The sequence below is a fragment of the Curtobacterium sp. CFBP9011 genome (assembly GCF_034045095.1).
GTDB lineage: Bacteria > Actinomycetota > Actinomycetes > Actinomycetales > Microbacteriaceae > Curtobacterium.
Genome location: NZ_JAXCWN010000002.1, coordinates 171,934 through 287,276 on the forward strand (window position 1 = coordinate 171,934; position 115,343 = coordinate 287,276).

At 71.5% G+C, this 115,343-nt stretch carries 99 protein-coding genes, 1 tRNA gene and 1 pseudogene (2 of these 101 only partly in view); 93 read left to right on the plus strand and 8 right to left on the minus strand.

Going from position 1 to position 115,343, the window contains the following annotated elements:
* The 5 genes from thrC to prmC all read left to right on the plus strand — a co-directional run.
* Positions 1–108 carry the final stretch of a threonine synthase gene (thrC, locus tag SOM35_RS05080; protein WP_320514624.1) on the plus strand. Its footprint begins 972 nt before the window's first position, so 108 of the gene's 1,080 nt are visible here — the last part of the coding sequence; the start codon falls outside the window, past its left edge; its stop codon occupies positions 106–108.
* A 32-nt stretch (positions 109–140) separates the two neighbouring features.
* The gene (gene thrB / locus SOM35_RS05085; protein ID WP_320514625.1) at positions 141–1,130 is read left to right on the plus strand and encodes a homoserine kinase; all 990 of its coding nucleotides are present in this window, start codon (positions 141–143) and stop codon (positions 1,128–1,130) included.
* A 164-nt stretch (positions 1,131–1,294) separates the two neighbouring features.
* Positions 1,295–3,532, plus strand: a complete 2,238-nt coding sequence (rho, locus tag SOM35_RS05090) for a transcription termination factor Rho (RefSeq protein WP_320514626.1) — start codon at positions 1,295–1,297, stop codon at positions 3,530–3,532.
* Between the two features lie 3 nt (positions 3,533–3,535).
* Positions 3,536–4,618: a peptide chain release factor 1 gene (prfA, locus tag SOM35_RS05095; RefSeq protein WP_111073624.1), complete on the plus strand. Its 1,083-nt coding sequence runs from the start codon at positions 3,536–3,538 to the stop codon at positions 4,616–4,618.
* Between the two features lie 5 nt (positions 4,619–4,623).
* Positions 4,624–5,496, plus strand: coding sequence for a peptide chain release factor N(5)-glutamine methyltransferase (gene prmC / locus SOM35_RS05100; protein WP_320514627.1), 873 nt, complete (start codon positions 4,624–4,626; stop codon positions 5,494–5,496).
* A gap of 31 nt (positions 5,497–5,527) precedes the next feature.
* On the opposite strand, the gene SOM35_RS05105 is transcribed toward prmC, so the two are convergent.
* Positions 5,528–6,196: an HAD family hydrolase gene (locus tag SOM35_RS05105; protein WP_320514628.1), complete on the minus strand. Its 669-nt coding sequence runs from the start codon at positions 6,194–6,196 to the stop codon at positions 5,528–5,530.
* A 26-nt stretch (positions 6,197–6,222) separates the two neighbouring features.
* Between SOM35_RS05105 and SOM35_RS05110 the strand changes: the two genes are divergently transcribed.
* The 22 genes and pseudogenes from SOM35_RS05110 (at position 6,223) to SOM35_RS05210 (ending at position 33,039) form a co-directional block, all read left to right on the plus strand.
* A complete protein-coding gene (locus SOM35_RS05110) occupies positions 6,223–6,897 on the plus strand; it encodes an L-threonylcarbamoyladenylate synthase (RefSeq protein ID WP_320514629.1) in 675 nt (224 codons plus the stop codon).
* On the plus strand, positions 6,894–8,147 hold the full coding sequence (locus SOM35_RS05115) for an MraY family glycosyltransferase (protein WP_111073621.1): 1,254 nt from the start codon (positions 6,894–6,896) through the stop codon (positions 8,145–8,147). The genes SOM35_RS05110 and SOM35_RS05115 overlap by 4 nt, the downstream gene beginning before the upstream one ends.
* Complete coding sequence (locus SOM35_RS05120) at positions 8,144–8,623, plus strand: Cg1360 family ATP-synthase-associated protein (protein ID WP_320514630.1); 480 nt, start codon at positions 8,144–8,146, stop codon at positions 8,621–8,623. Before SOM35_RS05115 ends, SOM35_RS05120 begins: the two co-directional genes overlap by 4 nt.
* Positions 8,624–8,727: 104 nt before the next feature.
* Complete coding sequence (gene atpB, locus SOM35_RS05125; protein WP_181439126.1) at positions 8,728–9,588, plus strand: F0F1 ATP synthase subunit A; 861 nt, start codon at positions 8,728–8,730, stop codon at positions 9,586–9,588.
* A 61-nt stretch (positions 9,589–9,649) separates the two neighbouring features.
* Positions 9,650–9,886, plus strand: coding sequence for an ATP synthase F0 subunit C (gene atpE / locus SOM35_RS05130; protein WP_027465781.1), 237 nt, complete (start codon positions 9,650–9,652; stop codon positions 9,884–9,886).
* A 9-nt stretch (positions 9,887–9,895) separates the two neighbouring features.
* Positions 9,896–10,459: a F0F1 ATP synthase subunit B gene (locus SOM35_RS05135; RefSeq protein WP_221850327.1), complete on the plus strand. Its 564-nt coding sequence runs from the start codon at positions 9,896–9,898 to the stop codon at positions 10,457–10,459.
* Positions 10,460–10,461: 2 nt separating this feature from the next.
* Positions 10,462–11,256, plus strand: coding sequence for a F0F1 ATP synthase subunit delta (locus SOM35_RS05140; protein ID WP_111073619.1), 795 nt, complete (start codon positions 10,462–10,464; stop codon positions 11,254–11,256).
* A gap of 106 nt (positions 11,257–11,362) precedes the next feature.
* Positions 11,363–12,991 carry a F0F1 ATP synthase subunit alpha gene (gene atpA / locus SOM35_RS05145; RefSeq protein ID WP_111073618.1) on the plus strand — a complete coding sequence of 543 codons (1,629 nt, stop codon included), beginning with the start codon at positions 11,363–11,365 and terminating at the stop codon, positions 12,989–12,991.
* A complete protein-coding gene (locus SOM35_RS05150) occupies positions 12,992–13,894 on the plus strand; it encodes a F0F1 ATP synthase subunit gamma (RefSeq protein ID WP_111043790.1) in 903 nt (300 codons plus the stop codon).
* Positions 13,895–13,940: 46 nt separating this feature from the next.
* Positions 13,941–15,395 (plus strand): F0F1 ATP synthase subunit beta, encoded by a 1,455-nt coding sequence (gene atpD / locus SOM35_RS05155; protein WP_111073617.1) that lies wholly within the window; start codon positions 13,941–13,943, stop codon positions 15,393–15,395.
* Between the two features lies 1 nt (position 15,396).
* Positions 15,397–15,660 carry a F0F1 ATP synthase subunit epsilon gene (locus tag SOM35_RS05160; protein ID WP_110902146.1) on the plus strand — a complete coding sequence of 88 codons (264 nt, stop codon included), beginning with the start codon at positions 15,397–15,399 and terminating at the stop codon, positions 15,658–15,660.
* Between the two features lie 5 nt (positions 15,661–15,665).
* Positions 15,666–16,427, plus strand: a complete 762-nt coding sequence (locus SOM35_RS05165) for a YaaA family protein (protein WP_320514898.1) — start codon at positions 15,666–15,668, stop codon at positions 16,425–16,427.
* A 95-nt stretch (positions 16,428–16,522) separates the two neighbouring features.
* Entirely contained in the window at positions 16,523–17,116 is a 594-nt protein-coding gene (locus SOM35_RS05170) for a hypothetical protein (protein ID WP_320514631.1), read from the plus strand.
* A 332-nt stretch (positions 17,117–17,448) separates the two neighbouring features.
* Complete coding sequence (locus tag SOM35_RS05175) at positions 17,449–17,901, plus strand: FHA domain-containing protein (protein WP_320514632.1); 453 nt, start codon at positions 17,449–17,451, stop codon at positions 17,899–17,901.
* Positions 17,902–17,904: 3 nt separating this feature from the next.
* Positions 17,905–18,732, plus strand: a complete 828-nt coding sequence (locus tag SOM35_RS05180; RefSeq protein ID WP_320514633.1) for a PP2C family protein-serine/threonine phosphatase — start codon at positions 17,905–17,907, stop codon at positions 18,730–18,732.
* Positions 18,733–18,836: 104 nt separating this feature from the next.
* Positions 18,837–20,264 carry a serine/threonine-protein kinase gene (locus tag SOM35_RS05185; RefSeq protein WP_320514634.1) on the plus strand — a complete coding sequence of 476 codons (1,428 nt, stop codon included), beginning with the start codon at positions 18,837–18,839 and terminating at the stop codon, positions 20,262–20,264.
* Positions 20,261–26,194, plus strand: a complete 5,934-nt coding sequence (locus tag SOM35_RS05190; RefSeq protein ID WP_320514635.1) for an Ig-like domain-containing protein — start codon at positions 20,261–20,263, stop codon at positions 26,192–26,194. Before SOM35_RS05185 ends, SOM35_RS05190 begins: the two co-directional genes overlap by 4 nt.
* Positions 26,195–26,306: 112 nt before the next feature.
* Positions 26,307–27,278 carry an AAA family ATPase gene (locus tag SOM35_RS05195; RefSeq protein ID WP_111073611.1) on the plus strand — a complete coding sequence of 324 codons (972 nt, stop codon included), beginning with the start codon at positions 26,307–26,309 and terminating at the stop codon, positions 27,276–27,278.
* 65 nt (positions 27,279–27,343) lie between these two features.
* Entirely contained in the window at positions 27,344–28,684 is a 1,341-nt protein-coding gene (locus SOM35_RS05200) for a DUF58 domain-containing protein (protein ID WP_320514636.1), read from the plus strand.
* Positions 28,681–31,059 (plus strand): transglutaminase TgpA family protein, encoded by a 2,379-nt coding sequence (locus SOM35_RS05205; RefSeq protein WP_320514637.1) that lies wholly within the window; start codon positions 28,681–28,683, stop codon positions 31,057–31,059. Before SOM35_RS05200 ends, SOM35_RS05205 begins: the two co-directional genes overlap by 4 nt.
* A 129-nt stretch (positions 31,060–31,188) precedes the next feature.
* Positions 31,189–31,257: pseudogene (locus SOM35_RS17395) on the plus strand (zinc-ribbon domain-containing protein); the annotation flags it as partial.
* A 45-nt stretch (positions 31,258–31,302) separates the two neighbouring features.
* Positions 31,303–33,039 (plus strand): FHA domain-containing protein, encoded by a 1,737-nt coding sequence (locus SOM35_RS05210; protein WP_320514638.1) that lies wholly within the window; start codon positions 31,303–31,305, stop codon positions 33,037–33,039.
* 967 nt (positions 33,040–34,006) lie between these two features.
* Here the strand turns inward: SOM35_RS05210 and SOM35_RS05215 are convergent.
* Positions 34,007–34,993, minus strand: a complete 987-nt coding sequence (locus SOM35_RS05215; RefSeq protein ID WP_320514639.1) for an asparaginase — start codon at positions 34,991–34,993, stop codon at positions 34,007–34,009.
* Between the two features lie 51 nt (positions 34,994–35,044).
* Here SOM35_RS05215 and SOM35_RS05220 point away from each other — a divergent pair, with 51 nt between their 5' ends.
* From SOM35_RS05220 to rbfA, 12 genes are all read left to right on the plus strand, one after another.
* Complete coding sequence (locus SOM35_RS05220) at positions 35,045–35,542, plus strand: OsmC family protein (RefSeq protein WP_221850317.1); 498 nt, start codon at positions 35,045–35,047, stop codon at positions 35,540–35,542.
* Positions 35,543–35,547: 5 nt separating this feature from the next.
* Complete coding sequence (locus tag SOM35_RS05225; RefSeq protein WP_320514640.1) at positions 35,548–36,516, plus strand: FKBP-type peptidyl-prolyl cis-trans isomerase; 969 nt, start codon at positions 35,548–35,550, stop codon at positions 36,514–36,516.
* A 100-nt stretch (positions 36,517–36,616) separates the two neighbouring features.
* Positions 36,617–37,717 (plus strand): 1-deoxy-D-xylulose-5-phosphate reductoisomerase, encoded by a 1,101-nt coding sequence (locus SOM35_RS05230; RefSeq protein WP_320514641.1) that lies wholly within the window; start codon positions 36,617–36,619, stop codon positions 37,715–37,717.
* Positions 37,718–37,847: 130 nt separating this feature from the next.
* Positions 37,848–39,176, plus strand: coding sequence for a M50 family metallopeptidase (locus tag SOM35_RS05235; protein WP_290158048.1), 1,329 nt, complete (start codon positions 37,848–37,850; stop codon positions 39,174–39,176).
* 79 nt (positions 39,177–39,255) lie between these two features.
* Positions 39,256–40,821 (plus strand): purine-cytosine permease family protein, encoded by a 1,566-nt coding sequence (locus SOM35_RS05240; RefSeq protein WP_320514642.1) that lies wholly within the window; start codon positions 39,256–39,258, stop codon positions 40,819–40,821.
* On the plus strand, positions 40,818–41,429 hold the full coding sequence (locus SOM35_RS05245) for a cysteine hydrolase family protein (protein WP_414648553.1): 612 nt from the start codon (positions 40,818–40,820) through the stop codon (positions 41,427–41,429). Before SOM35_RS05240 ends, SOM35_RS05245 begins: the two co-directional genes overlap by 4 nt.
* A gap of 113 nt (positions 41,430–41,542) precedes the next feature.
* Positions 41,543–42,673, plus strand: a complete 1,131-nt coding sequence (gene ispG, locus SOM35_RS05250) for a flavodoxin-dependent (E)-4-hydroxy-3-methylbut-2-enyl-diphosphate synthase (RefSeq protein ID WP_320514900.1) — start codon at positions 41,543–41,545, stop codon at positions 42,671–42,673.
* A 150-nt stretch (positions 42,674–42,823) separates the two neighbouring features.
* Positions 42,824–44,575, plus strand: a complete 1,752-nt coding sequence (locus tag SOM35_RS05255) for a proline--tRNA ligase (RefSeq protein WP_320514643.1) — start codon at positions 42,824–42,826, stop codon at positions 44,573–44,575.
* 145 nt (positions 44,576–44,720) lie between these two features.
* Entirely contained in the window at positions 44,721–45,716 is a 996-nt protein-coding gene (nusA, locus tag SOM35_RS05260) for a transcription termination factor NusA (RefSeq protein WP_320514644.1), read from the plus strand.
* Positions 45,717–45,803: 87 nt separating this feature from the next.
* Positions 45,804–46,130, plus strand: a complete 327-nt coding sequence (locus SOM35_RS05265; RefSeq protein ID WP_111073598.1) for a YlxR family protein — start codon at positions 45,804–45,806, stop codon at positions 46,128–46,130.
* Positions 46,131–46,204: 74 nt separating this feature from the next.
* Positions 46,205–49,072, plus strand: coding sequence for a translation initiation factor IF-2 (gene infB, locus SOM35_RS05270; RefSeq protein ID WP_320514645.1), 2,868 nt, complete (start codon positions 46,205–46,207; stop codon positions 49,070–49,072).
* Positions 49,073–49,149: 77 nt separating this feature from the next.
* A complete protein-coding gene (gene rbfA / locus SOM35_RS05275; protein ID WP_301222112.1) occupies positions 49,150–49,632 on the plus strand; it encodes a 30S ribosome-binding factor RbfA in 483 nt (160 codons plus the stop codon).
* 99 nt (positions 49,633–49,731) lie between these two features.
* Here rbfA and SOM35_RS05280 read toward each other — a convergent pair whose 3' ends face one another.
* The gene (locus SOM35_RS05280; protein ID WP_320514646.1) at positions 49,732–50,631 is read right to left on the minus strand and encodes an HhH-GPD family protein; all 900 of its coding nucleotides are present in this window, start codon (positions 50,629–50,631) and stop codon (positions 49,732–49,734) included.
* A gap of 53 nt (positions 50,632–50,684) precedes the next feature.
* Here SOM35_RS05280 and SOM35_RS05285 point away from each other — a divergent pair, with 53 nt between their 5' ends.
* The 5 genes from SOM35_RS05285 (at position 50,685) to SOM35_RS05305 (ending at position 54,033) form a co-directional block, all read left to right on the plus strand.
* Positions 50,685–51,131 carry a hypothetical protein gene (locus SOM35_RS05285; RefSeq protein WP_320514647.1) on the plus strand — a complete coding sequence of 149 codons (447 nt, stop codon included), beginning with the start codon at positions 50,685–50,687 and terminating at the stop codon, positions 51,129–51,131.
* Positions 51,132–51,169: 38 nt separating this feature from the next.
* Positions 51,170–52,111: a tRNA pseudouridine(55) synthase TruB gene (gene truB, locus SOM35_RS05290; protein WP_320514648.1), complete on the plus strand. Its 942-nt coding sequence runs from the start codon at positions 51,170–51,172 to the stop codon at positions 52,109–52,111.
* The gene (locus SOM35_RS05295) at positions 52,108–52,473 is read left to right on the plus strand and encodes a hypothetical protein (RefSeq protein WP_221850305.1); all 366 of its coding nucleotides are present in this window, start codon (positions 52,108–52,110) and stop codon (positions 52,471–52,473) included. Before truB ends, SOM35_RS05295 begins: the two co-directional genes overlap by 4 nt.
* Positions 52,474–52,588: 115 nt before the next feature.
* Positions 52,589–53,053 carry a hypothetical protein gene (locus tag SOM35_RS05300; RefSeq protein ID WP_221850304.1) on the plus strand — a complete coding sequence of 155 codons (465 nt, stop codon included), beginning with the start codon at positions 52,589–52,591 and terminating at the stop codon, positions 53,051–53,053.
* A gap of 17 nt (positions 53,054–53,070) precedes the next feature.
* Positions 53,071–54,033 (plus strand): bifunctional riboflavin kinase/FAD synthetase, encoded by a 963-nt coding sequence (locus SOM35_RS05305; RefSeq protein ID WP_221850303.1) that lies wholly within the window; start codon positions 53,071–53,073, stop codon positions 54,031–54,033.
* Between the two features lie 80 nt (positions 54,034–54,113).
* On the opposite strand, the gene SOM35_RS05310 is transcribed toward SOM35_RS05305, so the two are convergent.
* Positions 54,114–55,346 (minus strand): DUF349 domain-containing protein, encoded by a 1,233-nt coding sequence (locus tag SOM35_RS05310; RefSeq protein WP_320514649.1) that lies wholly within the window; start codon positions 55,344–55,346, stop codon positions 54,114–54,116.
* 113 nt (positions 55,347–55,459) lie between these two features.
* Positions 55,460–56,263 (minus strand): peptidylprolyl isomerase, encoded by an 804-nt coding sequence (locus tag SOM35_RS05315; protein WP_221850301.1) that lies wholly within the window; start codon positions 56,261–56,263, stop codon positions 55,460–55,462.
* A gap of 117 nt (positions 56,264–56,380) precedes the next feature.
* On the opposite strand from SOM35_RS05315, the gene SOM35_RS05320 reads away from it, so the two are divergent.
* From SOM35_RS05320 to SOM35_RS05425, 22 genes are all read left to right on the plus strand, one after another.
* The gene (locus SOM35_RS05320; protein WP_414648554.1) at positions 56,381–57,763 is read left to right on the plus strand and encodes a replication-associated recombination protein A; all 1,383 of its coding nucleotides are present in this window, start codon (positions 56,381–56,383) and stop codon (positions 57,761–57,763) included.
* Between the two features lie 274 nt (positions 57,764–58,037).
* Complete coding sequence (gene rpsD / locus SOM35_RS05325) at positions 58,038–58,667, plus strand: 30S ribosomal protein S4 (protein WP_110902175.1); 630 nt, start codon at positions 58,038–58,040, stop codon at positions 58,665–58,667.
* A gap of 114 nt (positions 58,668–58,781) precedes the next feature.
* The gene (locus SOM35_RS05330; protein ID WP_221850300.1) at positions 58,782–58,976 is read left to right on the plus strand and encodes a hypothetical protein; all 195 of its coding nucleotides are present in this window, start codon (positions 58,782–58,784) and stop codon (positions 58,974–58,976) included.
* 47 nt (positions 58,977–59,023) lie between these two features.
* The gene (alaS, locus tag SOM35_RS05335; RefSeq protein ID WP_320514650.1) at positions 59,024–61,681 is read left to right on the plus strand and encodes an alanine--tRNA ligase; all 2,658 of its coding nucleotides are present in this window, start codon (positions 59,024–59,026) and stop codon (positions 61,679–61,681) included.
* A gap of 8 nt (positions 61,682–61,689) precedes the next feature.
* On the plus strand, positions 61,690–62,133 hold the full coding sequence (gene ruvX, locus SOM35_RS05340) for a Holliday junction resolvase RuvX (RefSeq protein WP_320514902.1): 444 nt from the start codon (positions 61,690–61,692) through the stop codon (positions 62,131–62,133).
* 72 nt (positions 62,134–62,205) lie between these two features.
* On the plus strand, positions 62,206–63,909 hold the full coding sequence (gene mltG, locus SOM35_RS05345) for an endolytic transglycosylase MltG (RefSeq protein ID WP_320514651.1): 1,704 nt from the start codon (positions 62,206–62,208) through the stop codon (positions 63,907–63,909).
* Positions 63,910–64,007: 98 nt separating this feature from the next.
* The gene (locus SOM35_RS05350) at positions 64,008–64,622 is read left to right on the plus strand and encodes a shikimate kinase (protein WP_320514652.1); all 615 of its coding nucleotides are present in this window, start codon (positions 64,008–64,010) and stop codon (positions 64,620–64,622) included.
* Positions 64,619–65,716 (plus strand): 3-dehydroquinate synthase, encoded by a 1,098-nt coding sequence (gene aroB, locus SOM35_RS05355; protein ID WP_414648555.1) that lies wholly within the window; start codon positions 64,619–64,621, stop codon positions 65,714–65,716. Before SOM35_RS05350 ends, aroB begins: the two co-directional genes overlap by 4 nt.
* A 74-nt stretch (positions 65,717–65,790) precedes the next feature.
* Complete coding sequence (locus SOM35_RS05360) at positions 65,791–67,482, plus strand: ABC1 kinase family protein (protein ID WP_320514653.1); 1,692 nt, start codon at positions 65,791–65,793, stop codon at positions 67,480–67,482.
* Between the two features lie 71 nt (positions 67,483–67,553).
* Entirely contained in the window at positions 67,554–68,114 is a 561-nt protein-coding gene (gene efp / locus SOM35_RS05365; RefSeq protein WP_111073583.1) for an elongation factor P, read from the plus strand.
* An 11-nt stretch (positions 68,115–68,125) separates the two neighbouring features.
* Entirely contained in the window at positions 68,126–68,578 is a 453-nt protein-coding gene (gene nusB, locus SOM35_RS05370; protein ID WP_111073582.1) for a transcription antitermination factor NusB, read from the plus strand.
* A gap of 75 nt (positions 68,579–68,653) precedes the next feature.
* Positions 68,654–69,238: a bifunctional pyr operon transcriptional regulator/uracil phosphoribosyltransferase PyrR gene (gene pyrR / locus SOM35_RS05375; RefSeq protein WP_111073581.1), complete on the plus strand. Its 585-nt coding sequence runs from the start codon at positions 68,654–68,656 to the stop codon at positions 69,236–69,238.
* Positions 69,235–70,194, plus strand: a complete 960-nt coding sequence (locus tag SOM35_RS05380; protein WP_111073580.1) for an aspartate carbamoyltransferase catalytic subunit — start codon at positions 69,235–69,237, stop codon at positions 70,192–70,194. Before pyrR ends, SOM35_RS05380 begins: the two co-directional genes overlap by 4 nt.
* Entirely contained in the window at positions 70,191–71,546 is a 1,356-nt protein-coding gene (locus SOM35_RS05385) for a dihydroorotase (protein ID WP_320514654.1), read from the plus strand. Before SOM35_RS05380 ends, SOM35_RS05385 begins: the two co-directional genes overlap by 4 nt.
* Entirely contained in the window at positions 71,543–72,088 is a 546-nt protein-coding gene (locus SOM35_RS05390) for a PH-like domain-containing protein (RefSeq protein WP_290156435.1), read from the plus strand. Before SOM35_RS05385 ends, SOM35_RS05390 begins: the two co-directional genes overlap by 4 nt.
* A complete protein-coding gene (carA, locus tag SOM35_RS05395) occupies positions 72,085–73,302 on the plus strand; it encodes a glutamine-hydrolyzing carbamoyl-phosphate synthase small subunit (RefSeq protein ID WP_221850292.1) in 1,218 nt (405 codons plus the stop codon). The genes SOM35_RS05390 and carA overlap by 4 nt, the downstream gene beginning before the upstream one ends.
* Positions 73,302–76,580 carry a carbamoyl-phosphate synthase large subunit gene (carB, locus tag SOM35_RS05400; RefSeq protein WP_320514655.1) on the plus strand — a complete coding sequence of 1,093 codons (3,279 nt, stop codon included), beginning with the start codon at positions 73,302–73,304 and terminating at the stop codon, positions 76,578–76,580. Before carA ends, carB begins: the two co-directional genes overlap by 1 nt.
* Complete coding sequence (pyrF, locus tag SOM35_RS05405; protein ID WP_320514656.1) at positions 76,577–77,461, plus strand: orotidine-5'-phosphate decarboxylase; 885 nt, start codon at positions 76,577–76,579, stop codon at positions 77,459–77,461. Before carB ends, pyrF begins: the two co-directional genes overlap by 4 nt.
* 44 nt (positions 77,462–77,505) lie before the next feature.
* Positions 77,506–78,414 (plus strand): guanylate kinase, encoded by a 909-nt coding sequence (gene gmk, locus SOM35_RS05410; RefSeq protein WP_221850376.1) that lies wholly within the window; start codon positions 77,506–77,508, stop codon positions 78,412–78,414.
* 29 nt (positions 78,415–78,443) lie between these two features.
* Complete coding sequence (gene rpoZ / locus SOM35_RS05415; protein ID WP_110902190.1) at positions 78,444–78,707, plus strand: DNA-directed RNA polymerase subunit omega; 264 nt, start codon at positions 78,444–78,446, stop codon at positions 78,705–78,707.
* A gap of 5 nt (positions 78,708–78,712) precedes the next feature.
* Positions 78,713–79,921, plus strand: a complete 1,209-nt coding sequence (gene metK, locus SOM35_RS05420) for a methionine adenosyltransferase (RefSeq protein ID WP_320514657.1) — start codon at positions 78,713–78,715, stop codon at positions 79,919–79,921.
* Positions 79,922–79,928: 7 nt separating this feature from the next.
* Entirely contained in the window at positions 79,929–81,971 is a 2,043-nt protein-coding gene (locus SOM35_RS05425) for a primosomal protein N' family DNA-binding protein (RefSeq protein ID WP_320514658.1), read from the plus strand.
* 76 nt (positions 81,972–82,047) lie between these two features.
* On the opposite strand, the gene SOM35_RS05430 is transcribed toward SOM35_RS05425, so the two are convergent.
* Complete coding sequence (locus tag SOM35_RS05430) at positions 82,048–82,524, minus strand: DUF4383 domain-containing protein (RefSeq protein ID WP_320514659.1); 477 nt, start codon at positions 82,522–82,524, stop codon at positions 82,048–82,050.
* Positions 82,525–82,669: 145 nt separating this feature from the next.
* Here SOM35_RS05430 and SOM35_RS05435 point away from each other — a divergent pair, with 145 nt between their 5' ends.
* The 18 genes from SOM35_RS05435 to SOM35_RS05520 all read left to right on the plus strand — a co-directional run bounded on the left by SOM35_RS05435 (position 82,670) and on the right by SOM35_RS05520 (position 104,148).
* Positions 82,670–83,623, plus strand: coding sequence for a methionyl-tRNA formyltransferase (locus SOM35_RS05435; protein ID WP_320514660.1), 954 nt, complete (start codon positions 82,670–82,672; stop codon positions 83,621–83,623).
* Positions 83,620–85,272 carry an RsmB/NOP family class I SAM-dependent RNA methyltransferase gene (locus SOM35_RS05440; RefSeq protein WP_320514661.1) on the plus strand — a complete coding sequence of 551 codons (1,653 nt, stop codon included), beginning with the start codon at positions 83,620–83,622 and terminating at the stop codon, positions 85,270–85,272. The genes SOM35_RS05435 and SOM35_RS05440 overlap by 4 nt, the downstream gene beginning before the upstream one ends.
* Positions 85,273–85,337: 65 nt before the next feature.
* Positions 85,338–86,003 (plus strand): ribulose-phosphate 3-epimerase, encoded by a 666-nt coding sequence (gene rpe, locus SOM35_RS05445; protein ID WP_320514662.1) that lies wholly within the window; start codon positions 85,338–85,340, stop codon positions 86,001–86,003.
* Between the two features lie 9 nt (positions 86,004–86,012).
* Positions 86,013–86,276 carry a phosphoribosyl-ATP diphosphatase gene (locus tag SOM35_RS05450; protein ID WP_110902198.1) on the plus strand — a complete coding sequence of 88 codons (264 nt, stop codon included), beginning with the start codon at positions 86,013–86,015 and terminating at the stop codon, positions 86,274–86,276.
* A gap of 62 nt (positions 86,277–86,338) precedes the next feature.
* Positions 86,339–87,178: an ATP phosphoribosyltransferase gene (hisG, locus tag SOM35_RS05455; RefSeq protein WP_320514663.1), complete on the plus strand. Its 840-nt coding sequence runs from the start codon at positions 86,339–86,341 to the stop codon at positions 87,176–87,178.
* A complete protein-coding gene (gene hisF, locus SOM35_RS05460; RefSeq protein WP_253463214.1) occupies positions 87,175–87,969 on the plus strand; it encodes an imidazole glycerol phosphate synthase subunit HisF in 795 nt (264 codons plus the stop codon). Before hisG ends, hisF begins: the two co-directional genes overlap by 4 nt.
* An 88-nt stretch (positions 87,970–88,057) precedes the next feature.
* Positions 88,058–88,480 carry a phosphoribosyl-AMP cyclohydrolase gene (gene hisI / locus SOM35_RS05465; protein ID WP_253463213.1) on the plus strand — a complete coding sequence of 141 codons (423 nt, stop codon included), beginning with the start codon at positions 88,058–88,060 and terminating at the stop codon, positions 88,478–88,480.
* Complete coding sequence (locus SOM35_RS05470; protein WP_320514664.1) at positions 88,477–90,009, plus strand: anthranilate synthase component I; 1,533 nt, start codon at positions 88,477–88,479, stop codon at positions 90,007–90,009. The genes hisI and SOM35_RS05470 overlap by 4 nt, the downstream gene beginning before the upstream one ends.
* Positions 90,006–90,749 (plus strand): Trp biosynthesis-associated membrane protein, encoded by a 744-nt coding sequence (locus tag SOM35_RS05475; RefSeq protein WP_253463211.1) that lies wholly within the window; start codon positions 90,006–90,008, stop codon positions 90,747–90,749. The genes SOM35_RS05470 and SOM35_RS05475 overlap by 4 nt, the downstream gene beginning before the upstream one ends.
* On the plus strand, positions 90,736–90,975 hold the full coding sequence (locus SOM35_RS05480; protein WP_111073564.1) for a DUF6704 family protein: 240 nt from the start codon (positions 90,736–90,738) through the stop codon (positions 90,973–90,975). The genes SOM35_RS05475 and SOM35_RS05480 overlap by 14 nt, the downstream gene beginning before the upstream one ends.
* A gap of 79 nt (positions 90,976–91,054) precedes the next feature.
* Complete coding sequence (trpC, locus tag SOM35_RS05485; RefSeq protein ID WP_111073710.1) at positions 91,055–91,828, plus strand: indole-3-glycerol phosphate synthase TrpC; 774 nt, start codon at positions 91,055–91,057, stop codon at positions 91,826–91,828.
* 40 nt (positions 91,829–91,868) lie between these two features.
* The gene (trpB, locus tag SOM35_RS05490; protein ID WP_221850279.1) at positions 91,869–93,083 is read left to right on the plus strand and encodes a tryptophan synthase subunit beta; all 1,215 of its coding nucleotides are present in this window, start codon (positions 91,869–91,871) and stop codon (positions 93,081–93,083) included.
* Positions 93,080–93,874 (plus strand): tryptophan synthase subunit alpha, encoded by a 795-nt coding sequence (gene trpA, locus SOM35_RS05495; RefSeq protein ID WP_320514665.1) that lies wholly within the window; start codon positions 93,080–93,082, stop codon positions 93,872–93,874. The genes trpB and trpA overlap by 4 nt, the downstream gene beginning before the upstream one ends.
* A gap of 106 nt (positions 93,875–93,980) precedes the next feature.
* A complete protein-coding gene (lgt, locus tag SOM35_RS05500) occupies positions 93,981–94,970 on the plus strand; it encodes a prolipoprotein diacylglyceryl transferase (protein ID WP_290156446.1) in 990 nt (329 codons plus the stop codon).
* A 188-nt stretch (positions 94,971–95,158) separates the two neighbouring features.
* Entirely contained in the window at positions 95,159–99,784 is a 4,626-nt protein-coding gene (gene gltB, locus SOM35_RS05505; protein ID WP_475395200.1) for a glutamate synthase large subunit, read from the plus strand.
* A 50-nt stretch (positions 99,785–99,834) separates the two neighbouring features.
* The gene (locus SOM35_RS05510) at positions 99,835–101,292 is read left to right on the plus strand and encodes a glutamate synthase subunit beta (protein ID WP_111073560.1); all 1,458 of its coding nucleotides are present in this window, start codon (positions 99,835–99,837) and stop codon (positions 101,290–101,292) included.
* A 97-nt stretch (positions 101,293–101,389) separates the two neighbouring features.
* Positions 101,390–102,835, plus strand: a complete 1,446-nt coding sequence (gene pyk, locus SOM35_RS05515) for a pyruvate kinase (RefSeq protein WP_320514666.1) — start codon at positions 101,390–101,392, stop codon at positions 102,833–102,835.
* Positions 102,836–103,011: 176 nt separating this feature from the next.
* Entirely contained in the window at positions 103,012–104,148 is a 1,137-nt protein-coding gene (locus SOM35_RS05520) for a VIT1/CCC1 transporter family protein (RefSeq protein ID WP_320514667.1), read from the plus strand.
* Positions 104,149–104,173: 25 nt separating this feature from the next.
* Here SOM35_RS05520 and SOM35_RS05525 read toward each other — a convergent pair whose 3' ends face one another.
* Entirely contained in the window at positions 104,174–104,713 is a 540-nt protein-coding gene (locus SOM35_RS05525) for an HdeD family acid-resistance protein (RefSeq protein WP_320514668.1), read from the minus strand.
* Between the two features lie 137 nt (positions 104,714–104,850).
* Here SOM35_RS05525 and SOM35_RS05530 point away from each other — a divergent pair.
* From SOM35_RS05530 to SOM35_RS05540, 3 genes are all read left to right on the plus strand, one after another.
* A tRNA-Leu gene (locus SOM35_RS05530) sits at positions 104,851–104,930 on the plus strand.
* A gap of 71 nt (positions 104,931–105,001) precedes the next feature.
* Positions 105,002–105,607, plus strand: a complete 606-nt coding sequence (locus tag SOM35_RS05535) for an ANTAR domain-containing response regulator (protein ID WP_110825040.1) — start codon at positions 105,002–105,004, stop codon at positions 105,605–105,607.
* Positions 105,608–105,664: 57 nt separating this feature from the next.
* Positions 105,665–106,135, plus strand: coding sequence for a GNAT family N-acetyltransferase (locus tag SOM35_RS05540; RefSeq protein WP_320514669.1), 471 nt, complete (start codon positions 105,665–105,667; stop codon positions 106,133–106,135).
* Positions 106,136–106,191: 56 nt separating this feature from the next.
* Here SOM35_RS05540 and SOM35_RS05545 read toward each other — a convergent pair whose 3' ends face one another.
* Entirely contained in the window at positions 106,192–106,560 is a 369-nt protein-coding gene (locus SOM35_RS05545) for a PaaI family thioesterase (protein ID WP_166779355.1), read from the minus strand.
* Positions 106,561–106,719: 159 nt separating this feature from the next.
* On the opposite strand from SOM35_RS05545, the gene polA reads away from it, so the two are divergent.
* From polA to SOM35_RS05575, 6 genes are all read left to right on the plus strand, one after another.
* Positions 106,720–109,392 carry a DNA polymerase I gene (polA, locus tag SOM35_RS05550; RefSeq protein WP_320514670.1) on the plus strand — a complete coding sequence of 891 codons (2,673 nt, stop codon included), beginning with the start codon at positions 106,720–106,722 and terminating at the stop codon, positions 109,390–109,392.
* A 113-nt stretch (positions 109,393–109,505) separates the two neighbouring features.
* The gene (locus tag SOM35_RS05555; RefSeq protein ID WP_320514671.1) at positions 109,506–111,185 is read left to right on the plus strand and encodes a DUF885 domain-containing protein; all 1,680 of its coding nucleotides are present in this window, start codon (positions 109,506–109,508) and stop codon (positions 111,183–111,185) included.
* 175 nt (positions 111,186–111,360) lie between these two features.
* Positions 111,361–112,812, plus strand: coding sequence for a 30S ribosomal protein S1 (gene rpsA / locus SOM35_RS05560; RefSeq protein ID WP_320514672.1), 1,452 nt, complete (start codon positions 111,361–111,363; stop codon positions 112,810–112,812).
* Between the two features lie 184 nt (positions 112,813–112,996).
* Positions 112,997–113,599, plus strand: a complete 603-nt coding sequence (gene coaE, locus SOM35_RS05565; protein ID WP_320514673.1) for a dephospho-CoA kinase — start codon at positions 112,997–112,999, stop codon at positions 113,597–113,599.
* Entirely contained in the window at positions 113,596–114,708 is a 1,113-nt protein-coding gene (locus SOM35_RS05570; RefSeq protein ID WP_320514674.1) for a BPSS1187 family protein, read from the plus strand. The genes coaE and SOM35_RS05570 overlap by 4 nt, the downstream gene beginning before the upstream one ends.
* 22 nt (positions 114,709–114,730) lie before the next feature.
* Positions 114,731–115,343 carry the start of a class I adenylate-forming enzyme family protein gene (locus SOM35_RS05575; RefSeq protein WP_320514675.1) on the plus strand. The gene runs 986 nt beyond the window's last position, so 613 of the gene's 1,599 nt are visible here — the first part of the coding sequence; the start codon lies at positions 114,731–114,733; the stop codon falls past the right edge of the window.

Below are 115,343 nucleotides of genomic sequence, written 5' to 3' on the forward strand. Positions count from 1 at the left end.
CCGCAGTGGGCGCTCCGCACCCAGGACGGTGGCGAGGTCACGCCGACGAGCGTCCCGGTCGACACCGCGGCGATCGCGGACGTGCTCGGACTGGTCCGCGCGCGGTGAGCGCCGACCGCTCGTCCGGACCGGGGGAGGGCATGACCGCCCACATCGCTGTACCGGCCGGACGGGCGGTGCGTGTGCGCGTCCCGGCGACGTCGGCGAACCTGGGGCCGGGATTCGACTCCCTGGGACTCGCGCTCTCGCTCTACGACGAGGTCGTCGTCCGTGTCCGTCCGGAGTCGGGTGCCACCGTCACCATCGACGGCGTCGGCGCCGGCGAGGTCCCGACCGACGACACGAACCTGGTGGTCCGGGCCGTGCGCCGTGGTCTCGAGCACGCCGGGGTCCCGCAGCCGGGGCTCGAGCTGCACGCCACGAACGCCATCCCGCACGGTCGCGGCATGGGCTCCTCGGCGGCGGCCATCGTCGCCGGGCTGATGGCGGCACGTGGCCTGCTCGAGGGCGTGGCCGACCTCGACGCGGCGACCCTGCTCACCCTCGCCACCGAGATGGAGGGGCACCCGGACAACGTCGCCCCGGCCCTCTTCGGCGGGCTGACGATCGCGTGGATGACCCCGGACGGGCCGGCGCACAAGCGACTGCTCGTGCACCGCGGTGTCTCGCCGGTCGTGTTCGTGCCGACGTCGACGCTCTCGACGAAGCTCGCCCGGTCCCTGCAGCCGATGACCGTCCCGCACGAGGACGCCGCGTTCAACGTGTCCCGCTCCGCGCTGCTCGTCGCGGCGCTCATCCAGAGTCCGGAACTGCTGCTCGCCGCGACCGAGGACCGGCTCCACCAGGCCTACCGGGCGAGCGCCATGCCGGAGACCGACGCCCTGATCGGTCTGCTCCGCCAGCACGGCCTGGCCGCGGTCGTCTCGGGAGCCGGGCCGAGCCTCCTGGTCATGGGCAGCGACCCGGCGCAGCGTCTCGACGCCGCCGGACTGGTCGAGCGACACGCCGAATCCACCTGGCGTCCGCTCATGCTGGCCGTCGATCTGGGTGGTGCTACAGTGAAAGCGCTCCCGACGCTCGAAGCCGATCTCGCGCAGGCCTCGACCATCCACGGTCGACCGCCAGCCTGATCCGGTGCGTGGGGCACTTTCTCCAGATCACCGTTCTCGGGCCAGATCATCATGCCTGGCCAGATCACCGTTCCCGGTCCGTCGTCTGAACGACGGCCGTTGCACGCTGCCACGAGATCGGTGGAAACTCTCCGCGTTCTGCGGTCGGAAGGAACAACAGCATCGTGACCGACGTCACCACCTCCACCTCGGTGGAGATCCCCACTGACCTCCGCGCACTCCGTCTCCCGGAGCTCCAGCGCATCGCCTCGTCCCTCGGCATCACGGGGCTCTCGAAGCTCCGCAAGGGCGACCTGATCGCGTCGATCGAGGACAAGCGTCCGGCCGAGGCACCCGCCTCCGTGACGCCGACCCTCGAGGGCGCCGGGACCGGCACGCCGGCTCCCGAGGCCGCTCCGGCAGCGGAGGCACCCGTCACCCAGGCCGCCGCGCAGGCGCCGGCCACCCAGTCGCCGGCCACGCAGGCCGACGCCCCCGCCGAGTCCGCCCCGCGCGGTCGTCGCAGCCGTCGCGTCACCTCGGGAGGCACGGTCACCGCCGAGCCGACCGCTGCGGTCGCGCACACCAACGCCGGGCACACCGGCACCGAGGACCTCCTCGCCGGCCTCGACCAGGTCCGCGCCGAGAAGGACGCCCAGGAAGCCGCCCAGAGCGGCCAGCGTCGCGGACGCGGTCGTGACCGTCAGGCGCAGCAGGCCGACGCGCAGGAGTCGCGCGGTGCCACCGCCGAGACCCAGGTCCCGGTCGCGGACGCCGGCGAGCAGGGCGACCAGGACGCCGTGCAGGACGACACCCAGTCGACCGAGGGCCAGCAGAACGACCAGTCCGACCAGGGCGACCAGTCCGAGGGCGGCGCCCGTCGTGGCCGTCGCAGCCGCGGCCGTGGTCGTGGCCGCGGGCAGAACGCCGACCAGGCCGACCAGGGCGAGCAGAAGCCCGCCCAGCAGCAGGCCGAGCCCGAGCAGAAGCCGGCGCAGCAGCAGAACGGCAAGCAGCAGAACGGTCAGCAGAAGCAGCAGGACCAGCGCGACACGCAGCGCGACCAGAAGCAGCAGGACGCCCAGCGCGACCAGAAGCAGCAGGACGCCCAGCGTGACCAGCAGCGCGGCGACCAGCAGCGTGGCGAGCAGCAGCGCGCCGCCGAGCAGGAGGCCGAGAACGGTCGCACCCGCCGGCAGCGTGACCGCAAGCGCGGTCGCGGTGGCCAGAACGACGAGTTCGAGCCGGAGGTCACCGAGGACGACGTCCTCATCCCGATCGCCGGCATCCTCGACGTGCTCGACAACTACGCCTTCGTGCGCACCACCGGCTACCTGCCGGGACCGGAGGACGTCTACGTCTCGCTCGGCCAGGTGAAGAAGTACCACCTGCGCAAGGGCGACGCCGTCGTCGGTGCGATCAAGCAGCCGCGTGACAACGAGCAGCAGAGCCGCCAGAAGTACAACGCGCTGGTGAAGATCGACACGGTCAACGGCCAGACCGCCGACGAGGCCGCCGCCCGCGTCGACTTCCAGGACCTCACCCCGCTGTACCCGAACGAGCGCCTGCGCCTCGAGACCGAGCCGGCGAAGCTGTCGACGCGGATCATCGACCTGGTGTCGCCGATCGGCAAGGGCCAGCGCGGTCTCATCGTCTCCCCGCCGAAGGCCGGCAAGACCGTCGTCCTGCAGGCCATCGCGAACGCCGTCTCGAAGAACAACCCCGAGGCGCACCTCATGGTCGTCCTGGTGGACGAGCGTCCCGAAGAGGTCACCGACATGCAGCGCACGGTGCAGGGCGAGGTCATCGCCTCGACCTTCGACCGTCCCGCCGAGGACCACACCACGGTCGCCGAGCTCGCCATCGAGCGTGCCAAGCGCCTGGTCGAGCTGGGCCACGACGTCGTCGTGCTGCTCGACTCGATCACCCGCCTGGGCCGCGCGTACAACCTGGCCACCCCGCCGTCGGGCCGCGTGCTCTCCGGTGGCGTGGACTCGGCCGCGCTCTACCCGGTCAAGCGCTTCTTCGGCGCCGCCCGCAACATCGAGAACGGCGGCTCGCTGACCATCCTCGCCACGGCGCTCGTCGAGACCGGGTCGAAGATGGACGAGGTGATCTTCGAGGAGTTCAAGGGCACCGGCAACATGGAGCTCCGCCTCAACCGTCACCTGGCCGACAAGCGGATCTTCCCCGCCGTCGACATCAACGCCTCCGGGACCCGTCGCGAGGAGCAGCTGCTCTCCGCCGACGAGGTCGCGATCACGTGGCGCCTGCGCCGGGCCCTCGCCGGGCTCGACACCCAGCAGGCACTCGACGTGGTGCTGCGGAACCTCAAGGAGACGCAGTCGAACGTGGAGTTCCTGGTCCAGATCCAGAAGTCCGTGCCGGCGACCAGCGGTCACGGCAACGGCCACCAGGAGTAACGCGTGTTCGAGTCGGTGGCAGGGCTGCTGGCGGAACACGAGGAACTGACGCAGCAGCTGTCGGACCCCGCGCTCCACGCCGACGCGGCCCGTGCGAAGAAGGTCAACCGGCGGTACGCCGAACTCAGCCAGATCAAGGCGGCGTACGAGGCCTGGCAGGCGGCGGGGGACGACCTCGCCGCCGCCCGGGAACTCGCGCGTGAGGACGAGGCGTTCGCGGACGAGGTCCCCGGGCTCGAGGAGCAGCTGGCGGAGCGCCAGGAGCGCCTCCGCCGGCTCCTCATCCCGCGGGACCCCGACGACGGCCGTGACGTGATCATGGAGATCAAGGGCGGCGAGGGCGGCGAGGAATCGGCGCTGTTCGCGGCCGACCTGCTCCGGATGTACTCGCACTACGCCGAGGGCAAGGGCTGGAAGGTCGAGCTCCTCGAGCGCACCGAGTCCGACCTCGGCGGCTACAAGGACGTCCAGGTCGCGATCAAGTCGAACGCGACCGACCCGTCCCAGGGCGTGTGGGCGCACCTCAAGTACGAGGGCGGCGTGCACCGCGTGCAGCGGGTGCCGCAGACCGAGTCGCAGGGGCGCATCCACACCTCGACGACCGGCGTGCTCGTCTTCCCCGAGGTCGACGAGCCCGAAGAGGTCGAGATCAACCAGAACGACCTGAAGATCGACGTGTACCGGTCCTCCGGTCCGGGCGGGCAGTCCGTCAACACGACGGACTCCGCGGTGCGGATCACGCACCTTCCGACCGGCATCACGGTGGCGATGCAGAACGAGAAGTCGCAGCTGCAGAACCGCGAGGCGGGGATGCGCGTGCTGCGTGCCCGCATCCTCGCGCGCCAACAGGAGGAACTCGACGCCCTGGCCTCGGACGCGCGCAAGTCCCAGATCCGCGGGATGGACCGGTCGGAGCGCATCCGCACGTACAACTTCCCGGAGAACCGGATCGCGGACCACCGCACCGGGTACAAGGCCTACGACCTCGACCGCGTCATGAACGGCGCGCTCGAGCCGGTCATCCAGTCCGCCATCTCGGCGGACGAAGAGGCGCGCCTGGCCGCCATCGGCGACCAGGACGCCTGACCGGCGTGGACCAGCCGCACCCGACGTACGCCGCGGACCGTCTCCTCCGGGAGGCGGCCGCGGCGTTGTCCGCGGCCGGCGTGCCGACCCCGCAGGTCGACGCGGAGCTGCTGCTCGCGTGGGCGACCGACACCTCCCGCGGTGCCGTGCAGGCCCGGGCGATGACGGGAGGCGCGATCGGCGCCGAGCACGTCGAGCGCTTCCGGCACGCGGTGGCCCGTCGCGTCACCCGCGAGCCGTTGCAGCACGTCACCGGCGAAGCACACTTCCGCGCCCTGACCCTGTCCGTGGGACCCGGCGTCTTCGTGCCGCGTCCCGAGACCGAGTCCGTCGTGCAGTTCGGCATCGACGCGCTCCGGGCGACCGCGGTGCCGGAACCGATCGCCGTCGACCTCGGTGCCGGCAGTGGTGCGATCGCCATCGCGATGGACACCGAGGTGCCGAACGCCGTCGTGTACGCCGTCGAACGCTCCGCCGAGGCCCTGCCGTGGACCCGGCGCAACGTCGACGCCCACGGCGGCACGGTGCGACTCGTCGAGGGTGACCTCGCCGACGCGTTCCCGGAGCTCGACGGACAGGTGTCGGTCGTCGTCTCGAACCCGCCGTACGTCCCCGACGACGCACTACCGATCGACCCCGAGGTCCGCGACCACGACCCGGCGCTCGCGCTCTACGGCGGACCCGACGGCCTCGACGCCGTGCGGGCCCTCACCGAGACCGCGTGGCGACTGCTCGTGCCCGGCGGACTCCTCGTCGTCGAGCACGCCGAGCAGCAGGGGGCCGGGGTGCGTGCGGTCCTCGCGGCTCGGGGCTTCCGGTCGCCGGAGACGCACGTCGACCTCACCGGACGCGACCGGACGACCACCGCCACGCGCTAGGCGGACGGAGGGCGGGCCTCCCGGCGGGCACTCAGGCGTCGGTCGGGACCGACGCGGTCTCGTGGGCGGCGATGAACGTCCTGACGGCGTCACGGAGGTCCGTGTCGCGCTCGACCAGGACGGCCGTGATGCCGACACTCCGGGCACCCGCGACGTTCTCCGGCATGTCGTCGGCGAAGAACGTGCGCTCGGCGGGGACGCCGTGGTGCTCGAGCACCCGGCGGAAGACGTCCGGTTCCGGCTTGCGGGCGCCGAAGTTGCTCGACGTGTCCAGGTGCTCGCCGAACAGCGGGGGCAGCGACGGCACCCACTCGTGCAGCCACCGACCGGCCAGCGGGCCGTTGTTCGTGAGGAGCGCCACGCGGCCGTGCTCCTTGGCGATCCGGACCGCCTCGACCCGGTCGGGCAGCTCGGTCATCGCCGCGCCACGGACGCGGGCCCACTCGGCCTCGTCGACCGTGCAGCCCATCGCCTCCTGGAAGGCGGCCAGGTACGCGTCGCCGTCGGCGAAGTGTCCCGCTTCGGCGAGCTGCTCGCTGCCGGTGTCCCACCAGCGGCGACGGAGCTCGGCGAACTCGTGGCCCGTCAGCTCGGAGAGCCCGGCCATGCGGGTCTTCCAGTCGTAGCGGACGAGCACGTCGTCCATGTCGAAGAGGAACAGGAGTGGGGGCGCAGCGGTCTCGTTCACGATGTGCACCATCCTCGCGCACTATCATCGTGCAGGTCATGGCTTCCCGATACGACTGCTCCGACCCCGACGGGCTCCTCACCGGGATGCGGCTCGCCCGAGCCGCCCTCGGTCGCGGTGAACTCGTCGTCGTGCCCACCGACACCGTGTACGGCGTCGCGGCGGACGCGTTCAGCGCGCAGGCCGTGCAGCGCCTGCTCGATGCGAAGGGCCGGACCCGGCAGTCGCCGCCGCCCGTGCTCATCCCGGGCGTGGCGACCATGGACGCCCTCGCCAGCGAGGTGCCCGAGCAGGTCCGGCGCCTCGTCGACGAGTTCTGGCCCGGTGGGCTCACGGTGATCCTCCGTGCGCAGCCTTCCCTCGACTGGGACCTCGGCGAGACCCGCGGCACGGTGGCGCTCCGGATGCCGGACTCGCGCATCGCCCTCGAACTCCTGCAGGAAGTCGGACCGCTCGCGGTGTCGTCCGCGAACTCGACCGGCGACCCCGCCGCGATGGACATCGACGACGCCGAACGGATGCTCGGCGACAGCATCGCGGTGTACCTCGACGGGGGAGCGATCCCCGCGCACGCGGGCACCGCCTCCTCGACCGGCTCCACGATCGTCGACGCCACGGGCCTCGCCGCTGGTGAGGGCCTCCGGATCGTGCGCCACGGTGTGATCTCCGACGACGAGATCAGGCGGGTCGTCGGGGACGACCTCGTGCGGTGAAGTTCTACCTGCTCGCGGGCGTCATCTCGGCGGTCGTGAGCTTCCTGGTCAGCTGCGTCGTCTGGAAGCTCGGCGTCAAGTACAAGTGGTACCCGAAGGTCCGCGAACGGGACGTGCACCGCACCCCGACGCCGCGGCTCGGCGGCATCGCGATGTTCCTCGGCGTGATCGTCTCCCTGCTCTGTGCGTGGTTCCTCTTCCCCGCCATCGCCGGGCAGGACTACTTCCGGTTGGTGTTCGCGGAACCGGGGCGGGTGTTGGCGGTGCTGGCCGGGGCCACGATCATCGTGGTGCTCGGCGTCGCGGACGACATCTGGGACCTCGACTGGATGACGAAGCTCGCGGGCCAGATCATCGCGGCGGGGATCCTGGCGTGGCAGGGCGTCGCCATCGTGTCGCTGCCGATCGGCAACACGCTCGGCGTCGGCTCGTCCTACATGAGCCTGATCTTCACGGTGCTCGCCGTCGTCCTGGTGATGAACGCCGTGAACTTCATCGACGGCCTCGACGGTCTGGTCGCCGGCGTCGCGATCATCGCCGGCGGGGTGTTCTTCCTCTACACGTTCTTCATCAACCGCGTGGTCGTCGAGACCGAGTTCTTCTTCAACCTGCCGTCGCTGCTGACCGCGGTGCTGGTCGGCGCCTGTGCGGGGTTCCTGGTGCTCAACTGGCACCCGGCCAAGCTGTTCATGGGGGACGCCGGGGCGCTGCTCGTCGGTTTCCTCATGGCCACCAGCGCGGTGTCGATCACGGGCAACATCGACCCCGCTGCGGTCCGCACCCGGACCGACCTGCTGCCCGCGTTCATCCCGATCCTGCTGCCGTTCGCGATCCTGGTCGTGCCGATCCTGGACTTCGCCCTCGCCGTGGTCCGCCGCGTCAGTGCCGGCAAGTCGCCGTTCTCGGCCGACCGGAAGCACCTGCACCACCGGCTGCTCGACATGGGCCACTCGCACTTCCACGCGGTGCTCATCTTCTACGCGTGGACGGCCACGGTCGCCTTCGGGTGCCTGCTGTTCCTCTTCGTCAACTGGTGGTGGGTCACTGCCTTCGTGGCGGTGGGGTTCACCGTGTGCGCCATCGCGACGTTCGCGCCGCTCGGCCGGAAGCGCGTCGAGATCGCCGCGCAGACGACCGCCCGTCGTGGGGGAGCGGTGGATGCCAGCCTCGACCCGCTCGACCGTGCCGCGGCCGTCCGCGACCCGCACGCCAACCACCCGTCCCGCCCGATCCCTGGAGATCCCTCGTGACCACCCCGAACGGCCTCGACCACGTCCGGCCGGTCTTCCGGCGCATCCTGCTGCAGGGTGCCGTCCTCGCCGGAGCCCTCGCCGTCGTCGGGGGTGTCGTCGGGTGGTTCGCCGCCGGTGGCCCCGGACTGACCGGCGGGCTGATCGGCGCCGTGATGAGCGTCGTGTTCTGCGGGCTCACCGCGGTCAGCGTCCTCCTGGCGATCCGGTTCTCCGGCGGCCAGATGATCTCCGGGGCCTTCTTCGGCACGATCATGGGGACCTTCCTGGTGAAGTTCGTGGTGTTCATCGTCGTGCTCGTGGCGTTGAAGGACCGCGACTGGGTGAACACGCCGGTGCTCGCGATCGCGATCATCATCGGGGTCATCGGTTCGCTCGTGATCGACGTCACCGTGATCGCCCGCGCCCGGGTCCCGATCGGCGTCAGCCTGCCCGGAGACCGGACGGACGCTGAGGATCGCGACCCCGCTGCCTGAGAGCCCGAGAAGCCGCACACACCTGATAGGCTTCTGGAGCCCGCTGCCGGAGCATGAGCTCGGACGGGCAAGCCTCCACATCAGTCCACCTCTGCGTGCCATGCGTGCGCGCCCCGACACAGGAGACAGCGCTGCTATCCCACGCTCTTCCCCTGTCCCTCATCGCTGCGGGTAACCCCGTCGCGGCGGGGAGCAGCAAGGCCGCCGAGTTCCATGGTCCGTCGATCAACGAGTTCTTCCCGGACCCGATCTTCTTCGCCGGTACTGCGTTCGAGATGGACCGCATCGTCCTCATCCGCTTCTTCGCGGTGGCCGTGCTCCTCGTCTTCGCATTCGCCGGAACCCGCGCGCTCAAGCTGGTCCCCAACCGTGGACAGGCATTCATCGAGTACGCCTTCGACGTCGTCCGTCGGAACACCTTCGACAACCTGGGTGAGAAGGACGGTAAGCGCTTCCTGCCGCTCCTCGCGACGATCTTCTTCGGCGTCCTGTTCATGAACCTCACGGGTCTCGTCCCGTTCATGAACATCGCCGGCACCAGCCGCATCGCGATGCCGCTGATCCTCGCGATCGTCGCCTACGTCGCGTTCATCTACGCCGGCCTCCGCAAGCACCCGGGCACGTTCCTCCGGAACTCGCTCTTCCCGCCCGGGGTGCCGTGGCCGCTGTACATCATCGTGACGCCGATCGAGCTCGTCTCCACCTTCGTGCTCCGTCCGATCACGCTGACGCTGCGACTGCTGATGAACATGGTCGTGGGGCACCTGCTCCTCGTCCTGTTCTTCTCGGCGACGTGGTTCTTCTTCTTCGACGCGGAGAGCCTCTTCAAGTTGTTCGGTGTCGGGACGCTCGCGTTCGGCATCGCCTTCAGTTTCTTCGAAGTCCTCGTCGGGTTGCTCCAGGCGTACGTCTTCATGTTGCTGACGGCCGTCTACATCCAGCTCGCGCTGGCTGACGAGCACTGACACCCTTCTGACCCCCTACGGGACCGACACTCGTCGGACCCGCACCTCGAAAGGAAAACACGTGGACGCAACGACCGTTCTCGCGGAGATCAACGGCAACATCGCGACGGTTGGCTACGGCCTCGCTGCGATCGGCCCGGCCATCGGCGTCGGCATCGTCGTCGGCAAGACCATCGAGTCCGTGGCCCGCCAGCCCGAACTGCAGGGTCGCCTCACCACCCTCATGTACATCGGTATCGCCTTCACCGAGGCCCTTGCCTTCATCGGCATCGCGACGTACTTCATCTTCACCAACTAAGGCCCCTCGATGCAGACTGCACTCATCATCGCGGCGGAGGAGACCCACAATCCTCTGATCCCACCGGTGTACGACATCGTGTGGTCGCTGGTTGCCTTCGTCATCATCTTCATCGTGATGTGGCGTGTCGTCACGCCGCGCATCACGAAGATGCTCGATGAGCGCACCGAGGCCATCGAAGGCGGCATCAAGAAGGCCGAAGCCGCCCAGGAACAGGCCGCTGCTGCGCTCGACGAGTACAACAAGCAGCTGGCTGATGCACGTGCCGAGGCATCGCGCATCCGTGAGCAGGCCCGTGCCGACGCCACCGCGATCGGCAACGAGGTCCGCGAGCAGGCCAGCGCCGACGCCGCACGCATCACCGCGAACGCCCAGGCGCAGATCGAGGCAGAGCGCCAGAGCGCGCTCCAGTCGCTCCGCTCCGAGGTCGGCACGCTCGCACTCGGCCTCGCGTCGGGTGTCATCGGCGAGTCCCTCCAGGACGACGCCAAGGCGACCGCCGTCGTCGACCGCTTCCTCGCCGACCTCGAGTCGTCGCAGGGTGCCCAGACGGCGGCCGGAACGGAGCACTGAGCATGCGCAGCGCCACCCGCGAAGCGATGACGTCCACCAGGGCGGTGCTCGCCGAACTCGGCGGTGCCGTCGACCTGGGCGTCGGCGCAGAGATCTTCGCCTCCGGGCGAGCGATCGCCCGGGCGTCGCAGCTGCTCAACCTGCTCGCCGACCCGACCGCCGACACCGCTGGCAAGAAGGTCCTCATCGACCGCGTCTTCGCCGGGCAGAGCGACGCCACGCGCGCCGTCCTGACCGCCGTCGCCGGGTCGCGCTGGTCGTCGCAGGGTGACCTGCTCGCCGGCATCGAGGACGCAGCAGTGCGAGCCGTGGCCGCGACGGCCGACCAGTCGACCTCGATCGAGGCCGAACTGTTCGCCTTCGAGACCGCAGTGCGTTCGGACGCCGGACTCGAGCTCGCGCTCGGGACCAAGCTCGGCAGCGCCGACCAGAAGGGCTCCCTCGCGGAGCGCCTGCTGGCCGGCAAGGTGTCGCAGCAGACGATCACCATCGTGTCGAACCTCGTGCAGCAGCCCCGTGGCCGCCGCATCGGCGAGATCGTGCGTGACGCCTCCCGGATCGTCGCAGACCAGGCGGACAAGCTCGTCGCCACGGTCATCACGGCGACGCCGCTGTCCGACGACCAGGCGGCTCGTGTCGCCCACGGGATCGCGCAGCGCTACGGACGGGACATCACCGTGAACCGCGTCGTCGACCCCTCGGTCATCGGCGGGGTCCGCGTGCAGGTCGGCGGCGACGTCATCGACGGCACCGTCGCGACGCGGCTCGCAGACCTCCGTCTGCAGCTCGCCGGCTGAGCGTACGGTCGGACTCGTCCCTCCAAGTCCACAACGGGAACTGCCCCGCCCGGCAGCATCACCCTCTCGGAGCCGAAGGGCCCCGGAAACCAACAAGGAAAATCCCATGGCAGACATCACCATCAGCCCCGATGAGATCCGTGATGCCCTGAAGGACTTCGTCTCGAACTACGAGCCGACGAAGGCCTCCACGGCCGAGGTCGGGCACGTCACCGACGCCGGTGACGGCATCGCCCACGTCGAAGGCCTCCCCGGCGTCATGGCCAACGAGCTGATCCGCTTCGCGGACGGCACGCTCGGCCTCGCCCAGAACCTCGACGAGGACTCGATCGGTGCCATCGTGCTCGGCGAGTTCTCCGGCGTCGAAGAGGGCCAGGAAGTCACCCGGACGGGCGAGGTCCTCTCGGCCCCGGTCGGCGACGCCTTCCTCGGCCGGGTCGTCGACCCGCTCGGCGCCCCGATCGACGGTCTCGGTGAGATCGCAGCCGAGGGCCGTCGCGCCCTCGAGCTGCAGGCACCGGGCGTCATGTCCCGCAAGTCGGTCCACGAGCCGATGCAGACCGGCATCAAGGCGATCGACGCGATGATCCCCGTCGGCCGCGGCCAGCGTCAGCTGATCATCGGCGACCGCCAGACCGGCAAGACGGCCATCGCGATCGACACGATCATCAACCAGAAGGCCAACTGGGAGTCGGGCGACGAGAACAAGCAGGTCCGCTGCATCTACGTCGCCATCGGTCAGAAGGGCTCCACGATCGCCTCCGTCAAGGGCGCGCTCGAGGACGCCGGTGCGATGGAGTACACGACCATCGTCGCGGCCCCCGCCTCCGACCCGGCCGGCTTCAAGTACCTCGCCCCGTACACCGGTTCGGCCATCGGCCAGCACTGGATGTACCAGGGCAAGCACGTCCTGATCATCTTCGACGACCTGTCGAAGCAGGCCGAGGCCTACCGTGCGGTGTCGCTCCTCCTGCGTCGTCCGCCGGGACGCGAGGCCTACCCGGGTGACGTCTTCTACCTGCACTCCCGTCTGCTGGAGCGTTGCGCGAAGCTGTCCGACGAGCTCGGCGCCGGATCGATGACGGGCCTCCCGATCATCGAGACCAAGGCGAACGACGTCTCGGCGTACATCCCGACCAACGTGATCTCGATCACCGACGGCCAGATCTTCCTGCAGTCGGACCTCTTCAACGCGAACCAGCGTCCGGCCGTCGACGTGGGCATCTCGGTGTCCCGCGTCGGTGGTGACGCCCAGGTGAAGTCGATCAAGAAGGTCTCCGGCACGCTGAAGCTCGAACTGGCGCAGTACCGCTCGCTCGAGGCGTTCGCGATGTTCGCGTCCGACCTCGACCAGGCGTCGCGTCGTCAGCTCGACCGTGGTGCGCGTCTGACCGAGCTGCTCAAGCAGCCGCAGTACTCGCCGTACCCGGTGGAGGAGCAGGTCGTCTCGATCTGGGCCGGTACCAACGGCAAGCTCGACACGGTCCCCGTGCCGGACGTGCTGCGCTTCGAGTCCGAGCTGCTCGACCACCTGCGTCGCAACTCCGACGTGCTCACGACCCTCCGCGAGACGAACCAGCTCAGCGACGACACCGTCGCGGCGATGTCCAAGGAGATCGACGAGTTCACGAAGAGCTTCCAGACGAGCGACGGCAAGACGCTCGGCTCGGAGCAGTTCGACGCCGCGGACTCCGAGGACGTCGACCAGGAGCAGATCGTCAAGGGTCGTCGCTAGATGGCAGCGCAGGTCCGGGTCTACCGTCAGCGGATCAAGTCCGCGAAGACCACGAAGAAGGTCACGCGCGCCATGGAGCTGATCTCGGCATCGCGGATCCAGAAGGCGCAAGCCCGCATGGCCGCGTCCGGTCCGTACTCCCGTGCGGTGACCCGGGCCGTGTCGGCCGTGGCGACGTTCTCGAACGTCGACCACGTGCTGACCACCGAGCCGGCGACGTCGACCCGCGCGGCCGTGGTGCTGTTCACCTCGGACCGCGGTCTCAACGGCGCGTTCAGCACCAACGTCCTCAAGCAGGGCGAGGAGCTCGCCTCCCTGCTCCGCAGTGAGGGCAAGGACATCGTGTACTACCTGGTCGGGCGCAAGTCCGTCGGGTACTTCACGTTCCGTGAGCGTGCGTCGGAGCAGCAGTGGGTCGGCAACACCGACCAGCCGGAGTTCTCGACCGCCAAGGAGATCGGCGACGCCGTCGTGGCGAAGTTCCTGCAGGACACGGCAGAGGGCGGCGTGGACGAGATCCACATCGTCTTCAACCGGTTCCTCAGCCTCGCCACGCAGGAGCCGCAGGTCGTCCGTTTGCTGCCGCTCGAGGTCGTGGACGGAGTGGACGAGCCCCAGGGTGACGAGCCGCTGCCGCTGTACGAGTTCGAGCCGGACGCCGATGCAGTGCTCGACTCGCTGCTGCCGGTCTACATCGAGAGCCGCATCTTCAACGCCATGCTGCAGTCGGCTGCTTCCGAGCACGCCGCCCGTCAGAAGGCCATGAAGGCGGCGAGCGACAACGCCGACTCCCTGATCCGTGACTTCACCCGTCTCGCGAACAACGCGCGACAGGCTGAGATCACGCAGCAGATCTCCGAGATCGTCGGCGGCGCCGACGCCCTCTCGTCGAAGAAGAAGTAGTCCGCCGCGTGCGCGGACAGACACCCACCCCAGGAAGGCACCAGCCATGACCGACACCGCAACCACCGCGGTCGAGACGTCGTCGGCGCCCGGTGTCGGCCGGATCGCCCGTGTCACGGGTCCCGTCGTCGACATCGAGTTCCCGCATGACGCGATCCCGGAGATGTACAACCTCCTGTTCACGACGATCACCATCGGTGACTCGTCGCAGGAGATCGGCCTCGAGGTCGCCCAGCACCTCGGCGACGACCTCGTCCGTGCCATCTCCCTGAAGCCGACCGACGGCCTCGTCCGTGGTCAGGAAGTCCGTGACTCGGGCGCCCCGATCTCGGTCCCCGTCGGCGACGTCACCAAGGGCAAGGTCTTCGACGTCCTCGGCAACGTGCTCAACTCCGACGAGAAGATCGAGATCACCGAGCGCTGGCCGATCCACCGCAAGGCCCCGGCCTTCGACCAGCTCGAGTCCAAGACCTCGATGTTCGAGACCGGCATCAAGTCGATCGACCTCCTCACCCCGTACGTGCAGGGTGGCAAGATCGGCCTCTTCGGTGGTGCGGGCGTCGGCAAGACCGTCCTCATCCAGGAGATGATCCAGCGCGTCGCGCAGGACCACGGCGGTGTGTCGGTGTTCGCCGGTGTCGGTGAGCGCACCCGTGAGGGCAACGACCTCATCGGTGAGATGGAAGAGGCGGGGGTCTTCGACAAGACGGCCCTCGTGTTCGGCCAGATGGACGAGCCGCCGGGGACGCGCCTCCGCGTGGCCCTGTCGGCGCTGACGATGGCGGAGTACTTCCGTGACGTGCAGAAGCAGGACGTCCTGCTCTTCATCGACAACATCTTCCGCTTCACGCAGGCCGGTTCCGAGGTCTCCACGCTGCTCGGTCGCATGCCGTCCGCGGTGGGTTACCAGCCGAACCTCGCCGACGAGATGGGTGTGCTCCAGGAGCGCATCACCTCGACGCGTGGTCACTCGATCACCTCGCTGCAGGCGATCTACGTGCCGGCCGACGACTACACCGACCCGGCTCCGGCGACCACGTTCGCCCACCTCGACGCCACCACCGAGCTCTCCCGCGAGATCGCGTCCCAGGGTCTGTACCCGGCCATCGACCCGCTGACCTCCACGTCGCGGATCATGGACCCCCGGTACCTGGGCGCCGACCACTACGAGACGGCCACGCGCGTCAAGCAGATCCTCCAGAAGAACAAGGAACTGCAGGAGATCATCGCCATCCTCGGTGTCGACGAGCTCTCCGAAGAGGACAAGATCACGGTGGAGCGCGCTCGTCGCATCCAGCAGTTCCTGTCCCAGAACACCTACATGGCGAAGAAGTTCACCGGTGTCGAGGGCTCCACGGTGCCCCTCAAGGACACCATCGAGTCCTTCCGCGCCATCGCCGACGGCGAGTTCGACCACGTCGCGACCCAGGCGTTCTTCAACGTCGGTGGCATCAACGACGTGGAAGAGAAGTGGGCTCAGATCCAGAAGGAGAACCGCTGACATGGCGGGTCTCACCGTGAGCGTCGTCTCGGCTGACCGCGAGGTCTGGTCGGGCGACACCACCATGGTCGTCGCACGCACGACGGAGGGCCAAATCGGCATCCTCGCGGGGCACGAGCCGATGCTCGCGATCCTCGCGCAGGGTCAGGTCCGCATCACGCGGGCCGACGGCTCCACCGTCGCGGTCGACGCTGAGGACGGCTTCCTCTCCGTCGAGCACGACACGGTCACGATCGTGGCGCGGCAGGCCGCGTTGGCGTCCTGACCGGACTGACCGTCCTCCTCCCGCCGTCCGAGACGAAGCGGGAGGGCGGGGACACGGAGCGCACCCTCGACCTGGGTGCGCTCTCGTTCCCGGAACTGGCCACAGAGCGGGCCGCGGTGATCACCGCGGCCCGCTCCGTCAGTTCCGAGGAGTCCTCTGCCCGGACGGCGTTGAAGCTGGGACCGAAGTCGATCGCCGAACGACTCCGCAACCTGGTCCTCGAGACCAGTCCGACCATGCCGGCGATCGAGCGGTACACCGGCGTGCTCTACGACCCGTTGGACGCGCTGGCCGCAGACCCTGCGACCCGTTCCTGGTGGGACGACCACGTCGTGGTGCAGTCCGCGATGTTCGGTCCGGTCGGCGCGGGCGACCTGGTCCCCGCCTACCGGCTGTCGCACGACTCGCGACTGCCCGGCGTGCGGCTCGCATCGCTCTGGCCGACTCCGGCCGCGGCGGCGTTGGCGACGCGTCCTCCCGGGTTGGTGCTCGACCTCCGCTCCGAGGGGTACCGCGCGCTCGGCCCGGTGCCGGGCGCCATTCCCCTGCGGGTGGTCTCCGTAGCCGGCGACGGTCGTCGGAAGGCGCTCAACCACTGGAACAAGACCGCCAAGGGGCGGCTGGTGTCGCTGCTCGGCCGGACCGGCGCTGCGGTCTCGACGATGGTCGAGCTCAGCGAGTGGGCGGCGGGCCACGGGGCGGTCGTCGAGCCGGTGGACGGCGGCTGGGACCTCGTCGCTGAGAGTCTCGAGCCCATCACCGTCTGACGGCTCTCCCTCCACAGGGCGGTCGCGATGTGCGTCCGTCCACGGGTCGTCGTCGCGGCCGTCCTGGAGGCTCGCCCCGCGTCAGGATCGTCGGCATGCGAACCACGGACACGACGACCACAGCGACCACAGCGACCCCTGCGCCCCGGATGAACGGCACGACGAGCGACAGGACCTTCGTTCGGTACAGCCACGAGATCGCTGCGGCGATCACCCTGCCGAGTGGCGCCCGGGCGCTCGTGGCGCCAGGACCCCTGACCGCCGCCGCCGGCATCGCGCTGACGACGGCCTGCGCGGCGCTGTCGACCCGACTGGCGTTGCTCGCCTTCCTCGCCGATCCACGGGCGGACGAACCGATCGGCATCACCGGGCACGATCCGTTCACCGAACCCACGCCGCCCGCCCTCGTCGGCTCCGGACCGGAACCGGACCGCGAGCGCGTACGCCGAGCGGGGGACCGGTGCGTGGACGCCTGGCGCCTCTGGACGCAGGACCGGGATTCCGGTCAGTCGGTGGTCGGCGTCGCCGGCGCGCTCGGGCTCGGGGCCTGGTGCGCGTGGGCGGTCCATGCAGAGGCACGCGCGGCGACGCGTGCGCGCTACGCGCTCGACCTGCGGAGCCAGGACCCGCTCGCACGACTGGTGCTGCGGAGCTGCACCCTCGGTGTCCGAGCGGTGTGGCGTGGATGAGAGCGGGTGCACCGCATCGTCTACGGTTGTGGTGCCGACGGAAGGAGCCGCACGTGCAGGACGACGAGGACCAGCTCGACGACACCGTGCTGCGCGCGTCGCTCCGACACCCGGGCGACGCCGACGCGGATCCCCTCGACGACACGGTCGTGCGCCCCGAGCGCCATCGGAGCCCTGCGTCGTCACCCGCTTCGCCATCCCCTTCTGCGCCATCCCCCTCTGCGCCATCCCCCTCTGCGGCGGTCCCGGCTCCTGTTCTGCCGGCCGCGCCCCGGCTCGGTCCTGGTGCGGGCAGCGGTCCCGACCTCAGTCCAGCCTCCAGCCCCGGTCCGGTGCTCGACATCCCCGTGCCGGTGCCGTCGGTGCGCATCGGCGGACGGGTGTACCGCCTCGACCGTCCGGTGGTCGTCGGTCGCCGACCCGGACCCCCGCGTGTCGTCCAGGGCGCCGCCCCGCAGCTCGTGACCGTGCCCTCGCCAGGGGGAGTGGTCTCGTCGTCCCACGTCCTGTTCCACGCTGCCGGATCGACCGCGGTCGTCGACGACCTCCGCGCCACGAACGGCACGGTGGTCCGCGCTCCGGGAGCGCCGCCGCACCGGATGCCCGCGGGTGCCTCGATGGTCGTGCTGACCGGTACGGTTGTCGACATCGGGGACGGTGCCACCATCGAGGTGCTGTCGCCGTACCTGCGGTCCGTCCCTCCCGGCGGCCGCGAGTCGTCCGGACCGCTGCCCGTCCCACCTCCCACACCCGGTCCGTCCCGAACCCCCAGAGAGCGACCCTGAACCGTGACCGAACTCGGCCGTGCTGCCTCCTCCCACGCCATCGACCTGCCTGACGGCAACGGTGCGACGCTGACCCTGTCCTGGGGGGCCGCGACCGACGTCGGGCGTCGCCGGGACCACAACGAGGACAGCTACATCGTCGATGCCCCGTACTTCGTGGTGGCGGACGGCATGGGCGGGCACCTGGCGGGGGACCGTGCGTCCGACGCCGTCGTCCGTCGGCTCGGCGACTCCACGACGGAGGCGTTCGCCTCGCGCCAGACCATCCAGCGCGCGCTGCTGCTCGCGACCGCCGACATCGAGAAGGCGGCAGGCGGCAACGCGATCGGCGCCGGCACGACGGTCACCGGCGTCGCGCTCGTCGCGTCGCAGGGGCAGCCCTCGGCGCTCGTGTTCAACGTCGGCGACTCGCGTACCTACCGCAGCGACGCGGGTGCCCCGCTGAAGCGCCTGACGATCGACCACTCCGTCGTCCAGGAGATGGTGGACGCCGGCGTCCTGCGGGCCGAGGACGCCGAGTCCCACCCCGACAGCAACGTCATCACCCGCGCCGTGGGGTTCGGCGAGCCGCCGGAGCCGGACTGGTGGACCATCCCCCTCCGCACCGGTGACCGCTACGTCGTCTGCTCCGACGGGCTGACGAAGGAGATCGGCGACGTCGGCATCTCCCGCATCGCTGCTAAGGTCGACGACCCTCAGGAGCTCGCGGAACGCCTGGTCGGCGACGCCGTCATCGCCGGCGGTCGCGACAACGTCACGGTCGTCGTGCTGCAGGTCGACGCGGCCCCGGCAGTGTCGGACGACATCGAGGACACGCTCCCGCGCCGCTGACCTCGGCGGCAGGCGAAGCGCACCGAAGCGCACCGATCCGGACCACCAGGCCCGGGACATCCCCACCGAGGTACCGTGACCCACTCAGCCGGGAAGGAACGTCCATGGCCCGACGACTGCCGTCGACACCTCCCGTGATCCCGGGCTTCACCCCGGTGCACGTCCTCGGCTCCGGTGGCTTCGCCGACGTGTTCCTCTACGAGCAGGACATGCCCCGACGCCAGGTCGCCGTCAAGGTCCTGCTCGACGAGGTCGTGGACGACCGGGTCCGTCAGCTGTTCCAGGCCGAGGCGAACCTGATGGCACGCCTCAGCACGCACCCCTCGATCCTCACGGTCTTCCAGGCGAGTGTCGCCGCGGACGGACGTCCGTACCTCGTGATGGAACTGTGCTCGGCGTCGATCAGCGAGCGGTACCGTCGTGAACCCGTCCCGGTGTCCCAGGTCCTGTCGGTCGGAGTGCGGATCGGATCGGCGCTCGAGACGGCGCACCGCGAAGGCGTCCTGCACCGTGACGTGAAGCCGTCGAACATCCTGCTCACGGCGTACGGCAACCCCGTGCTGTCGGACTTCGGGATCGCAGCGACGCTCGGTGAAGCCGACCCGGACGAGCCCGTCGGCATGTCCATCCCCTGGTCGGCGCCGGAGGTCCTCGCCGACGAGTCGCGCGGCACGATCCAGTCCGAGGTCTACTCGCTCGCTGCGACCGTCTACTCGCTGCTCGCCGGCCGCAGCCCCTTCGAGGTCCCGGGCGGGAAGAACGGCGCCGCGGACCTGATGGCACGGATCGACAAGGGCGGCCCGCGCCCGACCGGACGCCCGGACGTCCCGCCCACGCTCGAACGGGTCCTCGCGGCAGCACTGTCCCGTCGGCCGCTCGACCGCCCGTCCACGGTGATGGAACTCGTGCGCGGGTTCCAGCAGGTCGAGGCCGAGTTGGGTCTCCCGCAGACCCCGGCCGAGGTCGCGGTGGAGGCCTGGGCGGTCACCACCCCCTCGCGTCCCGACGAGCAGACCGTCATCGCGGCCGTCGGTGCCGCCGCGGCGGGCAGCGTCGCCCGATCTGGTCGACGTCGTCGGAACCGCTCCGACCTGCGGGGCGGTTCGGTGGCGAGCGCATCGCAGAGTGTCGGCACCGTGCACCGGTCGGCCTCGACGGCGCGGGGACGCCGCGGGTCCCGCGCTGCGCTGGTGTGGGCGACCGCCCTGTCCACGGTCGTCGTGCTCGCGCTGGCCGTGACGACCGTAGCCGTCCTGACCCGTGGCGGTGACGACGCCGTCCCGGTGGTGTCGGACCTCAGCGCCACCGCCGGTGCGTCCACCGTCACGTTCCGGTGGACCGATCCGGGCCTCCGACAGGGGGACACCTTCGTCGTGACGGCGGACGGCACGACGAGCCAGCAGACGGGGACGACGTTCGTCGCGACCGGACGTGCCGGCGTCGAACAGTGCATCCGTGTCGCGGTGAACCGAGACGGCCGCACGGGCGCAGACAGCGCCGAGCGGTGCGGCACGATCGGCGGAGCCCGGTGATCCGGCGGCTGCTCGCCGCCCGGCGTTCCGCGACCGTGACGACCGTGGTGGCCGTCGTGGTCGGGGCCGTCGTCGCCGGCACTGCCCTCGTCTCGAACGGGTACCACGCCCAACGGGTGGACCTCGGTGACGGCACGGTGTGGGTGCCCTCGGCGCAGTACGGTGCCGTCGGCCGCGCCAACCCCCAGGTGCTCGAACTGAACACCGCGGTGGAGACCTCCTCGGACGCCACGTCCGTGCTGCAGCACGGGTCGATGGTCTACGCCGTCGACCAGACGAAGGGCACCGTCGCCCGGGTCGACGTCGCCGACGCCACCCTCGGCGACGCGGTGACCCTCCCCACCGGCTCGCCGACCGTCCTGTTCGCCGGCGACACCGCGGTCGTCGGCAACACGGACACCGGCGGGCTCTGGACCACCCCGGCCCGTTCCCTCGACGAGTTCGACGCGTCGACCGACCCGCAGCTCACCCTCGGCGCCGACGCCGTCTTCGACGCCTCGACGGAGCACGTCGCGGTCTACTCGCCCCGGACCGGTACCGCCTCGCTCGTCGCCCTCGGGACGACGCCGACCGTCGAACGCCGTGCGACCGTCCGCATGGACCGCGCCCACGACTTCCAGGTCGCGACCGTCGGCGACCACCTTGCCGTCCTCGACCGCACCGACGGCGTGCTCTCGGTCGACGGCCGCACCGTCGACCTCGGGGACCGCGTGGGCTCCGCTCCCGCCCTGCAGCAGTCCGCCGACTCCGGCGACGACGTCACGGTGGCGGGGACGGCCGGGCTGGTCCGGGTGTCGGCGTCGGGGGCCGTGCAGCAGTCCGCCCTCGCCGTGTCCGGCCGGGCGGCTCGACCGTGGACCGACGACGGCTGCACGTTCGGTGCCTGGAGCGGCGGGCAGGCGGTCGACACGTGCGACGGCCGCGCGGTGCAGGACCTGGACCGGGTGCCGGGCGGCGCCGCCCTCCAAGTCGTCCACAACGGTCGCACCGTGGTCGCGAACGACCCGGAGAGCGGGCGCACCTGGGCCGTGGGACGGAGCGGCCAGCTCATCGACAACTGGGCGCAGCTCGTCGACCAGCAGGACGACCAGCAGCAGGAGCGTGCGTCCGACGACGACCCGGAGGTCGAGAAGGAACAGGCGCCGCCGGTCGCGGTCGACGACGACCTGGGCGCTCGTCCGGGCCGCACCACGACCCTCCCGGTCCTGCTCAACGACCACGACCCGAACGGCGACCCGCTGGTCGTCAGCGAGGTGGGTGACGTCGACGAACGGATCGCGCGCGTCGCGATCGTGACGGACGGCCAGCAGCTGCAGATCTCACTGCCCGCGGCCGCCACCGGCATCGTGACGTTCCCGTACACGATCACCGACGGCAACGGCGGGTCGGACACGGCGACCGTCCGGGTGACCGTCCGGCCGGAGTCGGAGAACGCCCCGCCCCGGCAGGTCCGCGACACCCGGGCCGACGTCGTCCGGGGCGGACACGTCTCGACGAACGTCCTCGGCGACTGGATCGACCCGGACGGCGACCCGGTCTACCTCGAGTCCGCCAGCCCGTCCGAGGGCGACCACACCTCGACGACCCCGGACGGCCTGCTCGACTACCGCAACGACAGCGGCCGCACCGGTGACCGGGTCCAGCAGGTCACGGTCAGCGACGGCCGCGACGCCGGCCGCGGATCCGTCACCGTGGCGGTGGCGGCGCAGGGTGACGTGCCGCTCCGGGCCGAGGGGTTCCCGGTCAGCGGGTACGCCGACAAGCCGTTCACGGTCGACCCGCTCGACCACGTCCGCGGTGGCAACGGTGCCGTCACGCTGACGAGCGTGTCCTCCGCGCGCGGCCTGACGGTGACGCCGAGCTACGACAGCGGGACGGTGGAGGTCGAGGCGCGGACGCCGGGCGACTGGCAGCTCGAGTACACGGTCTCGGACGGCACGAAGACCGCCAGCGGCGTGGTCCGGATCACCGTGCTCGCACCGCCGGACGCCTCGGCCGCGCCGGTCACGACCCCGAAGACCGTCTTCGTCACCACGCTCTCGACGAAGGACACCGACGTCACGGCGACCGACTTCGACCCGGCCGGCGGGGTCCTCCTCGTCACCGGGCTCGACGGGCCGCCGAGCGGCTCCGGGGTGCAGGCGGACGTGGTCGACCAGCACATCGTCCGGGTCAGCCTGACCGCGCCGCTCGCGGGCCCGGTGTCCTTCGGGTACACGGTCTCGAACGGGTTGGCGACGGCCACCGGCACGATCACGGTCGTCGAGATCCCCGAGCCGGACCGCATCCAGCCGCCGGTCGCCCAACCCGACACCGCGACCGTCCGGGTCGGCGCCGTCACCGACATCGACGTCCTGGCGAACGACACGCAGCCGGAGGGCGGTGCGATCTCGCTCCGGCCCGACCTGGTGCAGGACGTCCCGCGCGGCGGTGGGCTGCTGTTCGTCTCCGGCGACCACCTCCGCTACCTCGCCCCGAACACCCCGGGGACGTACACGGCCGCCTACCGCGTCGCCGGTCCGGACGGGCAGACCGCGGACGCGACCGTCTCGGTGTCGGTCCGAGACCGCGACCGCGCGACGAACGGCTCCCCCGTGCCGCAGACCGTGACCGCACGCGTCGTCGCCGGGCAGTCGGTCCGTGTGTCGGTGCCGCTCACCGGGATCGACCCCGACGGTGATTCCGTGCAGCTGGTCGGCGTCGCGTCGAACCCGGAGAAGGGCTCGGTGGCCGACGTCACGTCCGACTCGCTGACCTACGAGGCCGGCGACTACTCGGCCGGGACCGACGAGTTCACCTACACCGTCGTCGACGCGCTCGGTGCCCGCGCCACGGGGACCGTCAGGGTGGGGATCGCACCGCGGGCCGACCAGGCCGGTCGGCCCGTCGCCGAACCCGATCGCGTCACGATCCGCCCCGGTGGCTCGGTCTCGGTCCGTGTTCTGCAGAACGACTCCGACCCGGAGGGCGGCCGCCTCACCGTCACCGCGGTCGAACCCGGCGCGTCCGACGTCCGCGCGCGGATCGTCGGCGGCCAGACCGTGCAGGTCACTCCGCCGGCGTCCGCCCGGCGTGGTGACTTCGCGGTCGCCTACACCGTGGCTGACGAACAGGGGGCGACGAGCACGGCCTTCGTCACCGTGACCGTCGACCGCGACGCCCTCCCGCTGCGTCCCGAGGTCGACGACACCGTCCTCGACCTGCAGGACGTCGTCGGACGGCAGAGCGTGACGGTGGACGTCCTCCGCAACGTCTTCTTCGCCGAGGGCACCGACGCGGACCTCCGTGTCGGCGTGGTCCGCGGCTACGGGGACGCCGCGTCCGTCACGAGCGACGACCGCCTCAGCATCCGGGTCTCCGACGCCTCGCAGGTGATCCCGTTCTCGGTGACCCGACGTGACCACCCGGACGTGGTGTCCTACGGCTTCGTCCACCTCCCCGGATCCGACGACGCCCTGCCGCAACTCGACCGGACCGCGCCCGCGGTCTCGGTCCGGAGCGAGTCGACGGTGCGCATCCCGCTCTCGCGCTACGTCGTGACCGCGAGCGGGAAGACCGCGACCGTCACGGACCGAGGGGCTGTCAAGGCGACGCACGCCGACGGGGGCTCGCTCGTGCTCGACGACTCGACGCTGCAGTTCACGTCGTCGAAGCTCTACTTCGGCAAGGCGTCGATCTCGTTCGAGGTGACGGACGGCTCCGCGGCGAACGGCGGTGCCGGACGCGTCGCGACCCTCGTGCTGCCGATCACCGTGACGCCCCGCTCCAACCAACCGCCGTCCCTGACCGGCACGACGATCGAGATGCAGCCGGGCGACCGACGCGTGCTCGACCTCACCAAGCTGACCGACTACCCGTACCCGGCGGACCTGCCCGAGCTCCGGTGGTCCGTGCTCGACCGGCCGGACGGCGGCACGACCGCGACGATCGCCGGGCAGCGACTGACCGTCGCCGTCGACGACTCGACCGCACCCGGTGCCCGGTCCGCCATCGGGGTCGGCGTCGCCGACTCCACGAACCAAGGCCGGGCCGGACGGATCACCGTCGAGGTCGTCGCGTCCACCCGGCCGCTGGTCCAGCCCGGGCCGGACAGCGCCGTCGTGCGACGAGGGACCTCGACCACGATCGATGTCCTCGCCAACGACGGACAGACGAACCCCTTCCCGGGCCAGCCGTTGCGGGTCATCGACATCCGGGGTCTCGCGGGTGGCATCCCCGCCGGTGTGACCGTCACCCCGAGCGCCGACCGGTCGCGCCTCCGGGTGGGTGTCGCGGCGGACGCGCAACCGGTCGACACGCACCTGCAGTACCGGGTCGCGGACGCGACGGGCGATGCCGACCGGTCGGTGTGGGGCGACGTGACGGTCTCGGTGCAGGACGTCCCCGACGCCCCCGGCACGCCGACCCGGACCGGCACCGAGACCGGCGGGCAGATCACGCTGAGCTGGTCCACCCCGCGCGCGAACAACTCGTCGATCACCGGGTACCGCGTGACGGGGACCGGCGGCGTCGCGAAGGACTGTGGCACCGCGACCGTCTGCACGCTCACCGGACTCGACCCGACCCGGTCCTACCGGTTCAGCGTCCTGGCCGAGAACGCCCTCGGGAGCTCGCAGCCCTCGCCGCAGTCCGCCACCATGAGCGCCGACTTCGTCCCCGCAGCACCGACCGGGTTGTCCGTCGTGCCCGACCGGACGAACCCCGGCCAGCTCGACGTCTCGTGGGACGCGGTCCCACGCCCGGCCACGGGCAGCGCCGTGGACGACCACGTGGTGACGATCGCCGGCCCGGGCCTCACCGAAACGAAACGGACCGGCACCGCGACGACCACGTCCTTCAGCGGCGCGACGAGTGGTGCGGTCTACGTCGTGACGGTCTCCCCGCGCAACGACGCGGCCCGGGACGGCACGGCGGTGCAGTGGAACAGTTCGACGGCGTCCGGCACCGCCGTCGGGGTCCCCGGACCGCCGCAGGACGTCCGGGCCGTCACCGGCGACCAGCCGGACGACCAGGGCAAGTCGACCGTGACGATCACCTGGTCGCCTGCCGACGGTGCCGGGGGAGCGGGACCGACCTACCGGGTCTACCGGATCGCCTCCGGCACGAGCCCGACCTGCGCCGCGCTGGCGGGCCAGACGTCGCTCGGCGCGCAGTCCGGCACGACCGACTCGGGCGTCGGCGGCGGTGGTGTCCGCTACGCGGTCGTGTCCGACAACGGCCTGTTCTGCAACGTCGCCTCCGCCAGCGCGGTCGCCTACGAGACGCCCGGTGGTACCGCTTCGCCGACCGTCGCGGTCGTCCCCGGCGCGACGGCGAACCAGGCCGACGTCCGGGTCACCGCTCCGGCGTCGGACGTCGACCACTACCGCCTGCAGACCGGTGCGTCCGTCGTCGATCTGCAGCCCGGCCAGGCGTGGACCGGCGTGCCCGGTGGCGGCGCTCGCAACGCCGCAGCCACCGTCACCCTGCAGGCGTGCGGCGCACCCGGCGACTTCTTCTGCACCGGCAAGGACACCTCCTGGTCGGGGACCGTCGCCGCGTTCGACACCGCGAGCACGGTGACCGGCGCGCAAGAGGGTACGCGGATCGCCCTCACCGGCCCCGACGTCGGGGCCGGGGTCAGCGTCACGTACACGGCACGGTGGTACAGCGACGCCGCTGGCACCGTCCCGATCGACGCGAAGGCGTCCGACACCTGGCAGTCGGGCGGCACCGCCCCCACCGCACCGACCGGCGCTCGGTTCGTCCGGGTCCTCGTCGCCGTCCAGTTGGACGCCGACCCGCGCTACTCGGCGACGAACGAGAAGTCGCCGGCGGCGGCGAAGGTCGCGGGAGCGGACCCGCCCCCGGACCCCGCCCCCGCGGACCCTGCGCCGGCGGACCCGGCACCGGCGCCCGGCTCCGGCGACCCGAGCCAGCCGACGCCGTGACACCGCGCAGCGCGGGCCCGACGAGCACCCCGAGCCCGACGAGCACCCCGAGCACCCCGAGCACCGCAGGCACCGACCACGCCGTCCCCACCACAGAAGGAACGACACCCGCATGAGCATGACCCCGGAGCAGGCCACCCGCTTCGCCGACGTCGCCGGCCGCATCGTGTCGAACGTCGAGCAGGTGCTCCTCGGCAAGACGTTCGTGATCCGGCTCGCCGTCACCGCGATGCTCAGCGAAGGGCACCTGCTGCTCGAGGACGTCCCGGGCACCGGCAAGACCAGCCTGGCGCGCGCCCTCGCCCAGAGCGTCCAGGGGTCGACGAACCGGATCCAGTTCACCCCCGACCTGCTGCCCGGCGACATCAGCGGGATCAGCGTCTACGACCAGCGGGCGCAGGAGTTCGAGTTCCACCGCGGTCCGGTGTTCGCGAACATCGTGCTGGCCGACGAGATCAACCGCGCCAGTCCGAAGACCCAGTCCGCCCTGCTCGAGGCGATGGAGGAGTCCGCCGTCACCGTCGACGGAGTCACCCACCGACTGGCGCAGCCGTTCATGGTCGTCGCGACGCAGAACCCGATCGAACAGGCTGGGACCTACCGCCTGCCCGAGGCACAGCTCGACCGCTTCCTCATGAAGACGTCCATCGGCTACCCGGACCACGCGGCGACGGTCCGGATCCTCGAGACGTCCGCGGCACCGTCCGCCGCGGTCCCGGTCGCGAGCGTCGTCCCCGCCGCGACCGTCACCGAGATGGCCGCGCTCGCGCGCACCGTGCACGTCGACCCCGTCATCGCCGACTACGTCGCGCGACTCGTGGACGGCACCCGCGCCGCCGACGAGGTCCGACTCGGTGTCAGCGTCCGCGGGGCGATGGGCCTGATGCGCGCCAGCCGCGTCCTCGCCGCCGTCACCGGACGGCACTACGTCACACCCGACGACGTGAAGGCCCTCGCCGAGCCGGTCCTCGCCCACCGCATGGTGCTCGACCCGGAGGCCGAGTTCGACGGCGTCAGCGCCTCGAGCGTGGTGGCGCAGCTGCTCGTCGAGACGCCACCGCCGGCCGACCGGGTCCCACGGTGACGGATCGCCGTCCCGCCGACACACGGTCCCGTCGTCCCCTCGCGACGCGGTCGCGTCGCGCGGGCGTGCAGGAGCGCACCGGGACGGTCGCCGGCCTCACCAACGTCCGGACCCGCCTCGTCGGTGAGCGTGAGGACGTCGCCGCCGACGCGGTGGTCGGCGTGGTCCGCGCCTGGCGCTCGCTCGGGAGGCTCGTCCGCCGTGCCTGGGGCGAGGTCGCGTCCGTCGTGACACCGCTCGGGTGGATCGTGGCCGTCCTCACGGTCGTCGCGTTCGTCGCCGGGTACCGCGCCGGGCTCCGGGAGGTCGTCGTCATCGGGTGGGCGGGAGCGGTCCTCGTCGTGGTGGCGGCGATCGCCCTCCTCGGCCGGTCCCGCCTGCTCATCCGGATGACCCCGCCGCAGCACCGGGTGGTGGTGGGGGACGAGGCCGGCGTGACCATCACCGCGGAGAACCCCACGCGCCTCCCGACCGTCCCGACGACGGTGGAGGTGCCGGTCGGCACCGGGCTCATCGACGTGACGATCCCGACGGTGGCGCCCCGCGCGACCTTCGAACAGCACGTCGCGGTCCCGACCGTCCGCCGGGGCGTCCTCGACGTCGGACCGGTGACCGGCGTCCGTGCCGACCCCGTCGGCCTGGTGCGCCGCGAGGTCGTCTGGACCGCTCGCGAGCAGGTGATCGTGCACCCGCGGACGATCGCGATCCCGTCGACGAGCACCGGGCTGGTCCGCGACCTCGAGGGGCAGGCGACCACCGACCTCTCGCCGGCCGACATCGCCTTCCACGCGATCCGTGAGTACATGCCGGGCGACGACCCCCGGACGATCCACTGGAAGTCGACCGCCAAGACCGGAGCCTTCATGGTGCGGCAGTTCGAGGACACCCGGCGTTCACACCTCGTCGTCGCACTCGGCATCGCCCGCGCCGAGTTCGCGGACGACGACGAGTTCGAACTCGCGGTGAGCGTCGCCGCGTCGCTCGGCGCCCGTGCCGTCCGGGACGGCCGCGAGGTCACCGTCGTCGTCTCGGAACGCACCCCGGAGTTCGCCAAGCGTGCCGTCCGCGCCGTGCGTCCGCTGCCGACCGTCACCCCGACCCGCCTGCTCGATGCGTTCGCCCGGGTGGGGCTGGCCGACGCCTGTCTGCCGATCGCCGAGGTCGCGCGCATCGCCGGTCGGGACACCCCCGGCATCTCCGTCGCGTTCCTGGTCGTCGGTTCGACCGTCGCGGTGCCGGCCCTCCGCCTCGCCGCCTCGCGGTTCCCCGTCGGGGTCGAGGTCGTCGCCGTCGTCTGCGAACCGGAGGCCGTGCCTCGGTCCGTCCGGGTCGGCGCGTTGACGGTCATGACCGTCGGGTACCTCGAGGACCTCCGCCACGCCCTGCAGCGGTCGGTCAGCGCATGAGCATCGACGAGCGCCGGGCCCCGCGCCCGACACCGCACGCCGGGCCCCGGTCGGGGGCACGAGCTGCCCGCCGACGCCGGGTGTCGCCGCTGCGTCTGGTCGCGGGCACGCTGGCCGTCTGGCTCCTCGTGGCGCTCGCGAGCACGGCCTGGTGGCCGATCCACCGTGACACCGCGATGGTGACCGCAGGGGTCACGGCCGTGGTCGTCGGTTCCGTCGTGGCGCTGCTGGGAGCCGGGATGCGCCTCCCGGCCTCGGTCGTGTCGATCGTGACCGTCGTCGGCTTCGCGGCCACCGGCGTCCCCGCTGCCGTGCCCGGCGCGGCGGACGGCCCGCTGCCGACGCTGCCCGGACTGGTCGAGCTCGTCAGCGGAGTCGCCCTCGGGTGGCGGCGCCTCCTGACGATCACCCTGCCGGTCGGGTCGTACGAGGCGCTCCTCGTGCCGTACTTCGTGTCGGTCCTCCTCGTGACGGTCGTCGGCGTGAGCATCGCGACCCGCGCCTCCCGTCCGGAACTCGCCAGCCTGCCGGCGCTCGCGCTCTTCGTCACCGGCACCGTCTTCGGACCGACGCGGCTCGAGACGTCCGTCTGGCTCGGCGTCCTGCTCGCCGGGGTCGCGCTCGTGTGGGCGCTGACCGTCCGGCACCTCCGGCGCGCGGCGACCGTCGCGGCGACCGCCGGAGCCCGTGTGCCGATCGTGCGGGCGGTGGTCCGGCCGGCGCTGGTCGGCACGGCGACGATCGCCGCGGCCGCCGTCGTCGCCACCGGACTCGGTCTCGTCGCGCCCCCGTCGGGAGCGCGCACGGTCGCCCGCACGGACGTCGTGAAGCCCTTCGACCCGCGCGACCAGGTCAGCCCGCTCAGCGGGTTCCGCGCCTACGAGGAGTCCGGCCGAGCCGACGAGCCCCAACTCACCGTCACCGGGTTGCCCGCCGGCGGTTTCGTGCGGATCGCGACCCTGGACACCTACGACGGCGTCGTCTACCGCGTCGGAGGTCCGGACGGCGCTTCGGCGTCCGGGTCCTTCGAGCGGGTCCCGACCGCGGTCGACACCCGCGACGTACGGGGGACCGCCGTCGACGTCGCCGTCACGGTCCAGGGGTACCGGGGGGTCTGGCTGCCCACGGTCGGTGACCTGACGTCGGTCGCGTTCCGCGGACCGGACGCGGACCGTGAGCGGACCGCCTTCTTCTACAACCGCTCCACCGGCACCGCCGCCCTCGTCGACGGGGTGACCGACCGGACGCGGTACACGTTGTCCGCCGTGGTCCCCGACCAACCGACCCAGGACGAGCTGACCGACGCCCGGCCGGGCGACGCCGCCGTCCCGACACCGCGCGCGGTGCCGGACGCGGTGCAGGACGCCGTCCGCGCCGACACCGACGCGGACACGAGCGACGGAGCGCAACTGCTCGCCGCGCTGCAGGCGCTGCGGCGCACCGGGTACGTCAGTCACGGCGTCGGTGACGACCGTCCCAGCCGGAGCGGTCACGGTGCCGACCGGATCACGCAGCTCCTCACCGCCGTGCCGATGGTGGGGGACCAGGAGCAGTACGCCGTCGCCGCCGCCCTGATGGCACGGGAGATCGGGTTCCCCGCGCGCGTCGTCCTGGGGTTCACGCCCGGCGGCGACTCGGGTGATCAGGAAGCTGCAGCGACGGGCGGGCGGACCACGTTCCGCGGCTCCGACGTCACCGCCCGGATCGAGGTGGACACGGCGCAGTGGGGCTGGGTCATGCTCGACCCCAACCCGGTCGTCCGGGAGATCCCGGACGAGTCCGACCAGACGCCGCAGCCGGTGACGCGGCCCGAGACCGTCGTGCCGCCGCCCCCGGCCCAACAGCTCGACCAGGACCAGCAGACGCCGCCGCAGGCCGACCGGGACACCCCGCCGACGCAGCCACTGTGGTTGCAGATCCTGCTCGCGGTGTTGCCGTGGGCGCTCGGGGTCCTCGGGCTCCTGGCGCTCGTGCTGCTGCCGATCGCCGCCGTCGTCTCGGCCAAGCGGCTCCGGCGTCGACGGCGGCGTCGAGCACCGGAGGCGCGGGCCCGGGTCGTCGGTGCGTGGGACGAGTACCGGGACGCCCTGCTCGACGGTGGTCACGACGTCGACCCGTCCGCCACCCGCCGAGAGGTCGGTCAGGCCGCGCCGGGCGACGCCGGTGCTGCGATCGCGGCCGATGCCGACGCCGCGGTCTTCGGTCCGGCCGACGTCGACCGTGCCGGTGCCGACCGGACGTGGGCGGCGGTGGACGCGGCGATCACCGCACTGCGCGCCGGCCGCGACCGGCGTGCCCGGTTCCGCGCGGCGACCTCACTCCGGTCGTTCCGGTCGTTCCGGTCGTTCCGGTCGGTCCGTTCGTTCCGTCGGTGACGACCGGCGTGGGTGCTGCGGCTGTGGCTGCCTCCGTCGGCGCGCGGAGACTGCTCTGATCGGCGGTGACTACGATGTCCCGAGGCCGGAAGCACCTCGCGGACGGCTGGACGAGGACAGAGGCACCCTGTGATCAGATGCGAACACTGCGGATCGGCGCTCCCGGACGGAGCGATCTTCTGCGGTGAGTGCGGACGAGCCGTCACGACCTCGGCAGCTCGCCGCACTGCACCCTTCGAAGCCGTGGACCGGTCGACACCGCCGCCGCTGCAGCAGCCCGACGCGCACGGTCGCGCACCGGAGACCGCCGACGACGCGTGGCTCCCCGAGTCCACGCTCGAACCCGCGACCCGGGCGTGGTTGACCGGCGCCGACCGCAGCGGATCCGCTCCCGAGCCGGATGCCCAGGACCTCACGCCGCGCAGTGCGCCGACCCACGTCCACGGTGCCGGCACGGGTCTCGGCGACTGGACCGGCCGCCCCGGCGCAGCACCGACGTCGGCAGCGCAGGTGCCTGCCGAACCGACGCTCGACCCGGATGCCTTCCCCGCCGAGGACGTCGCTCCCCAGGACGACCCGGAGGTCCAGCGCACGGCCGCCTGGGCGCCCCCAGAGCGACAGCCCACCGGGCAAGAGTCCGCCGGGCAGCAGTCCGCTGACACGGAAGGCACCGGATCCGCCGCCGTCCCGGTCTGGGAACCGCAGGCCGCCCCGGCAGCCCCGCCGGCCGGACCGTCCTGGTGGATCGGTCGCGCCCCGTCCGCTGCGGTCACCGACGCGTCCTCCTCGACCGACGCCGACGCAAGCACCCCGGGTGCGCCCGACGCCGGTGCGTTCGACGACGCACCCCGACCCGGCGACACCGCGGCGTTCCAGCCCGTCGTCGAACGCCGCGCACCCCGCCCCGCTCCGCTCGTCGCGCCGGGAAGCCAGAGCGCGACCTGCCACGTCTGCGGGCACACACTGGAACCCGACGACATCTTCTGCGAGGAGTGTGGCTCCGTCCGGCCCGCGGTCACCGCGGCCTTCACCGGTCCGGTGATGCCGCTGCCGCTCACCCGGCCCGACTGGGCGGCCGACGAGGACGCGCTCCGCAGCGCCGTCTCCGACGCACGCGAGCTCACCGACGGCGACGGTGACCACGCTGCCGACGGGTCCGGTGTCGACGAACCGGTCGGCGACGAGACCGTTGACGAGCCCGTTGTCGACGGGCCGGTCGTCGATGACGCGGCCTCCGACGAGCCTGAGGCCGACGAGCAAGTGGACGACGAGCACGTTGACGACGAGCCTGCCGGGCAGCAGGAGTCGGACGAACCCGCCGCGGACGAGCTCGCCGCTGACGCTTCCGTCGCCGACGAGCCCGAGACGGACTCTGACCGGCAGGAGGACGCCGGAGACGGCGCCGATGCCGACCAGGAGGCCCACCTCACCTGGGCCGCACCGCTCCCGCCCGTGTCGCCCCGGCCCGTGACGCCACCGCCCACGACACCGACGGTCGATGACGCACCGACTGCCGCTCCACTTCCGCCCGTCCCGCACGCCGGAGAGGCTCCCGAGGTCGCTCCGGCCGACGAAGCGCCGTCGGACGCCGCACTCCAGGAAGACGACGACGAGGACGTCGAGGCGACACGCATCGTGTCGCGCAAGCCCGAACACGCCCCGTTCCTGCTGCACTTCAGTACGGGCGAACGCCTCGGCGTGCACGGTTCCGCGTTGCTCGGGCGGCTGCCACGCCCGGAGCCGGAGGAGCACTTCGACGAGCTGCTGACGATCCGCGACCCCGGCAAGTCGGTGTCGAAGACGCACCTGGAACTCGGGCGTGACGGCGACGACCTCTGGGTGTCGGACCGCTACTCGGGCAACGGGACGGTCATCCGCCACATCGACGGGTCGATCCGCCGGTGCGAGCCGGGTCGGCGCTACCGGGTCGAGCGCGGAGCCCGCGTCGACGTGGGGGAGCAGTTCTTCCTGTTGCAGTGACACCCGGGCGCCTTCCTACACCGTGACGCGCCACCGTCCGGTTCTCCACAGACCGCACGGCGAGCAGGTGGGGGCCGTGTGCTTCGCGATGTGATGAGGGCATGGAACCTCGTGCAGCACGTCGCGTGGCCGTCGTGGTGGCGGTCCTCATCGCCGTCGGGACGCTCGTCGTGCCGGGCCCCAGCGTGCCGGTACTCTGGGCGGCTGCCGGGGTCTGCCTCCTCGTCGCGGTGGCGGTACGGGCCCCACGAACCGGCGGCGGTCCAGCGGCGGTCGTCCTCCCCCCGGAGACCGACCACGGACTCGGACACGTACCCGGGCCCGGACATGTACCCGGACACCTACCCGGACCGGCAGACGCACCCGCACTCGGACACCGACTCGACCCCGAACTCGACGGGACAGCCGAGCACGACCGTATCCCCGAGGCCGCAGTCGACGGCGCGATCCTGATCGGCCGGACCTCGGGCGGCGCCCTCGTCCGGGCCGACCCGTCCGGCGGCGTCGTCGTCTGTGGCACCGGTGCGCTCGCTCGCGCGGTCTTCACCGGCCTGGTGGACCAGCTCGACGAGTTGCGCGCCAGGCCCGCTGAGCGGAGCACGGTCGACCCGCAGGCCTCGGCGACGTCGCTCCGAGTCGCGGCGGACACCGCTCTGCTCGGGCAGCGGATCGTCCGCAGCGGGATGCCGGACGGGACCTGCGCCGCCGTCCTGCTCGATCCCGAGGGGCACCGGGCCGCCTCGGTGGTGCTCGTGCCGAGCACGACGACCGCACCCCGCTGCTGCACCGCCGTCGTCGATGTGACGCGCTACGGGTGTCGTCTCCGACGACGCCTGGCCGACGGATCCATGGACCCCGTCGGGGTCACGATGCGTCCGACCTTGCCGTTGCTCGTCGTGCCCGACCGCCCGGCTCCTCGGCCCGACCAGCACCACCCGGACAGCCCTCCGGACGGCCCGGTCCTGGTTCAGCGCAGGCCAGCTCCGGCGCGGACGGCACCCACCGGCACGCCGCCGCCGAGCACCCGCTCGCCGGTGGCGGCGAGGACCTCGTCGGCGGCCTCGGCATCGACCAGCCCGTTGCGCACCAGGAGCGTCAGCGCTGCCAGGGTGCCGGCGCGGAGCGACCCGTCCAGCACCTTGACGGCGACGGCGGGCCCCTGCGGCACTCCCATCACCATCACGCCCTCGGCCCCGAGCTTGGCCAGGACGCCGAGCCGTTCGATCGTCACGGTGTTCGCCCGGCCCACGCCGTCGATCGCCCACGCGTTCGCCAGGACGGCGTCGGTCAGCGCAGCGGTGTCGTCGTCCGCCCGGGCGACGACACCGGCGATGCCCCGTGCCAGCCCGGTGAGCGTCAGCGGGAACACCGGCGCGCCACACCCGTCGGTGCCGACGACGTCGACGACCTCGCCGGTGAAGTCCTCGACGGTGCTGCGGACCGCACGCTGGAGCGGGTGGTCGATCTCCAGGTACGTCGCTGCGTCCCAGCCGTGGACGCGGCAGGCGGCGAGCATCCCGGCGTGCTTGCCGGAGCAGTTCATCGCCAGGCGCCGTGGGCCGTCCATACCGCGCGCGGTCTCGCGGTCGAAGGGCAGGTCCGGCGGGCAGCCCAGGTCGTCCTCGACGTGGTCGAAGCGTTCGAGCATGCGCAGTGCCAGGGACTGGTGGGACGGGGTCCCCGCGTGACTCGCCGTCGTCATCACGAGTTCGTCGCCGGCGAAGAGCGCCCCTTCACGGCGGATCGCGAGTGCCTGGAACGGCTTCATGGTCGAGCGGGGGTAGATGCTCGCCGTGACGTCCCCGACCGCGTCGACGACGGTGCCGTCCGCGGTGACGACCACCCCCGCGCCGATGTGGCGGCTCTCGTCGAAGCCGGAACGGTCGAGGACCGCCAGCTCGACGGACCCGTCGGCGGTGAGAGGATGACGGTCGGTGCTGGGAGCCACGCTCATGCGGCGAGCCTACCGACCACCGGACCGTTCACCGTGACGAAGGGACCGCCCATGACCGACCACTCCTACGAGGTGTCCGTGCGCTGGACCGGCAACCGGGGGACCGGGACGAGCGGGTACCGCGACTACGGTCGCGACCACGTCATCAGCGCGGCGGGCAAGCCCGACGTCCTCGGCAGCGCCGACCCGACCTTCCGCGGCGACCGCGATCGCTGGAACCCGGAGGAGATGATCCTGGCCGCCCTCAGCCAGTGCCACATGATGAGCTACCTGTACGTCGCGTCGACGCTCGGCATCACGGTGGTCGACTACCAGGACCGCGCGACGGCGAGTCTCGATGTGCACCGCGACGGCTCGGGGGAACTGACCGAGGTCCTCCTCCGGCCCGTCGTGACCATCACGGAGCCCGACCGTGTCGACGACGCCCGCACCGCACACGCCGAGGCGAACCGGTTGTGCTTCATCGCCCGCTCGGTCGCGTTCCCGGTCCACCACGAGGCCGAGATCACCGTCCTCGGAGCCGACGCATCAGTGAGTGCGGCAGGATGACCCGTGTGAAGCGTCTCCGTCTGCTCCCCCTCGCCCTCGTGCCCGCCGTGATCCTCGGCCTCGCGGCCTGCTCCGGTTCCGGCTCGTCGGACCCCTCGGCATCGGCCACCTCCGCCCCGAGCTCGACCCCGACGCCGATCACCTCGTGCCCGAAGCCCGGCAAGGCCTCGGACTCCGTGAAGGCCACCGGATCGGTCGGTGGTTCGGCAGCGCCGAAGGTCACGTTCGACAAGGGGCTGACGGCCGACCCGCCGCAGGCCACCCGCGTCGTGAAGGGCTCGGGCGCGTCCCTGTCGAAGGGTGACTTCGTGCAGGTCGCGTACACGGCGTACAGCGCGAAGGACGCCAAGAACCTCGTCACGGTCGGCTTCGACCAGGGCAACCCGCAGGTGCTCTCGGTCGGTGGCACCGGCTTCGGCGCCATCCTGTCGTGCGCGAAGGTCGGCGACCGGGTGGCCGTGGTCGGTCAGGCAGCGGCACTCGGCTTCAACACGACCGGCTCCATCGTCGTCGTCGCAGACGTCGTCGAGCAGACGCCGACCAAGTCGACCGGCACGCCGAAGGACCAGGACCCGAAGTTGCCGACCGTCAAGGACGCCGCGAACGGCGAGCCGACGATCACGATCCCCGACACGGCCGCTCCGACGAAGACCACGGCCGAGGTCATCAAGCAGGGCGACGGCGACACGATCAAGGACGGCGACACCGCGCTCGTCCAGTACAAGGGCGTGCTCTACAAGGGCGGCAAGGAGTTCGACTCCTCGTGGTCGAAGGGCTCCCCGACGACCTTCACCATCTCGAACAGCGGTCTGATCCCCGGCTTCGTGAAGGGTCTGGTCGGCCAGAAGGTCGGCTCCCAGGTCATGATCGTCGTCACCCCGGAAGACGGCTACGGTGCCACTCCGCCAGAGGGCTCGGGCGTCCCGGCCAACGCGACCCTGGTGTTCGTGGTCGATCTGCTCGCCAAGGGCTGACCTGCCGGACGGCAAGGGCGGGTGGTGCGTCTCGACGCACCACCCGCCCTTCGTCGTGCGGGGCGCGGCGGCAGCAACGCGCTCCCGGTAGGTTTCCCCCATGAGCCCCAGCACCACCCGCCGCCGTGTCGTCCTCCTCGGCAGCACCGGGTCGATCGGCACGCAGGCCCTCGACGTCATCGAGCGGAACCCCGACCGCTTCGAGGTCGTCGGTCTCACGGCCGGCAGCAACGCGACGGCCCTCGCCGAGCAGGCCGCCCGGTTCGGGGTCCGCGAGACCGCCCTCGGGTCCGCCGACGCCGAACGGTTGGTGCGGAGCGTCGAGGCGGACGTCGTGCTGAACGGCATCACCGGCTCGGTCGGCCTGGGCCCCACCCTCGCGGTCCTCGAGACCGGCGCGACCCTGGCGCTCGCGAACAAGGAGAGCCTGATCGTCGGCGGTCCGCTCGTCCAGGCGGCGGCCGCTCCCGGGCAGATCGTCCCGGTCGACAGCGAACACTCCGCGATCGCGCAGGCGCTGCGCTCCGGCAGCGACGCCGAGGTCGGACGCCTGGTCCTGACCGCCAGCGGTGGTCCGTTCCGCGGCCGTTCCCGCGACGAGTTGGCCGACGTCACGCCGGCGCAGGCGCTGGCCCACCCGACGTGGGACATGGGCCTCGTGGTCACGACGAACTCGGCCACGCTCGTCAACAAGGGACTCGAGGTCATCGAGGCGCACCTGCTGTTCGGCGTCCCCTACGACCGCATCGACGTCACCGTGCACGCGCAGTCGATCGTGCACTCGATGGTCGAGTTCGTCGACGGCTCCACGATCGCGCAGGCCTCGCCGCCGGACATGCGCCTGCCGATCGCGCTCGGGATGGCGTGGCCGGACCGTGTGCCGCACGTCGGCGTACCGCTCGACTGGACGACGGCGAGCACCTGGACGTTCGAGCCGCTGGACACGCAGGCCTTCGGTGCCGTGGACCTCGCCAAGCGTGTCGGTGTCCTCAGCGGGACGTTCCCGGCGGTCTTCAACGCGGCGAACGAGCAGGCCGTCGCCGCGTTCCACGCGGGCGCGATCGGCTTCCTCGACATCGTCGACACGGTCGCGCGGGTGGTCGACGAGCACGCCGCGGGGGAGCCGTCGCTCGACGGTGTCCTCGCCGCGGAGCGGTGGGCGCGGCAGACCGCGGACCGCATCCTGTCGCGCACGGCGTGATCCGCGCCTCCCGGCCGGGAACGCTCACGCGGGCGGCTCCGCCCTCCAGGGCCACACCGCTCGGGAGGCTCACATCACCACCCAGCCCGCGTACGGCTCCGTCATGGCCAGCGTCCCGTACTCTTTGCCGGTGACCGTCGGAACCGTCCTGCTCTTCATCCTCGGCGTCGTCGTCTTCATCATCGGTCTGCTGGTGTCGATCGGCCTCCACGAGCTCGGCCACCTGGCCTTCGCGAAGCTGTTCAACGTCAAGGTGACCCAGTACTCCCTCGGCTTCGGCAAGGCGGTCTGGTCCTTCCGACGTGGCGAGACCGAGTACGGCATCCGTCCGATCCTGCTCGGCGGCTACATCTCGATGGTGGGCATGCTGAAGCCCCGAGCCTCTGGCCGTGAGATCACGAACACCGGCATGTACTCGGCCTTCGTGCAGGACGCGCGGGCGGCCAGTGCGGAGCAGATCGCGGAGTCGGGTGGCGACGACTCGCGGGCGTTCTACCGGTTGACGCCGTGGAAGCGGATCATCGTGATGGTCGCCGGTCCGGCGATGAACCTGGTGATCGGCATCGTCCTGTTCGGGATCCTGCTCGTCGGGTTCGGCGCGCCGACCACGACCTTCACCTCGAGCGTCGACTGCGTCCTGCCGACCAGCGCACGGACGACGTGCGCCGACGGTGACGCCGTCTCGCCCGCGAAGGAGGCCGGACTCCGGTCCGGCGACGTCGTCCTGTCCGTCGGTGGCGTGCGGAACCCGACCATCACGCAGGTCTCGGACACGTTCCAGCGGTCCGCCGGCAAGGCCGTCCCGGTCGTCGTCGAGCGTGACGGCACCGAGCGCACCCTCCGCGTCACGCCGGCACTCGCCACCCGCGACGTCTACACGGCCGACGGGACGGTCGCGAAGAACAGCGACGGCACGACGAAGACCCAGCGGGTGGGTGTGGTCGGCGTCAGCATCGGGCAGACGCTGGTCCGGCAGTCCCCGGCGGCGGTGCTGCCCGCGACGGGCGCCCAGATCGGCGCGTCGGCGCACCTCATCATCGACCTGCCGCAGCGCCTGGTGGCGGTCTGGAACGCGGCCTTCGGTTCGCAGGCCCGCTCGCAGGACAGCCCGGTGTCGGTCGTCGGGGTCGGCCGGGCGATCGGGACCGTCTCGTCGATGAGCGGCGTGCCCGTGGTGGACAAGGTGTACACGATCCTCGGACTGCTGGCGTCGCTGAACATCGGTCTGTTCGTGCTCAACATGGTGCCGCTCCTGCCGCTCGACGGCGGGCACATCGCGGGCGCCCTGTGGGAAGCCGTGAAGCGCCGGACCTTCCGCCTGTTCGGCAAGGCCGACCCGGGTCCGATCGACCTGGCGAAGACGATGCCGCTGACGATGGTCGTCGTCGTGTTGCTCGCCGGCATGAGCGCGCTCCTGATCTACGCGGACATCGTCCGGCCGGTCAACCTCTTCGGGTAGCAGGCAGCAGATCTGCGGGGAGCAGGCGCCGGCCCTCCGGGGAGCAGGCACCGGCGTCCTCGCGCACTACGCTCACCCCATGAGCGCAGACCCGACGGCCCCGCAGAAGCCCGTCGCCGACCGGGCCCGAGCAGGCCAGACCGGAATCGGCCAGACCGCAGTCGGCCAGACCCGTGCCGTGGAGCGACAGGGCATCGACGTCATCGCCGAGTCGGAACGCAAGGGCCGCCCGCGCGGGCTGTTCTGGCCGTGGTTCGCCGCGAACATCTCGGTGCTCGGTCTGGCGTACGGCTCGTTCGTGCTCGACTTCGGGATCTCGCTGGCACAGGCCACCGTGGTCTCGGTGGTCGGCGTCGTCTTCTCGTTCCTGCTGTGCGGGATCGTCGCGATCGCCGGCAAGCGGGGGTCTGCCCCGACGATGGTCCTCAGCCGCGCCGCGTTCGGTGTGCACGGCAACCGGCTGCCGTCGTTCCTCAGCTGGGTCCTCACGGTCGGGTGGGAGACCGCGCTGGCCGCCCTCGCCGTGCTCGCGACCTCGACGGTGTTCCGGGCGCTCGGGTGGGACGACGGCGTCCTGACGAAGCTCGTCGCCCTGGTGGTCGTCGCGGCACTCGTGGTCGGCGCGGGCATCGCCGGCTTCGACGTGATCATGCGGATGCAGGCCTGGATCACCGTGATCACCGGCGTCCTGACCGTCGTCTACGTGGTCCTGGCGGTCCCCTCGATCGACTTCGGCACGCTCGCCGCGCTGCCGTCCGGCAGCGCACAGAACGTGATCGGTGCCCTGGTGCTCGTGATGACGGGCTTCGGTCTCGGCTGGGTGAACGCGGCGGCGGACTACTCGCGCTACCTGCCCCGCTCGTCCTCGACCGGCGGGGTGGTCGGGTGGACGACGTTCGGCGGGGCACTGGCACCCGCGGTCCTGGTGGTCATCGGCGTGATGCTGGCCGGATCGTCGAAGGAGCTGCACGGTGCGATCTCCGCCGACCCGATCGGTGCCCTGGTGACGGTGATGCCGACCTGGTTCCTCGTGCCCTTCGCGGTCGTCGCGATCCTGGGCCTCGTCGGCGGGGCCGTCCTCGACATCTACTCCTCGGGCCTGGCGCTCCTCAGCGCCGGCGTCCGGATCCCACGACCGGTCGCGGCCGGGGTCGACGGGGTGCTCATGGTCGCCGGAGCCGTGTTCGTGGTGTTCTTCGCGACCGACTTCATCGGGCCGTTCCAGGCGTTCCTCATCACCCTGGGCGTGCCGATCGCGGCGTGGTGCGGAGTGTTCGTCGCCGACGTCCTGCTCCGCCGTCGCGCCTACGCCGAGGACGAGCTCGACACCCCGCGCGGCCGCTACGGCAGCGTGCGGTGGACCGCGATCGCGCTCGTCGTCCTCGGTTCGGTGCTCGGGTGGGGGCTCGTGACGAACTCCACGCCCGGCGCCGAGCTCGTGCACTGGCAGGGCTTCCTGCTCGGCCCGTTCGGTCTCGGCGGGGTGTCCGGTCCGTGGGCGTACGCGAACCTCGGGGTCCTGGTGGCGCTGGTCGTCGGGTTCCTCGGAACGCTGCTGCTCGGCGGCCGGGCGGTCCGGCGCCAGGAGGCCATGCCGGTCACCGAACCGGTGTCCCGGGTGCCGGACGCGGAGCTCCGCCCGTGACCGCGCCGGTCGACACGGTCGACGACGCCGGCACGGGCGACGGTGACGACACGGCGGGTGCCTGGTTGGTCGTCATCGACATGCAGCGGGTGTTCACCGGCGACAGCCCCTGGGCCGCGCCACGGTTCGCCGATGCCTCTGCGGCGATCGAACGGCTCCTGCCACGGTTCCGTGGCCGCACCGTCCTCACCCGGTTCGTCGCTCCCGCCCGGCCGACCGGAGCGTGGGTGCCGTACTACCGCGACTGGCCGTTCGCGCTCGTCCCCGACGAGGACGACCTGTACGCACTCACCGAGCCGTTCGCCGCACTCGCGGCCGGCGACCTGCCGGCGGCGGGGGCCGTCCCCGTCGTGACCGAGCCGACCTTCGGGAAGTGGGGGACGAGCCTCCAGGCCGTGACCGGCAGCGGAGCGGACACGCACCTCGTGCTGACGGGCGTCTCGACCGACTGCTGCGTCCTGTCGACCGCCCTGGCGGCCGCGGACGCCGGCGTCCGGGTCACGGTCGTCGCCGACGCGTGTGCCGGCGCGAGCGACGTCGACCACACCCGGGCGCTCGACGCGATGCGCCTGTACGCCCCGCTCATCACGGTCGTCGACACGCTCTGACACGGGTCTGACCGTCGCCGCGATCCTGGGCACCAGCCGAGCCTGAGTCCCGGCGGACCGCGCTGCGCGGACGAGCGCGTAGAGTTCGGGACGTGCCCGCAGTGAACCTCGGAATGCCGAAGGCCCCCGAAACCCTGGCCCCTCGTCGCAAGTCCCGGCAGATCCGGGTCGGCAAGGTCCTGGTCGGTGGCGACGCCCCCGTGTCCGTGCAGTCGATGACCACGACGCCGACCACGAACATCAACGCGACCCTGCAGCAGATCGCCGAACTGACCGCCTCCGGCTGTGACATCGTCCGTGTCGCCGTGCCGAGCCAGGACGACGCCGACGCGCTGCCGATCATCGCGAAGAAGTCCCAGATCCCCGTGATCGCGGACATCCACTTCCAGCCGAAGTACGTCTTCCAGGCCATCGACGCCGGGTGTGCCGCGGTCCGCGTGAACCCGGGCAACATCCGGAAGTTCGACGACCAGGTCGGTGCCATCGCCGCCGCTGCCAAAGCCGCCGGGGTCAGCCTGCGGATCGGCGTCAACGCCGGGTCGCTCGAGCCGAGCCTCATGCAGAAGTACGGCAAGGCCACCCCCGAAGCACTCGTCGAGTCGGCCGTGTGGGAAGCCTCCCTGTTCGAGGAGCACGACTTCCACGACTTCAAGATCTCGGTCAAGCACAACGACCCGGTCATCATGGTCAAGGCCTACCGTCAGCTGGCCGAGCGCGGCGACTGGCCGCTGCACCTCGGCGTGACCGAGGCCGGCCCGGAGTTCCAGGGCACCATCAAGAGCGCGACGGCGTTCGGCATCCTGCTCGGCGAGGGCATCGGCGACACCATCCGTGTTTCCCTGTCGGCCCCGCCCGCGCAAGAGGTCAAGGTCGGTCTGCAGATCCTCCAGTCGCTGAACCTCCGCGAGCGCAAGCTCGAGATCGTCTCCTGCCCCAGCTGCGGCCGTGCGCAGGTCGACGTCTACCAGCTCGCGAACGACGTCACCTCGGGGCTCGAGGGCATGACCGTGCCGCTGCGCGTCGCCGTGATGGGCTGTGTCGTGAATGGTCCGGGTGAAGCGCGCGAGGCCGACCTCGGTGTCGCCTCGGGCAACGGCAAGGGCCAGATCTTCGTGAAGGGGCACGTCGTCAAGACCGTCCCCGAGTCGGAGATCGTCCAGACGCTCATCGACGAGGCCAACCGCATCGCCGACGAGATGGGTCCGGCAGCCGGCACCGGCAAGCCGTTGGTCGTCACCTCGTAGCGTCCGGGGTCGCTCGCGACCCCATGCCGGACGGGAGGCCCGCGGCGACACCGCCACGGGCCTCCCGTCCGTTCCTGCACAGGCCTGCCACCGCGGCCTCGCCGTCCACAGGTGGGTCGCGCCGTGACCCTGCGCCGCTAGGCTGACGGCGTGGTCACACGGCTCTCTCACCTCTTCTTCCGCACGCTCCGCGACGACCCCTCCGACGCGGAGGTCACGAGTCACAAGCTGCTCGTCCGCGCCGGGTACGTCCGTCGCCAGTCGCCGGGCATCTTCGCCTGGCTGCCGCTCGGGCTCCGGGTCCGCTCCAAGATCGAGGGCATCATCCGCGACGAGATGGTCGCCGCCGGTGCGCAGGAGGTCCTGCTGCCCGCCCTCCTGCCGCGCGAGCCGTACGAGGCCACCAACCGCTGGACCGAGTACGGCGACGGCATGTTCCGCCTGCAGGACCGCAAGGGCTCCGACTACCTGCTCGCGCCCACCCACGAAGAGATGTTCGCCCTCCTCGTGAAGGACCTGTACTCGTCCTACAAGGACCTGCCCGTCACGCTGTTCCAGATCCAGGACAAGTACCGCGACGAGGCCCGTCCCCGCGCGGGACTCCTGCGTGGACGCGAGTTCACGATGAAGGACGCGTACTCGTTCGACCTCGACGACGCCGGGCTCGAACGCAGCTACCAGGTCATGCGGGACGCCTACGAGCGGATCTTCGCCCGTCTGGGTCTCGAGTACGTCATCGTCAAGGCCGATGCCGGGGCGATGGGTGGGTCGAAGTCGGAGGAGTTCCTGCACCCGATCACGGTCGGCGAGGACACCTTCGTCCGCAGCGCCGGCGGGTACGCGGCCAACGTCGAGGCGTACGTCACGCCGGTGCCGGACGCGAAGCCCGTCGACGGCCTGCCCGAGCCCGTGCTGCTCCCCACATCGGACACCCCGACGATCGACTCGCTCGTGGCGCACGCGAACGCCGTCGCCCCGCGTGACGGCGCGCTGTGGACCGCGGCGGACACGCTGAAGAACGTGGTTCTCGCCCTCACACACCTCGACGGCACGCGGGAGATCGTGGTGGTCGGCCTGCCCGGCGACCGCGACGTCGACCTCAAGCGCGCCGAGGTGGCCTTCGCCCCGGCCGAGGTCGAAGCCGCCGGCGACGACGACTTCCGGAAGCACCGCGGCCTGGTCAGGGGCTACATCGGCCCGCAGGTCCTCGGTGCCGACAGCGCCACCGGCCTCCGGTACTTCGTCGACCCGCGCGTGGTCGACGGCACGACCTGGGTCACCGGCGCGAACGAGCGCGGCGTCCACGTCTCCGGTCTGGTGGCCGGGCGTGACTTCGTCGCCGACGGTGTCGCCGAGGTCTCCGACGTCCGCGCCGGCGACCCCGCACCCGACGGCTCCGGCCCGCTCGAGACGGCCCGCGGCATGGAGATCGGCCACGTCTTCCAGCTCGGCCGGAAGTACGCCGAGGCCCTCGGCCTCAAGGTGCAGGACGAGAACGGCAAGCTCGCGACCGTCACGATGGGCTCGTACGGCATCGGTGTGACCCGCATCCTGGCGATCTTGGCCGAGGCGCACAACGACGAGAAGGGTCTGGCCTGGCCGAAGCACGTCGCCCCGTTCGACGTGCACGTCGTCGCGACCGGCAAGGACGCCACCGCGTACGAGCTGGCCGAGTCGATCGTCGCGCAGCTCGAGTCCGAGCGCTTCGACGTGGTGTACGACGACCGGCCGAAGGTGTCGCCGGGTGTCAAGCTCCGTGACGCCGAGCTGCTGGGCATGCCGATCGTCGTGGTCGCGGGCCGTGGCGCCGCCGACGGTGTCGTCGAACTGTGGAACCGGGCCACCGGCGAACGGTCCGACGTCCCGGTCGCGGAACTGCTCTCGGCGGTGCGCGCGATCTGACGCTCCGGCGTCGGCGACCGACGTCCGACGGGAGGCCCGTGGCGGATCCGCCACGGGCCTCCCGTCATTCCTGCGGTACGATCGACGACGGCTTCCGCGCGGTCCCATCCGCGGAAGTGACTCATCTGAATACGGAGGCACCTCGGTGAAGATCGACCTCGCAGTCCTGCGACTCATGGAGCGTGAACGGGAGATCCCGTTCGACGAGCTCGTCCAGATCATCGAATCTGCCATCCTGACCGCCTACCAGAAGCACCGCGCCGAGAACGACGAACCCGTCGATGATCAGGCCCGCGTCGAGCTGGACCGCAAGTCCGGCGAAGTGTCCGTCTTCGTGCCCGAGCGCGACGAGGACGACAACGTCATCGGCGAGTCCGTCGACCAGCCGAGCGACTTCGGCCGGATCGCGGCGTTCGCCGCCAAGCAGGTCATCAACCAGCGTCTCCGTGACATCGGCGACGACAAGATCCTCGGCGAGTTCCGCGGCAAGGAAGGCGACATCGTCGCCGGCATCGTGCAGCAGGGGCCGAACCCGAAGATGGTGATGGTCGACCTCGGCACGGTGGAGGCGATCCTGCCGCCCGAAGAGCAGGTGCCGGGGGAGACCTACGCGCACGGCACCCGTCTGCGCGTCTACGTGACGAGCGTCGGTCGTGGCCACAAGGGACCGCAGATCACCGTGTCGCGGACCCACCCGGGCCTGGTCCGGAAGCTCTTCGCCCTCGAGGTCCCGGAGATCGCCTCCGGCGTCGTCGAGATCACCTCGCTGGCGCGGGAAGCCGGCCACCGCACGAAGATGGCGGTCAAGGCGAACGAGCCCGGCGTCAACGCCAAGGGCGCGTGCATCGGCGAGCTCGGTGCCCGCGTGCGTTCGGTGACGAACGAGCTCGGCGCCGAGAAGATCGACATCGTGGACTGGTCCTCCGACCTCGCCACGTTCGTCGCCAGCGCGCTGTCGCCCGCCAAGGTCACGAGCGCGTTCGTGCTCGACGCCTCGACGAAGGCCGTCCGCGCCCTCGTGCCGGACTACCAGCTGTCGCTCGCGATCGGCAAGGAAGGGCAGAACGCCCGCCTCGCCGCGAAGCTGACCGGCGCCCGGATCGACATCCAGCCGGACTCGATCCTCGACGGCGACGACTGAGCACCACCCACATCGACGCGATCCGGTTCGCTCGTGGCGACAGGCCTCGGGCGTGCCGGATCGCGGTCGTCGGAGTCAAGGAGTAGAGTGGACGCCGTCAGAACGTGCATCGGCAGTCGTCGTCGCGCAACCCGATCCTCCCTCCTCCGTGTCGTCGCTCACAGTGACGGCTCCGTGGTAGCGGATCCGAAGGCAGTCATGCCGGGCCGGGGGGCATGGCTCACACCGACCGTCGAAGCGTACGAACTGGCCGTCAAGCGCAGGGCATTCCGCCGTGCGCTCCGGCTGGAGCGTGATCCCGACACGTCCGCGGTGCGCGAGTACCTCGCTGGGCTGGGGCCCGATGGCCCGAACAGCACAGCGCTCGAGCGCCAGGACATGACAGAACAGGCTGAACGGCTTATGGACAACTGATGAGCGGCTCGAAATGAGACCCGTCAACCATTGAGTCCTGCCCCTTGACGGGGTGGGACCCGTGAAGGAGAACAGTGGCGAAACCACGCGTACACGAGATCGCAAGCGAGCTCGGCGTCGACAGCAAGACCGCAATGGAGAAGCTCAAGGAACTCGGCGAATTCGTCAAGGGCCCGAGCTCGAGCATCGAACCCCCCGTCGCACGGAAGCTCCGTGCGGCACTGCAGGCCGAGGGCGCCTCCGCGTCCGCAGCCCCGGCAGCGCCCGCCGCCGCGAAGGCCCCTACGGCCCCGCGTTCCGGCGCCCCGAAGCCCGGTGGCCCCAAGCCCGGCCCGAAGCGTCCCGCTCCGGAGCCCGAGCCCGTCGTCGAGGAAGCACCCGCAGCGGCCCCGGCCGTCGACGGGGCCCCGACGCCGGCCGCCCCGAAGTCCGTCGCGCAGCGTCAGGCCGAGGCAGAGGCCGCCCGCAAGGCCGCGGCCGAGCAGAAGGCCGCTGAGCAGGCAGCTGCACAGCAGCCCGACGGCGACCAGACGGACTCCGGTCCGAGCGACGCCGTCAAGCCCGGTGGCAGCAAGCCGTCCGGTTCCGGCTCGGCCCCGAAGCCCGGTGGCCCGAAGCCCGGTGCCCGTCCCGGCAACAACCCGTACGCGTCGAGCCAGGGCATGGGCGCACGTCCGCCGCGCCCCGGCAACAACCCGTTCGCCTCCAACCAGGGCATGGGCCAGCGCCCGGCCGCCGGAGCCGGCAACGGCATCCCGCGTCCGCAGCCGCCGCGTCCCGGTGCGCCCCGTCCGGGTGCTCCGCGTCCCGGTGGTCCCGGTCAGAACAACCGTCCCAACGGCTTCGGGCAGCGCCCGGGCCAGGGTGGCGGCGGTCGTGGCGGCCCCGGTGGTGGCTTCAACCGTCCCGGTGGTGCCGGTGCCGGCGCAGGTGGCGGCTTCGCCCGTCCCGCGTTCACCGGTCCGCGCCCCGCAGGTGGTGGCGGCCGTGGCCGTGGCCCCGGTGGTGGCACCGCTGGTGCGTTCGGTCGCGGTGGCGGCAAGAGCCGTGCCCGCAAGTCGAAGCGGACGAAGCGCGCCGAGTACGAGATGCGGCAGGCGCCGTCGCTCGGCGGTGTGCAGGTCCCTCGTGGCGACGGCAACACGGTCATCCGTCTCCGTCGCGGTGCGAGCATCTCGGACTTCGCGGACAAGATCGACGCGAGCCCCGGCAACCTGGTGACGGTGCTGTTCCACCTCGGTGAGATGGCGACCGCGACCGAGTCCCTGGACGAGGCGACCTTCGAGGTCCTCGGCGAGGAACTGGGCTACAAGATCCAGGTCGTCTCGCCCGAGGACGAGGACAAGGAGCTCCTCGAGGGCTTCGACATCGACATCGACGCCGAGTACGCCGACGAAGACGACTCCGTCCTGCAGCAGCGTCCCCCGGTCGTCACCGTCATGGGTCACGTCGACCACGGTAAGACCCGACTGCTCGACGCGATCCGCAACTCCAAGGTCGTCGAGGGCGAAGCCGGCGGCATCACGCAGCACATCGGCGCGTACCAGATCGTCACCGAGCACGAGGGCATCGAGCGCCCGATCACCTTCATCGACACCCCGGGTCACGAGGCCTTCACGGCCATGCGTGCTCGTGGTGCCCAGGTGACTGACATCGCGATCCTCGTGGTCGCGGCGGACGACGGCATCATGCCGCAGACGATCGAGGCGCTGAACCACGCCCAGTCGGCCGGTGTGCCGATCGTGGTCGCGGTGAACAAGATCGACAAGGACGGGGCGAACCCGGCCAAGGTCCGTCAGCAGCTCACCGAGTACAACCTGGTGGCCGAGGAGTACGGCGGCGACGTCATGTTCGTCGACGTCTCCGCTCGTCAGAACATCGGCATCCAGGACCTCCTGGACGCCGTGATCCTGACCGCGGACGCCGGTCTCGACCTGCGTGCGAACCCCGACAAGGACGCCCGAGGCGTCGCGATCGAAGCACGGCTCGACAAGGGCCGTGGTGCAGTCGCCACCGTCCTCATCCAGTCCGGCACGCTGCACGTCGGTGACGCGATCGTCGCCGGCACGGCGTACGGCCGTGTCCGTGCGATGGCGGACGAGAACGGCACCGCGGTCGACGCCGCGACGCCGGCCCGTCCGGTCCAGGTGCAGGGTCTGTCGTCGGTGCCCCGCGCCGGTGACACGTTCCTCGTCACCGAGGACGACCGCACCGCCCGTCAGATCGCCGAGAAGCGTGAAGCCGCACAGCGCAATGCCCAGCTGGCCAAGGCCCGCAAGCGCATCTCGCTCGAGGACTTCACCCGTGCGCTCGAAGAGGGCAAGGTCGACTCGCTCAACCTCATCATCAAGGGTGACGTCTCCGGTGCCGTCGAGGCACTCGAGCAGTCGCTCCTGGACATCGAGGTGGACGACAGCGTCCAGCTGCGCATCCTGCACCGCGGTGTGGGTGCGATCACGGAGTCGGACATCGACCTCGCCACGATCGACAACGCGATCGTCGTCGGCTTCAACGTCCGTCCGGACGTCAAGGCCCGCGAACGCGCTGCCCGTGAAGGCATCGACGTCCGCTTCTACTCGGTCATCTACAACGCACTCGAGGACATCGAGAACTCGCTCAAGGGCATGCTCAAGCCCGAGTACGAAGAGGTCCAGTCGGGGGTCGCGGAGATCCGCGAGGTGTTCCGTTCCTCCAAGTTCGGCAACATCGCCGGTGTCATCGTCCGGTCCGGCACGATCACGCGCAACGCCAAGGCGCGCGTCATCCGTGATGGCGTGGTCGTGGCCGACGGACTGGCGATCGAGTCGCTCCGTCGCTTCAAGGACGACGTCACCGAGGTCCGCACGGACTACGAGGCCGGTATCGGTCTCGGCAAGTTCAACGACATCCAGCCCGGCGACGAGATCGAGACGACCGAGCTCGTCGAGAAGCCGCGCGACTGATCGCACTGAGTACCCTGGGCCCCGCCTCCTCCGTCCGGAGGAGGCGGGGCCTCACCCCGTTCCGCAAGGAGGAACCCATGGCTGACCCGCAGCGCGCACGCAAGATGGCTGACCGCATCAAGGAAGTCGTCGCCCGTCGGCTCGACAAGGGCCTGCGCGACCCGCGCCTCGGCTTCGTGACGATCACCGACGTCCGGGTGACCGGGGACCTGCAGCACGCGTCGATCTTCTACACCGTGTACGGCTCGGACGAGGAGCGCGCCGACTCCGCGGCGGCGCTCAAAGCCGCGACCGGCATGCTCCGCACCGAGGTCGGCAAGAACATCACAGCGCGGCTCACCCCGTCGCTCGAGTTCATCGCCGATGCCCTGCCGGACACGTCGGCGCACCTCGAGGACCTGCTCGCGCAGGCCCAGATGCGCGACCTGCAGGTCAAGCAGGTCGCCGTCGGCGCCACCTACGCCGGCGACGCCGACCCGTACAAGCACGACGAGGACGACGAGGACGACGCAGCGGACGAGGACGGCCCCGCGTCGTCCTCCGACGCGCCGCGCGCCTGACACCCGTCGAGACACACGAGAGCGCCCGTCACCACCCGGTGGCGGGCGCTCTCATGTGCGCGGCGACACCTGCTCGGACGAGATGGCACCCGGCCGGGCTCAGCCGCGCGGCAGCCGGTACCCCTCGACGTCGTCGCCCTCGGCGAGCCCGTCCCGCAGCAGCGACGCGAGCGCCCGGTCCCGCTGCGCTTCGTCCGGCCACACCATCGCGATCTCGTCCCGGGTCACGGGGACGTCGCTCGCCCGCAGTTCGGCCATGATCATCCCGCGGACCTGCCGGTCGCTGCCGGCGAACCGCGACTGCTTGGGTGCGCGGGGGCCGTCGTGCTCCGGGTACCCCGCGGCACGCCAGGCGCAGCGGTCCGCGATCGGGCAGGCGTCGCAGGCGGGGGAGCGGGCGACGCACACCAGGGCGCCGAGCTCCATCACGGCCGCGTTGGTGGCGGCAGCGTCGTCACGGTCGTCCGGCAGCGTCGCGTCCATCAGCGGCAGATCCTGCTTCGGCTTCGCCGGCCCGGGTTCGCCCTGTCCGAGCACCGCTCGCGCCAGGACCCGGCGGACGTTGACGTCGACGACGGGGTGCCGGTCGCCGTACGCGAAGACCGCGACGGCCCGTGCCGTGTAGTCGCCGATGCCGGGGAGTGCCAGGAGCGCATCGACGTCCCGGGGCACGACGTTGTCGTGCTGTTCGGCGATGACGGTCGCGGCCGCGTGCAGGGCCAGGGCGCGTCTCGGGTAGCCGAGCCGGTCCCAGGCACGCACCGCGTCCGCCGGGGGTGACGCTGCGAGGTCCGCAGGTGTCGGCCACCGGGTGAGCCACGCCTCCAGTCGGGGGACGACCCGCGCCACCTGCGTCTGCTGGAGCATGATCTCGCTGACCAGCGTGCCCCAGGCGGGGAAGCCGGGCCGTCGCCAGGGCAGGTCGCGGGCCTCCTGGCGGTACCAGGCCAGCAAGGGGGACGAGATCGCCGCCGCCCTGTGGATGGTCGCGTCGTCCACAGACGGACTGGAGGCTCTGCCCACGTTCACCACGACAGCCTACGGTGGTGGACATGGCACGCTGGGCACCGCAGGAGATCGACACCATGGCCGCGATCGCGAGCGAGGTGGTGGCACAGGTCGGCACGAACCTCACCGTGATCGCCGTCGACGGTCAGGACGGCACCGACCTCGAGCACGTCGCGGCGGCACTCGTCGCCGGGTTCGAGCAGCACGGGGTCCAGGCGATGGCCGCGGCAGCACCGTCCGCGGACGTCGATGCCCTGCGCAGCGAGCTGGTGACCCCGTTCCGGACGACCGGCGCGGGCGAGGGCGTCCTCGTCGTGCACGGGCAGGGGCTCCTCGCCCCGAGCACCCGCACGCTCTGGCGCTGGTCGCTGTGGGTGGAGCAGGAGTCCGGCCGGCTCGGACGACGGGCCGACGTCAAGATCGCCGCGTCCGCCGTGCTCGACGTCACCGACCCGGAACACCCCCGGCGCGAGTGGAACGACGCCTGCTGACTGGCGCTCGACGTCCGTCCCGCTGCTAGTCTCGTCCGGTGCTCGTGACCCCGCCCGACGGCATCCTCCTCGTCGACAAGCCGCAGGGCATCTCGAGCCACCGCGTGGTCTCGATCGCCCGGCGCCGTCTGGACCTCAAGAAGATCGGCCACGCCGGCACGCTCGACCCGATGGCGACCGGCCTGCTCATCCTCGGTGTCGGCCCCTCGACCCGGCTCCTGACGCACCTCGTCGGCCTCGGCAAGACCTACACGGCCACCATCCGCCTCGGTGTCGGCACGGACTCGGACGACGCGGACGGTGACCCCGTCGCGGCGCTCGGAGCCCCGGCGGACTCCGTCAGCGACGCGGCGATCGAGTCGGCCGTCGCGACGCTCCGCGGTCCGATCGACCAGGTGCCCTCCACGGTCAGCGCCATCAAGGTCGACGGGCGCCGTGCCTACGACCTCGCCCGGAAGGGCGAAGAGGTCACCCTCAAGGCCCGTCGCATCACCGTCGACCGGTTCGAGGTGCAGGGCCGCGTCGACCGGGTCGTCTCGGTGCACGGCGCCGACGTGCCTGTGATCGACCTCGACGTCGTCGTCTCCTGCTCGTCCGGCACCTACGTCCGGGCGCTGGCACGCGACGTCGGCGCGGCCCTCGGTACCGGCGCCCACCTCACCGCTCTCCGGCGCACCGTCGTCGGCCCGTTCTCGGTGGAGGACGCCGTCGACCTCGAGGACGACGCCGTCGACGTCCGGGCAGCGCTCGCGCGTCCCACCGACGTGGCACGTCGGCTCTTCCCGGTCGTGCAGCTCGACGGACCGCAGGCCAAGGACCTCGGAGACGGCAAACGCATCACCGCCGACCACCCCGACACCGACGGCCCGGTCGCTGCGATCGCCACCGGCGCCGACCGACTCGTCGGCCTGGTCGCCGTCCGCCGCGGACAGCTCCGGGTCATCACGAACTTCCCGACCGCGACAGGAGCGACGCCGTGATCGAGTGGTTCATGTGGGTGCAGTTCGGCATCGCCTGCGTGATCGGACTGGCCGCCGTCGTCCTCGGCCTCGTCGGTCGGAAGCCCGACGACTACACCGTCGGGGCGCTCGCGCTCGTCGAGCTGCTGCTCCTGGCGCAGCTGGTGGTCTCGCTCGTCGCCCCTGCGGTCGGCAACCCACCGCAGGGCAACGTGCTCGAGTTCTGGGTCTACGCGGTGTCGGTGGTGCTGGTCCCGCCGGCGACCATCATCTGGGCACTGGTCGACCGCACCCGCTGGAGCACGGTCGTGCTCGGTGCCGGGGCGTTCACCGCCGCGGTGATGGTCTACCGGATGTACCAGATCTGGTTCGCGCTGAACTGACGGTTCCGTCCGGTCCCGTCGCGGCCGTGGCACGTCCGCTGTGGGCGTCCGACGCGGTCGTCCGCCGCCCGCGCCCCGTGCCCGGGACCCTGCGACGATCGGTAGGATCGGTGCAATGGTGATCAAGTCCTCCGCAGGTACCGACCGGCCGGCTCGGAGTCGTCGGACGTCGTCCCTGGCCAGCGGTGTCGGACGGGTCCTGATCGCGGTCTACGGCATCCTCGCCCTGGCCGCCACCGGGCGCAGCATCGTCCAGATCGCCGAGAAGTTCTCGTTCGCACCGTTCGCGTACACCCTGAGCGCGATCGCCGCCGTGGTCTACATCGTCGCCATGGTCGCCCTCATCGCACCCGGCCGGTTCTGGTACCGGGTCGCCTGCGTGACGATCGTCTTCGAGATGACGGGCGTGCTCGTCATCGGGACGCTCTCGCTGCTCGACCGGCAGCTGTTCCCCGACGACACGATCTGGTCCTACTACGGCCTGGGCTACGCCTTCGCCCCGCTCGTGCTCCCGATCGCCGGACTGTGGTGGCTCCGCAAGCACCACCGCACCGCAGCGTCCGGAGCCCCGGCAGCGTGACGACGGAGGGCTCGCACATGCACTTCTACGACGACGTCGCCGACGTCCCCGACGACTTCGGGCCGAGCGCGGTCACGATCGGCAAGTTCGACGGTGTCCACGTCGGGCACCGAGCCGTCATCGCCCACCTCGAGGACGCCGCACGGGCGCGTGGGCTCGTCTCGACGGTCGTCACGTTCGACCAGCACCCGCTGAACGTCATCGACCCCGGACGGGTGCCGCCGGCGCTGACGAGCACGGCACAGCGCCGGGAGCTCCTCGACGCGGTCGGTGTGGACACCACCCTGCTGCTCCGGTTCGACTCCGCGCTGCAGGCGAAGCCTGCCGAGGCGTTCGTGTCCGAGATCCTCGTCGACGCCCTGCACGCAGAGCTCGTCTTCGTCGGCAGCGACTTCCGGTTCGGGGCCCGCGGTTCCGGTGACGTCACCCTGCTCCGGCAGCTCGGGGAACGGCACGGTTTCCAGGTCGAGCTCATCGACGACGTGGAACTGGTCGACGACGTCCGACCCGCGGGGGAGCGACGCGTGTCCTCCACGTGGATCCGAGAGCTCCTGTCCGTCGGACGGGTGGCCGAAGCCGCTCGTCTGCTGGGCCGTGAGCACGCCGTGCGGAGCGTCGTGGTGCACGGCAACCAGCGCGGCCGGGCGATGGGGTACCCGACGGCGAACCTCGCGCCGGCGTGCGAGGGCTTCGTCCCGGCCGACGGCGTCTACGCGGCCCGGGTGCTGCACGACGGCGTGACCTACCCGGCCGCGGTCTCGGTCGGCAACAACCCGACCTTCGAGGGCGTCCCCGCGAAGCAGATCGAGGCGCACCTGCTCGACGTCGACATCGACCTGTACGACGAGACGATCTCGGTGCTGTTCGTGGCCTACGTCCGGGGCATGGTGGCCTTCGGCGGGATGGACGAACTCGCGGCGCAGATGCGGCAGGACGACCTGGACATCCGACTGCTCCTCGGCATGCCCGTCACGACCTGACGTCCGGCGACTGCGAACGCAGACACACGAACGCCCCGCGACCGATCCGGTTGCGGGGCGTTCGTGTGTGGTGCCCTGGATCAGCCGCCGAGGGCGTCGAGCCAGATCTTGCGGGCGTCGAGCGCTTCCTGCGCGTCCTTGATCTTGCGGGCGTCACCGGTCGCCTGCGCGTCGGCGAGCTCGGACTGCAGCTTGGCGATCGCGTCCTCGAGCTGGCTGGCCAGACCCGTCTGACGGGCCTTGCGCTCCGGGTCGGACTGCTTCCAGTGGGTGTCCTCGAGGCTGCGCACGTGGTTCTCCACCGCACGGATGCGGTCCTCGACGCGACGGACGTCGGCCCGGGGGACCCGGCCGATCTCGTCCCAGCGGCGCTGGACGTCGGTGAGGGCCTTGCGCGCGGCGACCCGGTCCTGGATCTGCAGGATCGGCTCGGCCTCGGTCAGCAGCGCGAGCTTCGCCTCGAGGTTGCCCGAGTACTCCTCGTTCTCGGCCGTGTTCTCGGCGTGGCGCTGCTCGAAGAGGACGTCACCGGCGGCCTTGAAGCGTGCCCAGAGCGCGTCGTCGTGGCGCTTGCCTGCCCGACCGGCGTTCTTCCAGTCGTCCAGCAGCTCTCGGTAGGCAGGGATGGCGTCGGACCCGCGGGGAGCGAGCGCCTCGGCCTGCTGCACGAGTTCCTGCTTGCGGGCACGGGCGTCGCGGTGCTGCGAGTCGAGCTCGGAGTAGAACGCGCGGCGGTGCTGGTCGACCGTCGAGCGGGCGGTGCGGAACCGCTTCCAGAGGTCGTTCGCGTCGTTCTTCGGGATGCGCGGGCCGTCGTGCTGGTGCTGCTGCCAGCGGGCGAACACGTCGTCGAGCTGCGCGGTCACCTGCTTCCACTGCGCGCGGGCGGGGTCGACCGCGGCGAGTGCCTCGGCCTCTTCCACCAGGGCGGTGCGGTAGGCGAGCGCCTCGGTCAGGGCAGCCTGCGCCTGCGCGGCCTGCTCCTTCGTGAGCGAGCCCACCTGGTCGGTGAGGGCGCCGATGCGGTCCTCGAGCGACTTGACGTCGCCGACGACACGGGCTTCGGCGACCAGGCTGCGCAGGTGCTCGACGGTCCGGGCGACGTCGTTCGCGGACGCGCCGCCCTTGACGCGCTGCTCCGCGATCTTCACCTGGCCTTCGAGGTCGGCGTACTTGCGGGCGAAGTAGGCCAGCGCCTCTTCAGCGGAGGCGTCGGGGTACTCGCCCACGACCCGCTCCGAGTCCTCGTACCGGACGTAGACCGTCCCGTTCTCGTCTACCCGGCCCCAGGTCGTTGCTTCGTCAGATGCCACAGGTCTCGCCTCGATCGTGGTCGTGCATCACCGACGTCACCGTCGGCACGGTCAGGTCGTCAGCCTATTGCACCGCCGCGCCGTGCGACGGGCGTGTGCGTTTTCGCTGTGGACTACTTCTGCTGCGCGATGGTCGCGCCGGTGATCTCGGTGGCCACCTTCGGCTCGCCGGAGCCGTCGGAGCCGGCGTCGGCGATGCCCTTCGACGTCACCTTCGACACCAGTTGCGACAGCCCGCTGGTCACCTTGCCGACGACGGTGTAGCCGCCGGTGGACGGGTCGAGCGTGGTGTCGTCGGTGACGATGAAGAACTGCGTCGTCTGTGACGACGGGGTCGCGCCGCGGGCGATGGCGATCGTGCCCTTCGCATAGGTGCCGTCGCTCGGCACGTTCTCGAGCGGGCCGTACTGGAACCCGGCGTCACCCGTGCCGTCGCCGTTCGCCGAGCCGCACTGCAGGAAGTGGAAGCCGGTGCTGTCGGCCAGGCGGTGGCACTTCGTGCCCTCGTAGAACTGCTTGCGGATCAGGTCGATCTCGACGCTGGTGGCCTGCGGGGCCTTCGCGCCGTCGAGCTCGATGCCCAGCCGGATGTCCTTGTTCAACGTCAGGGTGCCGGTCCAGGTCGCGCCCTTCGCGATGCCCTTGCTCGGCACGTCCCCGGTGTTGCCGGCGGTCGCGCTGGCCGACGGTGTGGGGGCGGCGGTCGAGGTCGCGCTGGCCGACGCACTGTCGGCACCCTGCGTCGAGGCGTGCACGAGCTGCGAGCCGGTGGCGAGTGCGGCGACGAGCACCAGCGCCCCGGCACCGATGACGTTGTCCCGGACCCGACGTCGACGCTGACGCTCGTGGAGGCCCTGCCTGGCCTGGTAGAGACGGAGTCGCTCGCGGGCTTCACGGCTCTGGTTCTTCGGTGCCACGGTGCTCTTCTGACCTCTCGTCGCGGTGTCAGACGAGCGTACCGGTTCACCCGTCGCGGGCCCGGCGGTGCCGGCCCGGACGCCGGGGAAGTCGGTGTCGGCCCGTACGATCGAGGTATGGCAACTGACCGGTCGGGGATGAACGCGCCCACGACGGGCGGCCGGACCGGCCTCTCGCAGGGGTCCGTGCCCCTCGCCGTGCGGATGCGTCCCACCAGCCTCGAAGAGGTCGCCGGTCAGCAGCACCTGCTCGGCCGGGGATCGCCGCTGGTCCAGCTGGCGACCGGTTCGCGCGAGAGCCCCGGCGGCGTCTCGGTGATCCTCTGGGGGCCGCCCGGCACCGGCAAGACCACCCTGGCGCAGGCGATCGCCCGGCAGTCTGGCCGTGAGTTCGTCGAGCTGTCCGCGGTCACCGCCGGCGTCAAGGACGTGCGCGAGGTCATGGAGAAGGCCCTCACGCACCGGGACCTCTACGGCGCGACGACGGTCCTGTTCCTCGACGAGATCCACCGCTTCAGCAAGGCGCAGCAGGACGCCCTCTTGCCCGGGGTCGAGAACGGCTGGGTGATCCTCATCGCGGCGACCACCGAGAACCCGTCCTTCTCGGTCATCTCGCCGTTGCTCTCGCGCTCCCTGCTGCTCACGCTCAAGCCCCTGACGGACGCCGACCTCGGCATGCTCGTCGACCGCGCGGTCGAGGACGCCCGGGGCCTCCGGGGGTCGGTCGTGCTCGGCGACGAAGCACGGGCCGCGATCATCCGCCTGGCGTCCGGGGACGCCCGACGCGCGTTGACGGCGCTGGAGGCCGCGGCCGCGTCCGCCGTGGCGGCGCAGGACGACGACGAGCGCGAGTCCGGTACGGTTCCGGTCGTCGACGCCGACACCGTCGCCGCCGCAGTCGACCGGGCGCTGCTCCGCTACGACCGGCAGGGCGACGAGCACTACGACGTCATCAGCGCGTTCATCAAGTCGGTCCGGGGGAGCGACGTCGACGCCGCACTGCACTACCTGGCGCGGATGATCGAGGCCGGCGAGGACCCGAGGTTCATCGCCCGGCGGATCATCATCTCGGCGTCCGAGGACATCGGGATGGCGGACCCGCAGGCGCTGCCGATCGCCGTCGCCGCCGCGCAGGCCGTCCAGCTCATCGGCATGCCCGAGGGTCGGATCCCGCTCGCCGAGGCCGTGGTCTACCTGGCGACCGCGCCGAAGTCGAACGCGGCGTACAACGGCGTGAACCAGGCCGTGGCCGACGTCAAGGCCGGGCGGATGGGCGTCGTGCCGAACCACCTCCGGGACGCGCACTACGCCGGGGCGAAACGGCTCGGGCACGGCAAGGGGTACGTCTACTCGCACGATGCCGAACACGGGGTCGCCGCCCAGCAGTACCTGCCCGACGCCCTGGACGGCACCGAGTACTACACGCCGACCGCCAACGGCTTCGAGCGCGAGATCGGGCCGCGGCTCGACCGACTGCGCGGGATCATCCGCGGCGACTGACCGGGCTCGCGACGCGCGGTCGGTCTGGTCCCCACGGCGGGACCGGATGCTGCTATCGTTGACGGGCCTACGTCCTGGTCCTCGCGTGCGGCTGCGTCGAGGACACAGTGTCGGACACGTCCTGAACGGACCTGACCGGCACGGGGGCAGAGGTTCGGGCTGTAGCCGCCCGATCCCACAGGCTCATCCCTCTGGATCCCGTCACGGGGTCCGTCGGTGCGTGCGCGCTCCGAGACCCGTGACCACTTCAGTTCAGTACAGAGAAAAGGACCCTGTGTCTACCAAGTCACGCACCCGCAGCAAGACCCGCCTGTCTCGCGCGCTCGGCATCCCGCTGACGCCGAAGGCGGCCCGTTACCTCGAGAAGCGCCCCTACGGGCCCGGTGAGCACGGCCGTACGCGCCGTCGTCAGGACAGCGACTACGCCGTCCGTCTCCGTGAGAAGCAGCGCCTGCGCGCCCAGTACGGCATCCGCGAGAAGCAGCTCCGCATCGTCTTCGAAGAGTCCCGCAAGGCCGCCGGTCTGACCGGTGAGAACCTCGTCGAGACCCTCGAGACGCGTCTGGACGCCCTCGTGCTCCGTGCTGGCTTCGCCCGCACCACCTCGCAGGCCCGCCAGCTGATCGTGCACCGTCACATCCTGGTCGACGGCAAGCTCGTCGACCGCCCCTCCTTCCGCGTCAAGGAGGGCCAGCTGATCCACGTCAAGCAGCGCTCCGAGTCGCTCGAGCCCTTCCAGGTCGCCGCTGCCGGTGGCCACCAGGAAGTGCTCCCGAAGGTCCCGGGCTACCTCGAGGTCGAGATCGACAAGCTCCAGGCCCGCCTGGTCCGTCGTCCGAAGCGCGCCGAGGTCCCCGTGACCTGTGAAGTGCAGCTCGTCGTCGAGTACTACGCAGCCCGCTGATCCCAGCAGCTGTGTGAACGGCGGGTCGTCCTCCTCGGAGGGCGGCCCGCCGTTCTGCGTCCCCGCGATACGCTTGTCGGACGTGCGCTCCGGCGTACGCGAGAGGGAGGCATCGTGAAGCAGCTGTTCTTCGTCGCCGTCGGCGTGGTCATCGGGTTCGTCGCCGCACAGCGCGTCAGCCGGACGCCGTCCGCAGCACACCTCCTCGCCCAGGTCGACGCCCGGGCGAAGGCCTTCACGGGCGCCGTGGCCGAGGGGTACCGCTCGCGCGAAGCCGAGCTGCGCCCGAACGGCCACACGCCCACCTGACCCACCCCGAGCCTCCCGTCCCCGCCACACGCCCTACAGGAAGCACCATGCAGACCGCAGAGATCCGCCGTCGTTGGCTCCAGTTCTTCGGTGACCGCGGCCACACCGTCGTCCCGTCCGCGTCGCTCGTCTCGGACGACCCGTCGCTGCTGTTCACGGTGGCCGGCATGGTGCCGTTCATCCCGTACCTCACCGGGCTCATCCCGGCGCCGTACCCGCGCGCGACGAGCGTCCAGAAGTGCATCCGCACCAACGACATCGAAGAGGTCGGCAAGACCCCGCGGCACGGCACGTTCTTCCAGATGAACGGCAACTTCTCGTTCGGGGACTACTTCAAGGAGCAGGCGATCCAGTACGCCTGGGAGTTCCTGACGAACCCGGAGTCCGACGGTGGGCTCGGGTTCTCGGCGGACGACCTGTGGGTCACGGTCTACGAAGAGGACGACGAGGCGATCGAGTTCTGGAAGCGGCACTCGACGCTGCCCGACGACCGGATCCAGCGCCTCGGCAAGGACACGAACTACTGGTCGACCGGGCAGCCCGGTCCGGCCGGCCCCTGCTCGGAGATCTTCTTCGACCGCGGTCCGGAGTACGGCATCGACGGTGGCCCGGCCACCGACGACGACCGCTACGTCGAGATCTGGAACCTGGTCTTCATGCAGTACCAGATCGCCGACGTGCGGTCGAAGTACGACTTCGAGATCACCGGCGAACTGCCGAACAAGAACATCGACACCGGCATGGGGCTCGAGCGCGTCGCGTTCATCAAGCAGGGCGTCGACAACATGTACGAGATCGACCAGGTGCGCCCGGTCCTCGACGAGGCCGCCGCGGTGTCCGGTCGCCGCTACGGCGCCGACCACGAGGACGACGTCCGGATGCGGGTCATCGCCGACCACGTCCGCTCGGCGCTCATGCTCATCACCGACGGCGTCTCGCCGTCGAACGAGGGCCGCGGCTACATCCTCCGCCGGCTGCTCCGCCGCACGGTGCGCGCGATGCGGCTGCTCGGGGTCGAGGGCGCGACCTTCCCCCGGCTGTTCCCGGCGTCGCGTGACGCCATGCAGGCCGCCTACCCCGAGGTGGGCGAGCAGTACGACCGGATCGCCCGCATCGCCTACGCCGAAGAGGAGACCTTCCTCCGCACGCTCGCGCAGGGCACGACGATCCTGGACGTCGCCGTCGACCGCGCCAAGCAGGACGGCCGGCCGTCGATCGGCGGGGACACCGCGTTCCTGCTGCACGACACCTTCGGGTTCCCGATCGACCTGACGATGGAGATGGCGGAAGAGGCCGGCGTGCACGTCGACCGTTCCGCGTTCGAGACCCTCATGTCGGAGCAGCGCTCGCGCGCCAAGGCCGACGCGAAGAGCAAGAAGACCGCCCTCGCCGACCTCAGCGTCTACAGCGCGTTCCGTGCCGCGGGGGAGACCGTCTTCCTCGGCTACGACGGGCTGCAGGCCGAGAGCCGGATCCTCGGTCTCATCGTCGACGGCCGGAGCGTGGACCGCGCGGTCGCCGGTGACATCGCCGAAGTGATCCTCAGCGAGACGTCGCTCTACGCCGAGTCCGGTGGCCAGGACGCCGACCAGGGCTCGATCGTCGGCAACGGCTTCGACCTCGAGGTGCTCGACGTGCAGCGCCCGGTCTCCGGCCTCTGGAGCCACACCGTCCAGGTCCGTTCGGGCGAGGTCGGCGTCGGTGACCCGGCGACCACCCTGGTGGACGCCGAGTACCGCCGCGGTGCGACCCAGGCCCACTCGGCCACGCACCTGGTGAACGCGGCGCTCCGTGACGTCCTCGGCCCGGAGGCACTGCAGGCCGGCTCGTACAACAAGGCCGGCTACATGCGCCTGGACTTCTCCTGGAGCCAGCCGGTGTCACTAGAGACCCGCACCGAGATCGAGGAGGTCGTGAACACCGCGATCCGCTCCGACCTCGAGGTCTCGACGCGCATCCTGCCGATCGACGACGCCAAGGCGCTCGGCGCCCAGGCGCTGTTCGGCGAGAAGTACGGCTCCGAGGTCCGCATGGTCGACATCGGCGGCCCGTGGTCCCGTGAACTCTGCGGTGGCATCCACGTGGCCTCCAGCGCCCAGGTCGGCCTGGTCAACCTGGTGGGCGAGTCCAGCGTCGGGTCGACCAACCGCCGCGTCGAGGCCCTCGTCGGGCTCGAGGGCTTCCGCGAGCTCGCGGTCGAGCGGACCATCGTGTCGCAGCTCTCGAGCGCGCTCAAGGCACCTCGTGACGACCTGCCGGGCCGCGTGCAGTCGCTGCTCGAGGACCTGAAGACGGCACAGAAGCGGATCGCCGAGTTCGAGTCGGCGAACCTGCAGCAGCGCGTGCCGGCGATCGCCCGGACCGCCGAGCGTGTCGGTGCCGTCGCGCTGGTCGCCCAGGTCGTCGACGGGCTCTCGACAGGCGATGACCTGCGCGCCCTCGCCACCGGCGTCCGTGGCCAGCTCGGCTCGGACGCGGCCGTGGTCGTGCTCGGTGCCGTCGTCGGCGGCAAGCCGGTCGTGATCGTCGCGACGAACGACGCAGCCCGCGCCGCCGGCGTCCAGGCGGGCCCGCTCGCCAAGGAGGCAGCCGGTGTCCTCGGCGGCGGTGGCGGTGGCAAGCCGGACCTCGCGCAGGGCGGTGGCACCGACACGTCGGCGCTGCCGGCTGCCCTCCGCGCCGTGTCCGACCGCATCGCGGCCTGACGGTGACGATCCGCTCCGGGCGCCGGCTCGGCATCGACGTCGGTCGCGCCCGGATCGGGGTCGCCGTGTGTGACCGCGACGGACTCCTCGCGACCCCGGTCGAGACCGTCCGTCGCGACGACTCCGCCGACGTCCGCCGGATCCTGGCGATCGCGGACGAGTACGACGTCCTCGAGGTCGTCGTCGGACTGCCGCTGTCGATGGCGGGCGGCGACACCGCGTCGACCACGGACGCGCGGGACTTCGCCGCCCGGATCGCGGCGCACCGTCCGGTCCGGCTCGTCGACGAACGGCTGTCGACGGTCACCGCGCAGCGCGGGCTGCACCAGGCGGGGAAGAACACCAAGAAGTCCCGGGCCGTGATCGACCAGGCCGCCGCTGTTATCATTCTGCAACATGCGCTCGACCACGAGCGCGCAGCCGGCGCCCCACCCGGGGCCGAACTCCCCTGACAGCTGCCCTCCCGGACCCGCCCCAGCGCTTCCGGAGCCGCACGGGGTTCCCGACCGAGAGACCGAGGACCGTTGGCAGACGATCTGGACTGGAACGCGATCATCGCGCCCGGCAGCGACGCCGAGCGCCGTGACCGCACGGAGACCCGCCGCGGCGAGGACCCCACTGAGACACCCACGGACGGACCGCCGCTCTCGCGTCGGGAAGCCCGGGCAGCACGGGCACGAGCCGAAGCGGCCGCCCGTCCCGACGAGACTCCGACCGACGGCGATGCCCCCCGTGACCGCGCGGTGAGCGACGGCGCAGCGAGCGACGGCACGGCGAGCGACGACGCTCCCCGCGACGACGTCCGGCGTGACGATGCCGGGAGGCCCGCCCCCCGACCCGTCGTCGGCGCAGCCCCCACGGACGGTGACGTCCACCCCGACGTGCACGCCCTCCTCGGCGGCTCCCTCCACAGCGGCCCGGTCCCGGGAGCGCGCGGCGAGGACGCGAGTGCCGGGGCGGCTGCGGATGCCGCAGCCAGCGCCGACGCGACCGACGACCGGCCGGCGGACGGCCCCCTCGACGACGGCCCCAGCGACGACGGCCTCGCCGGCGACGACCTCACCGGCGGCGGCCGCGGTGCCGGTGGCCGAGGCGGCAACGACGGAGGCCGACGTGGCGGACGTGGTGGAGCCTCCCGGCTGCCGCGCGACGAACGTCCACCGCGACGCAAGGGCCCGCTGATCGCCGGGATCGTCATCGTGGCGATCGTGGTCGCCGGCGGTGCCGTCGCCTACAACTTCGCCGCCCCGAAGATCCAGGCCATCGCCAGCGCGATCTCGGGCTCGCAGGAGAGCGACGACTACACCGGTGACGGTACCTCGAAGGTGACGATCACGATCAAGGACGGCGACATCGGCGAGGACGTCGCAGCGACGCTGCAGCGGAGCGGTGTCGTGAAGACCTCGAAGGTGTTCTACCAGCTGCTGCTCGCGTCGCCGAACGTGCAGTTCCAGCCGGGCTCGTACGCGCTGAAGAAGAAGATGAGCTCGAAGGCTGCGCTGACGGCGCTGCAGGACAAGGCCAACCGGGTCCAGGACCCGTCCATCGTGATCCCCGAGGGCACGGCGCTCACGGACATCGAAGCCGGCATGGTCTCGAAGGCCGGGCTGAGCAAGGCCGACGTCGAGGCCGCTGCGAAGGACCTCTCCGCCTACGGTCTGCCGTCCGGCGTCACCACGCTCGAGGGCTGGCTGTTCCCGGCCACCTACCCGATCAACCCGAAGTGGACGGCGGAGCAGTACTTCACGACCATGGTCGACACCATGAAGCAACACCTGAAGTCCGCCGGTGTCGCCGAGGCCGACCAGGAGCGGGTGGTCGTGTTCGCGTCGCTCGTGCAGAAGGAGGCCGGTCTCGCCGCCGACTACCCGAAGGTCGCCCGGGTGTTCCAGAACCGGCTCGACGACGGGATGCTCCTGCAGTCCGACGCGACCGTCGCCTACGGCACGGGCAACACCCACCGTGTGACGACGACGGATGCCGAGCGCGCGGACGCGTCGAACCGGTACAACACGTACCAGCACGAGGGGCTGCCGCCGGCGCCGATCTCCAACCCGGGTGACCTCGCCATCAACGCGGTGACCAAGATGGCGACCGGCAACTGGCGCTACTTCGTGACGGTGAACCTGGAGACCGGGGAGACGGTGTTCTCGGACACGCTCGCGCAGCACGAACAGGCCGTCAAGCAGTTCCAGGCCTGGCTGCGGGCACACCCGAACTACCAGTAGGCACTCGGACCACCAGTACGACCACGCGACGGGCGGCGGTCGGTGTCCCGCACGGGGCACCGGACGCCGCCCGTCGTCGCTGTGGGAGGATGGTCGTCATGCTCCAGGGGTCGACCGCAGCGCCGATCGTCGTGATCGGTCCGATGGGTGCCGGCAAGTCGAGCGTCGGGCGCCGGGTCGCGAAGGCCCTCGGCGTCCCGTTCACCGACACCGACCGGGTGATCGTCCGCGAGCACGGTCCGCTCCCGCAGTTCTTCGCCGAGCACGGTGAGCCGGCGTTCCGCGAACTCGAGGCCGCGGCGGTCCGTCAGGCCGTCCAGACCGGCGGCGTCGTGTCGGTCGGCGGGGGAGCGGTCATGCACCCGGACACCCGCGCCGCGATGGCCGGGGCACACGTCGTCCTGCTCACCGTCACGGCCGAGGCGGTCGCCGCCCGGATCGTCGGGAGTGACCGCCCGCTGATCGCCGCGGGCGGCATCACGGCGTGGCAGCGCATCCTCGACGAGCGGGCCGACACCTACGCCGAGCTGGCCCACGCCGTGTTCGACACCTCGCGCCGGCCGATGTCCCGGGTCGCCGAGGACATCGTCGCCTGGGTCCGCAGCACCCCGGGCAGCGACGCGGAACCGACGCCCGCAGCACCCGGTACCGCAACACCCGGCCCCGCAGCACCCAGCCCCGCAGCACCCACCTCCGACGAAGGAGCACCGTGACCGAGTCGACCCTGCCCGAAGGCACCACCGAGATCCGCGTCGGCGGTGAGGGCGGCTACGTCGTCGCGATCGGCAACGGGCTGCTCGCCTCGGTCCCCGCCCTGCTCGGCCCGCGGGTCGCGAAGGTGCTCATCGTGCATGCCCCGACCCTGGGTGCCCGTGCCGAGGACCTCCGTCAGATGCTCGTCGGCGCCGGGCTCGAAGCCCTCATCGCCGAGGTGCCCGACGCCGAGGCCGCCAAGCGCATCGAGGTCGCCTCGTTCTGCTGGCAGGTCATGGGCCAGTCGGACTTCACCCGCACCGATGCCGTCATCGGCCTCGGTGGCGGCGCGGTCACCGACCTCGCCGGGTTCGTCGCCGCCACCTGGCTGCGCGGCGTGCCGTACCTGTCGATGCCGACCACCGTCCTCGGCCTGGTCGACGCGAGCGTCGGCGGCAAGACCGGCATCAACACGAACGAGGGCAAGAACCTGGTCGGCGCCTTCGCGGCGCCGCGCGCCGTGGTCGGCGACCTCGACCTGCTCCGCAGCCTGCCGCGCAACGAGATCCTGGCGGGCTTCGCCGAGATCGTGAAGGCCGGCTTCATCGCGGTGCCCGAGATCCTCGACGTGATCGAGGCGGACGTCGACCGCGTGACCGACCCGACGACCCCGGAGTTCCGGCGCGTGGTCGAGCTCGCGATCGAGCTGAAGGCACAGGTCGTGTCGGAGGACTTCACCGAGCAGGGTCGCCGCGAGGTCCTCAACTACGGCCACACCCTCGGCCACGCGATCGAGCACGCTGAGCGGTACCAGTGGCGGCACGGTGCGGCGATCGCGGTCGGCATGGTGTTCGCCGCCGAGCTCGCACGGCTCACCGGGCACCTGGACGACGCCACCGTCGACCGGCACCGCTCGATCCTGGACTCGCTGTCCCTGCCGACCACGTACCCGCTCGGCCGCTGGCAGAGCCTGCTCGCGACCATGCGCCGCGACAAGAAGGCGCGGGCCGGCATGCTCCGCTTCATCATCCTCGACGCGGTCGGCAAGCCCGTGACGCTCGAGGGTCCCGAGGACCACCTGCTCTTCACCGCCTACCAGGAGGTCGGCGCCTGAGCGTGTGACCCGGGCCGGTGCCGGGACCGCAGCGTGCCCCGCTGGACCCCAGGCCCGCGGAGCAGACTGGCATCGTGCCCAACCCGCCCCGCCTCAGCGACTTCTCCCCTCAGCAGCGTCAGGAACCCGCGGGGTTCCGGAGTCGGGGCCGTCGCTTCGCGGAGGTCCTCGGCATCGCCCGACGGCACGCGCTGCTGCCCTTCCGGCGCCTCGACTTCTCGCACGACCCGGCGACGTCCGAGCTCCGCCGGAGCCAGGCGGACCACCTCCGCCGTGCGCTCGAGGAGGCCGGCGGCGGGTTCGTCAAGATGGGCCAGCTGCTCTCGACCCGCGACGACCTGCTGCCGGAGGAGTGGACCGAGGAACTCGCGCACCTGCAGCGGAACGTCCGTCCCGCCGCGCCCGAGGAGGTCACGGCATTGCTCGAGGCCGAACTCGGTGCGCCGGTGGACCGGGTGTTCGCGTCCTTCGACCCCGAGCCGGTCGCCGCGGCGTCGATCGCGCAGGTGCACCGTGCGCGGCTCACCGACGGCACCGCGGCGGCCGTGAAGGTCCAGCGCCCGGGCATCGACGCGGCCGTCCGCCGTGACGTCGACATCGCGCTCCGGGCCGTGCGGTTCCTGACCCGGACCTCGGCCCAGGCCCGCCAGCTCGGGATCGTCCAGGTCGCCGAACAGTACGGCGCCGACCTGATCCGGCAGGTGGACTTCTCGGCCGAGCTCCGGAACCTCGAGTCGCTCCGCGCCGCCCAGGCCCGCAGCGCCCGGCCCGACGAGGTCCGGTTCCCGGAGCCCTACCGAGACCTGTCGAGCCGCCGCGTGCTCGTGATGGAGTTCCTGGAGGGCGACACGCTCAGCGCGATCCGCGCCGAGCGCTCGGACCGCGACCTCGACGAGCCGATGCGCTCGATCCTCCGCTCGTTCCTCCGCCAGGTCGTCTTCGACGGCGTCTACCACGCGGACCTGCACCCGGGGAACGTGCTGGTGCTGCCCGACGGGCGGCCCGCGCTCATCGACTTCGGATCGGTCGGGAGGCTCGACCCGGGTCTCCGGGACACGGTCCAGGAACTGTTGGCCGCGTACCTGCAGGACGACACCGCGCGGATCGCCGACACGGTGCTCCGGATGGCGCCAGTCCAGAACGTGGAGGACGAGGCGGACTTCCGTCGGGACATGGCCCGGTTCGTCGCCGAGGAGCTCGGCCCGGGCGCCCGGATCGGCGTCGAGACGGTCGACGACGCCGTCGAGGTCTTCGGCCGCTACCGGCTGCGCGCGCCGGCGGACTTCGTGGCGGCGGCCCGCGCGCTCGCGATCTTCGAGGGCACGCTCCGCACGCTGACCCCGTCCTTCGACCTGCTCGAGGAGTCGCGCGGACTCGCCGCCGAGCAGATCCGTGACCAGCTGCGCCCCGCGGCCATCCGGAGCGTCCTGGTCCGCGAGCTGTTCGGCCTCGTCACCTCGGCGCGCCGCCTGCCCCGGCGGATCGACAAGATCACCGAGGCGGTGGAGGCGGGCAAGCTCTCGGTGAACATCCGTCTGCTCAGCGACCGCCGGGACCGTCAGACTGTGTCGGGCATGATCCGTCGGGTGCTGCTCGTGCTCCTGGGAGCCGGGGCGGGCCTCCTGTCCGTGGTGTACCTCGCCGAGCCGGTGCGCCCGACCGCGGTCATCTCGACGCTCGTCGCCGGGGCCCTGCTCGGTGGCACCAGCGTCGTGCTGCTGGTGTGGGCGGCGATCGACGCCTGGGTCGCGCGCCGACGGCAGTAGCCCGTCCGCTACACTCGTCCGGGGCTCCACGAGCCCGTGAGACCTTCACAACACCATCGAACGGAAGACCAATGGCGAGTACCACTGACATCAAGAACGGCGCCGTTCTCATCATCGACGGGCAGCTCTGGTCGGTCGTCGAGTTCCAGCACGTGAAGCCGGGCAAGGGCGGCGCCTTCGTGCGCACCAAGCTCAAGAACGTCGTGTCGGGCAAGGTCGTCGACCGCACGTTCAACGCCGGCGCGAAGATCGTGACCGCCGTGGTGGACCGCCGCGACTACCAGTACCTCTACGAGGACGGCGACTCGTACGTGTTCATGGACCAGGACACCTACGACCAGATCAACGTCCCGTCGACGGTCGTCGGCGACGCGAAGAACTTCCTGCTCGAGTCCGCGCAGGTCACCATCGCGATGAACGAGGGCAACCCGCTCTACGTCGAGCTCCCGACCTCGATCGTCACCACGATCGAGACCGAGCCGGGCCTGCAGGGCGACCGTTCCTCGGGTGGCACCAAGCCGGCGACGATCGTCACGGGCTACCAGATCCAGGTCCCGCTCTTCCTCGAGAGCGGCACCAAGGTGAAGGTCGACACGCGTGACGGCAACTACCTCGGCCGCGTCAACGACTAGGCGCTGACCGGATGAGTGCTCGTTCCAAGGCGCGCAAGCGCGCCCTCGACATGCTCTACGTGGCCGAGGTGCGCGAGCTGCCGATCGCGGACGTCCTCGCGACCGAGACGGTCCGCCACCTCGACCAGCCGGAGCGTACCTCCAGCTGGGACTACGCGCGGCAGATCGTGACGGGCATCGACGAGGCCCGCTACGAGATCGACGACGTCATCACCGACCACGCGCAGGGTTGGGCGATCGCCCGCATGCCGGTGCTCGACCGCTGCATCCTGCGCATGGGCGTCTGGGAGCTCCGGTTCAACCCGGAGGTCCCGGACGCGGTCGCGATCGCCGAAGCCGTCGAGCTCGCGCAGTCGCTGTCCACCGACGACTCGGCCGGCTTCGTGAACGGCGTCCTCGGCGCCGTCGCCGGTGGTCGTGGACCGTCCGGTCGGACTGTCGCGGAGGACCAGGAGTCCCACTAGGCTCGAACCCGTCAGCATCCTTGAAGCCGTCCTGAGAGACGGGAGCCGTCCAGAGAGACGGGGAAGGAGGTCTGCGTGGGTACCAGAACGGTCCTGCAGCAACCCGACATCACGCGCGCTCTGACGCGCATCGCACACGAGATCCTCGAGGCCAACCACGGTGGCTCGGACCTGGTGTTGCTCGGCATCCCGACCCGCGGCGCCGTCCTGGCCGAGCGGCTCGGACGCATCCTCGCCGACATCGAGCCCGGGTGGGAGTCCGCCACCGGGGGCATCGGCAGTGAGCGGGTCGGCGCCCTCGACGTCACGATGTACCGCGACGACCTGCGCCGCGGCATCGGTCGCGCACCGCACCCGACGGTGATCCCGGCCGGCGGTGTCGACGGCAAGGTCGTCGTCCTGGTCGACGACGTCCTCTACTCGGGCCGTACCGTCCGCGCGGCACTCGACGCACTGCAGGGCATCGGACGCCCCCGTGCGGTCCGGCTGGCGGTCCTCGTCGACCGCGGCCACCGCGAGCTGCCGATCCGCGCCGACCACGTCGGCAAGAACCTCCCGACAGCCGGGGACGAGCGGGTCACCCTGCACCTGACCGAGACCGACGGCGTCGACGACGTCGTCATCGAACAGGGCAGCACGGAACCGGGCGGTGCGGCATGAGGCACCTGCTCTCCACCGCCGACCTGTCGCGGGACGATGCCGTGCGGATCCTCGACGTCGCCGAGGAGATGGCCGAGGTCAACACGCGCGAGGTCCGGAAGCTCCCGGCGCTCCGCGGTCGGACGATCGTGAACCTCTTCTTCGAGGACTCGACTCGCACCCGCATCTCGTTCGAGGCCGCCGCCAAGCGACTGTCCGCGGACGTCATCAACTTCGCCGCGAAGGGCTCCAGCGTCTCGAAGGGCGAGTCCCTCAAGGACACCGTCCAGACCCTCGACGCGATGGGCATCGACGGCATCGTGATCCGGCACGGCGCGTCCGGCGCCCCCCGGGTGCTCGCCGAGGCCGACTGGATCGACGTGCCCGTGGTGAACGCCGGCGACGGCACGCACGAGCACCCCACGCAGGCGCTCCTCGACGCGTTCACGATGCGCCGCCGCCTGCACGGCGCGGACAGCCGCGGCCAGGGGCTCGACGGCGTCCGCGTGCTCATCGTCGGCGACGTGCTGCACAGCCGCGTCGCCCGGAGCAACGCCTGGCTGCTCCGCACGCTCGGTGCCCACGTCACCTTCGCCGCGCCGCCGACCCTGCTGCCCGCGGTCGACCGGCCCTTCGGCGCCGCCGTCCACCACGACCTGGACGCGGCCCTCGCCGAGGACCCGGACGTCGTGATGACGCTCCGCATCCAGCAGGAGCGGATGAACGACGCCTTCTTCCCGAACCCCCGCGAGTACACGCGGCACTTCGGCCTGACCGCCGCCCGCTTCGCGCGGCTGCCGGAGCGCACCCTCGTGATGCACCCGGGGCCGATGAACCGCGGGCTCGAGATCGCCGGCGTGGCCGCGGACGACGCCCGTTCGACGGTCGTCGAACAGGTCGCGAACGGCGTCTCGGTCCGGATGGCCGTGCTCTACCTCGCCCTCACCGGTGACCAGCAGAAGGAGTCCGTCGCATGACCGCACACCTGATCCGTGGCGCGCAGCTGGTCGACGGCTCGCGTGCCGACATCCGCCTGGAGGGACGGCTCGTCACCGCGGTCGGGTCCGGTCTCGACGCGGCCGGCGCCACGGTCGTCGACGCCGACGGGCTGCTCGCCCTGCCGGGTCTGGTCGACCTGCACACGCACCTCCGGGAGCCCGGCCACGAGGAGTCCGAGACGGTCCTGTCCGGCTCGCGGGCCGCGGCCGCCGGCGGCTTCACGGCAGTGAACGCGATGGCGAACTCGTCGCCGGTCGCCGACACCGCCGGGGTCGTCGAGCAGGTGCAGGCGCTCGGGGACGACGCCGGTTACGTCACCGTCCGGCCGATCGGTGCCGTCTCGCAGGGACTGCAGGGCACGCACCTGGCCGAGATCGGCGCGATGGCGTCCTCCCGCGCGAAGGTCCGGGTGTTCTCCGACGACGGCTCGTGCGTCGCCGACCCGCTGCTCATGCGTCGGGCGCTCGAGTACATCAAGGGCTTCGGCGGGGTGCTCGCCCAGCACGCGCAGGAGCCCCGCCTGACCATCGGCGCGCAGATGAACGAGGGCCGCCTGTCCTCGGAGCTCGGCCTGGCGGGGTGGCCGGCCGTGGCCGAGGAGTCGATCATCGCCCGCGACGTCCTGCTCGCCGAGCACGTCGGCGCACGACTGCACGTCTGCCACGTCTCCACGGCGGGCAGCGTCGAGGTGATCCGCTGGGCGAAGACCCGCGGCATCGACGTCACCGCCGAGGTCACCCCGCACCACCTCCTGCTGACCGAGGACCTCATCGCCGGACACGACGGCGCCCCGGGCTACGACGCCCGCTACAAGGTGAACCCGCCGCTCCGCCGCCGCGAGGACGTCGAGGCACTCCGCGCGGCCCTCGCCGACGGCACGATCGACATCGTCGCGACGGACCACGCCCCGCACCCGGCCGAGGCGAAGCACTGCGAGTGGCCGGCCGCCGCGAACGGCATGGTCGGCCTCGAGTCCGCGCTGCGCGTCGTGCACGCCGCCGTGGTCGAGGACGGTCGACTCGACTGGGCCGACGTCGCCCGGGTGCTCTCGAGCGCCCCGGCCCGGATCGGCCAGGTCGAGGGCCACGGCCACGCGATCGCCGAGGGTGCCCCGGCCGAGATCACGCTCTACGACCCCGCCGCGAGCCGCGACTTCTCGGCGGCCGACCTGCACGGGCAGTCGCAGAACTCGCCGTACCTCGGCATGCCGCTGCCCGGACGGGTCGTGGCGACCTTCCACCACGGCATGCCCACGCTCCTCGACGGACAGCTCGTCGACAGCGAGACCGTCGCGGCACGGGCAGCGGCGGCACGGGTGGCGACGGCATGAGCGGTGACGCGGCACGCTGGCTGCTGGGCGGGGTCATCCTGCTCGCGGTGGCCGCGCTGTTCGTCGCGATGGCCCGCACCTGGCGGACGCGCAGCCGACGGCAGGCGGAGGCCGTGCCTCCCGTCCCGGTGCCGGCCGACCGCGGTCCGGCGGCCGGGTCCTGGGACGGCTTCACCGTCGCGACGACCCGCGCCGACCAGCCGCTCGAACGGATCACCGCCGGCGGACTCGGCTTCCGCGGCCGCGGCGGCGTGACGGTGCACGCGACCGGTGTCGTGCTGCACCACGCCGGTGTGGACGACCGGTGGATCGCCCGGAGTGCCGTCCGCGGCGCCGACCGGGCCACGTGGGCCATCGACCGTGTGGTCGAGCCCGGGGGACTGGTCCGACTGCGATGGACGGCGACCGGCGCCGCAGCAGCGACGGACCTCGACACCTACTTCCGGTTCCCGGAGGGCGACGCGGAAGCGCTCACCGCCCTGCAGGGACTGGCGACGACGAACGACTCCCCGCAGACCGCGGGCGAAGGGACGAACTCATGACACGCGAACGGGCCGTACTGGTCCTCGAAGACGGCACCCGGTACGACGGCTGGGCCTACGGCGCCCGCGGGCGCACGCTCGGCGAGGTGGTCTTCGCGACCGGCATGACCGGGTACCAGGAGACCCTCACCGATCCCTCCTACGCCGGGCAGATCGTGGTGCAGACCGCGCCGCACATCGGCAACACCGGTGTCAACGACGAGGACCCCGAGTCCCGTCGCATCTGGGTCGCCGGCTACGTCGTCCGCGACCCCAGCCGCGTGGTCTCGAACCACCGCGCGGACGCCTCGCTCGACGAGCACCTGGTGCGCGACGGCATCGTCGGGATCTCCGGCATCGACACCCGGTCCCTGACCCGCCGCATCCGCGACGCCGGCGCCATGAAGGGCGGCGTGTTCAGCGGGGCCGACGCCACGCTCGACGCCGACGAGCAGCTCCGGGTCGTCACCGAGCAGGCCGGCATGGCGGGCAAGAACCTCTCCGCCGAGGTCTCCACGGCCGAGGAGTACGTCGTCGAACCGGTCGGGGAACGGATCGGCACGCTGGCCGTCCTCGACCTCGGCGTGAAGTCGTCGACCACCCGATACCTGTCCGAGCGCGGCTTCGAGGTGCACGTGCTGCCGCAGGACGTCACGGTCGAGCGGCTCCGCGAGCTCGACCCCGACGCGCTCTTCTACTCGAACGGCCCCGGCGACCCGTCGGCCTCCGACGCGCAGGTGACCCTGCTGCAGGAGAGCCTCCGCGACGGCCGTCCGTTCTTCGGGATCTGCTTCGGCAACCAGCTGCTCGGCCGCGCGCTCGGCTTCGGCACCTACAAGCTGCCCTTCGGACACCGCGGCATCAACCAGCCGGTGCTCGACACCACCACCGGCAAGGTCGAGATCACGAGCCAGAACCACGGCTTCGCGGTCGACGCGCCCGTCGGACAGGTCATCGAGTCCCCGGTCGGCTTCGGCCGCGTCGAGGTCTCGCACTACTCGCTCAACGACAACGTGGTGGAGGGCCTCCGGGCGCTCGACATCCCCGCGTTCAGCGTGCAGTACCACCCCGAGGCCGCTGCCGGACCGCACGACAGCATGTACCTCTTCGACCGCTTCCGGGACATGGTGGTCGCCCGCCGGCAGGGGGAGCCGCTCGACGCGGCCACCGCCGACGCGACCACCCCCGCCGCCGACCCGACGCACGGCTCCGACACCACGAAGGAGGGCAACTGATGCCCAAGCGCTCCGACATCAGCTCCGTCCTGGTCATCGGCTCCGGCCCGATCGTCATCGGGCAGGCCGCCGAGTTCGACTACTCCGGCACCCAGGCCTGCCGCGTGCTCCGCGCCGAGGGCGTCCGCGTCATCCTGGTGAACCCGAACCCGGCGACCATCATGACCGACCCGGACTTCGCCGACGCGACGTACATCGAGCCGATCACCAACGCGTCGCTCGAGGAGATCATCCGCATCGAGCAGCCGGACGCCGTCCTGCCGACCCTCGGTGGGCAGACCGCACTGAACGCGGCGATCTCCCTCGACGAGGCCGGCATCCTCGAGAAGTACGGCGTCGAGCTCATCGGCGCCAAGGTGGACGCCATCCAGCGCGGTGAGGACCGCCAGCTCTTCAAGGAACTCGTCCTCGAGTCCGGCGCCGACGTGGCGCGCAGCCACATCGCCCACACGCTGGAGGAGGCGAAGGAGTTCGCGAAGGACCTCGGCTACCCGCTGGTCGTCCGGCCGTCCTTCACCATGGGCGGTCTCGGTTCCGGCTTCGCGTACACCGAGGAGGAACTCGTCCGCTTCGTCGGCGACGGGCTGCAGTCCAGCCCGACGACCGAGGTCCTGCTCGAGGAGTCGATCCTCGGCTGGAAGGAGTACGAGCTCGAGCTCATGCGGGACAACGCCGACAACACGGTCGTCGTCTGCTCGATCGAGAACGTCGACCCGGTCGGCGTGCACACCGGCGACTCGATCACGGTCGCCCCGGCGCTGACGCTGACCGACCGCGAGTACCAGAACATGCGGAACATCGGCATCGACATCATCCGTCGCGTCGGCGTCGACACCGGCGGCTGCAACATCCAGTTCGCGGTCGACCCGTCGAACGGGCGCCTCATCGTCATCGAGATGAACCCCCGCGTCTCGCGATCGAGCGCGCTGGCGTCCAAGGCCACGGGCTTCCCGATCGCCAAGATCGCCGCGAAGCTCGCCATCGGGTACCGCCTGGACGAGATCCAGAACGACATCACCCGCGTCACCCCGGCCAGCTTCGAGCCGACGCTCGACTACGTCGTGGTGAAGACCCCGCGCTTCGCGTTCGAGAAGTTCCCGGCCGCCGACGCCACCCTCACCACGACGATGAAGAGCGTCGGCGAGGCGATGGCGATCGGCCGCAACTACGCCACCGCGCTGCAGAAGTCGCTCCACTCGCTCGAGAAGCGCGGGTCGAGCTTCCACTGGGACGTCCCGGCCGACCAGCTCGACAAGGCCGCGCTGCTCGAGAAGTCGTCGATCCCGACCGACGGCCGCATCGTCACGGTGCAGCAGGCGCTCGTCGCCGGTGCCACCGCGGCCGAGGTCTTCGAGGCCACGAAGATCGACCCGTGGTTCATCGACCAGATCGTCCTCATCAACGAGGTCGCCGATGAGGTCCGCGCCGCCGAGACGCTCGACGCGGACACCGTCCGTTGGGCCAAGGAGCACGGCTTCAGCGACGCGCAGATCGCCTCGCTCCGTGGCGTCACCGAGCAGGAGGCCCGTGACCAGCGTCACGCGCTCGGCATCCGCCCGGTGTTCAAGACGGTCGACACCTGCGCCGGAGAGTTCCCGGCCCTGACGCCGTACCACTACTCGTCCTACGACACCGAGACCGAGGTCGCCCCGAGCGACCGCAAGAAGGTCGTCATCCTGGGCTCCGGCCCGAACCGCATCGGCCAGGGTGTCGAGTTCGACTACTCGTGCGTGCACGCGTCCTTCGCGCTGAGCGACGCCGGGTTCGAGACGATCATGGTCAACTGCAACCCGGAGACGGTCTCGACCGACTACGACACCTCGGACCGGCTCTACTTCGAGCCGCTCACGGTGGAGGACGTCCTCGAGGTGATCGCGGCGGAGCAGGCCTCCGGCGAGGTCGTCGGCGTCGTCGTGCAGCTCGGTGGCCAGACCGCCCTGGGCCTGGCGAAGCCGCTCGAGGCCGCCGGCATCCCGATCCTCGGCACCAGCCCGGACGCGATCGACCTGGCCGAGGAGCGCGGTGCGTTCTCGCGCATCCTCGACGACGCCGGCCTGCTCGCGCCGAAGAACGGCACCGCACACGACCTGGCGAGCGCCACCGCGGTCGCCGAGGGCATCGGCTACCCGGTGCTCGTCCGTCCGTCCTTCGTGCTCGGCGGGCGCGGCATGGAGATCGTCTACGACTCCGACACCCTCGCCGACTACTTCGACCGGATGGCCGACCAGGCGATCATCGGCCCGGAGCTGCCGCTGCTCGTGGACCGCTTCCTGGACGACGCGGTCGAGATCGACATCGACGCGCTCTACGACGGCGACCGGCTCTACGTCGGCGGCGTCATGGAGCACATCGAAGAGGCGGGCATCCACTCCGGCGACTCCTCCTGCACCCTGCCCCCGGTCGGCCTCGGTCGCGCGGAGATCCAGGCCGTCGTCGACGCGACCGAGAAGATCGCCCGCGGGGTCGGCGTCCGCGGCCTCCTCAACGTGCAGTTCGCCATCGCGGCCGGTGTGCTCTACGTGCTCGAGGCGAACCCCCGCGCCAGCCGCACGGTGCCGTTCGTCTCGAAGGCGCTCGGCATCGCCCTGGCCAAGGCCGCTGCCCGCGTCATGACCGGCACGAGCATCGACGACCTGGTCGCCGAGGGGCTGCTGCCGAGCCGCGACGGTGCCTTCGTCCCGATGGAGTCCCCGATCGCCGTCAAGGAGGCCGTGCTGCCCTTCCGACGCTTCCGCACCCGCGAGGGTCAGGTCGTCGACTCGGTGCTCAGCCCCGAGATGCGCTCCACCGGTGAGGTCATGGGCATCGACCGCGACTTCCCGCGGGCGTTCCTCAAGAGCCAGGAGGCCGCGTACGGCGGACTGCCGACCAGCGGCACCGTGTTCGTGAGCGTCGCCGACACCGACAAGCGCGCCATCGTCCTGCCGGTGCACCGTCTGCAGCAGCTCGGCTTCACGATCATCGCGACCGAGGGCACCGCCGAGGTGCTCCGCCGCAACGGGATCCTGGTGGGCGTCGTCGGCAAGTTCAGCCAGGGGCAGGAGAGCGTCGTCGACCTGCTCGCCCGCAACGAGGTCGACATCGTCATCAACACGCCGAGCGGTGCCGCCGGTCGCGCGGACGGGTACGAGATCCGCGCGGCGACGGTGGCGGCGGACAAGCCGCTGTTCACGACGATCTCGCAGCTCGGCGCGGCGGTCGCGGCGATCGAGACGATCGGCACGCCGCACAGCGTCCGGAGCCTGCAGGACTACGCGCTCGAACGAGCCGGCTGGTGACCCCAGCCCGGCCTGGAGGCCCGACCCCGTTCGGCGTCCGGCTCGCCGCCGCCATCGGGTCGCGGTCCGCACTGTGCGTCGGCATCGACCCCCACGCCGCCACCCTGGCGGCGTGGGGGCTCGGCCGCGACGAGGCCGGACTGACCGCCTTCGGCGCGACCCTCGTCGACGCGGCCGCCGGTCGCGCGGCCGTGGTGAAGCCGCAGATCGCGTTCTTCGAGGCGGCCGGGGTGCCCGGCTACCGCGCACTCGACGCGACGATCCGTCGTGCACGTGATGCGGGCCTCCTGGTCGTGGCGGACGTCAAGCGCGGCGACATCGGGTCCACCGGTGACGACTACGCGCTGGCGTGGCTCGACCGCGACGGACCGTTCGCGGCGGACGCGATGACCGTGTCGCCCTACCTGGGCTACGGCTCGTTGTCCGGGACGATCGCCGTCGCCCGAGAGAACGGCGCCGGTGTGTTCGTGCTCGCCGCGACGAGCAACCCGGAGGCCCGGGTCCTGCAGACCGCGGTGCTGGCGGAGGGCCCGCGTGCCGGGCGGACCGTGGCTGCCGGTATCGTCGTCGACGTGGCAGACGACAACCGGACGACGGCCGACCAGGCCCTGGGGGACGTCGGGCTCGTGCTCGGCGCGACCCTCGACCTCGACGACTTCGGCATCACGGCCGACGAGATCGGTACCGCCCCGGTGCTCGCGCCGGGCTTCGGTGCCCAGGGTGCCCGGATCGAGGACCTCCGTGCGCTGTACGGCAGCCGGGCCGAGCAGGTGCTCGTGAACGAGTCCCGCGGTCTGCTCGGTGACGGCCCGGACGGTGTCGCCGCCCTCGTGGCCGACCGTGCCGACCGCATCCGTGCGGCCCTGGAGCCGGCAGCGTGAGCGACGAGCAGCAGGGCAGCGCTCCCGCCGCCGACCGGTCGGCGTTGCCGGCACACCGCAACCCGCCGGAGGTCGACCGCGTCGCCGCCGCGAAGGCCGCCGTCGCCGCACGGCGTGCCCGCGCCGCGGTGAAGTCCGCGGTCGCCGCCGGGGACCGGTCGCCGCTCGAGGTGGCCCGCTCCGCGTGGTCCGAGGACGAGTCCGTCGTCGCGACCACCTCGGCGGAACGCTCGCTACGGGTCCGCGACCTGCTGACGAGCCTGCCCGGTGTCGGACCCGCCCGGGCCGAAGCCGTCATGGGCGCGCTCCGGATCGCGCCGTCGAAGCGCCTCGGGGGACTCGGCAGCCGCCAGCGGACCGAGCTCGCTGACTGGCTCGCCCAGCGCGGCCGGAAGCGTGCCGCGTCGAAGCTGGTCGTCCTCGCCGGACCCACCGCGGTCGGCAAGGGGACGGTCAGCGCGTACATCCGCGAGCAGTACCCCGAGGTGAACCTCAGCGTGTCCGCGACGACCCGGGCGCCCCGTCCGGGCGAGGTCGACGGCGTGCACTACTACTTCGTCGACGACGCCGAGTTCGACCGGATGGTCCGCGACCGCGAACTGCTCGAGTACGCGACCGTGCACAACTCGTACCGGTACGGCACCCCGCGCCCGCCGATCGACCGCGCGCTCGACGCCGGTGAGAAGGTCATGCTCGAGATCGACCTGCAGGGTGCCCGCCAGGTGCGGGACGCCATGCCCGAGGCGGTCCTGGTGTTCCTGCTGCCCCCGACCTGGGACGAACTGGTCCGTCGGCTCATCGGCCGCGGGACCGAATCGCCGGAGGAACAGGCGCGCCGGCTCGAGACCGCCAAGGTGGAGCTCGCGGCCCAGGACGAGTTCGACGTGCGGATCGTGAACTCCGATGTCAGCACGGCGGCACGCGAGGTCGTAGACTTGTTCTCTGCGCCCTGACGGGTGCACCGACGACGAGGAGCAATCCCATGGCCAACCCCCAGGGCATCATCGACCCGCCCATCGACGACCTGCTCAGCAAGGTCGAGTCGAAGTACGCGCTCGTGATCTTCGCCTCGAAGCGTGCTCGCCAGATCAACGACTACTACGCCGACCTGCACGAAGGCTCGCTCTTCGACAACGTCGGTCCGCTCGTCGACTCGACGATCGACGACAAGCCGCTCTCGGTCGCGCTCCACGAGATCAACGAGGACAAGCTGACCGTCACCAAGCAGCAGCAGCCCTCCGCCTGATCCCGGTGAGTGCGCTCCGTCTGTTCACGTCGGAATCGGTCACCGAAGGCCACCCCGACAAGATCTGCGACCAGATCTCGGACGCGATCCTGGACGCCCTGCTCACGGTCGACCCGCACGCGCGGGTCGCCGTCGAGACGATGGTGACGACCGGGCTCGTGCACGTCGCGGGAGAGGTCACGACCTCCGGGTACGTCGAGATCCCGCAGCTGGTCCGCGACGTCATCACCGGCATCGGGTACAACTCCTCCGACGTGAGCTTCGACGGCCGTACCTGCGGCGTCGAGATCTCGATCGGCGCGCAGTCCCCGGACATAGCCCAGGGTGTCGACGAGTCCCTCGACACCCGCTCGGGTGCCGGCGTGGACCCGCTCGACCGCCAGGGTGCCGGCGACCAGGGCATCATGTTCGGCTTCGCGACGAACGAGACGCCGGAGTACATGCCGGTCGCCATCTGGCTCGCACACCGTCTGGCCGAGAAGCTCGCCGCGGTGCGCAAGTCCGGCGAACTGACGTACCTGCGTCCGGACGGCAAGACCCAGGTCACGGTCGGGTACGACGGCGTCATGCCGAAGACCGTCGAGACCGTGGTCCTGTCGACCCAGCACGCGCCGAGCGTCTCGCTCGAGCAGCTGACCGCCGACATCACCGAGCACGTCATCCGTCCGGTCCTCGACCTGGTGGACCTCGACTCCGCACACGTCGACGTGATCGTGAACCCGACCGGCCGCTTCGAGATCGGCGGGCCCCAGGGCGACGCCGGGCTCACCGGCCGCAAGGTCATCGTCGACACCTACGGCGGGGCCTCCCGTCACGGTGGCGGCGCGTTCAGCGGCAAGGACCCGTCGAAGGTCGACCGTTCGGCGGCGTACGCGCTCCGCTGGGTCGCGAAGAACGCCGTCGCGGCCGGTCTCGCCGACCGCCTCGAGGTCCAGGTCGCCTACGCCATCGGCCGCGCCAAGCCGGTCGGTCTGTACGTCGAGTCCTTCGGTACCGGTCACGTGGACGACGCGACGATCGAGGCCGCGATCACGCAGGTGTTCGACCTGCGTCCGGCCGCGATCATCCGTGACCTCGACCTGCTGACCCCGAAGTACGCGCAGACCGCGACCTACGGGCACTTCGGTCGGGAACTGCCGGGCTTCACGTGGGAGCAGCTCGACCGCGTCGAGGAGCTCCGCACCGCGGCAGGACTCGTCTCCGCCACCGTCTGAGGCCCTCGTGGCCACCGTCGCGCGTGTCGTCCTCGACTCGCCGCTCCCGCAGCTCGACCGTCTGTTCGACTACCGGGTGCCGGCCGAGATCGAGGACGACTGCGTGCCGGGGGTCCGGGTCCGGGTACCGCTGCGCTCCGGCGCTCGGATGACCGATGCCTACGTGGTCGAGGTCGTGTCCGACGACGCACTCTCCCCGGAGCACGACTTCCCGGGGGAGCTCAGCGCGATCGAGGAGCTCGTCAGCCCGGTGCCGGTGCTCGCGCCGGAGGTCTGGCAGCTCGCCCGAGCCGTGGCGGACCGCGCCGCGGGCGTCGCCAGTGACGTGCTGCGGCTCGCCGTACCGACTCGCCAGGTGCGGCCGGAGAAGGCCTGGCTCGCGCGCGACACCGCATACGTGCCGCCCAGCGTGACGGCCGGGGCGGTCGAGGGGTACGGCGACGCGGTCATCGAGTCCGTGATCGACGCCGGAGGCCGTGCCGCCGTCAGCGCCATCCCGCACCCGGTCCTGCTCAGTGCCCCGACGCCGGCCGCCGAGGGCTCCGAAGCTGCCGAGGCCACCGCCACGCCGGACCCCACCTGGGTCCCGGGCTGGGCAGCGACCCTGGCACAGGCCGCCGCGCACACGCTGGCGGGGGAGCGCTCCGCCGTCATCGCCGTCCCCGACTTCCGCGACGTCGCCGACCTCGAGCGCGCCCTGCTCGTCCTGGTGCCCGCCGAGCGCGTGGTCCGGTTCGACGCCAAGCAGACGAACGGGCAGCGGGCCCGGGCACTCCTCACGGCACGCACGCACCCGGTCGTCGCGATCGGCAGCCGTGCCGCCGTGTACGCGCCGGCGTCGGACCTCGGGCTCATCGCGCTCTGGGACGACGGCGACCCGTCGTTCGCTGAGCAGCGCGCACCGTACGTGCACACCCGCGACGTCGCCCTGGTGCGGACGTCCCAGTCCGGGGCTGCGCTGCTGATGGTGTCGCACGCCCGCAGCACCGACGTCCAGCGGCTCGTCGAGCTCGGGTGGTTGCAGGAGATCGGTCCGCACCGCGCCCGGGCGCCGAAGGTGGTCCCGACCGCCCACCAGACGAACGCCGACGGCTACGCCGCGCAGGCCCGGATCCCGAGCAGTGCCTGGCGCGCGGCGCGCGAGGCCAGCCACGACGGCCCCGTGCTCGTGCAGGTGTCCAACCCGGGCTTCGGCACGGGCCTGGTCTGCACCCAGTGCGGCGAACGAGCGCACTGCCGGGTGTGCGGTGGTCCGCTCGGCAGCCCGCACGCCGGGTCGACCCCGCAGTGCCGGTTCTGCGGGGCGCTGGCGGCCGGGTACCGCTGCCCGACGTGCGGCAACGGCAAGCTCAAGCCCGTCGGCCAGGGTGCCCAGCGCACCGCCGACGAACTCGGCCGGGCGTTCCCGAACACCCGCATCGTGGTGGCAGACGGGTCACGTCCGATCGACGCGGTCCCCGCTCGCCCCGCGGTCGTCGTCGCCACGCGCGGCGCCGAACCCGACGTCGCCGGCGGGTACGCCTGCGTGCTGCTCCTGGACGGCGAGCGGATGCTGGCGCGTGAGGGGCTCCGTGTGCAGGAGGACGTCCTCCGGATCTGGGCGAACGCCGCGGCGAAGGGCGCTCCGGGAGCGCCGGTGTACCTCGTCGGCATCGGTGGGAAGCTCGCGAACGCGATGGCCCTCTGGCGGCTCGACGTCCCCGCGCACGACGAACTCACCGACCGCCGAGAGCTGTTCTTCCCCCCGGCGGTGCGGGTCGCGACCCTGACCGGTACGGACGAGGCGGTGACCGGCGCCATCGAGGCCCTCGGTGACGCGCCGGTCGGTCCGGTGCTCGGCCCGGTGCCCGTCGACGACCCGACGCCGGGAACGGTGCGGGCGATCGTGCGGTTCCCTTACGGGCACGGCACCGAGGTGGCGGCGACCCTCAAAGCCGAGGTGATCCGCCGGTCGTCCACCCGGCGGGTCGTCAAGGGCGGGACGAAGCGACGAGCGGCCCCGGCGCTCCGGGTCCGGATGGACGACGCCGAACCGTTCTCGGAGGTCTGAGCCCACCGCGGCCCCGGACATGACGGGAGGCCCGTGGCGATCCCGCCACGGGCCTCCCGTCATGTGCCGCGTCGCGTCAGCGGGAGGTGCGCTCCGCGCCGACCGGTGCCCGACGCCCACGCGAGAGCACGACGCCGAGGGCGACCATGCCGATCGCGAGGACGAGGTGCAGCCAGTTGTCGGCCGAGTTCAGCGGCACGAAGTTCGCGGCGCTGTCGCTGTTCGCGGTGAACAGGCCGTAGATCCAGAGCACGAAGTAGACGACGCCACCGATGACCAGGTAGAGCCGCGCACCACTGGCACGACGAGCGGCCAGGACGCCGACGATGCCGAAGAGCAGGTGGACGATGTTGTGCAGGACGGACACCTGGAAGATGCCGAGCAGCATGCCCATCGAACCGTTGCCGGCACCGCCGAGGTCACCGGAGGTGAGGCCCGGGATGAAGCCGGCGATGCCGACGAGCAGGAAGACGATGCCGACGACGAGTGCGCCCTTCTGCACGGGCGTCTCGGCGAAGCTGGTGGGTGCTGGGGTGGAGAGTCGGTCTGTCATGTTCGTTCCTTTCCGGGAATCGCCTGTGAACGTACCCGTGCGTCGACGGTGACGTTCGACGGTGCGGCGGGATCCTCGCACCGAGGACAGTTCCGTGCCGGGCACGCCGCCTCTGCGGCGGTGCGCCGCATGGGAGACTGGTCGGATGCGTCTCGTCGTCGCCGGCAGCCCCGCTGCCGCGGTCCCCACCCTCCGTGCTCTGGCGGCGTCCGACCACGAGATCGTGGCGGTGCTCACCCGCCCGCCGACACCGCAGGGCCGGAAGCGTGTGCTCACGCCGACGCCGGTCGCGCAGGTCGCGGCGGAACTCGGGCTGCCGGTGATCGAGGCCTCGTGGGTGGACGACGAGGTCACGGCACGGATCGCTGCGCTCGACGTCGACCTCGGCGTGATCGTCGCGTACGGCGCGCTGCTGCGCCGCCCGGCCCTGGGCGCCCCGCGCCTGGGCTGGGTCAACCTGCACTTCTCCGACCTCCCGGCCTACCGCGGGGCCGCCCCCGTGCAGCGCGCGGTGATGGCCGGCGACACCACCACCGCGGCCACGGTCTTCCAGCTGGTCGAGGCCCTGGACGCCGGTCCGGTCTACGCGTCCGAGCCGTTCACCATCGACCCGGAGGCCACCTCCGGCGAGGTCCTCGCCGCGATGGCGGAGACCGGCGCCGACGTGGTGGTCCGGGTCGTCGACGCCCTCGCCGCGGGCACGGCGACGGCGACCGAGCAGGTCGGATCGCCGACGACGGCCCCGAAACTGACGCTCGAGGACGGCCGCACCGACTTCGCCGCCCCGGCATCCGTGGTGCACGCCCGGCTCCGCGGCGTCACCCCGGAACCGGGCGCGTTCGCGCACGTCGGCGAGACCCGGGTGAAGCTGCTGCGGGCGCACCGGCTCGCGACGCACGACGGCCGCCCGGGAGGCTCGGGGGACACCGCCCCGCACCTCACCCCCGGTGCGCTCCGGCTCGTGGACGGTGCCCTGCTGGTCGGGACGGCGGACGAACCGCTCGTGCTGACCGAGGTGCAGCCGGCCGGCAAGAAGGCGATGGACGCCGCGGCCTGGGCCCGAGGGCTCGGACCGCTCGACGGGAAGGTGCTCGCATGAGCGCGGAACACGATCGCGCCCAGCGCGGCGGGAACGGCGGCGGCCAGCGCGGTGGCGGTACCGGCCAGCGCGGCGCTGTCCAGCGCGGCGCCGGCGTCGGGCGGACCGGCGGACGACCCGGTGGTCGGCCGCGGGAGCCCCGGCAGGTCAGCGCCCGGCGCGTGGCGTTCGACGTCCTGCGCGCCGTCCAGGTCGACGACGCCTACGCGAACCTGCTCCTGCCGACGCGCGTCCGGCGTGCCGGGCTCAGCGCCCGCGACGCCGGCTTCGCCACCGAGCTGACCTACGGCACGATCCGGATGATCGGCCGCTACGACGTGGTCGTCGCCGTCGCGTCCGGGCGCCGGGCGGACCTCATCGAGGCCGACGTGCTCGACGTGATGCGCCTCGGCGTGCACCAGCTCCTCGGCATGCGGACGCCGACGCACGCCGCGGTCTCCGCCACGGTCGAGCTCGCCCGCGAGGTCGGCGTCGTCCGCGCCACCGGTTTCGTGAACGCCGTGATGCGGAAGGTCGCCGGCAAGACCCCGGAGGAGTGGGACGCCCTCGTGACGGCCGGCCTCGGCGGGGAGGCCCTCCTCGCGACGCGCTGGTCGCACCCGGTCTGGGTCGTCTCCGCGCTCCGGGACGCCCTGGCCGCGGAACGGTCCCGTGACGAACTCGTCGCGCTCCTCGCCGCCGACAACGAGGCACCGCGCGTCCAGCTCGCCGCGCTGCCCGGTGTCGCCACGGCGGAGGACGTCGAGCAGGCGACCACGCGCACGACGGTGGACGACGACGTGGCGGGGGACGAGCCTCCCGTCGGTCCGGCCAGCGACGACGCCGACGCGGCCGACCAGCCCGACCACGACCAGCCCGACCGCGACGGCGACAGCGCTGCGGAGCCCGCTTCACCCGCGCCCGACCTGCCGGTCTCGCCCGTCGGCATCCGCGGCGTCACCGGCGACCCGGCGCGCGTCCCCGGTGTCGCCGCCGGCCGACTGCGCGTGCAGGACGAGGGCTCCCAGCTCGCCGCCCTCGCGCTGTCCCGCTCCTCCGAGGTCCGCGCCGGCGAACGCTGGCTGGACCTGTGCGCCGGCCCCGGCGGCAAGGCCGCGCTCCTCGCCGCCGAGGCCGCCCAGGGCGGCGCCACCCTCACCGCCAACGAACTCGTCCCGGCCCGCGTGGGCCTGGTCCGGGAGGCCCTCCGCGACTTCCGCGACACCGTCACCGTGGTCGAAGGCGACGGCCGCCGCTACGGCCACGACGGTGCGGGTGTCACCTACGACCGCATCCTGCTCGACGCGCCCTGCACCGGGCTCGGCGCGCTGCGTCGGCGTCCGGAGGCCCGCTGGCGCAAGCAACCGGAGGACGTCGCCGAACTCGCGCTCCTGCAGGAGGAACTGCTCGAGGCGGCGGTCCGCGTGCTCGCCCCGGGCGGCACCCTGGCGTACGTGACGTGCTCGCCGCACCTGGCCGAGACGCGGGGTCAGGTCGACGCCCTGATGCGCCGCCACGGCGACCTGCTCGAGCAGCTCGACACCGCCTCGGTGGTCCGCTCGGTCGCGGCCCGTGACCCGCAGGTGGCGGACGGCCGGACCGTGCAGCTCTGGCCGCACCGGATCGGCACCGACGCGATGTTCATCGCGTTGTTCCGTCGGACGGCCTGACCGTCGGGTCGTCCGACCACCGACGGTCCGACGGCCGGTCCGGCACCGGCCGGTAGGCTCGACGGGTGACGATCCGCATCTCGCCGAGCATCCTGTCCGCCGACTTCGCGAACCTCGAGCGCGAACTGCACCGCATCGAGACCGCCGACATGGTGCACGTCGACGTGATGGACAACCACTTCGTGCCGAACCTGACGCTCGGCCTGCCGATCGTCCAGCGCCTGCAGCAGGTGTCGCCGGTGCCGCTCGACGTGCACCTCATGATCACCGACGCGGACACCGAGGCACCGAAGTACGCCGAGACCGGGGCATCGAGCGTCACCTTCCACTTCGAGGCGGCGACCGACCCGGTGGCGACCGCTGCGGCGATCCGGTCGAACGGGGCCCGCGCCGCCGTCGCCGTGAAGCCCGGCACCCCGGTCACGCAGGTGCTGCACCACCTCGACGCCTACGACATGATCCTGCTCATGACCGTCGAACCCGGGTTCGGCGGGCAGGCGTTCATGACCTCGGTGATGCCGAAGCTCGCCGACGCCCGGGCCGCGGTCGACGCGTCGGGACTCGACGTCTGGCTCGAGGTCGACGGCGGCATCGCGGTCGACACCGTGCCCGAGGCGGTCCTGAGCGGTGCCGACACCCTGGTCGCCGGCTCCGCGGTCTACGGCGGCGAGCCGGCTGCGCGCATCACCGATCTCCGAGCGGCGGCGCAGCGCGCCCTCGCGGACCGGTAGCCTGAAGAAGTGAAGACGTTCGACGACCTGTTCGCGGAGCTGACCGAGAAGGCGCGCACGCGCCCGGACGGCTCCGGCACCGTCGCCGAACTGGATGCCGGCGTGCACCAGATCGGCAAGAAGATCGTGGAGGAAGCCGCCGAGGTCTGGATGGCGGCCGAGTACGAGGGCGACGAGCGCACCTCGGAGGAGATCTCGCAGCTCGTGTACCACCTGCAGGTCCTCATGATCGCGAAGGGCCTGACCCCGGCGGACGTCTGGCGACATCTGTAGGGAGCGCGTCACCCCGCGCACCGCAGACCCGTCACCGACCCCACCTCCAGGAAGCAGACCTGATGCTCCGCATCGCCGTGCCCAACAAGGGCTCACTGTCCGAGACCGCCTCCGAGATGCTGCGGGAGGCCGGGTACGCCGGTCGCCGTGACCCGAAGGCGCTGCACCTCATCGACGAGCGCAACGGGGTGGAGTTCTTCTTCCTCCGCCCGCGTGACATCGCCACCTACGTCGGCTCCGGCGCACTCGACGTCGGGATCACCGGCCGCGACCTGCTGCTCGACTCCGGCTCCACCGCGCACGAGGTCGACGCGCTCGGCTTCGCGGACTCCACCTTCCGCTTCGCCGGCGCCCCCGGTCGGTACAGCACGCTGCAGGACCTCGAGGGCGTGCGCGTCGCCACGAGCTACCCCGGCCTGGTCGGGGAGTTCCTCGCGCAGCACGGCGTCACGGCCACCCTGGTCAAGCTCGACGGCGCGGTCGAGAGCGCCGTCCGGCTCGGGGTCGCCGACGCCGTCGCCGACGTCGTCTCCACCGGCAGCACGCTCCGCGCCGCCGGGCTGGAGATCTTCGGCCCGGTCATCCTCGAGTCCACCGCGGTCCTCATCACCACCGACGAGACGATCGCCGGCATCGACGTGCTCCGCCGAAGGCTGCAGGGCGTCCTGGTCGCCCGCGGCTACGTCATGCTCGACTACGACATCCCGTCCGCCCTGCTCGAGCAGGCGACCGGGATCGCGTCGGGCATCGAGTCCCCGACGGTCTCGCCGTTGCACGACCGCGACTGGTCGGCCGTCCGCGTGATGATCCCGCGCGACGACGCCAACCTCATCATGGACGCGCTCTACGACCTCGGCGCCCGGGCGATCCTGGTCAGCCCGATCCACGCCGCACGCCTGTGACCGCCGCACCCGCGGGCGCCACCGCCCTGGGCGGCGTCTCGGTCCGCGTCATCCCGTGCCTCGACGTCTCCGGCGGCCGTGTCGTCAAGGGCGTCAACTTCCTCGACCTGCAGGACGCCGGCGACCCGGTCGAGCTGGCCGCGCGCTACTACGAGCAGGGCGCCGACGAGCTGACGTTCCTCGACGTCGGGGCAACCGTCGAGAACCGCGCCACGATGTGGGACACCGTCACCCGCACCGCCGAGCAGGTCTTCATCCCGCTCACGGTCGGCGGCGGGGTCCGCAGCGTCGACGACGTCGCCCGGCTGCAGCAGTGCGGCGCGGACAAGATCGGCGTCAACAGCGCCGCGATCGCCCGCCCCGAGCTGGTCTCCGAGATCGCCGACCGGTTCGGCGCACAGGCCGTCGTCCTGTCGCTCGACGTGAAGCGCTCCGACCGGATGCCGTCCGGCTTCGTCGTCACGACGCACGGCGGCCGCACCGAGACCGACATCGACGCCGTCGCCTGGGCGCACGACGCCGTCGAGCGCGGCGCGGGGGAGCTCCTCGTCAACTCGATCGACGCCGACGGCACGAAGAACGGCTTCGACCTCGAGCTCGTCGCCGCGGTCCGTGCGGTGTCCTCGGTACCGGTCATCGCCTCGGGGGGCGCGGGGCACGTCGACCACTTCGCCCCCGCCATCGACGCCGGTGCGGACGCGGTCCTCGCCGCGAGCGTCTTCCACCGCGGCGAGATGACCGTGGGCGACGTCAAGGACGCGCTGCGCGCCACCGGCCACGTCGTCCGCTGACGCCGTCCCGACCAGCCGGGTCGGGCCTCCCGTCCGGCGTGCCCGTCCGCAGCCAGCGCGCCGGGCGGGGCCGTAGGCTGGTGCCCTCATGACCGACAGCACCAGCACCAGCACCGAAGCGGTCCTCGACCGCGCGCGCTTCGGTGCGGACGGACTGCTCCCCGCCATCGTGCAGGAGGAATCGTCGAAGGACGTCCTCATGCTCGGGTACATGGACCGGGAAGCCCTCCGCCGCACCCTGACCGAGGGCCGGGTGACCTTCTGGTCGCGGTCCCGGAGCGAGTACTGGCGCAAGGGCGACACGTCCGGCCATGCCCAGTACGTCCGCGCCGCCGCCCTGGACTGCGACGACGACACGCTCCTCGTCACGGTGCACCAGGTCGGTGCCGCGTGTCACACCGGGGCCCACCGGTGCTTCGACGTCGATCCGCTCGACCCGGTGACGGCGTCGGCGCCCGACACGGTGGAGGCCTCCGCTCCCGGCACGGCGACGGGCGGTGTCGCACGATGAGCGACTCGCCCCGCACCACACTCCGCGACGACTTCGACGGGCTCGTCCGCGAGGGCCACCGCGTGGTCCCCGTCGTCCGCGCGCTCTTCGCCGACAGCGAGACCCCGGTCGGCGTCTACCGGAAGCTCGCCGACGGTCGCGCCGGTTCGTTCCTGCTCGAGTCCGCCGGGCAGGGCGGCCTCTGGTCGCGCTGGTCCTTCGTCGGCGTCCGCAGCTTCGGTGTCCTCACCCAGGACGGCGACCGTGCCGCCTGGATCGACACCGGGATGTCGGCGGAGCGCGCCGTCGGCTCCCTCGACGGGCAACCGCTCGAGGTCCTGGCACGACTCCACGAGCGCTGGGCGACGCCCCGCGTGCCCGGTCTGCCGCCACTCGTCGGCGGCACCGTCGGCTTCATCGGGTGGGAGGCCGTGCGGCAGCTCGAACACCTGCCGGACGCACCGCCGGCCGACTTCGACGTGCCGGGGCAGGCGCTCTCCTTCGTGTCCGAGCTCGCCGCCCTCGACCACCGCACCGGCCTCGTGCTCCTGGTCGCGACCGCCCTGAACGACGGCACCGACGACGCCGACACGCTGTGGTCGGACGCGCAGGCCCGACTCGACCGGATGCAGGCCGACCTGGTGCAGCCGAGCATCGCGACCGTCGCCGAGGCGTTCGACATCGCCGAGCCGACCGCCCGCTCCCGGTCCACCCCGGAGGAGTACGCGGCGTCGATCGAGCGGTCGAAGCAGTTCATCCGCGACGGCGACGTGTTCCAGGTCGTCATCTCGCAGCGGTTCGACCACGACGTGACGGCCGACCCGCTGGACGTCTACCGGGTCCTCCGCACGCTGAACCCGAGCCCCTACATGTACTTCCTGTCGCTCGAGGGACGCGACGGCCAGCCGTTCTGGATCGTCGGCGCCTCGCCGGAGGCCCTGGTGAAGGTGCAGGACGGCCGGGCGATGACGCACCCGATCGCCGGCTCCCGGCCGCGCGGCGCCACCACCGAAGAGGACGTCCGCCTCGGTGACGAGCTGCTGGCGGACCCGAAGGAACGCGCCGAGCACCTGATGCTCGTCGACCTCGCCCGCAACGACCTGCAGAAGGTCTGCGAGCCGGGCACCGTCGCCGTGACCGAGTTCATGACGGTCGAGCGGTTCAGCCACATCATGCACCTGGTGTCCAGCGTCGAGGGAGCGATCCGCCCGGGGATGTCGGCCATCGACGTGTTCCGCGCGACCTTCCCGGCCGGCACGCTCTCCGGAGCGCCGAAGCCGCGTGCGCTGCAGATCATCGACGAACTCGAGCCCGCCAAGCGCGGGGCGTACGCGGGCGTGGTCGGCTACTTCGACTTCGCCGGGGACGCCGACGTCGCGATCGCGATCCGCACCGCCCTCATCCAGGACGGGGTCGCCCGCGTGCAGGCCGGCGCCGGACTGGTCGCGGACTCGGACCCGACGAGCGAACACCTCGAGTCCGTCAACAAGGCCGCCGCTCCGTTGCGTGCCGTGGCGACCGCCAACCGGATGACCGTGGTCACCCCGTGAAGCGTTCCCGCCCACTCGTCGTCGTCATCGGGCTGCTGGTCGCCGGACTCGTGATGCTCTCGTGGACACAGACCTGGTTCACCGTGCACCTCGACCACACCGCGGCCGTCGTCAAGACCGTCGACGCCGACGGCGCCACCGTCGTGCCGCAGTACACGGCCGTCGCGATCGCCAGCCTCGCGCTGTTCCTCGCCATGACCATCGCCGGGCGCGTGGTCCGGGTCGTGCTCGCGGTCGTGCAGGTGCTGCTCGGGGTGGCCGTCGTCGTCTCGGGTGTGACCGCCCTGTCCGACCCGGTCGCCGCCGCACAGAGCGCCATCGGCTCGGTGGCCGGAGTCAGTGACGTCGGCGCGGTCCGACGGGTCGTCACCGGCGTCGACGTCAGCCTCTGGCCGGTCGTCGGGATCATCGGCGGGGTCCTCGCCGCGCTCCTCGGTGTCGCGGTGCTGTTCCTGCAGCGGTCCTGGCCCGGTCCGAGCCGGAAGTACGGCGACGCCGCCACGCCCGGGTCCGCCACCGCCGCCGGTGTCGCCGGGGGTCCGGCGTCCGGCGCGGACGCCGTCCGACGACCCGTCGTCCGCGACGCGGTGGTCGACTGGGACGACCTCAGCGCCGGTGTCGACCCGACCGCGGGGGACGCCGCCGCCGGGCAGCCCGACACCCTGGACACGGTAGGATCGACGGAGCGCCGCCCGACCGGTGGCGCCAGCGACAACGAGGAGCACCGTGAGCAACACTGAGCCCGCAGAACTCGGCGAAGGCCACTCGCCGGCGGCCTGGACGGCCGTCGTCATCATGCTGATCGGCTTCGCCGCCGGAACGCTGTGCTTCTGGTTCGACCTCGCCTGGGGTGTGTGGGCGTCTGCCGCCGTCGTCGTGATCGGCCTGATCGTGGGCTTCGCGATGGGCAAGGCCGGCTACGGCGTCAACGGACCGAAGTACGTCACCAAGCACCACGGCGGCTGAGCGCATGTCGGCTGCAACCCCGAACGGAACGCCCGCGCCGACTCCGTCCGCGCCGACCCCGTCCGTCCCCGGTACGAACCTGCTGCAGAGCCTGGTCGCCGGGGCGCTCGAAGACGCGGCCGCTCGTCGGCTCGACCGTCCGTACGCGGACGTCGAACGCGACCTCGACCGGGTGGCCTCGCCGCTCGACGCGCTCGAGTTCCTGGCACCCGGCGACCGGGTGAAGATCCTCGCAGAGGTCAAGCGGGCGAGCCCGTCCCGTGGCGCGATGGCCACCATCGCCGACCCGGCAGCCCTCGCCGCGGACTACGAGCGCGGCGGCGCCTCGGCGATCAGCGTCCTGACCGAGGGCCGCAAGTTCCTCGGCAGCCTGGCCGACCTCGAAGCCGTCAAGGCGCGCGTCGGGGTGCCGGTGCTCCGCAAGGACTTCATCGCCGACCCGTACCAGGTCGTCGAAGCGCGTGCGGCCGGGGCGGACATCGTGCTGCTGATCGTCGCGGCACTCGACCAGCCGACCCTCGTGCAGCTCCACGGCCTGGCCGAGGAGCTCGGCATGCGCGTCCTGGTCGAGGCGCACTCCGCCGACGAGGTCTCTCGTGGCCTCGACGCCGGTGCGCGCATCCTCGGCGTGAACGCCCGCGACCTCACCGACTTCTCGCTCGACCGTGACCTCTTCGGGTCCCTGGCCGACCGCATCCCCGACGGGGTCGTCCGCGTGGCCGAGTCCGCCGTGAAGACCCCTGCCGACGTCGCCCACTACCGGTCCGCCGGTGCCGACGTCGTCCTCGTCGGGGAAGCGCTGGTCACCGGCGCCGACCCCGCCGCCACGCTCGCGTCGTTCATCGACGGCTGACAACCCGTCCGGTGCAGACCGGACTCCTTGGAGCACCACCGTGACCTCACTCCGTGACCTGCAAGGCCCCTACTTCGGCGACTTCGGCGGGCGGTTCGTCCCTGAGTCGCTCGTCCTGGCGCTCGACGAGCTCGAGACCGCGTTCCGGACCGCGTGGGCGGACCCGTCCTTCCGCGAGGAACTGGACACCCTCCACCGCGACTACACCGGCCGCCCCTCGATCATCACCGAGGTGCCGCGGTTCGCGAAGCACGCCGGTGGTGCCCGGATCATCCTCAAGCGCGAGGACCTGAACCACACCGGTTCGCACAAGATCAACAACGTGCTCGGGCAGGCGCTCGTCGCCCGCCGCCTCGGCAAGACCCGGTTGATCGCGGAGACCGGAGCCGGCCAGCACGGTGTCGCCACCGCGACCGCGGCTGCCCTGTTCGGCATGGACTGCGTCGTGTACATGGGTGCTGTCGACACCGAGCGCCAGGCACTCAACGTCGCCCGGATGCGTCTGCTCGGCGCCGAGGTCATCCCCGTCGAGACCGGTTCCCGCACCCTGAAGGACGCCATCAACGACGCCCTCCGCGACTGGGTGGCGAACGTCGAGTCCACCCACTACCTGCTGGGCACCGTCGCCGGTCCGCACCCCTTCCCGGAGATGGTCCGCCAGTTCCACAAGGTGATCGGCGAAGAAGCCCGGCAGCAGGTGCTCGACCGCGTCGGACGCCTGCCGGACGCGGTCGCCGCGTGCGTCGGTGGCGGGTCGAACGCGATGGGCATCTTCGAGGCGTTCCTCGACGACGAGTCGGTCCGTCTGCACGGCTTCGAAGCGGGCGGTGACGGCGTCGAGACCGGTCGGCACGCGGCCAGCATCACGCTCGGCCGCGAAGGCGTGCTGCAGGGTGCCAAGTCCTACCTGATGCAGGACGAGGACGGCCAGACCATCGAGAGCCACAGCATCTCCGCCGGGCTCGACTACCCGAGCGTCGGTCCGGAGCACGCGTACCTGGCGTCGATCGGGCGGGCGAAGTACGAGCCGATCACGGACACCGAGGCGATGGAGGCCTTCCGGCTGATGAGCCGGACCGAGGGCATCATCCCGGCGATCGAGTCCTCGCACGCCCTCGCCGGCGCGATCAAGCTCGGTAAGGAACTCGGGCCCGAGGGCGTCATCCTCGTGAACCTGTCCGGTCGTGGCGACAAGGACGTGGCCTCGGCCAGCCGGTACTTCGGCATCCTCGACGAGACGGCGGTCCAGTCGTGAGCACGAACAAGACCGTCGCCGAGACGATCGACCACGCCAACGCCGAGCGCGCCGGGGCCGTCGTCGGCTACCTGCCTGCCGGCTACCCGGACCTGCAGACCAGCGTGGACGCCGCCGTCGCCCTCGCCGAGAACGGCGTCGACGTCATCGAGCTCGGCCTGCCGTACTCCGACCCCGTCATGGACGGCCCCGTCATCCAGCGTGCGGCGGAGGAGAGCCTGGCCAACGGCTTCAAGGTCGCCCAGGTGTTCGACGCCGTCAACGCGATCACCGAGCGCGTCGACGTGCCGGTCCTCGTGATGACCTACTGGAACCCGGTGCTGCGCTACGGCGTCGAACGGTTCGCGGACGACCTGGTCGCCGCCGGTGCCGCCGGTCTCATCACGCCGGACCTCATCCCCGACGAGGGCCAGCAGTGGATCGACGCCTCCGAGCGCACCGGGCTCGACCGGGTGTTCCTCGCCGCGCCGTCCTCGACCGACACCCGGATGCGTCAGGCCGTCGACCGCAGCCGCGGGTTCGTGTACGCGGTCTCGACCATGGGCGTCACCGGTGCCCGGGTGGGCGTCGACACGGCAGCCCGCACGGTGGTCTCGCGCCTGCGTGACGCCGGCGTCCAGCGCACCTGTGTCGGCCTCGGCATCTCGACCGCCGACCAGGTCGCCGAGGTGCTCGAGTACGCCGACGGGGCGATCATCGGCTCGGCGTTCGTCCGTGCCCTCGCCGACCTCGGCGTGACCGGGGTGGCCGACCGCGCCGCCGACCTGTCGTCCGGCGCAGCACGGCGCTGACCCGCGCTACAGTGATCCGGGCCGACCGGGCCCGGAGGCCCGCAACGCACGGGGCCGCCAGCCCCACCGGCTGACCAGCTCCACACGTGAAAGGCGACAGTCGCACATGCCCCTCCTGAGCATCCCGAGCCCGAGCACGGCCTGGCAGTACTTCGACCTGACCGCGTGGCTGCACGACACGTTCAACGTGACGCTCCCGCTCGACTTCCGGATCCACGCGTACGCGATCTGCATCCTGATCGGGATCGTCATCTGCGTGCTGCTCACGAACAACCGGCTGAACGCCCGCGGCGCCGAGCGCTGGATCATCATCGACATCGCGATCTGGGCGGTGCCGGCGGGCATCATCGGCGGTCGCCTGTTCCACGTCTTCTCGCACGTCAGCGACTACTTCGGCCCGGGCATCGACCCGTTCTCGATCTTCTACATCTGGGAGGGCGGGCTCGCCATCTTCGGGGCGTTGATCCTCGGGTCGGTCGGCGCCTGGATCGGCTGCCGTATGGCGGGTCTCCGCTTCTCGGCCTTCATCGACGCCGCCGCTCCCGGTGTGCTCCTCGCCCAGGCGGCCGGTCGTCTCGGCAACTACTTCAACCACGAGCTCTTCGGCATGCCGACGAGCCTGCCGTGGGGTCTGCAGATCGAAGCCACCAACCCGGCGTACCCGAAGGGCCTGCCGGAGGGCGTGCTGTTCCACCCGACGTTCCTGTACGAGATCATCTGGAACGTCGTCGGCGCCGTGCTGATCCTGCTGCTCGACCGCCGCTTCCGCCTGCAGTGGGGCCGCGTCATGGCGCTCTACCTGGTCTGGTACGGCCTGGGCCGCTCGGTGCTCGAGTCCATCCGCGTCGACACGAGCGAGACGTTCGCCGGCATCCGCACCAACGTCTGGATGTCCTTCGCCGCGATCCTGCTCGGCATCATCATCTTCGCCATCCAGACCCGACGACACGTCGGGAAGGAACCGAGCCCGTACCTGCCGGGTCGCGAGCCTCGCTCGAAGTCCGATGTAGACTCGGACGACACCTACTCGGAGCACGACACCACCACCGGTGTCGCCGATCCGGAGCCGGTCGCCGCCGTCGCCGACCGACACTGAGGTCCCCAGCCTCTCCCGAACGCAGCACCACACCGCGCTTGCGGTCCGCCACAAGCGGACCCCACTCCTCGCACGCCGTCAGGGCACAGCCTGACGGCGAGCACGGGCACCAGTCCCGCCCGCTCGGGCGGAACGCACCACCGGGCCATCGCTGTCCCTGTTCCACTTCCTCGTGAGGACGGTTCCCCATGGCGCTCCTGCCACCCCAGCCCGCTGCAGTCCCGAACGGCGCGTCCGCCCCGTCCGGGCTCCGCTCGCCGCACCGACGGTTCTCCGCGATCCCCGACGCCGCCGGCATGTACGACCCGGCGAACGAGAAGGACGCCTGCGGTCTCGCCATGGTGGCGACGCTCCGCGGGACGCCCGGGCACGACATCGTCGACGCCGCCCTCGGCGCGCTCCGCAACCTCGAGCACCGCGGTGCGGTCGGGTCCGACGCCGGGACCGGTGACGGCGCCGGCATCCTCTGCCAGGTGCCGGACGCGTTCTTCCGCGACGTGGTCGACTTCGCCCTGCCGGACGCCGGGCAGTACGCCGTGGGCACCGCCTACCTGCCGCTCGACGCCGACGCACGCGCCGACGCCAAGGCCGCGGTCGAGCAGCTCGCCGTCGCCGAGGGACTCCGTGTCCTGGGCTGGCGCGAGGTGCCGGTCCGGCCCGAGGTCCTCGGCACGCTCGCCCGCGCCGCGATGCCCGCCTTCGAGCAGGTCTTCGTCGCGTCGACCCACCACGACGAGCACGGCGCGCTCCGCTCGGGCATCGACCTCGACCGCCAGGCCTTCCGACTGCGGAAGCGCGCGGAACAGGGCACCGAGCTCTACTTCATGTCGCTGTCCAGCCGCACCATGGTCTACAAGGGCATGGTCACGACGCTGCAGCTCGAGCCGTTCTACCCGGACCTCAGCGACGAGCGCTTCGCGTCCCGCCTGGCCATCGTGCACTCGCGGTACTCCACGAACACGTTCCCGTCGTGGCCGCTCGCGCAGCCGTTCCGCTCGCTCGCGCACAACGGCGAGATCAACACCGTCCGCGGCAACCGCAACTGGATGCGAGCGCGGCAGTCGCAGCTCGAGAGCGAACTGCTCGGTGACATGGCGCCGCTGCTGCCGATCGTCAGCCCCGGTGCGAGCGACTCGGCCTCGTTCGACGAGGTCCTGGAACTCCTCACGCTGACCGGCCGGTCGTTGCCGCACGCGATGTCGATGATGGTGCCGGAGGCCTGGGAGAACCAGACCGACATGGACCCCGAGCTCCGAGCGTTCTACGAGTACCACTCGATGCTCATGGAGCCGTGGGACGGCCCGGCCGCGATCACCTTCACCGACGGCACGCTCGTCGGCGCGACGCTCGACCGCAACGGGTTGCGTCCCGGTCGCTTCCTGGTCACCGACGACGGCCTCATCGTGATGGGCAGCGAGACCGGTGTCATCGACGTGCCCGCCGCGAAGGTCGTCCGCAAGGGGCGTCTCCGTCCGGGCCGGATGTTCCTGGTGGACACCGAGAACGGCCGGATCATCGAGGACGACGAGGTCAAGCGCGACCTGGCCACCTCGGGCCCGTGGACCGAGTGGCTCGAGTCCGGTCGCATCAACCTCAACGACCTGCCGGAGCGCGAGCACATCGTGCACACCCCGGCCTCGGTCACCCGTCGTCAGCGGGCGTTCGGGTACACCGAGGAAGAGGTCCGTGTCCTGCTGCGTCCGATGGCGCAGACCGGGGCCGAGCCGCTCGGTGCGATGGGCTCCGACACCCCGATCGCGGTGCTGTCGCAGCGCCCGCGCCTGCTGTTCGACTACTTCACGCAGCAGTTCGCACAGGTCACCAACCCGCCGCTCGACTCGATCCGCGAGCAGGTCATCACGTCGATGGGCCTCGGTCTCGGGCCGGAGCGCAACCTCCTGAGCGCCGGACCCGAGCACGCGAAGCAGATCGTCCTCGACTTCCCGGTGATCGACAACGACGAGCTGGCGAAGGTCCAGCACTTCGAGACGGCCTCCGGTCGGCACCTGAGCGTGACGATCCGTGGGCTCTACCGGGTCGACGCCGGCGAGACGGCGATGGAGCAGCGCCTCCAGGCCGTCTGTGACGAGGTCGACGCGGCCATCGAGTCGGGCAAGCAGTTCATCGTCCTGTCGGACCGCGACGGCAACGCCGAGAGCGCGCCGATCCCGAGCCTGCTGCTGCTCGCCGCCGTGCACCACCACCTGATCCGCACCGAGCAGCGCATGAAGGTCGGCCTGATCGTCGAGGCCGGCGACGTGCGCGAGGTGCACCACGTGGCGACCCTGATCGGGTACGGCGCCTCGGCGATCAACCCGTACCTGGCGATGGAGACGTGCGAGAACCTCGTGCGCTCCGGCATGATCACCGGGCTCACCCCGGAGCAGGCCGTCAAGAACGTCATCAAGGCGCTCGGCAAGGGCGTCCTGAAGATCATGTCGAAGATGGGCATCTCGACGGTGTCGAGCTACGCCGGCGCGCAGGCGTTCGAGGCGGTCGGGCTCAGCCAGGAGTTCGTCGACCGGTACTTCACCGGCACGTCGTCGATCCTCGGCGGGGTCGGCGTCGACGTGATCGCGGCCGAGAACGCCGAGCGTCACGCCCAGGCGTACCCGCAGGACGGCGCGGTGCTCTCCCACGAGCGTCTGCAGACCGGCGGCGAGTACCAGTGGCGCCGCGAAGGACCGCCGCACCTGTTCAACCCGGACACCGTCTTCCGCCTGCAGCACGCCACCCGTGCCCGCCGGTACGACGTGTTCCGCGAGTACTCGAAAGCGGTCGACGACCAGTCCGAGCAGCTGATGACGCTGCGCGGCCTGTTCGGCTTCACCGCGGGCGACCGCACTCCGGTGCCGCTGGACGAGGTCGAGCCGATCGCCGAGATCGTGAAGCGCTTCAACACCGGTGCGATGTCCTACGGGTCCATCTCACAGGAGGCGCACGAGACCCTCGCGATCGCGATGAACCGTCTCGGTGCCCGGTCGAACACCGGCGAGGGCGGCGAGGACGTCGAGCGACTGCTCGACCCCGAGCGGCGCAGCGCGATCAAGCAGGTCGCCTCCGGGCGGTTCGGCGTGACGAGCATGTACCTCACGCACGCCACCGACATCCAGCTGAAGATGGCACAGGGCGCGAAGCCCGGCGAGGGTGGCCAGCTGCCCCCGCAGAAGGTGTACCCGTGGGTCGCCCGCACCCGCCACGCCACCGCGGGCGTCGGCCTCATCTCGCCGCCGCCGCACCACGACATCTACTCCATCGAGGACCTCAAGCAGCTGATCTTCGACGTCAAGCGCGCCAACCCCTCGGCCCGCGTGCACGTCAAGCTCGTCAGCCAGTCCGGCATCGGCGCGGTCGCAGCCGGCGTGACGAAGGCCCTGGCCGACGTGGTGCTCGTCTCCGGCCACGACGGTGGCACCGGCGCCAGCCCGCTGAACTCCTTGAAGCACGCCGGCACACCATGGGAGATCGGTCTCGCCGAGACGCAGCAGACGCTCATGCTCAACGGCATGCGCGACCGCGTCACGGTGCAGGTCGACGGGCAGATGAAGACCGGTCGCGACGTCGTCGTGGCCGCCCTGCTCGGCGCCGAGGAGTACGGCTTCGCCACCGCCCCGCTGGTGGTCGAGGGCTGCATCCTGATGCGCGTCTGCCACCTCGACACCTGCCCGGTGGGCGTCGCGACGCAGAACCCGGAGCTCCGCAAGCGCTTCTCCGGCAAGCCGGAGTTCGTCGTGAACTTCTTCGAGTTCATCGCGCAGGAGGTCCGTGAGCTCCTCGCCGAGCTCGGCTTCCGCAGCCTCGACGAGGCGATCGGTCACGCCGACGCCCTCGACGTGGACCGCGCGGTGGAGCACTGGAAGGCCTCGGGGCTCGACCTCGCGCCGGTGCTCAAGGGGCCGGAGTTCGCCCCCGACGAGCCGCGCAGCCGCCGCCGGGCCCAGGACCACGAGCTCGAGCAGCACTTCGACGTCCGGCTCATCGCCGAGGCGTCCGACGTGCTCGAGCACGGCGGCACGCTGACGCTCGACCTGCCGATCCGCAACACGGAGCGCGCGGTCGGCACGATGCTCGGGCACGAGGTCACCCTCCGGCACGGCGAGCACGGCCTGCCGACCGGCTCGATCGACATCACCCTGCGTGGGTCGGCCGGCCAGTCGCTCGGCGCGTTCCTGCCGGCGGGCATCACGCTCCGTCTGATCGGCGACAGCAACGACTACGTCGGCAAGGGCCTGTCCGGTGGCGAGATCGTCGTCCGTCCGGCGGAGGACGTCGGGTTCGACCCGGCCGAGAACGTCATCGCCGGCAACGTCATCGGCTACGGCGCGACCCAGGGCAGCATGTTCATCCGCGGCATCGTGGGGGAGCGCTTCCTGGTCCGCAACTCCGGCGCGACCGCGGTCGTCGAGGGCGTGGGCGACCACGCGCTCGAGTACATGACCGGTGGGCTCGCGCTCATCCTCGGCGAGACCGGCCGGAACCTCGGCGCCGGCATGTCGGGAGGCACGGCGTACGTCCGCGGGCTCCGGCACGAACTCGTCAACACCGACGCGCTGGCCTCCGGCGAGCTCCGCCTGGAGCCGCTGGACAGCGCCGACGTGGAGATCGTCACCGACCTGCTCCGCCGGCACGCCGACGAGACCGGTTCGACGATCGCCGCCGGTCTGCTCGACTCGGGCGACCTGTCCGAGTTCGTCAAGGTGCTGCCGCGCGACTACGCGGCCGTGCTCGAGACGCGTCGCCAGGCCGTCGACGAGGGCCTCGACCCGGACGGCACCGTCGTCTGGAACCGCATCCTGGAGGTCACCGGTGGCTGACCGCACTCGCTCTCCCCACTCCCGCTCGACCCGCACCCAGGAGGTGACCCGTGGCTGACCCCAAGGGGTTCCTGAAGGTCCAGGAACGTGAACTGCCGCCCCGCCGCCCCGTGCCGGTCCGCCTCATGGACTGGAAAGAGGTCTACGAGCAGCAGGAGTCCGGTGCGCTGAAGCGTCAGGCCGGTCGCTGCATGGACTGTGGCGTGCCGTTCTGCCACCAGGGCTGCCCGCTCGGCAACCTGATCCCGGAGTGGAACGACCTCACCTGGCGCGGCGAGGGTCGTCAGGCCATCGAGCGGCTGCACGCGACGAACAACTTCCCGGAGTTCACCGGTCGCCTCTGCCCAGCCCCGTGTGAGGCCTCCTGCGTGCTGGGGATCAACCAGCCGCCGGTGACCATCAAGCAGGTCGAGGTGTCGATCATCGACGACGCGTTCCAGAACGGGTGGGTCACCCCGCACCCGCCGGAGCGCCTGACGGGCAAGACCGTCGCCGTCGTCGGGTCCGGCCCTGCCGGCCTGGCCGCCGCGCAGCAGCTCACCCGTGCCGGCCACACCGTCGCCGTCTACGAGCGTGACGACCGCATCGGTGGTCTGCTCCGCTACGGGATCCCGGACTTCAAGATGGAGAAGCGGCAGATCGACGCCCGCCTCGCCCAGATGCAGGCCGAGGGCACCCGCTTCCGCGCCGGCGTCGAGATCGGCCGGGACATCACCTGGGACGACCTGAAGTCCCGCTACGACGCGGTCGTCGTCGCCACCGGCGCCACGGTGCCGCGCGACCTGCCGATCCCGGGCCGCGACCTCTCCGGCGTGCACTTCGCGATGGACTACCTCGTCCAGCAGAACCGCGCGAACGCCGGCACGGTCGTCGACAACCAGATCAGCGCCGAGGGCAAGCACGTCGTCGTGATCGGCGGCGGGGACACCGGCGCGGACTGCATCGGCACCGCCCACCGGCAGGGCGCGCTCAGCGTGACGAACCTGGCGATCGGCAACCAGCCGCCGCTCGAGCGTCCGTCGGAGCAGCCCTGGCCGATGTTCCCGACCGTCTACGAGGTCACGAGCGCCCACGAGGAGGGCGGGGAGCGCATGTTCCTCGCGTCCACGGTCGAGTTCCTGTCGAACGAGGCCGGCGAGGTCCGCGCCCTGCGCGTGGCCGAGACCGAGTACCTCGACGGCCGCCGGGTCCCCAAGGCCGGCACCGAGCGGGAGATCCCGGCGGACCTGGTGCTCATCGCGCTGGGCTTCACCGGTCCCGAGACCGACACGCTCGAGCCGCAGCTCGGTCTGCCGACGAGCGTCTCGGGTGTGGTCAGCCGCCAGGCCGACTACACGACCAACGAGCCGGGCGTCTTCGTCGCCGGTGACGCCGGTCGCGGTCAGTCCCTGATCGTCTGGGCGATCGCCGAGGGCCGTGCCGCCGCCTCGAAGGTGGACGAGTACCTCGAGGGTTCGACGATCCTGCCGGCCCCGGTCAAGGCGACGGACCGGGCGATCTCGGTCTGATGGTCCCCTCCCCGTAGACGAGAGGCCACCCGCACTCGATAGGGTGCTGGTGGCCTCTCGTCGTTCCCGAAGCCACACCACCACACGAAGGAATCCATTGAGACGCGCAAAGATCGTTTCGACGCTCGGACCTGCCACCGCCGACTACGAGGTCGTCAAGCAGATCATCCAGGCCGGGGTCGACGTGGCCCGCCTGAACCTCAGCCACGGTGACTACAGCGTGCACGAGGCCAACTACGAGAACGTCCGTCGTGCCGCCGAGGAGCTCGGCAAGCCCGTCGCGATCCTCGTCGACCTGCAGGGTCCGAAGATCCGTCTCGCGAAGTTCGCGGACGGCCCGCACGAGCTGGCCGTCGGTGACGAGTTCACCATCACGACCGAGGACATCCCCGGCACCAAGGACGTCTGCGGCACGACCTTCAAAGGGCTGCCGCAGGACGTCAAGCCCGGCGACCCGCTGCTCATCGACGACGGCCGGGTCCGGCTGCGCGTCCTCGACACCGACGGGGTGCGCGTGCGCACCGAGGTCGTCGTCGGCGGCACGGTCTCGAACAACAAGGGCATCAACCTCCCCGGCGTGGCGGTGAACGTCCCCGCGCTCAGCGAGAAGGACGAGGCCGACCTCCGCTGGGGCATCCGCATCGGTGCGGACCTCATCGCGCTGTCCTTCGTCCGCAACGCCTCGGACGTCGTCCGGGCCCACGAGATCATGGACGAAGAGGGCAAGCGCCTCCCCGTGATCGCCAAGGTCGAGAAGCCCCAGGCCGTCGACGCGCTCGAGGAGATCATCGACGCCTTCGACAGCATCATGGTCGCCCGTGGTGACCTCGGCGTCGAGCTCCCGCTCGAGGCGGTCCCGATCGTGCAGAAGCGCGCGGTCGAGCTGTCCCGCCGCATGGCCAAGCCGGTCATCGTCGCGACGCAGATGCTCGAGTCGATGATCTCGTCGCCGATCCCCACCCGCGCCGAGACCTCCGACGTCGCGAACGCCGTCCTCGACGGTGCCGACGCGGTCATGCTGTCCGGCGAGACGAGCGTCGGTGACTACCCGATCGAGACGGTCCGCACCATGGCCCGCATCGTCGAGTCGACCGAGGACCACGGCCTGGAGCGCATCGCCCCGCTCGGCACGAAGCCGCGCACGCTCGGCGGTGCGATCACCCTGGCCGCCGTCGAGATCGCCGAGTTCACCGAGGCGTCCTACCTCTGCGTGTTCACCGAGTCCGGCGACTCCGCGCGCCGGATGTCGCGCCTCCGCCACGGTCTGCCGATCATCGCGTTCACGCCGAACGAGGCCACCCGTCGCCGCCTGGCGCTGACGTGGGGTGTGCGCTCCTTCCTGGTCGACCGGAAGACGCACACCGACGAGCTCTTCTCGCAGGTCGACGACGTCCTCATCGGCAACGGACTCGCCATCCCCGGCGACCGGGTCATCGTCACGGCGGGTTCCCCTCCCGGACTCGAGGGCTCGACGAACGACCTCCGGGTGCACCGCATCGGCGACGCGCACGCCCAGGCCGCTCCGGCGTACGTCCGCGACTGACCCAGCGTCACGATCGGAGCGTCACGATCCGAGGCCGTCACCCACTGCGGGTGGCGGCCTCGCGTCGTGTTCATGCCCGGTTCGGACGGCCGGGAGGCCCGGGGCGCGTCCCGGACGCGGCCCTGCGTCGGTAGCGTGGTCCCGTCCCGACCGACCGATCACGCGAGGAGCGTCGCATGGGTGACCCGAGCCTCCAGTCCGACAGCACGCGGACGCGGGCCGACGTCCACCGGTGGCGCCGCTACCTGGCGGACGAGCGGGCCGAGGCGGCCGTGTACCGGAACCTCTCGACGCGTCGGAGCGGTGAGGAGCGCGAGATCCTCGCGGCCCTGGCCGAGGCGGAGGGCCGCCACGAACAGCACTGGCGGGACCTGCTCGGCGACGACGTCGGCCGACCGCTCGCGGGCAGCCTGCGGACCCGTGTGCTCGCCGCGCTGGCGAAGCGGTTCGGGTCGGTGTTCGTGCTCGCGCTCATGCAGCGGGCCGAGGACCGCTCGCCGTACGCGGACGACGCCGACGCGACCCCGACGATGGCGGCCGACGAACGGATCCACGGCGAGGTGGTGCGTGGGCTCGCGAACCGTGGCCGGATGCGTCTGTCCGGGACCTTCCGGGCCGCGGTGTTCGGGGCGAACGACGGCCTGGTGTCGAACCTGGCGCTCATCATCGGCATCAGCGCCTCCGGAGCGGACCGGCACTTCGTCCTGCTCAGCGGTGTCGCGGGCCTCCTCGCCGGCGCGCTGTCGATGGGCGCGGGGGAGTACGTGTCGGTGCGGTCGCAGCGGGAACTGCTCGAGGCCTCGACGCCGCACCCCGAGGCGCAGCACGCGGTCGCCGACCTCGACGTCGACGCGAACGAACTCGCCCTGGTCTACCGGGCGCGGGGGATGACCGAGGACGAGGCCGCCGCGCACGCGGACGAGGTGATCGCCTCGCTGCTCGCCGCGCCGACCACCGGGGGCGTCCCCGTCGTCCGGTCGCGGTCGGCGCTGCCGCGCCCGGGCGTCACGGACGACGCGGACGACCACGAGGCGATCGGGACCGGCACCAGCGCGGCGCTCTCGAGCTTCTGCTTCTTCGCCTCCGGTGCGGTGATCCCGGTGCTGCCCTACCTGTTCGGGCTCGAGGGCTGGCCGGCGATCGGTCTGGCGGCCGCCCTGGTCAGTCTCGCCCTGCTCGGGACCGGTGCCGTCGTCGGGGTCCTGAGCGGTGCCTCGCCGCTGCGGCGCGCTCTGCGGCAGCTCGGCATCGGGTTCGGGGCCGCCGCCGTGACCTACCTGCTCGGGCTGCTCTTCGGGACGAGCACGGGCTGACGCGGACCCGCGCGCTCCGTCGCGCTCAGCGGCGAGCGGCGGCGCGGGCCGGCAGGAGCAGCAGTGCTGCGCTGCCGACCCCGACGAGCGCGATGCCCGCCAGGACCGTGAACACCTCGAGCGCCGTCGTCGGGGCGAGGAGCACGGCCGTACCGCAGAGCAGCGACAGCACGCCGCTGACGACGGTCGGCCCGCGTGAGGACCCGGGATGCCCGACCAGGGCACCGACGAGGGCCGCGACCCCCTCGACCAGGAAGGCGAGGCCGCCGAGGACCGCGTAGACGACGAGCGGTACCGCGGGGTCGAGCAACGTCACGAGTCCGGCGAGGCCGACGAGGGTGCCGACCACGCCCGAGGTCCAGCGCCAGGCGGCCGGCGTGCCGTGTCCACGCGCCGCCGCGAACACCCGCATCGCGCCCGCGACCACCAGGTAGACGCCGAAGAGCAGCGCGACGAGGACGAGGGTCGGTCGTGGCCAGACGACGGCGACGACGCCGGCGGTCACCGCGACCACGGCGGTGACGACGACGAACGCGCGGAACGTGCGGACGGCACGAGAGTCCACGGGGCTCCTCCCTGACAGGTCAGCCGGACCTCCGACCGTACCGTGACCGGGCGTCGCGCGCCGCGGTGGGGCGGCGCGGGACGGCGACCTGGCCGGAACCTGCGGTCCGGGGCGCTGCTGCTACGCTGGCACGGCTCGCGAGTGTGGTGGAATGGTAGACACGGGGCACTCAAAATGCTCTGCCTCTGGCGTGCGGGTTCGAGTCCCGCCACTCGTACTGATCTGGTCTCGCGCCGGCGACCGGCCGGGTTGCCGCGGTCGGATCGAGCGTCTAGTAGGCTCTCCGTCGTGAGTGACACAGAAGCAACCGCAGCAGCACCCCGTCGCGTCGTCGTCGCCGAGGACGAGTCGCTCATCCGCCTCGACATCGTCGAGATCCTCCGCGACAACGGGTTCGACGTGGTCGGTGAAGCCGGCGACGGTGAGACCGCGGTGCAGCTCGCGACCGACCTGCGTCCCGACCTCGTCATCATGGACGTCAAGATGCCGCAGCTCGACGGCATCTCCGCAGCCGAGAAGCTGTCGAAGAACCACATCGCGCCGGTCGTCCTGCTCACGGCGTTCAGCCAGAAGGAGCTCGTCGAGCGCGCGACCGAGGCTGGCGCGCTGGCCTACGTCGTGAAGCCCTTCACCCCGAACGACCTGCTCCCCGCGATCGAGATCGCTCTCTCGCGGTACCAGCAGATCATCACGCTCGAGGCAGAGGTCGCCGACCTGGTCGAGCGCTTCGAGACGCGCAAGCTCGTCGACCGGGCCAAGGGCCTGCTCAACGAGAAGATGGGCCTCACCGAGCCCGAGGCGTTCCGCTGGATCCAGAAGGCGTCGATGGACCGCCGTCTGACCATGCACGACGTCGCCAAGGCGATCATCGAGCAGCTCAGCGCCAAGAAGTAAGCCGTCGTCCGGCGACCCGTCGTCCAGCACGACCCGGCCACGTGGCAGGGTGAGGGCATGGACGACGTGGTGATCCGGGCCTCCCGACCGGCCGACCTGCCGACGGTGGCCGACCTCCGCTGGCGCTGGAGTGTCGACGAAGGCGGGGCCGTGCCATCGGTGTCCGCCGCGGACTTCCGGGACGCGATGGCGGCGTTCGCCGCCGACCACCCGGAGAGTCACCGCTGCGTGGTCGCGGAACGGGACGGCGTCGTGCTCGGCATGGGCTGGCTCGCGCTGACGGACCGGCCGCCGACGCCGGACCGACCCGGCCGTCGCGTGACCGGTGACGTGCAGACGGTCTACGTGCACCCGGACCTCCGCGGACGCGGTGTCGCGGGACGGATCGTCACCGCTTTGCTCGAGCTCGCGGACGACGCCGGGGTGGAGCGGACCTCGGTGCACTCGAGTGTCGACGGTGAGACGCTCTACCGACGGCTCGGGTTCGGGGACACCCCGCTGCTGCTGCAACGACCGCCGGAGGCCTGACGCCCGGTGTCACGACGTCCGGTGTCACTGACGCCCGGTGGCACCCACGCGCGGTGTCAGCGGGCGTCGCGGATGATGTTCGTGATGCGCACGGTCGAGCAGCGCCGACCCTCGTCGTCGGTCAGGACGATCTCGTGCGTGGTGAGCGTGCCGCCGAGGTGGATCGCGGTGCAGGTGCCGGTGACGCGGCCGCTCGTGGCGCTCCGGGTGTGCGACGCGCTGAGCTCGATGCCGACGGCGTAGCGCCCGGGGCCGGCGTGGATGTTCGCGGCCATCGACCCGAGGCTCTCGGCCAGGACCACGTACGCGCCACCGTGCAGCAGGCCGGCGGGCTGTCGGTTGCCCTCGACGGGGATGGACGCGACGGCCCGGTCCGCGCCGAGTTCGGTGACGACCATGCCCATCTTGTCGGCGAGCTGGCCCATGCCGCGGGCGAGGTACTCGGCGACTGCCGCCGGGGGACCCTGGACGCTCTGGCTGTCCTGGACGGTCTGTTCGTCGGTCACGTCGCGTCGGCCTTCCGCGTGGTCGTTCCGCCAGGACCGAGGCCACACCCTGTCGGGGGCCGTCGGTAGGCTGTCCGGGTGTCGGACTCCGCAAAGCCTACCCTCATGGTCATCGACGGCCATTCGCTCGCCTTCCGGGCCTTCTACGCGCTGCCGGTCGACAGCTTCGTGAACCGCGAAGGGCAGCACACGAACGCCATCCACGGGTTCATCTCGATGCTGCTCATGCTGCTGCAGCGTGAGAAGCCGACGCACCTGGCCGTCGCGTTCGACATCTCGCGGTTCTCGTTCCGCACGCGGGAGTACGCCGAGTACAAGGGCACCCGCTCCGAGACCCCGGCCGAGTTCAAGGGCCAGATCCCGTTGCTGCAGCAGGCGCTCGAGGCGATGGGCATCACCACCGTCACGAAGGAGGACTTCGAGGCGGACGACATCCTCGCGACGCTGTCGAAGCAGGGCGCCGACCAGGGCTTCCAGGTCTACGTCGTGTCGGGTGACCGCGACTCGATCCAGCTCGTCAACGACGACGTCACGCTGCTCTACCCGTCGGTCCGGGGCGTGTCCGAACTGACCCGCTACGACCGCGACAAGGTGTACGAGCGCTACGGCATCGAACCGCACCAGTACCCGGACATCGCGGCGCTGGTGGGGGAGACCAGCGACAACCTGATCGGCATCGACAAGGTCGGCGAGAAGACCGCGGTGAAGTGGGTCACCCAGTACGGCTCGCTGGACGGGGTGCTCGAGCACGCCGACGAGATCAAGGGCGTCGTCGGCAACAACCTCCGCGAGCAGCGAGACCGGGCGATCCGGAACCGCCGCCTGAACCGCCTGGTGACCGACGTCGAGCTGCCGGTGGGTCCCGCCGACGTCGCCCTCCGGCCGGTGGACGAGGCCGCGGTGCGTGAACTCTTCGCCACGCTGCAGTTCCGCACCCTGCTCGACCGGGTGTTCAAGGTCGTCGGCAGCGGCGAACCGACCGATCCGTCGACGACGGACGGCAGCGTCGAGGACGCCGGTCCCACTCCGCCGCCGGTGAAGACCCTGATCGACGAGGAACTCGGCCACTGGCTGGAGCGGAAGTCGGCCGCCGACGCCGAGAACGGCTTCGGTGTCGCGGTGGAGGTCATCGACGGCCGCCTCAGCGCCATCGGCATCGCCACGCACGACGACGCCGTGCTGGTGCCCGGCGGCAGCGGAGCGCAGGACTACGAGCAGCTCTCGGCCTGGTTCGCCTCGGACGCCCCGAAGCACTTCCACGACGCCAAGGCCGCGATCAAGGCGCTCGGCACGGCGGGCTTCACCGTCGCGGGGATCGCCGGCGACGCCCGCATCACCGGCTGGCTCGCGAACCCCGGCAAGCAGGGCCAGCCCCTCGCCGACCTCGTCTACCAGGAGCTCGGCGAGGAACTGCCGACGGCGGACCCGAACCAGCTCGTGCCGGAGACCGACCCGGTAAACGTCGGCGTGCACGCCTGGTACGTCCTCCGCGTGGTCACGGCGCTCCGGGCCCGCGTCGACCCGAGTTCGCTCACGGTGCTCGACGACATCGAACTGCCGCTGACGTCGGTGCTCGCCCGGATGGAGACGACCGGCGTCAGGATCGACCGGCCGGTGCTGACCGGGCTCTCGCACGAGCTGGGGGAGCGCGCCGCGGACCTCGCCCAGCAGGCCTTCGCCGAGATCGGTCACGAGGTCAACCTCGGGTCGCCGAAGCAGCTGCAGGAAGTGCTCTTCACCGAGCTCGCGATGCCGAAGACCCGCAAGACGAAGACCGGCTTCTCGACCGATGCCGCGAGCCTCACCGACCTGCAGGAGCAGCACCCGCACCCGTTCCTCGGCCTGCTGCTGCAGCACCGCGACGCCACGAAGCTCCGCCAGATCGTCGACACCCTCGACGCCGCCGTGGTCGACGGCCGGATCCACACCCGGTACGAGCAGACCGGCACGAGCACCGGCCGGGTGTCCTCGACCGACCCGAACCTGCAGAACATCCCGGTGAAGACCGCCGTCGGTCGCCGCATCCGGTCGGCCTTCGCGGTCGCCGAGCCGTACACGACGCTCCTCACCGCCGACTACTCGCAGATCGAGATGCGGATCATGGCGCACCTGTCGGGTGACGCCGGGCTGATCCAGGCCTTCAACGAGGGCGAGGACCTGCACCGCTTCGTCGGCGCCCGGGTCTTCGGCGTCGAGCCGTCGGACGTCAGCCCGGAGATGCGCACCAAGGTCAAGGCGATGTCCTACGGCCTGGCCTACGGCCTCAGTGCGTTCGGGCTGTCGAAGCAGCTCCGCATCGAGCAGAGCGAAGCCCGCACCCTGATGACCGAGTACTTCGCCCGCTTCGGCGCGGTCCGCGACTACCTCCGGAACGTCGTCGAGCAGGCCCGCGAAGACGGCTACACCGAGACGATCTTCGGTCGTCGTCGCCCGTTCCCGGACCTGAAGAGCCCGAACCGAGTGCTGCGCGAGAACGCCGAGCGTGCCGCGCTGAACGCCCCGATCCAGGGCTCGGCGGCCGACATCATGAAGATCGCGATGCTCGGCGTCGACGCGGACCTCCGTGACGGCGGCCTCGGCTCGCGGCTGCTCCTGCAGGTGCACGACGAACTGATCCTCGAGATCGCACCGGGGGAGCAGGACCGGGTCGAGGAGATCCTCCGCACCCGCATGGGCGGCGCGGCCGAGCTGACCGTCCCGCTCGACGTCTCGGTCGGGCTCGGCACGAACTGGGAGGCGGCGGCGCACTGAGCGCGGCGGCACCCGCGGGAGCGGCGGGGCGGACGGGAGGCGCGCCTCCCGTCCGCCCCGCCGCTCCCGTCGTACTGGTGGCTGGGGTCTGGCCGGTGGGTAGGGTCGGTGACATGAGCGATGACCGTCCCGTCCGTCAGCCGTCCGCCGTCGACCAGGTCGCGGAGCAGTGGGTCACCACGCTCGTGGACCTCGACCCGACCGTCGCCACGTACATCGGCGTGCCGGGACGGACGGACGGGTACGGCGACACGTCGCCCGCGGGCGCCGCGGCCATGGCCGACGCCGCTCGTGCCGCCCGCCGGGCGCTCGACGCCGCCAACGAGCGCGACGACGTCGACCGGGTGACGAAGACCGACCTCGGTGCGGAGCTCGACCTGACCGTCGAGTCGTACGAGCGGAAGCTGCACCTCCGCGACCTCAACGTGATCCAGAGCCCGGCGCAGTCCCTCCGTGACGTCCTCGACCTGATGCCGACCGCGACGGCGGAGGACTGGCAGGACGTGGCCGGTCGTCTGCAGGCGCTGCCGGACGCCCTGGAGGGGTACCGCGAGACCCTGCTCGAAGGCACCCGCGAGGGCGTGACCGCGGCGAAGCGCCAGGTCGAACTGATCGCCGAGCAGGCCGCCCGGAACGGCGCGCCCGACGGGTTCTTCCGTCAGCTCGCCGAGGGCGCCGCACTCGAGGGCGGGGCGCCGGTCCCCGAGCAGCTGCGAGCCGAGCTGACCCGCGGGGCCGAGGTCTCCGCGGCCGCCTACCGGTCGTTCGGCGCGTTCCTGCAGCACGACGTGCTGCCGCTCTCGACCCCGGTGGACGCCGTCGGCCGTGACGACTACGCGCTGCACTCCCGCCGGTTCCTCGGCGCCGTCGTCGACCTGGACGAGACGTACGAGTGGGGCATCGAGGAGCTCGCGCGGATGCGCGACGAGCAGGAGCGCATCGCCGACCGCATCGAGTCCGGGGCGAGCGTCGCCCGGGCGATCGAGGTGCTGGACGCCGACCCGGCGCGCGTGCTGCGCGGCACCGACGCGCTCCGTGCCTGGATGCAGGAGACCAGCGACGAGTCGATCCGCGCGATGGACGGTCGCTACTTCGACATCGCGGACCCGATCAAGCGCCTGGAGTGCCGGATCGCCCCGACCCAGGAGGGTGGGATCTACTACACCGGTCCGTCCGACGACTTCTCGCGCGCCGGCCGCATGTGGTGGTCCGTCCCGCAGGGCGTCACCGAGTTCGGCACCTGGCGGGAGAAGACGACGGTCTACCACGAGGGCGTCCCGGGCCACCACCTGCAGATCAGCCAGGCGGTCTACAACCGCGGCGAGCTGAACACCTGGCGCCGACAGCTGGCCGGACCGTCCGGGCACGTCGAGGGCTGGGCGCTGTACGCCGAGCGCCTGATGGAGCAGCTCGGGTTCCTGGACGACGACGGCGACCGTCTGGGCATGCTCGACGGCCAGCGGATGCGTGCCGCCCGCGTGGTGCTCGACATCGGTGTGCACCTGCAGAAGACCAACCCGGACGGCGGCGGCTGGACGTGGGAGTACGCACTCGACTTCATGGGGCAGAACGTGAACATGGACCCGGCGTTCGTGCAGTTCGAGGTCGCGCGGTACTTCGGGTGGCCGGGGCAGGCGCCGTCGTACAAGGTCGGGCAGCGCGTCTGGGAGTCGATTCGGGACGACGTGGCGGCTCGTGAGGGGGCGGCGTTCGACCTCAAGGCCTTCCACCACCGGGCCCTCGCGCTCGGTGGCGTCGGCCTGGACACCCTGCGGAGTGCGCTCGTCGGCTGAGCCGACACGCCCGGTTGTGGGCGTCCCTCCCGCTGGATAGACTTGTGCGGCGCAATCCGCGCCAACAACACTCATCGCCATGGTGGCTCGCACCGGTCGTCCGACCGGCTCGCGGACCGGGGGTCGCTCCCTCGCCGCCACGGCCCGACTCATGTCCGTTCGGAGCAATCTCTACATGACAACCACCACGACCAAGGCTCCCAAGCAGGTCGCCATCAACGACATCGGCTCGGCTGATGACTTCCTGGCCGAGGTCGAGAAGACCCTGAAGTTCTTCAACGACGGAGACCTCATCTCCGGCACCGTCGTGAAGATCGACCGCGACGAGGTCCTCCTCGACGTCGGGTACAAGACCGAGGGAGTCATCCCCTCGCGCGAGCTCTCGATCAAGCACGACGTCGACCCCAACGAGGTCGTCAACGTCGGTGACGAGGTCGAGGCCCTGGTCCTCCAGAAGGAGGACAAGGAAGGCCGCCTGATCCTGTCGAAGAAGCGTGCACAGTACGAGCGTGCATGGGGCGACGTCGAGAAGATCAAGGAGTCCGACGGCGTCGTGACCGGCACGGTCATCGAGGTCGTCAAGGGCGGTCTGATCGTCGACATCGGTCTCCGCGGCTTCCTCCCGGCATCGCTCATCGAGCTGCGCCGTGTCCGCGACTTGACGCCGTACCTCGGTCAGGAGCTCGAGGCGAAGATCCTCGAACTCGACAAGAACCGCAACAACGTGGTCCTCTCGCGCCGCGCCCTGCTCGAGCAGACGCAGTCCGAGTCGCGCACCACCTTCCTGAACAACCTCCACAAGGGCCAGGTCCGCAAGGGCGTCGTCTCGTCGATCGTCAACTTCGGTGCGTTCGTCGACCTCGGCGGCGTCGACGGTCTCGTCCACGTCTCCGAGCTCAGCTGGAAGCACATCGAGCACGCCAGCGAGGTCGTCGAGGTCGGTCAGGAAGTCACCGTCGAGATCCTCGAGGTGGACCTGGACCGCGAGCGCGTGTCGCTCTCGCTCAAGGCCACCCAGGAAGACCCATGGCAGGTCTTCGCCCGCACCCACGCGATCGGTCAGATCGCGCCGGGCAAGGTCACGAAGCTCGTGCCGTTCGGTGCCTTCGTCCGCGTCGCGGACGGCATCGAGGGCCTGGTGCACATCTCGGAGCTCTCGAACAAGCACGTCGAGCTCGCCGAGCAGGTCGTGTCCGTGGGCGACGAGGTCTTCGTCAAGATCATCGACATCGACCTCGACCGTCGCCGCATCTCGCTCAGCCTCAAGCAGGCCAACGAGGGCGTCGACCCGGAGAGCACCGAGTTCGACCCGGCGCTCTACGGCATGCCGACCGAGTACGACGACAAGGGTGACTACAAGTACCCCGAGGGCTTCGACCCGGAGACCAACGAGTGGCTCGAGGGCTACGACACCCAGCGCACCGAGTGGGAGGGCCAGTACGCGGCCGCCCAGGCGCGTTGGGAGGCCCACAAGGCCCAGGTCGCCAAGTCCCTCACCGAAGAGGCGCAGGGTGGCTTCGACCTCCCGGCCGCCGCTTCGACGTTCACGAGCGAGGTAACCGGAGCCGGCACCCTCGCCGACGACGCGTCCCTCGCCGCGCTGCGCGAGAAGCTCAGCAACAGCTGAACGACCAGCACCAGCTGAACGGATGTGACCGGGTGCGCTGATCACCCGTCGCATCGACCGAGAGCCCGGTCCTGATCGTCCCCCAGGGGACGACCGGGGCCGGGCTCTTCGGCGTCGTACGGCTCGCCGCGACGGCGATCTCGGCTGGGAGCATTCGTGGAGCAGTCCGTGCGACGCTGTCGGGGTGCGCATCATCGGACTCACGGGCGGCATCGCCGCGGGCAAGTCGACCGTCTCGTCGCGGTTCGCGGAACACGGCGCGGTGGTCGTCGACGCCGACCGGATCGCACGCGACGCCGTGGCACCGGGCAGCCCGGGTCTGCAGGCGGTCCGGAAGCGCTTCGGCGACGCGGTGATCGCCCCGGACGGCAGTCTCGACCGGCCCGCGCTCGGTGCGGTCGTCTTCGCCGACCCGGAGGCACGCAGGGCGCTCGAAGGCATCACCCACCCGGAGGTCTGGCGCCTCGCACAGCAGCGCTTCGACGCCGCCGAGGCAGCTGACCCGGACGCCGTCGTCGTCTACGACGTGCCGTTGCTCGCCGAGGCCGAGGGCTCACGGCCGCTCCGGTTCGACGCCGTCGTGGTCGTCGACGCCCCCGCCGCGGTGCGGATCGAGCGGCTCGTCGAGCACCGGGGGATGCGCCGGGAGGACGCTGAGCGACGGGTGGCGGCGCAGGCCTCCGACGCCGACCGCCTCGCCCTCGCCGACCACGTCGTCGACGCGACCGGCACCCTCGAGCAGACGATCCGCTCGGCCGACGAGGTCTGGGCGCGACTCGTCCGATGAGGACGCACCACCGGCTGCTCGTCGTCGCGGTCATCGTCCTGGTCGCCATGGGCCTCGCCGCACTCGTCGGGGCGAACGTGCTCGGCGGGCAACGTGTCGCAGAGGGTGGCCGGCCGGCGCAACCCCACCGCACGCTGGAGCCCGGCGAAGCACCGCACAGCGACTTCCACCGCTTCCGGCTCGGTGCGATCGACGGGGAGCGCCTGGCCCCGAACCGTGACGACTTCGCCGCCCGGACCTCGCCGAGCGGTCCGCTGCTGCTGTTCCTGCCGGCCACCCGGGCGAAGCCGGCCGACTACCAGCGGTTCCTCACCACGGCGCTCGACGACGGGTACCACGTCCTCGGGCTCGACTACTGGAACCTCGGCAAGACCCTGTCCGGCACCTGCGAGGCCGACGCCCGCTGCTACGGCCAGGTCCAGCGGAACCGGTTCGACGGCACGCGGGGTTCGGCAGTCAGTGACGTGAGCCCGGCGGGCTCGATCGTGTCACGCTTCCGCGACGCCGTGGCGCACCTGGACGACGTCGACCCCGCCGGCGGCTGGGGCCGGTTCGTGCACTCTGACGAGGACATCCAGTGGCAGGACATCGTCGTCGCCGGGCACTCGCAGGGCGGTGGGGAGGCCGCGTACATCGCCCACATCCGGCCGGTGCTCGGGGCGCTGATGTTCTCGGCACCCGTCGAGTCGGTCGGTCCGGTGCACGCCGCGTGGATGGACCACCCCGGCCAGACCCCGGTGAGCCGGATGTACGCGCTGGACGACGTCCGCGACGAGTTCGGCCCGCGGATCACCGGCTCCTGGTCGGCGATGGGACTCGACGGCGACCGACGGGACGAGGGCCCGAGCGGCACCCTCGGAGCGGGCGACTCCCTCGGCTCGGCGGGCACCGGCGGACCGTGGCGGACCGACACCGAGCCTCCACCACCGGGCGCGGACCCGCACGCGATCCTCACCGCCCTGCCGGTGGGCAACCCGCACTGGGCGCACTCGCGGATCATCAAGGACTCGACGCCGCTCGACGAGCACGGCGATCCGCGGATGCTCCGGATCTGGCAGTGGATGCTGCACCGGTTCCCGACTCCGGCTGTTCCCTCCGGACGGTCATAGCCAGCGGAAATACGATGAGTCGGTGCAGCACGACGGTGAACACCCCACATCCGACCCCACGCCGGTCGCCGGCCACGAGACGACCCTCGCGGCGCTCATCCGGCAGCGTGCCGAGCAGACCCCGGACCACGTCTACCTCGAGGACGCCCGCTCCGACCGGACGCTGACGTACGGCGGTCTCGACGCCGCCGCCACCGCGTGGTCCCGGACGTTCGACGCGATCGGTGTCCCGGCCTCCGGTGGTGTCCTGGTCGACGTGGGGGACCCGATCGCCTTCGCCGTCGTGCACCTCGCCGCGATCGCCGCCGGGCGACGGTCGGTGCCGGTCGACACCGGGCAGCCGCCCTCGGAACCCGCACGGCTCGCGGCACTCCTCGGCGGCGCATCGATGGTCGTGTCGGACCGTGCGCCAGCCGGACCGGGAGGAGCAGCCGGAACAGCCGGAACGGTCGGCACCGCCGGGGCCCCTGGCGTCGACCGTGCCGACGCGACCGTCCTCGGATCGCCCACGGCCGGCGTCGACCCGGCTACGGGCCTCCCGGTCGGGGTCCGCGACGGCGACGTCCCGGACGCGCCCACCGACGGCCCCGGCGAGGGCTCTGTCGTGCTCTTCACCTCCGGGTCCACCGGGACGC

Coding starts and splice junctions, on each gene's coding strand:
- carA (WP_221850292.1), top strand. CDS start 72,085: ATGACACGCGAACGGGCCGTACTGGTCCTCGAAGACGGCACCCGGTAC.
- hisG (WP_320514663.1), top strand. CDS start 86,339: ATGCTCCGCATCGCCGTGCCCAACAAGGGCTCACTGTCCGAGACCGCC.
- atpA (WP_111073618.1), top strand. CDS start 11,363: ATGGCAGACATCACCATCAGCCCCGATGAGATCCGTGATGCCCTGAAG.
- nusB (WP_111073582.1), top strand. CDS start 68,126: ATGAGTGCTCGTTCCAAGGCGCGCAAGCGCGCCCTCGACATGCTCTAC.
- hisI (WP_253463213.1), top strand. CDS start 88,058: ATGACCGACAGCACCAGCACCAGCACCGAAGCGGTCCTCGACCGCGCG.
- SOM35_RS05160 (WP_110902146.1), top strand. CDS start 15,397: ATGGCGGGTCTCACCGTGAGCGTCGTCTCGGCTGACCGCGAGGTCTGG.
- SOM35_RS05240 (WP_320514642.1), top strand. CDS start 39,256: ATGAGCGCAGACCCGACGGCCCCGCAGAAGCCCGTCGCCGACCGGGCC.
- SOM35_RS05385 (WP_320514654.1), top strand. CDS start 70,191: ATGACCGCACACCTGATCCGTGGCGCGCAGCTGGTCGACGGCTCGCGT.
- SOM35_RS05540 (WP_320514669.1), top strand. CDS start 105,665: ATGGACGACGTGGTGATCCGGGCCTCCCGACCGGCCGACCTGCCGACG.
- SOM35_RS05285 (WP_320514647.1), top strand. CDS start 50,685: ATGGCACGCTGGGCACCGCAGGAGATCGACACCATGGCCGCGATCGCG.
- SOM35_RS05150 (WP_111043790.1), top strand. CDS start 12,992: ATGGCAGCGCAGGTCCGGGTCTACCGTCAGCGGATCAAGTCCGCGAAG.
- SOM35_RS05230 (WP_320514641.1), top strand. CDS start 36,617: ATGAGCCCCAGCACCACCCGCCGCCGTGTCGTCCTCCTCGGCAGCACC.
- SOM35_RS05570 (WP_320514674.1), top strand. CDS start 113,596: ATGAGGACGCACCACCGGCTGCTCGTCGTCGCGGTCATCGTCCTGGTC.
- thrB (WP_320514625.1), top strand. CDS start 141: ATGACCGCCCACATCGCTGTACCGGCCGGACGGGCGGTGCGTGTGCGC.
- SOM35_RS05105 (WP_320514628.1), bottom strand. CDS start 6,196: ATGGTGCACATCGTGAACGAGACCGCTGCGCCCCCACTCCTGTTCCTC.
- SOM35_RS05320 (WP_414648554.1), top strand. CDS start 56,381: ATGGCAACTGACCGGTCGGGGATGAACGCGCCCACGACGGGCGGCCGG.
- lgt (WP_290156446.1), top strand. CDS start 93,981: ATGCCCCTCCTGAGCATCCCGAGCCCGAGCACGGCCTGGCAGTACTTC.
- SOM35_RS05205 (WP_320514637.1), top strand. CDS start 28,681: ATGAGCATCGACGAGCGCCGGGCCCCGCGCCCGACACCGCACGCCGGG.
- SOM35_RS05545 (WP_166779355.1), bottom strand. CDS start 106,560: ATGGGCCAGCTCGCCGACAAGATGGGCATGGTCGTCACCGAACTCGGC.
- SOM35_RS05195 (WP_111073611.1), top strand. CDS start 26,307: ATGAGCATGACCCCGGAGCAGGCCACCCGCTTCGCCGACGTCGCCGGC.
- atpD (WP_111073617.1), top strand. CDS start 13,941: ATGACCGACACCGCAACCACCGCGGTCGAGACGTCGTCGGCGCCCGGT.
- carB (WP_320514655.1), top strand. CDS start 73,302: ATGCCCAAGCGCTCCGACATCAGCTCCGTCCTGGTCATCGGCTCCGGC.
- SOM35_RS05440 (WP_320514661.1), top strand. CDS start 83,620: ATGAGCGCGGAACACGATCGCGCCCAGCGCGGCGGGAACGGCGGCGGC.
- ispG (WP_320514900.1), top strand. CDS start 41,543: ATGCCGAAGGCCCCCGAAACCCTGGCCCCTCGTCGCAAGTCCCGGCAG.
- rpoZ (WP_110902190.1), top strand. CDS start 78,444: ATGGCCAACCCCCAGGGCATCATCGACCCGCCCATCGACGACCTGCTC.
- SOM35_RS05170 (WP_320514631.1), top strand. CDS start 16,523: ATGCGAACCACGGACACGACGACCACAGCGACCACAGCGACCCCTGCG.
- SOM35_RS05350 (WP_320514652.1), top strand. CDS start 64,008: ATGCTCCAGGGGTCGACCGCAGCGCCGATCGTCGTGATCGGTCCGATG.
- rbfA (WP_301222112.1), top strand. CDS start 49,150: ATGGCTGACCCGCAGCGCGCACGCAAGATGGCTGACCGCATCAAGGAA.
- SOM35_RS05185 (WP_320514634.1), top strand. CDS start 18,837: ATGGCCCGACGACTGCCGTCGACACCTCCCGTGATCCCGGGCTTCACC.
- SOM35_RS05380 (WP_111073580.1), top strand. CDS start 69,235: ATGAGGCACCTGCTCTCCACCGCCGACCTGTCGCGGGACGATGCCGTG.
- SOM35_RS05435 (WP_320514660.1), top strand. CDS start 82,670: ATGCGTCTCGTCGTCGCCGGCAGCCCCGCTGCCGCGGTCCCCACCCTC.
- SOM35_RS05305 (WP_221850303.1), top strand. CDS start 53,071: ATGCACTTCTACGACGACGTCGCCGACGTCCCCGACGACTTCGGGCCG.
- SOM35_RS05470 (WP_320514664.1), top strand. CDS start 88,477: ATGAGCGACTCGCCCCGCACCACACTCCGCGACGACTTCGACGGGCTC.
- SOM35_RS05520 (WP_320514667.1), top strand. CDS start 103,012: ATGGGTGACCCGAGCCTCCAGTCCGACAGCACGCGGACGCGGGCCGAC.
- SOM35_RS05135 (WP_221850327.1), top strand. CDS start 9,896: ATGCAGACTGCACTCATCATCGCGGCGGAGGAGACCCACAATCCTCTG.
- SOM35_RS05390 (WP_290156435.1), top strand. CDS start 71,543: ATGAGCGGTGACGCGGCACGCTGGCTGCTGGGCGGGGTCATCCTGCTC.
- rpsA (WP_320514672.1), top strand. CDS start 111,361: ATGACAACCACCACGACCAAGGCTCCCAAGCAGGTCGCCATCAACGAC.
- gltB (WP_475395200.1), top strand. CDS start 95,159: ATGGCGCTCCTGCCACCCCAGCCCGCTGCAGTCCCGAACGGCGCGTCC.
- SOM35_RS05215 (WP_320514639.1), bottom strand. CDS start 34,993: ATGAGCGTGGCTCCCAGCACCGACCGTCATCCTCTCACCGCCGACGGG.
- alaS (WP_320514650.1), top strand. CDS start 59,024: ATGCAGACCGCAGAGATCCGCCGTCGTTGGCTCCAGTTCTTCGGTGAC.
- SOM35_RS05110 (WP_320514629.1), top strand. CDS start 6,223: ATGGCTTCCCGATACGACTGCTCCGACCCCGACGGGCTCCTCACCGGG.
- SOM35_RS05430 (WP_320514659.1), bottom strand. CDS start 82,524: ATGACAGACCGACTCTCCACCCCAGCACCCACCAGCTTCGCCGAGACG.
- efp (WP_111073583.1), top strand. CDS start 67,554: ATGGCGAGTACCACTGACATCAAGAACGGCGCCGTTCTCATCATCGAC.
- SOM35_RS05300 (WP_221850304.1), top strand. CDS start 52,589: ATGGTGATCAAGTCCTCCGCAGGTACCGACCGGCCGGCTCGGAGTCGT.
- SOM35_RS05555 (WP_320514671.1), top strand. CDS start 109,506: ATGAGCGATGACCGTCCCGTCCGTCAGCCGTCCGCCGTCGACCAGGTC.
- SOM35_RS05220 (WP_221850317.1), top strand. CDS start 35,045: ATGACCGACCACTCCTACGAGGTGTCCGTGCGCTGGACCGGCAACCGG.
- SOM35_RS05140 (WP_111073619.1), top strand. CDS start 10,462: ATGCGCAGCGCCACCCGCGAAGCGATGACGTCCACCAGGGCGGTGCTC.